The 115,343-nt window shown below is 55.8% G+C and carries 111 protein-coding genes, 1 tRNA gene and 1 pseudogene (2 of these 113 running past the window's edge); 52 read left to right on the top strand and 61 right to left on the bottom strand.

The features are described 5' to 3' along the window. Window positions 1-1,033, bottom strand: partial view of an NADH:flavin oxidoreductase gene (locus tag GFN93_RS07265; RefSeq protein WP_153500136.1) — the 5' portion only. Its footprint begins 77 nt before the window's first position; only the first 1,033 of its 1,110 coding nucleotides appear in the window; its start codon is at window positions 1,031-1,033; its stop codon lies beyond the left edge, outside the window. Window positions 1,034-1,176: 143 nt separating this feature from the next. Here GFN93_RS07265 and GFN93_RS07260 point away from each other — a divergent pair, with 143 nt between their 5' ends. Next, a complete protein-coding gene (locus tag GFN93_RS07260) occupies window positions 1,177-1,638 on the top strand; it encodes a winged helix-turn-helix transcriptional regulator (RefSeq protein ID WP_153500134.1) in 462 nt (153 codons plus the stop codon). Between the two features lie 433 nt (window positions 1,639-2,071). On the opposite strand, the gene GFN93_RS07255 is transcribed toward GFN93_RS07260, so the two are convergent. Continuing rightward, on the bottom strand, window positions 2,072-2,866 hold the full coding sequence (locus GFN93_RS07255; RefSeq protein ID WP_153500132.1) for a hypothetical protein: 795 nt from the start codon (window positions 2,864-2,866) through the stop codon (window positions 2,072-2,074). Window positions 2,867-3,480: 614 nt separating this feature from the next. Between GFN93_RS07255 and GFN93_RS07250 the strand changes: the two genes are divergently transcribed. Continuing rightward, the gene (locus tag GFN93_RS07250; protein WP_153500131.1) at window positions 3,481-4,482 is read left to right on the top strand and encodes an IS110 family RNA-guided transposase; all 1,002 of its coding nucleotides are present in this window, start codon (window positions 3,481-3,483) and stop codon (window positions 4,480-4,482) included. A gap of 110 nt (window positions 4,483-4,592) precedes the next feature. Here the strand turns inward: GFN93_RS07250 and GFN93_RS17220 are convergent, their stop codons facing one another. The 9 genes from GFN93_RS17220 to GFN93_RS07205 form a co-directional block, all read right to left on the bottom strand. Further along, on the bottom strand, window positions 4,593-4,745 hold the full coding sequence (locus tag GFN93_RS17220; protein ID WP_194285762.1) for a hypothetical protein: 153 nt from the start codon (window positions 4,743-4,745) through the stop codon (window positions 4,593-4,595). Window positions 4,746-4,979: 234 nt separating this feature from the next. Then, entirely contained in the window at window positions 4,980-5,465 is a 486-nt protein-coding gene (locus tag GFN93_RS07240; protein ID WP_153500127.1) for a hypothetical protein, read from the bottom strand. Window positions 5,466-5,632: 167 nt separating this feature from the next. Next, on the bottom strand, window positions 5,633-6,043 hold the full coding sequence (locus GFN93_RS07235) for a hypothetical protein (protein ID WP_153500125.1): 411 nt from the start codon (window positions 6,041-6,043) through the stop codon (window positions 5,633-5,635). A 104-nt stretch (window positions 6,044-6,147) separates the two neighbouring features. Then, on the bottom strand, window positions 6,148-6,627 hold the full coding sequence (locus GFN93_RS07230) for a hypothetical protein (RefSeq protein ID WP_153500124.1): 480 nt from the start codon (window positions 6,625-6,627) through the stop codon (window positions 6,148-6,150). A gap of 143 nt (window positions 6,628-6,770) precedes the next feature. Further along, entirely contained in the window at window positions 6,771-7,229 is a 459-nt protein-coding gene (locus GFN93_RS07225; RefSeq protein ID WP_153500122.1) for a hypothetical protein, read from the bottom strand. A 153-nt stretch (window positions 7,230-7,382) separates the two neighbouring features. Beyond that, a complete protein-coding gene (locus GFN93_RS07220; RefSeq protein WP_235901718.1) occupies window positions 7,383-8,042 on the bottom strand; it encodes an NlpC/P60 family protein in 660 nt (219 codons plus the stop codon). A gap of 196 nt (window positions 8,043-8,238) precedes the next feature. Further along, a complete protein-coding gene (gene rpe, locus GFN93_RS07215) occupies window positions 8,239-8,913 on the bottom strand; it encodes a ribulose-phosphate 3-epimerase (protein ID WP_153500121.1) in 675 nt (224 codons plus the stop codon). Window positions 8,914-9,076: 163 nt separating this feature from the next. Further along, a complete protein-coding gene (gene murU, locus GFN93_RS07210) occupies window positions 9,077-9,742 on the bottom strand; it encodes an N-acetylmuramate alpha-1-phosphate uridylyltransferase MurU (protein ID WP_328594373.1) in 666 nt (221 codons plus the stop codon). Beyond that, a complete protein-coding gene (locus GFN93_RS07205) occupies window positions 9,739-10,737 on the bottom strand; it encodes an aminoglycoside phosphotransferase family protein (protein WP_153500119.1) in 999 nt (332 codons plus the stop codon). The genes murU and GFN93_RS07205 overlap by 4 nt, the downstream gene beginning before the upstream one ends. A 90-nt stretch (window positions 10,738-10,827) precedes the next feature. Between GFN93_RS07205 and GFN93_RS07200 the strand changes: the two genes are divergently transcribed. The 9 genes from GFN93_RS07200 (at window position 10,828) to GFN93_RS07160 (ending at window position 22,705) form a co-directional block, all read left to right on the top strand. After that, window positions 10,828-13,107, top strand: a complete 2,280-nt coding sequence (locus tag GFN93_RS07200) for an LPS-assembly protein LptD (RefSeq protein WP_153500117.1) — start codon at window positions 10,828-10,830, stop codon at window positions 13,105-13,107. Then, a complete protein-coding gene (locus tag GFN93_RS07195; RefSeq protein ID WP_235901712.1) occupies window positions 13,100-14,428 on the top strand; it encodes a peptidylprolyl isomerase in 1,329 nt (442 codons plus the stop codon). Before GFN93_RS07200 ends, GFN93_RS07195 begins: the two co-directional genes overlap by 8 nt. Window positions 14,429-14,475: 47 nt before the next feature. Next, entirely contained in the window at window positions 14,476-15,471 is a 996-nt protein-coding gene (gene pdxA / locus GFN93_RS07190; RefSeq protein WP_153500115.1) for a 4-hydroxythreonine-4-phosphate dehydrogenase PdxA, read from the top strand. Window position 15,472: 1 nt separating this feature from the next. Then, window positions 15,473-16,264, top strand: coding sequence for a 16S rRNA (adenine(1518)-N(6)/adenine(1519)-N(6))-dimethyltransferase RsmA (rsmA, locus tag GFN93_RS07185; RefSeq protein ID WP_153500113.1), 792 nt, complete (start codon window positions 15,473-15,475; stop codon window positions 16,262-16,264). Between the two features lie 25 nt (window positions 16,265-16,289). Continuing rightward, the gene (gene apaG, locus GFN93_RS07180; RefSeq protein WP_194285761.1) at window positions 16,290-16,676 is read left to right on the top strand and encodes a Co2+/Mg2+ efflux protein ApaG; all 387 of its coding nucleotides are present in this window, start codon (window positions 16,290-16,292) and stop codon (window positions 16,674-16,676) included. A gap of 53 nt (window positions 16,677-16,729) precedes the next feature. Continuing rightward, window positions 16,730-17,536 carry a symmetrical bis(5'-nucleosyl)-tetraphosphatase gene (locus GFN93_RS07175; RefSeq protein ID WP_328594371.1) on the top strand — a complete coding sequence of 269 codons (807 nt, stop codon included), beginning with the start codon at window positions 16,730-16,732 and terminating at the stop codon, window positions 17,534-17,536. Between the two features lie 275 nt (window positions 17,537-17,811). Beyond that, window positions 17,812-19,734: a PrkA family serine protein kinase gene (locus tag GFN93_RS07170; RefSeq protein ID WP_153500107.1), complete on the top strand. Its 1,923-nt coding sequence runs from the start codon at window positions 17,812-17,814 to the stop codon at window positions 19,732-19,734. A 173-nt stretch (window positions 19,735-19,907) separates the two neighbouring features. Then, window positions 19,908-21,191 carry a YeaH/YhbH family protein gene (locus GFN93_RS07165; RefSeq protein WP_153500105.1) on the top strand — a complete coding sequence of 428 codons (1,284 nt, stop codon included), beginning with the start codon at window positions 19,908-19,910 and terminating at the stop codon, window positions 21,189-21,191. Beyond that, window positions 21,188-22,705 (top strand): SpoVR family protein, encoded by a 1,518-nt coding sequence (locus GFN93_RS07160; RefSeq protein ID WP_153500103.1) that lies wholly within the window; start codon window positions 21,188-21,190, stop codon window positions 22,703-22,705. Before GFN93_RS07165 ends, GFN93_RS07160 begins: the two co-directional genes overlap by 4 nt. A 37-nt stretch (window positions 22,706-22,742) precedes the next feature. Here GFN93_RS07160 and GFN93_RS07155 read toward each other — a convergent pair whose 3' ends face one another. Then, on the bottom strand, window positions 22,743-23,672 hold the full coding sequence (locus GFN93_RS07155) for a DMT family transporter (protein ID WP_153500101.1): 930 nt from the start codon (window positions 23,670-23,672) through the stop codon (window positions 22,743-22,745). A 319-nt stretch (window positions 23,673-23,991) separates the two neighbouring features. On the opposite strand from GFN93_RS07155, the gene GFN93_RS07150 reads away from it, so the two are divergent. Genes GFN93_RS07150 through GFN93_RS07135 form a run of 4 tightly spaced genes read left to right on the top strand, consistent with a single transcriptional unit; the run spans window position 23,992 to window position 27,334 of the window. Next, a complete protein-coding gene (locus GFN93_RS07150) occupies window positions 23,992-25,221 on the top strand; it encodes a multifunctional CCA addition/repair protein (RefSeq protein WP_153500099.1) in 1,230 nt (409 codons plus the stop codon). Beyond that, window positions 25,206-25,943, top strand: a complete 738-nt coding sequence (locus GFN93_RS07145; RefSeq protein WP_328594724.1) for a pteridine reductase — start codon at window positions 25,206-25,208, stop codon at window positions 25,941-25,943. The genes GFN93_RS07150 and GFN93_RS07145 overlap by 16 nt, the downstream gene beginning before the upstream one ends. Before the next feature lie 24 nt (window positions 25,944-25,967). Next, complete coding sequence (locus GFN93_RS07140) at window positions 25,968-26,408, top strand: DUF4124 domain-containing protein (RefSeq protein ID WP_153500096.1); 441 nt, start codon at window positions 25,968-25,970, stop codon at window positions 26,406-26,408. Beyond that, window positions 26,405-27,334: a DUF4124 domain-containing protein gene (locus GFN93_RS07135; RefSeq protein WP_153500094.1), complete on the top strand. Its 930-nt coding sequence runs from the start codon at window positions 26,405-26,407 to the stop codon at window positions 27,332-27,334. Before GFN93_RS07140 ends, GFN93_RS07135 begins: the two co-directional genes overlap by 4 nt. Window positions 27,335-27,622: 288 nt before the next feature. Here the strand turns inward: GFN93_RS07135 and folK are convergent, their stop codons facing one another. Both folK and folB read right to left on the bottom strand, forming a co-directional pair. Further along, the gene (folK, locus tag GFN93_RS07130) at window positions 27,623-28,126 is read right to left on the bottom strand and encodes a 2-amino-4-hydroxy-6-hydroxymethyldihydropteridine diphosphokinase (RefSeq protein ID WP_153500093.1); all 504 of its coding nucleotides are present in this window, start codon (window positions 28,124-28,126) and stop codon (window positions 27,623-27,625) included. Continuing rightward, window positions 28,119-28,481, bottom strand: a complete 363-nt coding sequence (gene folB / locus GFN93_RS07125; RefSeq protein WP_153500091.1) for a dihydroneopterin aldolase — start codon at window positions 28,479-28,481, stop codon at window positions 28,119-28,121. Before folB ends, folK begins: the two co-directional genes overlap by 8 nt. Before the next feature lie 159 nt (window positions 28,482-28,640). Between folB and plsY the strand changes: the two genes are divergently transcribed. Beyond that, window positions 28,641-29,258, top strand: coding sequence for a glycerol-3-phosphate 1-O-acyltransferase PlsY (gene plsY, locus GFN93_RS07120; RefSeq protein WP_328594369.1), 618 nt, complete (start codon window positions 28,641-28,643; stop codon window positions 29,256-29,258). A gap of 307 nt (window positions 29,259-29,565) precedes the next feature. On the opposite strand, the gene tsaD is transcribed toward plsY, so the two are convergent. Then, a complete protein-coding gene (gene tsaD / locus GFN93_RS07115; RefSeq protein WP_153500089.1) occupies window positions 29,566-30,591 on the bottom strand; it encodes a tRNA (adenosine(37)-N6)-threonylcarbamoyltransferase complex transferase subunit TsaD in 1,026 nt (341 codons plus the stop codon). A gap of 154 nt (window positions 30,592-30,745) precedes the next feature. Between tsaD and rpsU the strand changes: the two genes are divergently transcribed. The 5 genes from rpsU to GFN93_RS07090 all read left to right on the top strand — a co-directional run bounded on the left by rpsU (window position 30,746) and on the right by GFN93_RS07090 (window position 35,778). Next, complete coding sequence (gene rpsU / locus GFN93_RS07110; protein WP_007148705.1) at window positions 30,746-30,961, top strand: 30S ribosomal protein S21; 216 nt, start codon at window positions 30,746-30,748, stop codon at window positions 30,959-30,961. Window positions 30,962-30,984: 23 nt separating this feature from the next. After that, window positions 30,985-31,434 carry a GatB/YqeY domain-containing protein gene (locus tag GFN93_RS07105; RefSeq protein ID WP_153500086.1) on the top strand — a complete coding sequence of 150 codons (450 nt, stop codon included), beginning with the start codon at window positions 30,985-30,987 and terminating at the stop codon, window positions 31,432-31,434. Between the two features lie 121 nt (window positions 31,435-31,555). After that, on the top strand, window positions 31,556-33,478 hold the full coding sequence (gene dnaG, locus GFN93_RS07100) for a DNA primase (RefSeq protein WP_153500085.1): 1,923 nt from the start codon (window positions 31,556-31,558) through the stop codon (window positions 33,476-33,478). A 157-nt stretch (window positions 33,479-33,635) separates the two neighbouring features. Then, a complete protein-coding gene (gene rpoD, locus GFN93_RS07095; protein WP_153500083.1) occupies window positions 33,636-35,522 on the top strand; it encodes an RNA polymerase sigma factor RpoD in 1,887 nt (628 codons plus the stop codon). A 179-nt stretch (window positions 35,523-35,701) separates the two neighbouring features. After that, window positions 35,702-35,778, top strand: a tRNA-Ile gene (locus GFN93_RS07090). Window positions 35,779-35,943: 165 nt separating this feature from the next. Here GFN93_RS07090 and GFN93_RS07085 read toward each other — a convergent pair. The 9 genes from GFN93_RS07085 to GFN93_RS07045 all read right to left on the bottom strand — a co-directional run bounded on the left by GFN93_RS07085 (window position 35,944) and on the right by GFN93_RS07045 (window position 46,819). Then, entirely contained in the window at window positions 35,944-37,401 is a 1,458-nt protein-coding gene (locus GFN93_RS07085) for a hypothetical protein (protein WP_153500081.1), read from the bottom strand. Window positions 37,402-37,857: 456 nt separating this feature from the next. Next, the gene (locus tag GFN93_RS07080; RefSeq protein ID WP_153500079.1) at window positions 37,858-38,952 is read right to left on the bottom strand and encodes a 3-deoxy-7-phosphoheptulonate synthase; all 1,095 of its coding nucleotides are present in this window, start codon (window positions 38,950-38,952) and stop codon (window positions 37,858-37,860) included. A gap of 26 nt (window positions 38,953-38,978) precedes the next feature. Further along, window positions 38,979-40,724 (bottom strand): flavin-containing monooxygenase, encoded by a 1,746-nt coding sequence (locus tag GFN93_RS07075; RefSeq protein ID WP_208993727.1) that lies wholly within the window; start codon window positions 40,722-40,724, stop codon window positions 38,979-38,981. Between the two features lie 58 nt (window positions 40,725-40,782). Next, entirely contained in the window at window positions 40,783-41,361 is a 579-nt protein-coding gene (locus GFN93_RS07070) for an FMN-dependent NADH-azoreductase (RefSeq protein ID WP_194285760.1), read from the bottom strand. Between the two features lie 138 nt (window positions 41,362-41,499). After that, window positions 41,500-42,279, bottom strand: a complete 780-nt coding sequence (locus GFN93_RS07065; protein ID WP_153500076.1) for a cupin domain-containing protein — start codon at window positions 42,277-42,279, stop codon at window positions 41,500-41,502. A gap of 35 nt (window positions 42,280-42,314) precedes the next feature. Then, window positions 42,315-43,274 (bottom strand): sulfite exporter TauE/SafE family protein, encoded by a 960-nt coding sequence (locus GFN93_RS07060; protein WP_153500074.1) that lies wholly within the window; start codon window positions 43,272-43,274, stop codon window positions 42,315-42,317. Further along, entirely contained in the window at window positions 43,274-44,824 is a 1,551-nt protein-coding gene (locus GFN93_RS07055) for a flavin-containing monooxygenase (protein ID WP_235901710.1), read from the bottom strand. Before GFN93_RS07055 ends, GFN93_RS07060 begins: the two co-directional genes overlap by 1 nt. A gap of 62 nt (window positions 44,825-44,886) precedes the next feature. After that, window positions 44,887-45,525 carry a chorismate--pyruvate lyase family protein gene (locus tag GFN93_RS07050; RefSeq protein ID WP_194285759.1) on the bottom strand — a complete coding sequence of 213 codons (639 nt, stop codon included), beginning with the start codon at window positions 45,523-45,525 and terminating at the stop codon, window positions 44,887-44,889. A gap of 58 nt (window positions 45,526-45,583) precedes the next feature. Continuing rightward, complete coding sequence (locus GFN93_RS07045) at window positions 45,584-46,819, bottom strand: FAD-dependent monooxygenase (RefSeq protein WP_153500071.1); 1,236 nt, start codon at window positions 46,817-46,819, stop codon at window positions 45,584-45,586. A 354-nt stretch (window positions 46,820-47,173) separates the two neighbouring features. Here GFN93_RS07045 and GFN93_RS07040 point away from each other — a divergent pair, with 354 nt between their 5' ends. Together GFN93_RS07040 and tkt are read left to right on the top strand one after the other, a co-directional pair. Next, on the top strand, window positions 47,174-47,932 hold the full coding sequence (locus tag GFN93_RS07040) for a glucose 1-dehydrogenase (RefSeq protein WP_153500069.1): 759 nt from the start codon (window positions 47,174-47,176) through the stop codon (window positions 47,930-47,932). A 124-nt stretch (window positions 47,933-48,056) separates the two neighbouring features. Next, entirely contained in the window at window positions 48,057-50,054 is a 1,998-nt protein-coding gene (gene tkt, locus GFN93_RS07035; protein ID WP_153500067.1) for a transketolase, read from the top strand. Here tkt and GFN93_RS07030 read toward each other — a convergent pair. Both GFN93_RS07030 and GFN93_RS07025 read right to left on the bottom strand, forming a co-directional pair. Beyond that, window positions 50,051-50,632 (bottom strand): TetR/AcrR family transcriptional regulator, encoded by a 582-nt coding sequence (locus GFN93_RS07030; RefSeq protein ID WP_153500066.1) that lies wholly within the window; start codon window positions 50,630-50,632, stop codon window positions 50,051-50,053. The genes tkt and GFN93_RS07030 overlap by 4 nt on opposite strands. 279 nt (window positions 50,633-50,911) lie before the next feature. Further along, window positions 50,912-51,517 (bottom strand): TetR/AcrR family transcriptional regulator, encoded by a 606-nt coding sequence (locus GFN93_RS07025; protein ID WP_153500064.1) that lies wholly within the window; start codon window positions 51,515-51,517, stop codon window positions 50,912-50,914. Window positions 51,518-51,602: 85 nt separating this feature from the next. On the opposite strand from GFN93_RS07025, the gene GFN93_RS07020 reads away from it, so the two are divergent. The 4 genes and pseudogenes from GFN93_RS07020 to GFN93_RS07005 all read left to right on the top strand — a co-directional run bounded on the left by GFN93_RS07020 (window position 51,603) and on the right by GFN93_RS07005 (window position 56,109). Next, complete coding sequence (locus GFN93_RS07020) at window positions 51,603-52,904, top strand: oxygenase MpaB family protein (protein ID WP_328594358.1); 1,302 nt, start codon at window positions 51,603-51,605, stop codon at window positions 52,902-52,904. Between the two features lie 161 nt (window positions 52,905-53,065). Next, window positions 53,066-53,725 (top strand): annotated as a pseudogene (locus GFN93_RS17545) (patatin-like phospholipase family protein); the annotation flags it as partial. A 48-nt stretch (window positions 53,726-53,773) separates the two neighbouring features. Continuing rightward, entirely contained in the window at window positions 53,774-55,273 is a 1,500-nt protein-coding gene (locus GFN93_RS07010; protein WP_328594722.1) for a POTRA domain-containing protein, read from the top strand. 11 nt (window positions 55,274-55,284) lie between these two features. Beyond that, the gene (locus GFN93_RS07005) at window positions 55,285-56,109 is read left to right on the top strand and encodes a lipoprotein N-acyltransferase Lnb domain-containing protein (protein ID WP_194285756.1); all 825 of its coding nucleotides are present in this window, start codon (window positions 55,285-55,287) and stop codon (window positions 56,107-56,109) included. Between the two features lie 126 nt (window positions 56,110-56,235). Here GFN93_RS07005 and GFN93_RS07000 read toward each other — a convergent pair whose 3' ends face one another. The 3 genes from GFN93_RS07000 to GFN93_RS06990 all read right to left on the bottom strand — a co-directional run bounded on the left by GFN93_RS07000 (window position 56,236) and on the right by GFN93_RS06990 (window position 58,659). Beyond that, window positions 56,236-57,048: an SDR family NAD(P)-dependent oxidoreductase gene (locus GFN93_RS07000; RefSeq protein WP_153500057.1), complete on the bottom strand. Its 813-nt coding sequence runs from the start codon at window positions 57,046-57,048 to the stop codon at window positions 56,236-56,238. After that, window positions 57,045-58,073, bottom strand: coding sequence for an NAD-dependent epimerase/dehydratase family protein (locus tag GFN93_RS06995; RefSeq protein WP_153500055.1), 1,029 nt, complete (start codon window positions 58,071-58,073; stop codon window positions 57,045-57,047). Before GFN93_RS06995 ends, GFN93_RS07000 begins: the two co-directional genes overlap by 4 nt. A 64-nt stretch (window positions 58,074-58,137) precedes the next feature. Then, window positions 58,138-58,659 carry a 2,4'-dihydroxyacetophenone dioxygenase family protein gene (locus tag GFN93_RS06990; RefSeq protein WP_208993726.1) on the bottom strand — a complete coding sequence of 174 codons (522 nt, stop codon included), beginning with the start codon at window positions 58,657-58,659 and terminating at the stop codon, window positions 58,138-58,140. 149 nt (window positions 58,660-58,808) lie between these two features. Between GFN93_RS06990 and GFN93_RS06985 the strand changes: the two genes are divergently transcribed. Both GFN93_RS06985 and GFN93_RS06980 read left to right on the top strand, forming a co-directional pair. Further along, window positions 58,809-59,810, top strand: coding sequence for an AraC family transcriptional regulator (locus tag GFN93_RS06985; protein ID WP_153500054.1), 1,002 nt, complete (start codon window positions 58,809-58,811; stop codon window positions 59,808-59,810). 21 nt (window positions 59,811-59,831) lie between these two features. Further along, window positions 59,832-60,002: a hypothetical protein gene (locus GFN93_RS06980; protein WP_153500052.1), complete on the top strand. Its 171-nt coding sequence runs from the start codon at window positions 59,832-59,834 to the stop codon at window positions 60,000-60,002. Window positions 60,003-60,024: 22 nt separating this feature from the next. Here GFN93_RS06980 and GFN93_RS06975 read toward each other — a convergent pair whose 3' ends face one another. Next, window positions 60,025-60,954, bottom strand: a complete 930-nt coding sequence (locus GFN93_RS06975) for a DUF808 domain-containing protein (RefSeq protein ID WP_153500050.1) — start codon at window positions 60,952-60,954, stop codon at window positions 60,025-60,027. A 122-nt stretch (window positions 60,955-61,076) separates the two neighbouring features. On the opposite strand from GFN93_RS06975, the gene GFN93_RS06970 reads away from it, so the two are divergent. Next, the gene (locus GFN93_RS06970) at window positions 61,077-61,781 is read left to right on the top strand and encodes a 4'-phosphopantetheinyl transferase family protein (RefSeq protein WP_153500048.1); all 705 of its coding nucleotides are present in this window, start codon (window positions 61,077-61,079) and stop codon (window positions 61,779-61,781) included. A gap of 2 nt (window positions 61,782-61,783) precedes the next feature. On the opposite strand, the gene GFN93_RS06965 is transcribed toward GFN93_RS06970, so the two are convergent. Genes GFN93_RS06965 through GFN93_RS06905 form a run of 13 tightly spaced genes read right to left on the bottom strand, consistent with a single transcriptional unit; the run spans window position 61,784 to window position 72,881 of the window. Then, window positions 61,784-62,623, bottom strand: a complete 840-nt coding sequence (locus GFN93_RS06965) for a tetratricopeptide repeat protein (RefSeq protein ID WP_153500046.1) — start codon at window positions 62,621-62,623, stop codon at window positions 61,784-61,786. Window positions 62,624-62,631: 8 nt separating this feature from the next. Further along, window positions 62,632-63,588 carry a type II secretion system F family protein gene (locus GFN93_RS06960; protein ID WP_153500044.1) on the bottom strand — a complete coding sequence of 319 codons (957 nt, stop codon included), beginning with the start codon at window positions 63,586-63,588 and terminating at the stop codon, window positions 62,632-62,634. A 15-nt stretch (window positions 63,589-63,603) separates the two neighbouring features. Further along, entirely contained in the window at window positions 63,604-64,590 is a 987-nt protein-coding gene (locus tag GFN93_RS06955) for a type II secretion system F family protein (RefSeq protein ID WP_153500041.1), read from the bottom strand. A gap of 9 nt (window positions 64,591-64,599) precedes the next feature. Further along, window positions 64,600-65,901 carry a CpaF family protein gene (locus tag GFN93_RS06950; RefSeq protein WP_153500039.1) on the bottom strand — a complete coding sequence of 434 codons (1,302 nt, stop codon included), beginning with the start codon at window positions 65,899-65,901 and terminating at the stop codon, window positions 64,600-64,602. A 27-nt stretch (window positions 65,902-65,928) separates the two neighbouring features. Then, the gene (locus GFN93_RS06945; RefSeq protein ID WP_153500038.1) at window positions 65,929-67,116 is read right to left on the bottom strand and encodes an AAA family ATPase; all 1,188 of its coding nucleotides are present in this window, start codon (window positions 67,114-67,116) and stop codon (window positions 65,929-65,931) included. Between the two features lie 26 nt (window positions 67,117-67,142). Next, the gene (locus tag GFN93_RS06940; protein ID WP_153500036.1) at window positions 67,143-67,643 is read right to left on the bottom strand and encodes a TadE family protein; all 501 of its coding nucleotides are present in this window, start codon (window positions 67,641-67,643) and stop codon (window positions 67,143-67,145) included. Next, on the bottom strand, window positions 67,633-68,076 hold the full coding sequence (locus tag GFN93_RS06935) for a TadE/TadG family type IV pilus assembly protein (protein ID WP_208993725.1): 444 nt from the start codon (window positions 68,074-68,076) through the stop codon (window positions 67,633-67,635). Before GFN93_RS06935 ends, GFN93_RS06940 begins: the two co-directional genes overlap by 11 nt. A 25-nt stretch (window positions 68,077-68,101) precedes the next feature. Further along, complete coding sequence (locus GFN93_RS06930) at window positions 68,102-69,466, bottom strand: pilus assembly protein TadG-related protein (protein ID WP_235901974.1); 1,365 nt, start codon at window positions 69,464-69,466, stop codon at window positions 68,102-68,104. A gap of 18 nt (window positions 69,467-69,484) precedes the next feature. Then, window positions 69,485-69,733, bottom strand: a complete 249-nt coding sequence (locus GFN93_RS06925) for a hypothetical protein (protein WP_153500032.1) — start codon at window positions 69,731-69,733, stop codon at window positions 69,485-69,487. Continuing rightward, window positions 69,726-71,213 carry a type II and III secretion system protein family protein gene (locus GFN93_RS06920; RefSeq protein ID WP_194285755.1) on the bottom strand — a complete coding sequence of 496 codons (1,488 nt, stop codon included), beginning with the start codon at window positions 71,211-71,213 and terminating at the stop codon, window positions 69,726-69,728. The genes GFN93_RS06925 and GFN93_RS06920 overlap by 8 nt, the downstream gene beginning before the upstream one ends. A gap of 46 nt (window positions 71,214-71,259) precedes the next feature. Then, the gene (gene cpaB, locus GFN93_RS06915; protein WP_153500028.1) at window positions 71,260-72,108 is read right to left on the bottom strand and encodes a Flp pilus assembly protein CpaB; all 849 of its coding nucleotides are present in this window, start codon (window positions 72,106-72,108) and stop codon (window positions 71,260-71,262) included. 46 nt (window positions 72,109-72,154) lie between these two features. Then, on the bottom strand, window positions 72,155-72,667 hold the full coding sequence (locus GFN93_RS06910; protein WP_153500027.1) for an A24 family peptidase: 513 nt from the start codon (window positions 72,665-72,667) through the stop codon (window positions 72,155-72,157). A gap of 49 nt (window positions 72,668-72,716) precedes the next feature. Next, entirely contained in the window at window positions 72,717-72,881 is a 165-nt protein-coding gene (locus GFN93_RS06905) for a Flp family type IVb pilin (RefSeq protein WP_153500025.1), read from the bottom strand. Window positions 72,882-73,548: 667 nt separating this feature from the next. Between GFN93_RS06905 and GFN93_RS06900 the strand changes: the two genes are divergently transcribed. After that, complete coding sequence (locus GFN93_RS06900) at window positions 73,549-74,184, top strand: endonuclease (protein WP_153500023.1); 636 nt, start codon at window positions 73,549-73,551, stop codon at window positions 74,182-74,184. A gap of 289 nt (window positions 74,185-74,473) precedes the next feature. On the opposite strand, the gene GFN93_RS06895 is transcribed toward GFN93_RS06900, so the two are convergent. The 3 genes from GFN93_RS06895 to GFN93_RS06885 all read right to left on the bottom strand — a co-directional run bounded on the left by GFN93_RS06895 (window position 74,474) and on the right by GFN93_RS06885 (window position 78,880). After that, complete coding sequence (locus GFN93_RS06895; RefSeq protein WP_153500021.1) at window positions 74,474-76,249, bottom strand: acyl-CoA dehydrogenase C-terminal domain-containing protein; 1,776 nt, start codon at window positions 76,247-76,249, stop codon at window positions 74,474-74,476. 127 nt (window positions 76,250-76,376) lie between these two features. Next, a complete protein-coding gene (locus GFN93_RS06890) occupies window positions 76,377-76,766 on the bottom strand; it encodes a YbaN family protein (RefSeq protein WP_153500019.1) in 390 nt (129 codons plus the stop codon). Window positions 76,767-77,083: 317 nt separating this feature from the next. Beyond that, window positions 77,084-78,880, bottom strand: a complete 1,797-nt coding sequence (locus GFN93_RS06885; protein ID WP_153500017.1) for an acyl-CoA dehydrogenase C-terminal domain-containing protein — start codon at window positions 78,878-78,880, stop codon at window positions 77,084-77,086. A gap of 274 nt (window positions 78,881-79,154) precedes the next feature. Here GFN93_RS06885 and GFN93_RS06880 point away from each other — a divergent pair, with 274 nt between their 5' ends. Beyond that, window positions 79,155-79,343, top strand: coding sequence for a Trm112 family protein (locus GFN93_RS06880; protein ID WP_153501868.1), 189 nt, complete (start codon window positions 79,155-79,157; stop codon window positions 79,341-79,343). Window positions 79,344-79,369: 26 nt separating this feature from the next. After that, window positions 79,370-80,404 (top strand): phospholipase A, encoded by a 1,035-nt coding sequence (locus GFN93_RS06875; protein WP_153500016.1) that lies wholly within the window; start codon window positions 79,370-79,372, stop codon window positions 80,402-80,404. 81 nt (window positions 80,405-80,485) lie between these two features. Here the strand turns inward: GFN93_RS06875 and GFN93_RS06870 are convergent, their stop codons facing one another. The 6 genes from GFN93_RS06870 to GFN93_RS06845 form a co-directional block, all read right to left on the bottom strand. Continuing rightward, window positions 80,486-82,126, bottom strand: coding sequence for a vWA domain-containing protein (locus GFN93_RS06870; RefSeq protein WP_208993724.1), 1,641 nt, complete (start codon window positions 82,124-82,126; stop codon window positions 80,486-80,488). Between the two features lie 159 nt (window positions 82,127-82,285). Beyond that, window positions 82,286-83,239, bottom strand: coding sequence for a hypothetical protein (locus GFN93_RS06865; protein ID WP_153500014.1), 954 nt, complete (start codon window positions 83,237-83,239; stop codon window positions 82,286-82,288). Continuing rightward, a complete protein-coding gene (locus GFN93_RS06860; RefSeq protein WP_153500013.1) occupies window positions 83,223-84,086 on the bottom strand; it encodes a sigma-70 family RNA polymerase sigma factor in 864 nt (287 codons plus the stop codon). The genes GFN93_RS06865 and GFN93_RS06860 overlap by 17 nt, the downstream gene beginning before the upstream one ends. 91 nt (window positions 84,087-84,177) lie before the next feature. Then, on the bottom strand, window positions 84,178-84,822 hold the full coding sequence (locus GFN93_RS06855) for a hypothetical protein (protein WP_153500011.1): 645 nt from the start codon (window positions 84,820-84,822) through the stop codon (window positions 84,178-84,180). Continuing rightward, window positions 84,819-86,048, bottom strand: coding sequence for a tetratricopeptide repeat protein (locus GFN93_RS06850; RefSeq protein ID WP_194285754.1), 1,230 nt, complete (start codon window positions 86,046-86,048; stop codon window positions 84,819-84,821). Before GFN93_RS06850 ends, GFN93_RS06855 begins: the two co-directional genes overlap by 4 nt. A gap of 648 nt (window positions 86,049-86,696) precedes the next feature. Continuing rightward, window positions 86,697-87,194 carry a hypothetical protein gene (locus GFN93_RS06845; protein ID WP_153500007.1) on the bottom strand — a complete coding sequence of 166 codons (498 nt, stop codon included), beginning with the start codon at window positions 87,192-87,194 and terminating at the stop codon, window positions 86,697-86,699. A 507-nt stretch (window positions 87,195-87,701) separates the two neighbouring features. On the opposite strand from GFN93_RS06845, the gene GFN93_RS06840 reads away from it, so the two are divergent. Beyond that, a complete protein-coding gene (locus GFN93_RS06840; RefSeq protein WP_153500006.1) occupies window positions 87,702-88,163 on the top strand; it encodes an LEA type 2 family protein in 462 nt (153 codons plus the stop codon). A gap of 11 nt (window positions 88,164-88,174) precedes the next feature. Here GFN93_RS06840 and GFN93_RS06835 read toward each other — a convergent pair whose 3' ends face one another. Continuing rightward, complete coding sequence (locus GFN93_RS06835; RefSeq protein WP_153500004.1) at window positions 88,175-89,176, bottom strand: AraC family transcriptional regulator; 1,002 nt, start codon at window positions 89,174-89,176, stop codon at window positions 88,175-88,177. Between the two features lie 101 nt (window positions 89,177-89,277). Here GFN93_RS06835 and GFN93_RS06830 point away from each other — a divergent pair, with 101 nt between their 5' ends. The 3 genes from GFN93_RS06830 to GFN93_RS06820 are packed head-to-tail and all read left to right on the top strand — an operon-like array spanning window position 89,278 to window position 92,403. Beyond that, the gene (locus GFN93_RS06830; RefSeq protein WP_153500003.1) at window positions 89,278-90,735 is read left to right on the top strand and encodes a flavin-containing monooxygenase; all 1,458 of its coding nucleotides are present in this window, start codon (window positions 89,278-89,280) and stop codon (window positions 90,733-90,735) included. Further along, window positions 90,719-91,651 (top strand): alpha/beta hydrolase, encoded by a 933-nt coding sequence (locus GFN93_RS06825; protein ID WP_153500001.1) that lies wholly within the window; start codon window positions 90,719-90,721, stop codon window positions 91,649-91,651. The genes GFN93_RS06830 and GFN93_RS06825 overlap by 17 nt, the downstream gene beginning before the upstream one ends. Further along, window positions 91,648-92,403, top strand: coding sequence for an SDR family oxidoreductase (locus GFN93_RS06820; RefSeq protein WP_153499999.1), 756 nt, complete (start codon window positions 91,648-91,650; stop codon window positions 92,401-92,403). Before GFN93_RS06825 ends, GFN93_RS06820 begins: the two co-directional genes overlap by 4 nt. A 148-nt stretch (window positions 92,404-92,551) precedes the next feature. Here the strand turns inward: GFN93_RS06820 and GFN93_RS06815 are convergent, their stop codons facing one another. Further along, window positions 92,552-92,980 carry a 3D domain-containing protein gene (locus tag GFN93_RS06815; RefSeq protein ID WP_153499998.1) on the bottom strand — a complete coding sequence of 143 codons (429 nt, stop codon included), beginning with the start codon at window positions 92,978-92,980 and terminating at the stop codon, window positions 92,552-92,554. A 27-nt stretch (window positions 92,981-93,007) separates the two neighbouring features. Here GFN93_RS06815 and GFN93_RS06810 point away from each other — a divergent pair, with 27 nt between their 5' ends. The 3 genes from GFN93_RS06810 to GFN93_RS06800 all read left to right on the top strand — a co-directional run bounded on the left by GFN93_RS06810 (window position 93,008) and on the right by GFN93_RS06800 (window position 96,479). Then, on the top strand, window positions 93,008-93,970 hold the full coding sequence (locus GFN93_RS06810) for an alpha/beta fold hydrolase (protein WP_153499996.1): 963 nt from the start codon (window positions 93,008-93,010) through the stop codon (window positions 93,968-93,970). Between the two features lie 71 nt (window positions 93,971-94,041). After that, a complete protein-coding gene (locus GFN93_RS06805) occupies window positions 94,042-94,875 on the top strand; it encodes an SDR family oxidoreductase (RefSeq protein ID WP_153499994.1) in 834 nt (277 codons plus the stop codon). Between the two features lie 299 nt (window positions 94,876-95,174). Beyond that, the gene (locus GFN93_RS06800; RefSeq protein WP_153499992.1) at window positions 95,175-96,479 is read left to right on the top strand and encodes a sigma-54 dependent transcriptional regulator; all 1,305 of its coding nucleotides are present in this window, start codon (window positions 95,175-95,177) and stop codon (window positions 96,477-96,479) included. On the opposite strand, the gene GFN93_RS06795 is transcribed toward GFN93_RS06800, so the two are convergent. Together GFN93_RS06795 and GFN93_RS06790 are read right to left on the bottom strand one after the other, a co-directional pair. Next, window positions 96,471-97,064: an acyl carrier protein phosphodiesterase gene (locus tag GFN93_RS06795; protein WP_153499990.1), complete on the bottom strand. Its 594-nt coding sequence runs from the start codon at window positions 97,062-97,064 to the stop codon at window positions 96,471-96,473. The two genes, GFN93_RS06800 and GFN93_RS06795, sit on opposite strands and share 9 nt — an antisense overlap. 36 nt (window positions 97,065-97,100) lie before the next feature. Beyond that, entirely contained in the window at window positions 97,101-97,439 is a 339-nt protein-coding gene (locus GFN93_RS06790; protein WP_153499989.1) for a histidine triad nucleotide-binding protein, read from the bottom strand. A gap of 231 nt (window positions 97,440-97,670) precedes the next feature. Between GFN93_RS06790 and GFN93_RS06785 the strand changes: the two genes are divergently transcribed. Next, a complete protein-coding gene (locus GFN93_RS06785) occupies window positions 97,671-98,579 on the top strand; it encodes a 6-pyruvoyl trahydropterin synthase family protein (RefSeq protein WP_153499987.1) in 909 nt (302 codons plus the stop codon). Between the two features lie 111 nt (window positions 98,580-98,690). Here the strand turns inward: GFN93_RS06785 and GFN93_RS06780 are convergent, their stop codons facing one another. Beyond that, on the bottom strand, window positions 98,691-99,638 hold the full coding sequence (locus GFN93_RS06780) for a LysR family transcriptional regulator (RefSeq protein WP_153499985.1): 948 nt from the start codon (window positions 99,636-99,638) through the stop codon (window positions 98,691-98,693). Between the two features lie 309 nt (window positions 99,639-99,947). Between GFN93_RS06780 and GFN93_RS06775 the strand changes: the two genes are divergently transcribed. Together GFN93_RS06775 and GFN93_RS06770 are read left to right on the top strand one after the other, a co-directional pair. After that, the gene (locus GFN93_RS06775; protein ID WP_153499983.1) at window positions 99,948-100,220 is read left to right on the top strand and encodes an Arc family DNA-binding protein; all 273 of its coding nucleotides are present in this window, start codon (window positions 99,948-99,950) and stop codon (window positions 100,218-100,220) included. Between the two features lie 83 nt (window positions 100,221-100,303). Further along, on the top strand, window positions 100,304-101,533 hold the full coding sequence (locus GFN93_RS06770) for a GGDEF domain-containing protein (RefSeq protein ID WP_328594354.1): 1,230 nt from the start codon (window positions 100,304-100,306) through the stop codon (window positions 101,531-101,533). A gap of 497 nt (window positions 101,534-102,030) precedes the next feature. On the opposite strand, the gene hmpA is transcribed toward GFN93_RS06770, so the two are convergent. Further along, complete coding sequence (gene hmpA, locus GFN93_RS06765) at window positions 102,031-103,245, bottom strand: NO-inducible flavohemoprotein (RefSeq protein WP_153499980.1); 1,215 nt, start codon at window positions 103,243-103,245, stop codon at window positions 102,031-102,033. A gap of 90 nt (window positions 103,246-103,335) precedes the next feature. On the opposite strand from hmpA, the gene GFN93_RS06760 reads away from it, so the two are divergent. After that, on the top strand, window positions 103,336-103,761 hold the full coding sequence (locus GFN93_RS06760; protein WP_153499978.1) for an RrF2 family transcriptional regulator: 426 nt from the start codon (window positions 103,336-103,338) through the stop codon (window positions 103,759-103,761). Between the two features lie 137 nt (window positions 103,762-103,898). Here the strand turns inward: GFN93_RS06760 and GFN93_RS06755 are convergent, their stop codons facing one another. Together GFN93_RS06755 and GFN93_RS06750 are read right to left on the bottom strand one after the other, a co-directional pair. Next, complete coding sequence (locus tag GFN93_RS06755; RefSeq protein WP_235901708.1) at window positions 103,899-104,714, bottom strand: M23 family metallopeptidase; 816 nt, start codon at window positions 104,712-104,714, stop codon at window positions 103,899-103,901. Between the two features lie 584 nt (window positions 104,715-105,298). Continuing rightward, entirely contained in the window at window positions 105,299-106,864 is a 1,566-nt protein-coding gene (locus GFN93_RS06750) for an HD domain-containing phosphohydrolase (protein WP_153499974.1), read from the bottom strand. A 204-nt stretch (window positions 106,865-107,068) separates the two neighbouring features. On the opposite strand from GFN93_RS06750, the gene thrS reads away from it, so the two are divergent. From thrS to cysS, 3 genes are all read left to right on the top strand, one after another. Beyond that, window positions 107,069-108,985, top strand: coding sequence for a threonine--tRNA ligase (thrS, locus tag GFN93_RS06745; protein ID WP_153499972.1), 1,917 nt, complete (start codon window positions 107,069-107,071; stop codon window positions 108,983-108,985). An 89-nt stretch (window positions 108,986-109,074) separates the two neighbouring features. Then, on the top strand, window positions 109,075-109,503 hold the full coding sequence (gene hisI / locus GFN93_RS06740; protein WP_153499970.1) for a phosphoribosyl-AMP cyclohydrolase: 429 nt from the start codon (window positions 109,075-109,077) through the stop codon (window positions 109,501-109,503). Then, window positions 109,500-110,882 (top strand): cysteine--tRNA ligase, encoded by a 1,383-nt coding sequence (gene cysS, locus GFN93_RS06735; RefSeq protein ID WP_153499969.1) that lies wholly within the window; start codon window positions 109,500-109,502, stop codon window positions 110,880-110,882. Before hisI ends, cysS begins: the two co-directional genes overlap by 4 nt. Before the next feature lie 454 nt (window positions 110,883-111,336). Here cysS and GFN93_RS06730 read toward each other — a convergent pair whose 3' ends face one another. Beyond that, a complete protein-coding gene (locus GFN93_RS06730) occupies window positions 111,337-112,008 on the bottom strand; it encodes an START domain-containing protein (RefSeq protein ID WP_153499967.1) in 672 nt (223 codons plus the stop codon). Window positions 112,009-112,363: 355 nt separating this feature from the next. Between GFN93_RS06730 and yidD the strand changes: the two genes are divergently transcribed. The 5 genes from yidD to GFN93_RS06705 form a co-directional block, all read left to right on the top strand. Further along, entirely contained in the window at window positions 112,364-112,606 is a 243-nt protein-coding gene (yidD, locus tag GFN93_RS06725; RefSeq protein WP_328594351.1) for a membrane protein insertion efficiency factor YidD, read from the top strand. Further along, window positions 112,603-112,899: a hypothetical protein gene (locus GFN93_RS06720; protein ID WP_153499963.1), complete on the top strand. Its 297-nt coding sequence runs from the start codon at window positions 112,603-112,605 to the stop codon at window positions 112,897-112,899. Before yidD ends, GFN93_RS06720 begins: the two co-directional genes overlap by 4 nt. A 126-nt stretch (window positions 112,900-113,025) precedes the next feature. Then, the gene (locus GFN93_RS06715; protein WP_153499962.1) at window positions 113,026-114,336 is read left to right on the top strand and encodes a porin; all 1,311 of its coding nucleotides are present in this window, start codon (window positions 113,026-113,028) and stop codon (window positions 114,334-114,336) included. Window positions 114,337-114,346: 10 nt separating this feature from the next. Then, entirely contained in the window at window positions 114,347-115,312 is a 966-nt protein-coding gene (locus GFN93_RS06710) for a metal ABC transporter substrate-binding protein (protein WP_153499960.1), read from the top strand. Next, window positions 115,309-115,343: the 5' portion of a metal ABC transporter permease gene (locus GFN93_RS06705; RefSeq protein ID WP_153499958.1), read on the top strand. Its footprint extends 700 nt past the window's final position; the window shows 35 of its 735 coding nt (coding positions 1-35); its start codon is at window positions 115,309-115,311; its stop codon lies beyond the right edge, outside the window. Before GFN93_RS06710 ends, GFN93_RS06705 begins: the two co-directional genes overlap by 4 nt.

Genomic DNA, 115,343 nt, shown 5'->3' with positions numbered 1-115,343 from the left:
AGTTCGGGTCCTGCAGGAGCGCACGGCCCACGGCAATCATGTCGAACTCGTCGTTGTCCATGCGGCGCTCCAGCTCGTCCAGCCCGGCGGGGTTGGCGGTGCCGCCCATGCCCTGGGGGCTGTTCAGGAAGTCATCGTCCAGGCCCACGCTGCCCACGGAAATGGTCGGCTTGCCGGTGATCTTTTTGGTCCAGCCCGCCAGGTTCAGGTCAGAACCGTCAAACTCCGGCAGCCAGAAGCGACGGGTAGAGGCATGGAACACATCCACACCCGCGTCCACGAACGGCATCAGGAAACGCTCAAGCTCTTCCGGGGTCTGTGCCAGCCTGGCGTCATAATCCTGTTGCTTCCACTGGGAGAAGCGCAGCACGATAGCAAAATCCTCGCCCACCGCTTCGCGCACCGCCTTGACGATCTCTACACCGATACGGGCACGGTTCTCGATGGAGCCACCGTACTCATCGTCACGCTGGTTGGTGCCTTCCCAGAAAAACTGGTCCAGCAGGTAACCGTGGGCGCCGTGGATTTCCACGCCATCAAAACCCACCTCTTTCGCCGCCTTGGCGGAGTCCGCAAAGGCGCGGATCACGTCCTGGATATCATCCTTGGTCATGGCATGACCATTTTCCTTGCCCGGCTTGAACAGGCCAGACGGGGAATAACCGGGCACATCCTTATCGGGGCCGATGCCTGCTTTGCGCACCGCACCCACATGCCACAGTTGCGGAATGATCCGGCCACCGGCCTCGTGCACCGCATCCACCACCTTCTTCCAACCCGCCATGGCCTCATCGCCATAAATCGCCGGCACCCGCTCGTAACCATTGGCGGCCTTGTGGCCCACAAAGGTCCCTTCGGTGATGATCAACCCCACCTCGCCTTCGGCGCGGCGGCGGTAGTAACCCACCACCTCATCATTGGGCACATAGCCCGGAGAGAAGGTGCGGGTCATGGGGGCCATGGCCACCCGGTTCCGCAGCTTCAGTGATTTGTGCTCAAAAGGACGCAACAGGCTATCCAGTGAACCGCTCATAGGTGCTCTCCCGAATCGTGTAGGAAAAAAATCAACAGAATCAGCGCTTCTGTCAGCCGGAAAATGCCCGGCCACATAATTTGGTTTCACGATGAAACCTTATTTGGTTTCGTTTTGCAACCATTCTGACGTACACTACCCCCATGACACGTAAACGCTTTGACGAAATGGGATGCTGCGTTGCCTCCGCCCTCAATGAGGTCGGCGACTGGTGGTCCCTGCTGATCGTGAAACAGGCCATGCTGGGCACCCGCCGCTATGTGGACTTCCAGAACAGCCTGGGGATCGCCAAGAACATCCTCTGCGACCGCCTCACCCGCCTGGTAGAGAACGGCGTGATGGTGCGCGTGGACGTGGGCGAACATGGCAAGCGCTATGAATACCGCCTCACCGACAAGGGCCGCGACCTGTTCACCGTGGTCACCGCCCTGCGCCAGTGGGGCGAACGCTGGAATGGCAATGAGGACAGCATGAAGCTGGTGGACCGCCAGACAGGCGAACCGCTAGCCCCGGTCATTGTCCAGAACCAGCAAGGCCAGCCGCTGACCGTGCGGGATGTGCGGTTTGTGGATGAAGACGGCAAACCGTTTGAGGAGGCAGGCTAGCTCGCCCTCCTGTGCGCTCACCTGTAGGAGCTATGCTTGCATGGCGAATGTGAGGTGATGGTGGCACTCACCCGGATGACTCACGACTTACCTGCCCCGTCATCGCACCGATAAACGTGCTTGTCCTCGCCGGACAGGCCCAAAGGGGTGCTGCGCAACACCTCTCTGGACTGCCCCGCGCCCCGACTCCGTTCGACCCGCTCCGCAGGCACACACTCCGGTACTCATAATCTGAAGGACGCAAAAAAGACTCGCTCCGCTCAGACAGGTTTTTGCTCTTCGCCTTCAGATTATTCCGTTCCTCGACTCACTCTAACGGGGAAGCGCCGTGCGGAGAGGCCTGGAGACAACATCAATGGAATGGAAAGACCGCCCCATTACTCTGCGTGAACACGAGGCAGAACAAGATTAACCAGCAACCCGTCGACAGACTTTAATCAACCGGCCCGAGAGTGGGCTTCTCAACCTCTGTCGAGGCCAGTTTTGTGGCTTGATCCAGCGTATCGACCATCTGGCTTGTATAGCGATAAACGAGGTAGGGAACGGCATTTTCAGAAAAATTGATCATGGATTGGCGGACAAACCCCCACTTCAGGCTCACACTCTCAAGAGCGCGCACCATGGCCTCATCGCCGGCATGGCGTTCCTTTGCTGCGGCCAGCATGGACTCAAACTGAGGCACGGCCTCCTTGAAATCCAACCGCCCCTCATCCGTGCCGATCGCCGCCCCACCGGTGGGATCGGCAGCCAGGTTCAGGTATTCCGAAGACAGCCGCTGCAGAAACGCAGCCAGCCCATAAATGTCATCGAAATTGCCCCCAACGCCACCCTCAAAGGCCGCCTTCTGTTCCAGCATCACAATGGGGATCTCATTCACATCCAGAATGGTGTAGGCATCGGTATAGCCATGCTCAACAATGGTGTTGGAACTGGCCGCTTCCTCGAAATTGGTCCACTCCCCCCTGAGCTTGGTGATCAGCTGTTGCTCCTCACCGTTTTCCGCCCCTCTCTCAAGCCGGCTCAGCGCCTTACGGCCTCTCGCGATAGAATCCTCAAGGCTGGAATCATAGATCTGATCCCCCTTCATGACGGTGAGCATGTGAAAGTCCGAGCGCACCTGCCAAACCGCCAGCTCAAGCTCCCCAAGGTCTGCGGTATGAATAGAGGCCACCCCATTCGACGACAGACTCAAGAGCGCCCCGAATATCACCAATACACGCATTTCCATAGACCCCTCTCATTCTGTGGCACATCTGAGTTTTCATTATTCTTGCGATGAGCAGACAACCTGCGTGCCCAAAAGCCCGGAGCGACACGCGAATTTCTCAAAACGAGAAACACATCACTGCAACATTATTTACCCAAAACATCAAAAACTTACGTAATCGAACAATACACCAGGCATCGCTTCCTGATCAAACCGCTCAAAGAAATCAAGCCAAGGCGTTATTGACAGGGTGCGATTTATCTACGGACAGGCATTTGAGCTGGACGGAATGCCACAGCGGGCTTGGCATAGCTCAATCAATGGCTGGCAATCAGGAGGCCTCCAGGGGCGGGAGAGCGCGCTCTGCCGGGTTTTTCGGACGGCTTAAAGGTAAGAGGGGAGGAGGACCATCGGGTTTGACTCTGGGAAATGGGAGACCTCGTATCTTGAATCAGCCTCTTCAAATCAGGATGCTAGTTCTGATGAAGCGGCCAGGTCGGCTGAGGCTGATGAGACATAAGGCGTAATAGCCTGTGGGTCAGATAAGTCCGCCGACCTGTAGTTTCGTTCATACAATTCGAAGGGTAACTTAGGCTTGGTTATTAACCAAGAGCCTGAATACGAGGAAGGATAAGATGAACGAGCAGGCCGTGGGCGTTGATGTATCGAAGAAGAAGCTGGATATCTGTGTTGCCACCGGCAACAAGTTCAAGAGTAAAGTTTTTGCAAACTCCCCTGGCGGTCATGAGGCATTAAATACGTGGCTGCAGCAGCGAGACATCCCCGTTGATACGCCCGTTGTTCTGGAGGCGACTGGCCCTTACAGCGAAGCAGTAGCTATCTTCCTGGCTGATTTAGGTTGGTCAATCAGTGTGGTGAATCCCTCCCGAATTTCAGGCTATGCCCAAAGTGAGTTAAGCCGGAACAAAACAGACAAAGCGGATGCCCGGCTGATTGCTTGCTTTGCTCAACGAGCAAGACTTGAAAGCTGGTCTCCTCCAAGCCTTGCTGTGCGGGAATTAAGGGCCTTGGTAGACCGCCTTCAAGCATTGATTGATATGCGCCAGCAAGAGCTAAATCGCCTTGAAGACCTGAGCCAAACATCAACTTCATCCGTAGAAAAGATGGTGAAGGAGCATGTCGACTGGCTCAATGATCAAATCAAGAAGATTCAGTCTGACATTGATGACCATATTGATGGCAGCCCGGAGCTAAAGAACGATGCCGATCTGATGCAAAGCATCCCTGGTATAGGGCGTCGCGCCAGTTCCCAAATGTTGGCCTACATCGGTGACGTCAGACGCTTTAAAAACGCCAAAGCACTAGCCGCATTCATTGGTGTTACACCCAGGCAGAGGCAGTCGGGAAGCTCGATAAACAAGCGAAGCGCCATGTCCAGGACCGGTCATGTGGCGGCGAGGAAGTCCCTTTATATGCCAGGGCTGGTTGCCAAACATCACAACCCTGTCGTTGTGGCGATGGCTGTACGGCTGCAAACCAGAGGGTTATCCCCCAAGGCAATTGTCGGTGCCAGCATGCGGAAATTGGTGCACCTGATATATGGCGTCATTAAATCCGGGATACCATTTAATGCTGAAATTTCTATGAATAGGCTTGACCTTCAAGAGGGTATCTGACCCCATTGCTCCTTACCTTTTGACACTGAGGTGGGCGAGCGAGACCAGACTCTGCTCAACGAGAATTTCATAAAAATGGGAATTGGGAAACCTGCCGCACACGCAGTTAGTCACCCAGGGAGATAAGCATAGAATGATGCACCCAAGACCACGAAGATATAGGTCGCAAGCAAAAGCACTTTCATGAGTCTTATATCTGAATCACCCCAGCCTTTTTCAAGCTCAACACCCATGCCGAAATAAAACTTATCCATGACAAGCATTAAATAGACCTGCCCGCCCCCAAGCAGCATAACCCCAACAGACGCGAAATAGTAAAAATCATATTTCCCCCAAGACGAAACCACAGATATCAGTAAAAGGAGCACATAAGTAGACAGCAAGAAGGTCTTAATAACAGAATACCCCAATACAAACTAAGCACGCAAAGAATAGAGAACCCAGGCCTTCAAATTCCCTCCGGGCGTTCGCTTTGCGAAATGAGCGAACCGACCGTATTAATCATTTCGTTTAACCAACTTTATCACTTTCAGCACCAATCCAGACCAATAACCAAGAGACAAAGCCGGAAGAAAATTCACTAACGCAACAATCATAACGATTTCCATGTACTGAGGCGTCAACACCCTCTCTCCCAACTTAGGTATCGACATGGCAACGGAAACCAAAACTGATAGCAGAAGAGATATAGACAGCATTTTTAACCATTCAACCCAGAAATAGATCCTACCTTCTCTCTTTACAAATAAAAATGTAGCAAAAAAAGATGAAAGGAAGTTTATTATCATCCCGACAAAAAAAGACTGCTCAAAGCTTAGCCGATAATTAAAATAGAGAATTGCTGCTAGGAGGGTCAGGCTAAAAAAACAGTACATGGCCGCAAACAGTAGGAGGTATCTCCATAGCAATGGAGCGCCGACACCATTTGACGGGTAGCCACCAGAGAAAGAATTTGGTGGGAGGTATGGATCTCTATGGGTCATCGACTTGCTTACCCTCTATCAAAATTCAAATCCACCTTCACTCTTGGTAGACAATGCAAACGATGGGGGGGGCAGGAAAACCTGACCCCATTGTTCCAAGCTCCTGCCGAGAGCCAACTCTGGCAAATGAAAGATATGTCCCCATTACCTGCTCCATTTGTCCGCATTCATTCCATCGAAAAAACAACAACAATAAAAATACTGGGGATAACGACAAATAAGAACGAAGCAAGCGCTCCCAGAAAACCGACGGCCAGCTCATAGCTCCGTTCTCGCTCATCCTTTAAACCCAGGAAACCCATTACCAGAACGAAAGGTAGGCAGAAGGCGAGAGAAAACAGCACGCCGAAGACGATCATGCCCCAGGAAGGTGAATCAAAGATGCTGGCATAGGCATTACCGATATGCCTCGCACTGGAGGTCACTACCAACCCCAGAGCAAAACACACAGACATCACCAGGATATAGCTCTTCTTCCGATATGGCTGAAACGGCTGCAATGCGAGCACCAGAGGAGCCACAACATACGCGAGCACCAACGGCATCTTCAGGCTTCCTATGGCAATTTCAGTAAACAAGCTTATATCCTCGCCAAATCCTTGATGGACGGCCAATATCTTCCAGCCTCACGATCAGCTGGAACAATGAAGCCTGCTCACTCGCCCCACAGCCTCAAGCATTCTTACTTCCACCCCATTTCTATTTTTAATGGAGTTTCGTCTGACAAAGAAAACCCTTCTTTGAGGACTAAAAGACCCAGATCAACAGCAGATTCTTTCTCACTAACTGCAAAGTCATGAGTAAAGGTTCTCAGATAAAATGGAGAATCTGACTCCACGTTTTCGCTTATAACCTCACGATGCTGGATTCCATAACGTTCATGCACACGAACAAGAAGATTAACTTCTTCTTCAGTGAGTCCAATCAACGGCCTATCGTATGAAACAACATCATTTTCAACCCAATATTGAATATAGATTCCATTCTCAGAATCGCCCACGATAACAAATGGATTTACCTCTTGAGCGTTTGCCTCGCTAATTACATCGATAATTTCGTGCCGTTGAAAGTGCTTCGATTTTTCAACATCAACTTCCTGGCACCCAGCCATTAATACAGGAATAACTGCCAACTTGATTAGACAGCAGATACGAACCATCACACACCCTCATTGAAAGCCCAAAAAGAAAATTTGGATCACACCCCACCCACTATCGCCTACCATCGGACACACGCTCTGTGATATCACAGACCCAATCCCGCTGCTTCGCGGACCAAGGCTTTCCCTCAAAACCGCGCACACTCCTAAAATCGCCAGTTTTTCACAATCGAATAGATAACAACCCCACCGACCACCGTACCTATAGGAAACCAAAGCAAGCACAGAAAACTAACGAGAAGAGTAAAAGCAACAGCCAAAGGCTTCTCTTTCTTGATCCCCAAAACCACAACATAATGCAAGAGAGCCATCAATCCGCCAATCAGAGCACCCTTGATTGCATCATAGTCAGTCATGCCCGACCCAATACTCTCTGCCACACCGTCCGAAAAAAAAGACGCCAAAAGCATCAGGGTTACAAGAAGATAAATGCCAAATAGTAATTTATTAAAAACAATAGCGGCATGGAATTTATCTTTGCTTCCGCTCTTTAAATTTTCGCTTACAGCGACCCCGCTCTGGTTGGGTTCGCATTCTTTACAAAACTCCATTGGGGTACCACCCCAGCCCTCTACGGTTTCCGCACCGCAAGATTTACACTGCATTCCTCTAACCTTTCCCCAATAAGAAACATACGCGCCAGGGCTTACAGCCCTCGCTCTATTTTTAAGAAACAACATTAACTCAACTACTTACAAATTTATGTAAGCCAAATCCTACAAATTCAACTTGTGCGCGTGTAAAAACAGGAGCGCCAACTACCGCCCCACCAGCCGTCTCGCCTGCCAATACCGCTCCCGCCAATACGGATTCCCCAGCGACGATTGCATAACGCCATTACTCACCGACGCATGTAGAAATGAGTCATCACCCAGATAGATTCCCACATGCCGATTGCCGCGCGATAAGCGAAAGAACACCAGGTCGCCGACAGTCAGTTCGTTGCGGGCGACGGGCTCGCCTTCTTTTAGTAATTCAGCCGTGGTGCGCGGCACGTGCATGTTCAGTTGAGATAGGAAGGTGAGGTAGACGAAGCCGGAGCAGTCCACGCCTTTGGTGCTGAGGCCGCCATAGCGGTAGGGGACGCCTTGCCAGTCTTCTTTTTGAGCAAGGAGGCTGTTGAGGAGGAAGTTGTCGGAGGTGAGGAGTTCGGCGGTGGTGTTGTCGTCTTTTGGGGGTTGGGGTTCGTTTGCGGGTGACGCGTCTTGTACTGGCGGGATGTTTTTTGTGGCGCAGGCGCTTAACGCAATGCAGAAGAGCATCGTTGCGAGAGATGTTGAGTGGGAGACCGGTTTAAAGGGCATGGAGAGTGTGTGATTGCTGACTTGCCGAGTTTGGCAACAGTCACAAGGGAAGGTTCCGAGGAAACGCCTACCGGTGTACTGGGCAAGCAGGCCATTGCCCGGAACCTTCGCCATGCAAGCATGGGCTCCTACAGAAGATCAGGAGCGTCGTTCGCGGCGCGATCACCATAGTTTCGAGTTGCGAGAAGCGAGTTTCGAAGGGCAAAAACGTATTCCGCGCGGAAAGGTTTTCGCAACTCGAAACTCGTGGCTCGCTTCTGAGGTTGGGCTATCACGCCGCGAGCGGCGCTCCTACAGAGGGCTTCGCGGCTTACGCCTGGGCGAGTTCTTCGCGCATTTGCTGGATGACGCTGGCGTAGTCGTCTTTGCCGAAGATGGCGGAGCCGGCCACAAAGGTGTCGGCACCGGCGGCGGCCACTTCGCGGATGTTCTTTTCGGAGACGCCGCCGTCCACTTCCAGGCGGATATCGTAGCCGCTGGCGTCGATCATCTGGCGCACGGCGCGGGTCTTGTCGAGGGTGGAGGGGATAAACTTCTGGCCGCCGAAGCCGGGGTTCACGCTCATCAGCAGGATCATGTCCAGCTTGTCCATCACGTATTCCAGGCAATCCGGGCGGGTGGCCGGGTTGAGCACCAGGCCGGCTTTGCAGCCGTGGCTCTTGATCAGCTGCAGGGAGCGATCCACGTGCTGGCTGGCTTCCGGGTGGAAGGTGATGTAGCTGGCACCCGCTTCAGCGAACATGCCGATCAGGTCGTCCACCGGGCTCACCATCAGGTGCACATCGATGGGAGCGGTGATGCCGTGGTCGCGCAGGGCCTTGCAGACCATGGGGCCGATGGTGAGGTTGGGTACGTAATGGTTGTCCATCACGTCGAAGTGAATCACGTCAGCGCCCGCGGCCAATACGTTGTCGCACTCTTCCCCCAAACGAGCAAAGTTGGCGGCAAGGATGGAAGGGGCGATCAGGTAATCCTGCTTGGGCATGCGTATTCCTCAGTAAAGACAGTGGCGAGTGACGAGTATCGAGTCGCGAAAAGCAAGATCAAAAGCGCCGGTTTGGCCTTTCGACACTCGTTACTCGCAACTCGTCACTCTCGATTCATCGCGGTGGAACCACCGCTCCTACAAAACTGGTTTCGGCGCTGTATCAGGCGCTCTTCAGTAACCGGTCCAGTTCGTCCAGACGTTCCGGGGTGCCGATGTCCCACCACTGGCCGGGGTGGTGCTCGCCGCTGGCGGCGTCTTCCGCCATGGCGGCGCGCAGCAGCGGGGCCAGTTTGGCTTCGCCTTCCGGCAGCGCAGCAAACAGGGCCGGATCAAAGCGGCCGATGCCGGCGTAGGTGTGTCTGGGCTCGGTATTATCGCGCAAGCGGCCCCCGTCTGTCAGATGGAAATCGCCCTTGGGGTGATGCTCGGGGTTATCCACCAGTACCAGGTGGACGGGATCGGGGCGCTCCGCCAGCAACGGCCGGAAGTCGAAATCGGTCCAGATGTCGCCGTTGACCAGCAGGAAGGGCTCATCCCCCAGCAGCGGCAGGGCGCGCTTGATGCCGCCGGCGGTTTCCAGCGGGGTGCCTTCGTGGGACCAGGCAATGGGGATGCCGTAGCGGCTGCCATCCCCCAGGGCGTCGGCCAGCTTGTCGCCCAGCCAGCCCGTGTTGATCACCAGCGATTCGATGCCCGCATCGCGCAGTTTCTCGATGTGGTATTCGATCAGTGCCTTGCCCCCTGCCTGCAGCAGGGGCTTGGGGGTGTGATCGGTGAGGGGCCGCATGCGTGTGCCGTAGCCCGCCGCCAGGATCATGGCCTTCACTCGTTGCCCTCGATCTCGTCCAGCACCCACTGCAGGTCTGCCAGCTCCGGGCGGCGGGCAATCACGGTACGCAGGTAGGCGAAGAAGCGCGGCACATCACCCAGGTAAGTGGGCTTGCCATCGCGGTGGCAGATACGGGCAAAGATGCCGATCACCTTGATGTGGCGCTGGGCGCCCATCAGGTCGCAGTCCCGCAGGAAGTCATCAAAGGCCTCCGGCACCGACAGGCCCGCGGTGAGCGCTTTCTGGTGGTACTGGCGCAGCCAGCCCTGCACGCGCTCGTCCGGCCAGCTCAGGAAGGCATCCTTGAACAGGCTGATCACGTCATAGGTGATGGGCCCGGCCACCGCATCCTGAAAATCGATCACGCCCGGGTTGGGCTCGGAGACCATCAGGTTGCGAGGCATATAGTCGCGGTGCACAAACACCTTGGGCTGGGCCAGGGCAGCGTTAATCAGCAGATCGAAGACCTTGTCCAGGCGCTGACGCAGCTCACCGGTGATCACCATGTCACGGTGGCGGAACAGGTACCACTGGGGGAATAGCTCCAGCTCGCGCTGCAGCAGGGCCTCGTCGTATTCCGGCAGGCCTTCCGTGCGGGTGTGCAGCTGCATGGTGATGAGGGTATCGATGGCCGCGGCGTACCAGTCGTCGGCATTGGCCTCGGTGAGCGCCTTGAGCCAGGTCTGGGTGCCCATGTCCGAGAGCAGCAGGAAGCCGTGGGCCAGATCCTGCAGGAGAATGTCGGGCACATGCACGCCGGCGTCTTTCAGGCGCCCGGCCACATCAATAAAGGGACGGCAGTCTTCCTGCTCCGGGGGAGCATCCATGGCCACCAGGGTCTGCCCGGCATGCTCATAGCGGAAATAGCGGCGAAAGCTGGCGTCAGCGGAGGCTGGCACGCCTTCCAGCGTGGCGCCTAGGTGAGCACTCACCCACTTGTCCAGTGCCTGCTTACGCAGATCTACGTGAGAATTACTTTTATCAGGCTGCATTGCCTTCCTTGTTCCATTACACTGCCGCTTTTACAGCGCGGGTTACCCGCGACTGTGCAAAACGGCCTTTTTACCTGTTCTGAGCAGCTGATGCCACTGCCCACACAACGAATTCTATTACCCGCCCTGCTATTGCTGGCCGGGGCCAGTGCCGCGGACAACGACCTTAACTGGGTTGACCGCGAAGAAATGGCCACGTTCCCTCCCGTACAGCAACGCACTGTGCCGGACTGGTGTGGCGGCATGTACTACAACCCCAGCGTGGGCCTGCCGGTAGAAGGCAGCGACACCGTAGTGACTGCCGATCATTCTACCCTGACCCAGGATGGGCTGATTTCCCTTGATGGCGATGTGCTGATCGAACAGCCCGGCCGCCGGATCACCACCGACAGCGCCAGGCTGGACCAGTCTACCGGCAAATACGAGCTGGAAAGCGGAATGCGCCTGGAAAGCGACCAGGCCACCTTTATTGCCGATAACATGAGCGGCCAGACCCGCCGCCGGGAAGGCAGCCTGCAGGGTGTCCGCTATGCGCTGTTCGATATTTCCTCGCGGGGCAGCGCGGACTACATCTACATCAACGACAATACCACCACCATTACCAATGGCAGCTACACCACCTGCGCCCCGGGCTCCAATGGCTGGTCGCTGCATGGCAAGCGTATCTTCCTGGATCGCGAGAAAGGCTGGGGGGAAGCGGAGAATGTGGTCCTCAAGGTGAAGAGCACTCCGGTGTTCTGGCTGCCCTGGATCACCTTCCCCATCGATGACCGGCGCAAGACCGGGCTGCTGTTCCCCACCATTGCCATTGGTGATGACAACGGCCTGGATATTTCCCAACCCATCTACATCAATATCCACCCGCAGATGGATGCCACCCTGGCGCCGCGCTTTATCGATGGCCGTGGCAGCGGGGTCGATACCGAGTTCCGCTACCTGACACCGCTGGGTTCAGGTGATCTGAGCTACGGCGTCCTCTTCAACGATCGCAAGTTCGATGATGAAGACCGCCAGGTAGGCCGCTGGACCCACAATGGTAATGTGGGCCGCTGGAACCTGAGCACCGACTTCAATTACGTGTCCGATGACTTCTATTTCAAGGATCTGGACACCGGTCTGGAGATCAGCTCCCAGACCCACCTGCCACGACTGGCAGAAGCTCGCTACTACGGCCGCACCTGGGACATGCTCGGGCGCATGCAGTCCTGGCAGACCATCGACCCGACCCTGGCCGATCAGGACCTGCCCTACCGCCGCCTGCCGCAGCTGCAACTGTCCGGCGACCCGAGCCTGATTGGCCCCCTCAAGGGCCTGTGGCTGTCTGATTTCACCGCCTTCGAGCGCAGCAGCTCCGACGACAGCGGCAAGGCCACCGGCCTGCGCGGCCACGCCGCCCCGGCCCTGAGCCTGCGCCTGCAGAATTCCTGGAGTTACCTGGAGCCCCGTGGGCGGGTCTATCACACCCAGTACAAGCTGGATAACGTAGACGCCACTGACGAAGAAAACCCCGAGATCACCACCTGGGGCGCCAGCCTGGATTCCGGATTGATCTTCGAGCGCCCCACCAACTGGTTCGGCACCAGCTACACCCAGACCCTGGAGCCACGTCTGTTCTTCAATAAAGTCGGCTACGAAGACCAGAGCGAACTGCCCAACTTTGATACCCGGGAAGTGACCTTCTCCTACAACGCCCTGTTCCGCGAGAACCGCTTTATCGGCTATGACCGTATCGGCGATGAGGAAAAACTGGCGCTGGGTCTGACCAGCCGCTTCCTGCACGATGCCTCCGGCCGCGAGCAGTTGCGCCTGCGGGTGGCCCAGGGTTTCTATTTCGAAGACCGTGAAGTGCTCACCGACGACCCGCTGGAAGACCCCACCGACGACCAGACCCCACTGGTGGGCGATGCCCGATGGAACTTTGCCAGCGATTGGTACCTCTACACTGAAGCGCAATGGGATCTGGAAGAGAATGAGCGCGAACGCTCCAACTTCCAGATTGGCTATAACGACCGTGAGCGGCGGGTCTTTAATGTGGGCTACCACGACCGTCCCGCCGACGACATTCAGGAATCGGAAATCAGCGCCATTCTTCCCATTCACCGCCACTGGCGTGTGGTAGGACGCTGGATGTACGACCTGGAAAACAAACGCACACTGGAAACCATGGCCGGCGCGGAATACCGCAACTGCTGCTGGAAACTGCGTCTGCTCAGCCAGCGCGAGCTCACCGATGAAGATGGTGACGGCGACGTGGAAGGCGACAGCACGATCTGGTTCCAGATTCAGATGATTGGCCTGGGTGGCTTTGGCGGGCAGGTGGATTCCCTGCTGGAACGCAGCATCCCGGGTTACAGGAGAGAATATGAATAAGTTTACGCCAGACGCCGGACGCCGGATGCCTGACGCAAAACACGTGCTCGGCACCCTGTTTGCCACCTTGCTGATGCTGATGCCACTTACCAGCAACGCCAAGGTGGAGATGCTGGACCGGATTGTGGCGGTGGTGAACGATGGCGCCATCATGGCCAGTGAGCTGGATGAGCGCATCAATATCATTGCGCTGCAGTTCCAGGAGAGAGACCAGCCACTGCCGCCCCCGGCGGTGATGCGCGAACAGGTGCTGGACCGCATGATTCTCGAGCGGGTGCAGCTGCAGCTGGCTGACCGCGGCGGCATCAAGGTAGATGAAGCCTCCCTGAACCAGGCGCTGGCCGGTATTGCCCGCCAGAACAACATGACCCTGGAAGGCTTTGCGGCGGCGCTGCAACAGGACGGCTACGACTGGCCCCAGTTCCGCGAGCAGATCCGCGAGGACATGATCATCTCGCGCCTGCAGCAGCGCAGCGTGGCCTCCCGGATTCGCGTGACGGACCGGGAAGTGGACCGTTTCCTGGAATCGGAGATGGGCAAGCAGATGTTCCAGGAGGATTTTCACCTGGGCCATATTCTGGTGCGCGTCCCCGCAGGCGCCAGCCCGGAAGAAGTGCAAGCGGCCACCAGCAAGGTCAACAGTATTGAGGCGCGCCTCAACCAGGGCGAAGACTTCCATCAGCTGGCCATCTCCCAGTCCGATGGCCCCAAGGCGCTGGAAGGCGGCGATCTGGGCTGGCGACCAGCGGCCCAGTGGCCCACCCTGTTCTCGGAAGCCGCCCTTCAGCTGGAGAAAGGCGAAATCTCCGCCCCCATCCGCTCTGGCGCCGGTTTCCACATCCTCAAGATGATTGACCGTCGCGGTGGTGCCGAAAAGGTGGTTACCCAGTATCAGGTGAGCCACGTGTTGATCAAGGCCGATGCCCTGACCAGCAACGAGCAGGCCCGCGACCAGGCCACCCGACTGCAAGATCAGGTTGCCAGCGGTGCTGCCGATTTTGCCACTATCGCGGCGGAATACTCCGATGATCCCGGCAGCGCCCGTAACGGCGGCGAGCTGGGCTGGGTGAGCCGTGGCGAAATGGTGCCGGAGTTCGAAGAGATGATGCTCAACACCCCGCAGGGAGAGGTGTCACCGGTCTTTGAGACCCAGTTCGGCTGGCACTTCCTGCAGTTGCAAGGTACCCGCGATGCGGACATGAGCGAAGAGTTCCGCCGCATGCAGGCCATGCAGGCCCTGCAAAAGCGCCGCTTCGAAGAAGAGCTGGAAATCTGGGTGCAGGAACAACGCAGCGAATCCTACGTGGATATCCGCCTATGACGCGGGCTCACTCCACGCATCACCCAGCACGCAACGGGCGCTAGGCCATGCCCCGTCCTGTTGCCGTCACCTATGGGGATCCGGCCGGTATCGGCCCGGATCTGGCGCTGGCCCTGCCGGCCCTGTTTCCCGAACAACCGCTGGTACTCATTGGCGACCGGACGGTGCTGGAACAACGTGCAGAGCAGCTGGGCATGCTGCCCCGCCTGAGGGACTGGCAGCCGGGAGAGGCGGTCATTCGTGATCCCCTGACGCCGGAATCGGTGTGTGTATGGCACACACCGGCCGGGGCACCAGTCACCGCCGGCAAGCCGGATCCGGCCACCGCCCAGGGCACCGTGAACATGCTCAAGCGCGCCGCGCAGGGCTGCCTGGATGGCACCTTTTCGGCCATGGTGACCGCGCCGGTGGCCAAGAACATCATCTGCGAAGGCGCCGACCCGGATTTCACCGGGCATACGGAATTTCTGGCCGAACAGGCTGGCGTGGATCAGGTGGTCATGATGCTGGCCACCCAGGATCTGCGCGTGGCCCTGGCCACCACCCACCTGCCCCTGAGCGAAGTGCCGGAGGCCATCACGCCGGACTCCCTGATTCGCACCCTGACCATCCTGCGGGATGATCTGGTTGGCAAATACCGCATCGCGGAGCCCCGTATTCTGGTGCTGGGTCTCAACCCCCATGCGGGTGAGGGCGGGCATCTGGGCCGTGAAGAGCTGGACGTGATCATCCCGACCCTGAACCGACTGCGCGAGCAGGGCTTTCACCTGACCGGCCCGGTTCCCGCTGACACCGCCTTTCAGCCGCACCTGCTTGAAAAGCACGATGCGGTACTGGCCATGTACCATGACCAAGGCCTGCCGGTGCTCAAGTACGCCGGCTTCGGCGAAGCCATCAATATCACCCTGGGGTTGCCCTTTATTCGCACCTCGGTGGACCACGGTACCGCCTTCGAACTGGCCGGTACCGGCAAGGCCAAGGTGGGCAGCCTGGTGGCCGCCACCCGGCTGGCACTGAATCTGGCCGCCCCACAGGACGCATGACATGACAGAACACCGCACTCGCAAGCGCTTTGGGCAGCATTTCCTGCACGACCGCAATCTGGTCGACCGCATGATCCGGACCCTCGGGTTACAGCAAGGCGATACCCTGGTGGAAATCGGTCCTGGCCGTGGCGCACTGACCTACCCGCTACTGGAAGAGATTCCCCACCTGCATGTGGTGGAGCTGGATCGGGACCTGATTGCTCTGCTGCGTCAAGAAAACACTCCCGACCGGCTGACCATTCACGAGTCCGATGCCCTGAAGTTTGATTTCCGCACCCTCAAGCCGGCGGACAAACCCCTGCGGGTGATCGGCAACCTGCCCTACAACATCTCTACCCCACTGATCTTCCACCTGCTGGACCAGTCTGACGCCATCAGCGACATGACCTTCATGCTGCAGAAGGAAGTGGTGGATCGCCTCACGGCCAGCCCGGGTACCCGCGACTGGGGCCGTCTGTCGATCATGGTGCAGTACCACTGTCAGGCAGATTACCTGTTCTTTGTGCCTCCTGGTGCGTTCAGTCCCCCACCCAAGGTGGATTCTGCGGTGGTGCGGCTGATTCCCTACGCCACCCCGCCCCACCCGGCGAACGACGAGGATCATCTGCGCCGGCTGGTCGCCCAGGCCTTCACCCAACGACGCAAGGCGATCCGCAATAGTTTAAAATCCATGGTAACGCTGGAGCAGTTTGCCGAGGCCGGCATCGATGCCGGCCTGCGCCCGGACCAGCTCAGCGTGGCGGACTATGTCGCCCTGGCCAACCTCAGCCAGCCACAAGACGAGCAATAACACCTGAATGGGAGACACATCGCGCATGACCACCCCCGACCCACGCCATAACATCCGGGTCTCCGTGGACACTGAGTACCTTGCCGATCAAAGCGATGAGGCAGGACAGCGCTGGGTGTTTGCCTATCACATCACCATTCGCAACGAAGGCAGCGTCAGCGCCCGCCTGCTCACCCGCCACTGGGTGATTACCGATGGTGAAGAGCGGGTGCAGGAAGTGCACGGCGAAGGGGTGATCGGCGAACAACCGCACATCGCCCCCGGCCAGACCTTTGAATACACCAGTGGCGCCATTCTCGAAACCGAAGTCGGCAGCATGCGTGGCAGTTACCAGATGATCGGCGAAGATGGCATCCACTTTGATGCTGAAATCCCCGCTTTCACCCTCGCCGCACCCCATGCATTGCACTAACGCTGGCACGCATCACGCAACGCGCAACACGCTCGCAACCCCGGGGGCATGGCGTGTCTGACTATGCCATTGGGGATCTGCAGGGGTGCCTGGAAGCCTTTGATTGCCTGCTCGACAAGATCCGCTTCAATCCGGACAAGGATCGGCTGTTTCTGGCCGGCGACCTCATCAATAGGGGGCCGGACTCGCTGGGGACGCTACGCCGGGTATTTCAGGTGCGTGACAATGTCCAGAGTGTGCTCGGCAACCATGACCTGCACCTGCTCGCCGTGGCCCATGGCGCCACCAAAAGCAAGCGCAAGGACACCCTGGCCGGGATCCTGGATGCCCCGGACCGTGGCGAATTGCTTGGCTGGCTTCAGGGTTGCCCATTATTGATCGACCTGCCTGAACATGAGGCCATCCTCACCCACGCCGGCATTCCACCGCTGTGGACACTGGATGAAGCGCGCAGCCGCGCCAGAGAGGTAGAAAGTGTGCTCGGCGATGAACGCTGCAGCGAGTACTTTGCCCACATGTACGGCAACCAGCCCGCCGGCTGGAGCGAGCGCCTTGCCGGGCCTGACCGTTGGCGCGTTATCACCAATTACTTCACCCGCATGCGTTTTGTAAACAGCCAGGGCGAGTTGGACCTGACTTCCAAGGGTGAAGCCGACGCCCCGCCCGGTGGCTTCATGCCGTGGTTCCTCCATCCCCAACGCAAGGAAACCGGCACCCGCCTGTTGTTTGGCCACTGGGCAGCACTGGAAGGCCATACCGGGATCGACAAGGTGGAAGCGCTGGATACAGGCTGTGTATGGGGCGGCAGCCTCACTGCACTTCGGCTGGACGATCTGGCACGCATCCACTGCGAGTGCTAAAAAGCGTTATTTCTTTTCAATAACGCGTCGACACGAAGCCAATTCAACGTCTGGCGCACCATCCCTACACTTCATCCTTTTTATTGCGAAAATGTTTTCGCTTCCCTTTGACTTGTTCCGTTGTTTGGTTACATCCTAAAGCTGTACGGCGATGCCGACAGCCTTGATCAGCAACGCCCATCCCCCATTCACTTGCACGTTATTTTCACTAACAAGGAATCACCCTGAATGTAGTTTTGTTGTGACAATTTTAGGTTCCGCAGGAGGAAGCCGGCATGAGCATTATCCGCCACTACCAGGACCGTTTTGATTCGACCCAGCAGGAAGAAATGTCGCTGGAAGAATATCTGGACCTGTGCAAACGCGACCCCAGCGCCTACGCCACCGCACCCGAGCGCATGTTGATGGCCATTGGCGAACCGGAAATGGTCGACACATCGCAAGATCCGCGACTGTCACGCATCTTTTCCAACAAGGTAATCCGCCGCTACCCCGCCTTCGATGAGTTTTACGGTCTCGAAGAAGTCATCGAAAATATCGTCAGTTACTTCCGTCACGCCGCTCAGGGGCTGGAAGAAAAGAAACAGATTCTTTACCTGCTCGGACCGGTAGGTGGCGGCAAATCCTCCCTGGCGGAAAAACTCAAGGCCTTGATGCAACGGGTCCCCTTTTATGCCATCAAAGGCTCACCGGTAAACGACTCTCCCCTGTCGCTGTTTGATTCAGAAGAAGACGGCCCAATCCTGGAAGAAGAGTACGGCATTCCTCGCCGCTACATTCGCACTATCATGTCGCCCTGGGCGGTGAAACGCCTGAATGAGTTTGGCGGCGATATCAGCCAGTTCCGCGTGGTGAAACGCTACCCATCCATTCTTGACCAGATTGCTGTCGCCAAAACCGAACCCGGCGACGAAAACAACCAGGACATTTCCGCCCTGGTCGGCAAGGTGGACATTCGCAAGCTGGAAGATTTTGCCCAGGACGATCCGGACGCCTACGCCTTCTCCGGCGGCCTGTGCCGGGCCAACCAGGGCATTCTGGAATTCGTGGAAATGTTCAAGGCGCCCATCAAGGTGCTGCACCCTTTGCTGACGGCAACACAGGAAGGCAACTACAATGGTACCGAACACCTGGGTGCCATCCCCTACGACGGCATTGTGCTGGCCCACTCCAACGAAGCGGAGTGGCACACTTTCCGTAACAACAAGAACAACGAAGCCTTTATCGACCGGGTGTATATCGTCAAGGTGCCTTACTGCCTGCGCGTCACCGAAGAAGTCCAGATCTATGACAAGCTGCTCAGAAACTCCAGCCTGCGCGACGCCCAGTGTGCGCCGGACACGCTGCATATGCTGGCCCAGTTCTCTATCCTGACGCGTCTGAAGGAGCCGGAAAACTCCAGCATCTACTCCAAGATGCGCGTCTACGATGGCGAAAATCTCAAAGACGTGGACCCCCACGCCAAATCCATGCAGGAATACCGCGACATGGCCGGCGTGGACGAGGGCATGAATGGCCTCTCCACCCGATTCGCCTTCAAGATTCTCTCCAAGGTGTTCAACTATGATCACGCCGAAGTGGCAGCCAACCCGGTCCACCTGATTCATGTGCTGGAGCAGCGTATTGAACAGGAGCAATTCCCGCAGGAACGCTCCGACCAGTACCGCCGCTTTATCAAGGAGTACCTGGTGCCGCGTTACGTGGAATTCATCGGCAAGGAAATCCAGACCGCGTATCTCGAGTCCTATTCCGAATACGGCCAGAACATCTTCGACCGTTATGTCACCTATGCCGACTTCTGGATCCAGGACCAAGAGTTCCGCGATCCGGATACCGGCGAAATATTTGATCGCCAGGCCCTGAATGAAGACCTGGAAAAAATCGAGAAGCCCGCGGGCATTTCCAACCCGAAGGATTTCCGCAACGAGGTGGTCAACTTTGTACTGCGGGCGCGAGCCAACAACCACGGCAAGAACCCGACCTGGCTCAGCTACCAGAAGCTGCGAGATGTGATCGAGAAAAAGATGTTCTCCAACACCGAAGATCTTCTACCGGTCATTTCCTTCAATGCCAAGGGTAGCGACGACGACCAGCGCAAGCACAACAACTTTGTGCAGCGGATGGTGTCACGCGGCTATACCGAGAAACAGGTGCGCCTGCTGTCCGAATGGTATCTGCGGGTCAGGAAAGCACAATAGGAGACGCAACATGCTGCACGCTACACGCAACAACACGGCATCAGGGGTTTAGAGCTATGCATTGTTCTCTCCGCGCCCACACGTAATCGCGGGGAGAACGCCCAAACCTGCTTTATCCGATCCCGCGTTGTTGCATGTTGCGTGAAGCGTGTTGTCGCTTCCGGAGGACGCCCATGAGCTACATCATTGATCGCCGCCTGAATGACAAGCACAAGAGCACGGTCAACCGGCAGCGATTCCTGCGTCGCTATCGCAAACACATTCGCGACGCAGTCAACGACGCGGTCAATCGCCGTTCCATTAAAGACATGGAACAGGGCGAGAGGATCAGTATCCCCCAGAAAGATCTCTCCGAGCCGATTTTTCACCACGGCCAGGGGGGGCAACGCAGTATCGTTCATCCCGGCAACAAGGAGTTCAATCAAGGTGACCGCTTCAAGCGCCCCGAAGGCGGTGGCGGCAAGGGCTCAGGTGATGGCGACGCCAGTGATTCCGGTGAAGGCGAGGATGAATTTGCGTTTCAAATCGACAAGCAGGAGTTTCTCAACTTCCTGTTTGAGGATCTTGAGCTGCCCAATCTGGTAAAGCGTCACCTGGAAGGTGCCCAGGTATTCAAGACTCGACATGGCGGTATCGTCAGCCAGGGCATGCCCGCCAAGATCAATATCGTCCGTTCCATGCGTCAGGCCTCCATGCGTCGCCGCGCGCTCACCGCAGCTACCCGCAAACGGATTCGCGATCTCAAGAACGAACGCGATAGCTTGCTGAACGAAGACCAATCGCCGCAACGGCAGGCACGGCTACAGGAGCTGGAAGAGCAGATCCTGAAACTGGAACGTCGTATCGAACGTATTCCCTATCTGGACACCCTGGACCTGCGCTTCAATCACCATATCAAGGAACCGGTGCCCGTAAGCCGGGCGGTGATGTTCTGCATCATGGATGTCTCAGGCTCCATGAACCAGAACATGAAGGATCTGGCCAAACGCTTTTTCCTGCTGCTTTATCTGTTCCTGCAGCGTAACTATGACCAGATCGAAGTGGTCTTTATCCGTCACCACACCAGCGCCAAGGAAGTCACCGAAGAAGAGTTTTTCTACTCCCGGGAAACTGGCGGCACCATTGTCTCCAGCGCGCTGAAGCTCGCCCGCGACATCATCAACGAACGTTACCCGGTGGATCAGTGGAACATCTATGCCGCGCAGGCCTCGGACGGGGATAACTGGAACGATGACTCCCCCGCCTGTGCCAAACTGATTGAAGAAGAGCTGCTGCCCAAGCTGCAGTACTTCTCCTATGTGGAAGTGATGCCCCGCGCTCATCAAGCGCTCTGGAATCATTATGAGACGATCATGGAGCGCCACCCTGCGGCCTTCTCCATGGCGCAGATTGATGAGCCCGGGGAGATTTATCCCGTCTTCCGCAGGCTGTTCAAGAAGAGGATGGAGAACGCATGAGTTATCTCTCCGAAGGATCCGACTGGAACTTTGAGCTGCTGGCCGACTACGATGCGGCCATCGCCGATCTGGCCCATAACAAGTATGGCCTGGACACCTACCCCAATCAGATTGAGGTGATCTCGTCTGAACAGATGATGGATGCCTATTCTTCCGTGGGAATGCCGGTGGGCTATAACCACTGGTCTTTCGGCAAACAGTTTGTGGAAGTGGAAGGCCGTTATCGTCGCGGGCAAATGGGGCTGGCCTACGAGATCGTGATCAACTCCGATCCGTGCATTTCGTACCTGATGGAAGAAAACAGTATCACCATGCAGGCACTGGTTATTGCTCATGCCTGCTACGGTCACAATTCCTTCTTCAAGGGCAACTACCTTTTCCAGACGTGGACCGATGCCTCCTCGATCATTGATTACCTGGTGTTCGCCCGAAACTATATTGCCGAGTGCGAGCAGCGCCACGGGGTCACCGCCGTGGAAGAGACCCTCGACTCCTGTCACGCACTGATGAACTATGGCGTGGACCGCTACAAGCGCCCTTCGCCCATTTCCATCGTTGAGGAGCGCAAACGGCAACGGAGCCGTGAAGAGGCTCTTCAGAAACAGGTCTCCGAGCTGTGGCGCACCTTCCCTCAGCTGCAACCCGCGATCAAGACCCGCGAGCCCCCCTCCACCTTCCCGGCCGAACCCCAGGAGAACCTGCTCTACTTCCTGGAAAAAAACGCTCCGCTCCTGCAACCATGGCAGCGTGAGATCATTCGCATCGTGCGCAAGATGGCACAGTACTTCTATCCGCAACGGCAGACCAAGGTCATGAACGAGGGCTGGGCCTGCCTGTGGCACTACACCCTGCTGAACTCGCTCTATGATGAGGGCAAGGTCACCGACGGCTTCATGCTGGAATTCCTGCAAAGCCACAGCCAGGTGATTTACCAGCCACCGTTTGATGCCTCGTTTTACAGTGGCATGAACCCCTATGCCATCGGCTTCAACATGTTCCAGGACATTCGCCGCATCTGTGAACACCCCGACGATGAAGACCGTGAATGGTTTCCTGAAATCGCCGGGAGCGACTGGCTGGAGACGGTGAAATTTGCCATGCAGAGCTTCAAGGATGAGAGTTTCATCCAGCAGTTCCTGTCTCCGAAGATGATCCGTCACTTCAAGCTGTTCCAGATCAGCGATGACGACCGCAAGGACTACGTGGAAGTGGGCGCCATTCATAACGAACAGGGCTACCGCCGGGTGCGCGAATCTCTGGCAGAGCAGTACAACCTGAGCATTCAGGAACCCAATATCCAGGTCGTCAGCGCCAATATCCACGGTGATCGTGCCCTGACCCTGCGTCACCAGCGCAGCACCGGCCGGCCCCTGGATGACAACAGTGCCACCGAGGTGCTGCGTCACCTGCATCGCCTGTGGCAGTTCGATGTGCATCTGGAAAGCGTGGAGAACGGCAGCGTGATCAAACGCTATTCCATCCCCCCCGCCCCGGAAGCCAAGACTGAAACGTGAGGCGGCCCCTGCGGGGGAACCGCCAAATCGTTCCGGTTTACACCTGAGCCGTCTCGCCCATGGGCAGGCGTTTCAAAGCCTGCCGCACCTGATGGTCCCCCAGCATGAACAGGCCCAGTGCGAGCACGATCAACAGGGCGCCCGCCAGCACCATCACACCCAGACTTTCGCCGTTGAACAGGTTCCCCAGCATTAATGCCAGCACAGGCGTGATGAGCGTCACTAGCGCGACGGTCGCCGCAGGCAAGCGTGAGAGAATCTGGAAATAGCTGTAAAAGCCCAGCAGCGAACCGAACACGGCCAGATAAACGATGGCAGACAGTCCACGCACATCGCCATTCCACTCCGGTTGCTGCCCTGCCAGCACCATGGCGAGGCCATAGAAAGGCAACGACAACAACAATCCGCCCACCGTCTGCTGCATGGGTTTCAGTCCCGCGCCGACACGTTGTACCGCAATCCCACTGCCGGCAAACAAGGTCACCGCAGACAGCATCCACAGCACGCCAATGCCTCGATCGCCCAGATCACCGCCGGCGAACAGGGCCGCCAGGCTGTCATCGAACACCAGCATCAAGCCAAAGACGCCCATGGCACAGGCACTCCAATGCCAGGCATTCAAGCGCACACTGCCCGGCAAAAACTGCATCATCAGGCCCGACAGCAGCGGCGCCAGACCAAAGATCACCGAGATCAGGCCCGAAGGCAGATAGGTGGAGCCCATGTAGCTACACCCCATGGCACCAAAGATGCCAGGCAAAGCCGCCAGATAGCTAAGACGGGCACGGGAATGTAATGGCAAGGGCTGTCGTTTCAACCACAACCAGCCCAGACCCAGCAGCGCAGCAATCGCCATACGCACACCGGCTGCTGCCAGCGGCGCCATGGCCTCACCACTCCATTTAATCCCCAGCGGCGTGGTTGCCCACACCGCCACCACGATCAAATACGCTGCCAGGGTTGGCATTTCGTTCTCCTAGATTAAGAGGAGCGAGTTTCGAGACGCGAGTTTCGAAAGGCAGAAAACGCGATGTTTTAATGCTTTTCGCAACTCGAAACTCGTTACTCGCAACTAAAGACCGACCTGCAAACCCCATAAACGAAAAAAGGCCGCAGGTCGGGGACACTGCGGCCTTCTTGCTAAACTGAAACAATCAGTCAGACAGCCGCCGTCCCTGCGCACGCCATTTGCGTGCACAGCGATCGATGACCGGCATCAGAGAGTTCAGTTTCAGTACGATAGAAAGCATGAGAACATTCTGCTCAAGAATGCAAAGGCGCACAAGATGAAAATTTATCTGGTGGGCGGTGCGGTCCGGGACAATCTGCTCGGCTTGCCCGTCACCGAAAAAGACTGGGTCGTAGTGGGTGCCACACCCGAGGAAATGCAGGCAAACGGTTATCAGCCGGTGGGCCAGGATTTCCCGGTGTTCCTGCATCCGAAAAGCAAAGAGGAATATGCCCTCGCCCGCACCGAGCGCAAGTCCGGCCACGGTTATGGCGGCTTTACCTTCCATGCGGACAGCAGCGTCTCTCTGGAGGAGGATCTTGTCCGCCGGGATCTCACCATCAATGCCATGGCCCGCGAACAGGGCGGTCCGGTGGTCGATCCCTTCAATGGTCGCGCCGATCTCAAGGCGCGCCTGCTAAGGCATGTCTCCCCTGCTTTTGCTGAAGACCCCCTGCGGGTGTTGCGCGTCGCCCGGTTCGCGGCCCGCTATCACTGGCTGGGTTTTCGGGTAGCGGACGACACCCTGGCGCTAATGCGTCAGCTTAGCGAGAGCGGCGAGCTGGATTACCTGGTGCCTGAGCGCGTCTGGAAGGAAACCAGCCGGGCGCTGATGGAACGTGCCCCCCAGGTCTTCTTTCAAGTGCTACACCAGTGCGGCGCCCTGGAAAAACTGTTCCCGGAACTGGCGGCGCTTGATGGTGTTCCCCAGCCTGAACAGCATCACCCGGAAATCGATACCCTGGTGCATCAGTGGCTGTGCCTGGAGCAGGCCAGTCGCATGAAGCTGAATCTGGATGGCCGCTATGCAGTGTTGTGCCACGACCTGGGAAAAGGCAAAACACCGAAGGAAGAATGGCCAAGGCATATTGCCCATGAAATCCGCAGCAGCCGCATGAGCCAGACGGTATCAAAGCGACTCAAGGTGCCGCGGGAGACCGCCACGCTGGCTTCACTGGTAGGGGAATACCATACCCACTGTCATCGTGCCCTGGAGCTGAAACCCGCCACGGTCTGGAAACTGCTGAAAAGCCTTGATGTGCTGCGTCGTCCCGAGCGGCTGGCCACCTTTGTTGGCGCCTGCGAGGCAGATGCCCGCGGCCGTACCGGCTTTGAAGACCGTGACTACCCCCAGGCCCGTTACCTGCTGGGAGCAGCCGAAGCCGCCCGCAATGTGGATGTTAGCGCATTGCAGCAACAAGGCTTTAGCGGCCCGCAACTGGGCGAGGCCATCACCAAGGCGCGCATTGAGGCCCTCAAGGAGTACAAGGAATCATGCAACCTGTAGCCCTGGTCACCGGCAGCGCCCGTCGCATCGGAGCCACCATTGTTCGCACCCTCCATGCCGACGGCATGCGGGTGATCATTCACTATCGCGGCAGCCAGCAGGAAGCCCAAGCCCTCGCCACGGAGCTTAACCAGATCCGCCCGGACAGCGCCCACCTGTTACAGGCCGATCTGGATGAACCCGATGCGGTGCGCGCCCTTGCCGCCGACGCCATCAGTGCCTTCGGCAGGCTGGATTTGCTGGTCAATAATGCCTCCAGCTTTTACCCCACCCCGGTGGACACCGCCAGTGATGATGACTGGACACGGCTGGTACACAGCAACCTTCGCGCCCCCTTTATCCTGAGCCAGAGCCTGGCCCCGGCATTGCGCGCCCAACAGGGCAGTATCATCAATATTGTGGACGTTTACGCGGAAAAACCGCTCTCTCAGCATACGCTGTATTGCATGGCCAAAGCGGGTCTTGCAATGATGACCAAAAGTCTGGCCAGAGAGCTGGGGCCCGATATTCGGGTCAACGGGGTGTCCCCAGGCCCTATTCTGTGGCCAGAAAGTGGTCAAATGAACCAGGACGCCATTACTGACGCCACCGCCCTGAAGCGCTGCGGCGCACCGGAAGATATCGCCAGCGCAGTCGCCTGGCTGGCAAGGGATGCGGGCTTCGTCACCGGCCAGATTCTGGCTGTGGACGGCGGGCGCTCACTGTCTTTCCAGGGCGGTTAGGCTTCAACTTAACAAGGAACAAGAATGCAAAGGACACTGCTTTCCATCAGTCTTCTGCTGCCATTATTAGCGGCTGCAGAGGTATATCGCTGGAAGGATGTAAACGGCAACTGGCAATTTGGTGACAGAGCGCCTGACACTCAGCATGAATCTGTTGAAATTCAGGCCCCCCAGAAGCTCGGTCAGGACGAGAATGTTCATGACATCCACCAACGGACACTTCGTCTCAGGGAGAGCGAACAATTCAAGGAAAGGGAGAAGCAGGAAAAAGCTAAAGCTGAACGAGAGCGACGGCTCGCGGCCCTTGAAAAAAATTGTCGCGAAGCCCGAGACAGACTCAAGAAACTACAACGACCGTTTGTCTATTTCGATGACGAGGGCAACGAGTGGGATGTCCCGATGAGCGAAGTGAGAGCCGACATCGCCAAGACTCAAAAGTGGTTAGAAGAGAATTGCCAGCAATGAAATCGTTTATCTTCGTTGCCATTCTTACAGCGCTTGTATCTGTAGTTCATGCTGAGATTTACCAGTGGAGAGACGCTGACGGCAAGCTACATTTTGGCGACAAGCCCCCCACTGATCAGCAGGTAAGAGTTGTCCCCCCCAATACTGGTAAAAACCAGAAAAAATCGTTGGAAATTCAGATCCGGCACCAAGATTTTAAGCTAAAGGAAGGACTGCAGGACCACACGCTGTCTGCAATCCAGCAAATATATAACCGATACAGAAAAGACTTCGGACTGGATTTACATGGCACCGCAGAGGTCAATATTTACCTTTTTGAGGAACAACAGGACTTTGTCGGGTGGATGCAGGATCGGGGAGCTATAGGCAACCCCAACTATGCGGGCGTATTCCTTTCCTCAACAAATGAAGTCGCCGTCTGGCGATGGAGCGATGATGACGAGGAGGTGGCACAGACTATCCTGCACGAAGCCAGTCATGTTCTGCTGTTCCAACTGTCCCCCGCTTCGCCCGTCTGGTTGCATGAGGGCCTTGCCCAGTATTTCCAGACGCTGAAAGTACAACCCGATGGCCGATCCATTGTCACCACCCTCCCGGATGCGGAAGAGCGCATTCAACACTGGATCGATAACCAGCAGTTGATCACTATGCGCCAGTATCTGTCACTGGATGATAACTCTTGGAGGAGTCTGGCCCATCAACTCAATGCTATTCCCTACACCGTCGCTTGGGGCGCAACCGCTTTCCTGATGTCCAAACCTGTGGGCCGCAGCACTCTGAGACAACTGCTGCAAGACCTGGAAAAAACTGATCGACGCCCCACGCTGCAGCGCATCGGCCACCTCTATCCCGGCGGGCTATCACGACTGGAATATGACTTCTTCAGCTGGGCCCAGAAAGGCATGCAGCCGCAGTGGTTTGATTAAGCGCCCTTAAAGCAACAAGGGCCCACCAAAAACCTTGGCGGGCCCTCCATCAATCACCAAAAACGATTTCAGAGTCATACGCTCCAAGAAAGGAGCCTTTGACTGTAGACGCTCATTCTTGCAGACACTCCGAGGACAGCGAGTCGACCCACTTCGCAACCCATCCCTTGCCCCTGATTGCTCCGCGACCGAATCACACATGCATGAATCTCACGACAATCCTGCCCCTGTCGCTGCACCAAGGCCTTAGAGCGGTGAGCGATTCAGCTTGCTGAACGAGCATTACCCCTAGCGCGGAAAATCCACCACCCACAACTTCTGAGCATCGAAGTTCGACCGCTCAAGAATATACCGATAGGTCTCACCGGTCTCAGGATGGCGCTCATCGGGCGCGAGATCCACAAGTGGTTTGAGCACAAACGCATGCTTGAGAATTTCATCGCGAGGCAGCTGCACCCCATCAATCTCACCGGTGAGGTCCCCATAGGTGAGGATATCGATATCCAGCGTTCGACTGGCAAACTTCTTCTCGCCTCGCACCCGACCATGATCCTTTTCCATGGCCTTGAGGCGGAGCGTCAGCTCACCCACCGAGAGACGGGTCCTGATACCCACGACCAGGTTGTAGAAAGCGTCCCCATCAAAGCCTACCGCCTCACTCTCATAAACGGGGCTAATGGCCAGCTCGCCGAAGTCTGCTTCCAGAGCATCCAGCCCGGAACGAATGTTGTGATCCCGATCAATGTTCGAACCCAGGCTGAGATAAACCTGTGTGTCGACGGCGTTATCCATGAGGACGCTCACCCCGTTCGATGATCACACCCACATCACGGGAACCACGAAGGGCGCCGGGCTTGCTCAGGCGGAGCTTGAGCCATGGCACGCTGAATTCCTTCAGTACTAACTGAGCTACGCTCTCCGCCAGAGTCTCGACCAGCTGGAACTCACTCCCTTCGATAAAGGCGATCACCCGCTTGCCGATAGCCTTGTAATCAAGGGCATCATCAATGTGATCTGAAGCCGCACCTTTGCGGATATCTGCAGCCATTTCCAGGTCCAGGCTGACGGTTTGCCGGATCCGACGCTCCCAGTCGAAAATGCCGATCACGGTATCCACTTTCAAATCATTGATATAAACAATATCCATACTCGCTCTCTCTGCGTTGGCAACCTGAAAAATGTCGCTTCTGACATGATCCCATTGCCGGTAATCAGATGTTACGCTTGCAGCGCAGGCAACAACGTCGCCATGTGTACAATAAAGCCGCATTTCGCAGCCAAGCGATGTGAAGGGAGATTATAGCCGGTGGAAGCAGGGACATTACAGGATGTGTGGTATTGGTTGTTGCCTTTGTGCGTAGCCGGTTACCTGATGGGGTCCATTTCCAGTGCCATTCTGGTGTGCCGTCTGTTTGGTTACCCCGATCCTCGCACCGAAGGCTCCAATAATCCCGGCGCCACCAATGTGCTGCGGATTGGTGGCAAACCCGCCGCCGCCCTGACGCTGCTGGGTGATGTGATGAAAGGGGTTATCCCGGTCCTCGTCGCCAACTACCTGAATCTTGGGCCGCTGATTGCCGCCCTGGTGGGCACCAGCGCCTTCCTTGGCCATCTTTATCCTGTTTTCTTCCGCTTCGAAGGCGGCAAGGGCGTCGCCACTGCTTTCGGGCTGCTCTTTGCCCTGCACTGGCCCAGCGGCCTGGTCGCCGGCGGCACCTGGCTGTCCGTATTCGCCCTGAACAGAATCTCCTCCATCGCCTCACTCAGCGCCTTTGTGGTCGCCCCGGCCTGTATTTTCGCCTGGCTGAGCCCCGCCTTCTGGCCAATCCTGGTCATGTCGCTGGTGATGATCGCCCGCCACCGAAGCAATCTGCAGAAGATCCTGCGCGGGGAAGAACTGGGGTTCAAGAAGAAAGATCAGTGACGAGTTTCGAGAAGCGAGTTTCGAAAATCAAAACCGGAAGACTGACTGAACGCCTGACGCCTTTTTGCGTCGATAAACACTTGCTATACCCCGCCGCAGGAGCTTGCCTGCAAGCGATCCGAGCCTCGGCGAGGTAAGGATTCCAGAGGCGAGTCTCGAAGATCAAATCCAAACTTCATTCCATGCAGCCGGTTTCGCCTTTCGAAACTCGCTTCTCGAAACTCGAAACTGATTGCTCACCCTCGCTCGGATCGCTTGCAGGCAGGCTCCTACAGCAACGGGGCTCCGTCGTGGTCGCGGTGCCTGCCTACAGCGCCGCCAGCTCCGTCAGCGGCCATCTTGGACGCACCTTGATGGGAAGCTCGGCAGACTCCCCCGCCTGCATACGCAGAGCACCGGCAAAGGCAATCATGGCGCCGTTATCGGTGCAGTACTGAGGTGCCGGGTAGAACAGCTCCACACCCCGTTTCTTCATCTGCTCACCCAGGCGGGCACGCAGGGAACGGTTGGCACTCACCCCTCCCGCCATTACCAACTGCTTGTAACCGGTCTGCTCCATGGCGCGACGGCATTTGATGATCAGGGTGTCCACCGAGGCCTCCTCAAACGCCAGCGCGATGTCGGCTCGGTCCTGCTCTGACAGGGCCTCCTTGCCACCCAGATCGTGAATCGTATTGAGGGTAAAGGTCTTCAGGCCGGAAAAGCTCATATCCAGCCCGGGGCGATCCGTCATCGGCCGGGGGAAGCGGAAGCGACCGGGCGTGCCTTGCTCGGCCAGCGCCGCAATGCGTGGGCCGCCAGGATAGCCCAGCCCCATCATCTTGGCCGCCTTGTCGAACGCTTCACCGGCAGCATCATCCACTGACTCGCCCAGAATCGAGTAATCCCCCAGGCTGCGCGCATCCAGCAGCAGGGTATGGCCGCCACTGACCAGCAAGGCCACAAAGGGGAACTGCGGGGCCCGCTCTTCCAGCAGGGGGGCCAGCAAATGGCCCTCCATGTGATGGACTTCCACCGCAGGAATACCCCAGCCAAAGGCGAGGGAGCGTGCCACGCCCGCCCCTACCAACAGAGCGCCAGCCAGGCCGGGGCCTGCTGTATAAGCGACACCGTCCAGTTGCTCCGGGCGGGTTTCGGCCTCTTCCAGCACCTGCCTGACCAGCGGCAACACCCGCTGTACGTGATCGCGGCTAGCCAGTTCCGGTACTACCCCACCGTATTTGGCGTGCATTTCCACCTGACTGTACAGGGCCTGCCCCAATAGCCCGGCCTCGGTGTCATAAATGGCTACACCGGTCTCGTCACAGCTTGATTCAATACCCAGAACGCGCATGATGCCTACCTTTGAAATCCGGGCGCCATAATACCCCCCGACAAGCTGATTTGCATTTCCTGCCCACTTAGGTAAAATCGCGCCCTCGCTGCAAATGGGACACCTGAGCCCGCAGCGAATCCATAAACTCTAATTTCTAGGAAGGTGATTCTTCATGCCTCAGGTGAAGGTGAAAGAAGGCGAACCGTTTGATGTGGCCCTGCGCCGTTTCAAGCGTGGCTGTGAAAAAGCGGGCATTCTGTCTGAAGTGCGTCGTCGCGAACAGTACGAGAAGCCCACTCAAGAGCGTAAGCGCAAGCGTGCCGCAGCCGTCAAGCGTCACCTTAAAAAACTGCAGCGTGAGCAGCTCGCACGCAAGCGTCTTTACTAAGCATTGCTGAGTAGAGACGTCTGATGAGTGCGCTCAAAGAGCAGCTCACTGCAGCCATGAAAGACGCCATGCGTGCAAAAGATAAGGCACGTCTTGGCGTTTTTCGTATGGCGCTGGCAGCGATCAAGCAGATTGAAGTAGACGAACGCATCGACCCCGATGACGAGCGTGTACTGGCCCTGCTCGACAAGCTGATCAAGCAGCGCAAGGACTCTGCGACCCAATACCGCGACGCCAATCGTGCCGACCTGGCCGACGTGGAGGAAGCGGAAATCGTAGTGCTCCAGGAATTCCTCCCCGAGCCGCTCACCGATGCGGAAATCGACACCCTGATTGACGAAGCCATAGCCAGCACCGGTGCCGCCGGCATGCAGGACATGGGCAAGGTCATGGGAATTCTCAAGCCTCAGCTCCAAGGTCGTGCCGACATGGGCGCTGCCAGCGGAAAAGTTCGCGCCAAGCTGAACAGCTAATCCTCCTGCTGAAGCCCCTGCTATCCCAGGTTTTCGCTGTTAACTATTAACTGTTAACTATTAGCTGCCTTTCAGCCCGTCTTTCTGTTTAGATAACCGCCCTTCTGGCAAAATCAGTCCCATGGCGCGCATACCGGATAACTTCATTCAAGACCTGTTGGCCCGCACCGATCTGGTGGAGCTGATTGACGCCCGTGTGCCCCTGAAAAAGACCGGTCGCAACTACAGCGCCTGCTGCCCCTTCCATCAGGAAAAGACCCCTTCGTTCACGGTTGCTCCGGACAAGCAGTTCTACTACTGCTTCGGCTGTGGCGCCAAAGGCAACGCCGTGGGCTTCCTGATGGAATACGAGCACATGAACTTTCCGGAGGCGGTCAAGCAACTTGCCAGCCGCGCCGGCATGGAAGTGCCGGAAAGCCGCCCGGAAACGCCCGCCGATCGCCAGCGCAAGGATCGCCTGCAGTCCCTGTACGATCTTCTTGGTCGCGCCGAGCACTTCTATGCCCAGCAATTACGCCAGGCTCCGGAGAAGCAGAAAGCCGTTAATTACCTGAAGAACCGGGGCCTGAGTGGTGAAATTGCCAAGCGCTTTTCGCTGGGCTTTGCCCCTCCCGGTTACGACAACCTGATCAACGGCCTGTCACTGACCGAAGCCACCCTGGAGCAGGCCCTCACCGCCGGTCTGTTGGTGCGCCGGGAGGACAACGGCCGGGTGTATGACAAATTCCGCGACCGCATCATCTTCCCAATCCGCGACAGCCGTGGCCGCACCATTGGTTTCGGTGGCCGGGTACTGGGAGACGGCAAACCGAAATACCTGAACAGCCCGGAAACCCCCGTGTTTCACAAGGGCGAAGAGCTTTATGGCCTGTGGGAGTGGCGTCAGAGCCGTGATCGCAGCGACCGCCTCTATGTGGTGGAAGGCTACATGGATGTGATTGCGCTGCATCAGTATGGTGTCCCCAACGTGGTCGCCACCCTCGGCACCGCCACCACCGAGGATCATGCCCGCAAGCTTTTCCGCCAGGTGGACGAAGTGATTCTGTGTTTCGACGGCGACAAGGCCGGTGTTCGTGCCGCCTGGCGGGCACTGGAGTCCTTGCTCCCGGCACTGGACGATGGCAAACAGGTTCGCTTCCTGTTCCTCCCCGACGGCGAAGATCCGGACACCCTGGTCAGGGCGCAGGGCCCCGAGGCGCTGCGCGCCATGACCGACAAAGCGGACGCCCTGTCCACTTATCTCTTCCGTCATCTGTCAGAAGGGCTCGACCTGAATACGGTGGATGGACGCGCGCGACTGGCGCGGCTGGCCCTGCCCTATCTGGATAAACCGGCCGGCCCGGTCTACCGTGCGCTGCTAACCGAAGAGCTGGCGCAGCTGACCCGACTGGACAAGGAATCGCTGATTCAGCTCAAACCCGCGCCCAAAGCGCCGGCAGAGCCTGCGCAGCAAAGCAGACCCGTCCCACATTCAGACACCGGCTACGGCAATGACAATGAGCCGCCACCACCCGGCTGGGATGATGCACCACCGCAGGGTGAGGATGACTTTTATCCCGCCGACGACTTCCCCATTACGCTGGACAGCCCTGCCCCGCAGCGTCGGGACTCCGGCCGCCGCAAGGGGCCACTAACCATGGCCGAACGGTTGGTGCTGGTGCTGCTGGATTATCCGGGGCTGGTCGAATCTCACCCGCTCCCCGATGGCGTGGAGCGACTGCCCGTGCCGCATATCGACCTGCTGATCCAGGTAGCTGGCCTGTGTCAAAAGCATCAGCACCCAGCCTCTCTGCTTGGTGCGTTAATGGCCCTGGAACAGGGGGAAATCCTCTCACGTCTGCTCAGAGCCAGCCTCAAGCCCCCCATGCAGGAAACCATGGCCGCCAGGCTCTGGCAGGACGCGCTTTCCCAACTGGAAGTTGCCCGTCTGGAAGCGGCATTACTGGAAGTGGAGCAGGCCGGCATTCCCGATGCCGCCCACTGGCAGGAACTGCACAAGCTGCTGGCAGAGGCACGCCAGCACGCCCGCAAACCGTTCCACTAGCCTGCAAACCTAACCCCTTGTTTTTTAAGATACCGGCCAACCAGCAACCGTCCACCCCCGACTACCGCAACGCCTTGCAATTACTGGCCGTCACCCCCATCTCCGAGTATAATACGCCGTTTCCCCACGGCATCATCACGACGACGGGCTTTATTGCATGACGACTCAAAAGCAGCAGCAGCAATCCCAGCTGAAGCAGTTGATCGCACTCGGCAAGGAACAGGGCTACCTGACCTATGCCGAGGTTAACGACCACCTGCCGGAGTCCATTACCGACACCGACCAGGTTGAAGACATCATTCAGATGATCAACGACATGGGCATTACCGTGGTCGAGAAGGCCGCCGATGCCGATCAGCTGATGATCGATGAAAGTGCCGACAGCACCGACGAAGTGGCTGCCGAAGAAGCTGCGGCCGTACTCGCGTCCGTAGAAAGCGAGCCGGGCCGCACCACTGACCCCGTGCGCATGTACATGCGCGAAATGGGCACAGTGGAACTGCTGACCCGTGAAGGCGAAATCGAGATCGCCAAGCGTATTGAAGAAGGTACTCGTGAAGTCATGCACGCGCTGGCCTTCTGGCCCGGCGCTGTCGACATGCTGATCGACGAATACGCCCGCGTGGAAAACGAAGAGCGCAAACTCACCGATATCATCGCCGGCTACCTGGATCCCAATGACGATGGGGCTGCGGCCACCAACGCCAACAAGGAACCCACCTTCGCAGAAAAAGCCAAGAAGGCAGAGAAGGACGATGACGAAGAAGACGCTGACGACAAAGACAACGATTCTGATGATGACTCCGACGAAGATGAAGGCGGCCTGGATCCGGTACTGGCTGCAGAGCGTTTCAATGAGCTGAAAACGCTGCATGAAAAAGCTGAGCGCGCACTGAAGCGCAACGGCCGTGACCATGCCAGCACCGCCAAGGCACTGGAAGCCCTTGCCGAGCACTTTACCCTGTTCAAGCTGGTTCCGCGTATCTATGACGAAATGCTGGTTGGCGCCCGTAACAATCTGGATTTGGTGCGCAAGTTCGAGCGCCAGATCATGTCCTTCGCCATCCGTCGTGGCGGCATGGACCGCAAGGATTTCATCAAGCTGTTCCCCGGCAATGAAACCGACATGGGTTGGATCGATACCCAGCTGAAGACCAAGAAAGGCAAGGCTATTGCCGACAAGCTGGAAGTTGTAAAGGAAGACATCCAGCGCGCCCAGCGCAAGATTTCTACCATCGAAGACATCATTGGCCTCCCGGTGGCGGACATCAAGGAAATCAACCGTCGCATTTCCATCGGTGAAGCCAAGGCCCGTCGCGCCAAGAAAGAAATGGTGGAAGCGAACCTGCGTCTGGTTATCTCCATTGCCAAGAAATACACCAACCGTGGTCTGCAGTTCCTTGATCTCATCCAGGAAGGCAACATCGGCCTGATGAAGGCCGTAGACAAGTTCGAATACCGTCGTGGTTACAAGTTCTCCACCTACGCCACCTGGTGGATTCGTCAGGCTATTACCCGCTCCATTGCGGATCAGGCGCGCACCATTCGTATTCCTGTACACATGATCGAGACCATCAACAAGATCAACCGGGTACAGCGCCAGATGCTCCAGGAAATGGGTCGCGAGCCGACGCCGGAAGAGCTGGGCGTGCGCCTGGAAATGCCGGAAGACAAGGTGCGCAAGGTTCTGAAGATCGCCAAAGAGCCGATCTCCATGGAAACCCCCATCGGTGACGATGAAGATTCCAGCCTCGGCGACTTTATCGAAGACGGCAACATGGAATCCCCGGTGGACTCCGCCACCTCGCTGGGCCTGGAAGAGGCCACCCGCGAAGTACTGGCCAACCTCACCGCCCGTGAAGCCAAGGTACTGCGCATGCGTTTCGGTATCGACATGAACACTGACCACACCCTTGAGGAAGTGGGTAAGCAGTTCGACGTGACCCGTGAGCGTATCCGTCAGATCGAAGCCAAGGCGCTGCGCAAGCTGCGTCATCCGTCTCGCAGCGAACACCTGCGCAGCTTCCTGGACGGCGATCTGTAAATATTACGCCGGATGCTTGATGCCGGATGCAAGACGCAACCCGGGCTGCTGCGCAGCCCGGGTTGATAATAAAAAAGGATCGACCTTTCCCTGCTAGAAATTCACGTTATAATCCTTGCCCGCGCATTAGCGTCGGCATTGCCTCAGACGTCGAGCATCTGACGTCAGGCGATCTCTCAGGGCCTATAGCTCAGTTGGTTAGAGCAGTCGACTCATAATCGATTGGTCCCAGGTTCAAGTCCTGGTGGGCCCACCAATTTCTCTCATATTTTTCTTCTGTGGAATGGAGCATAAGTTGCCTGCCATTGGCGACTTACAGTACTCCACCTGCCAAAGTGGCTGCACGCCTTATTTTGACAGGCAACAGCCTACCGATAGAAACAAAAAAGCGGCCTCATCTGGGCCGCTTACGTATCCCAGATCATCTTATCGGCTGGAAGCGCATCAGGTCATCAATACTGGGCGGCATCCGGTACTCGGGGATAAGAGGGACAGGTGAAAACAGCTTGGGCCATTTTTCTTCGCTTGGAGCAAACGCCATGACAATACGCGTTTGCAGTACATAGCCATCGTTCTCGTCAGCTTCGCGACTCTGCACGGTGATCTTGGCTGGCGCACCCTGTCGGTAGGAAAGTAGCGTTCTCCGCCAGGGGACGTCAGACTCAACATGAAATTGGTCAACCTGTTTTAACTTCCCATCGCTGTAGTAACGGTAACTCAGTGCTATCGAGCCGAGGTATTCCACTTCGGAGAGCCGGCCGCTGCCGTCATAATGGTAAGACTCAACTGTTTCCGGTCGGTCGTCTACCGTGCCCCAAATCCCGTCTTCACCGTAGGAACTTCGCACCATGGCCGTCACTTGTTCCGACGCATTGAAGAAATAGGAGTCGTAATACCTACCCGATTCAGGACCGGCATCGGCAGTGCCGGGGTGAATGATCACACGGTCGGCCAGGCGCGTGGCGGTATTGGTATATAAGTCTGCGGACGTTGAGCCGTTGTAGCGCTGGGTGTCCTGTTCGACGCTATTGCCCAGATACCGATAGGAGCGTGTTTGGTGGGCGGAGGAGCATCCCCTCAAAAGCTTGAGAGAGACGGCAATGGGATCAGCCTCCATGCAGTATTCATCAAGCACGGCTGTCCAGGAGCTATCCGCAGCGAGGTCAATACTCAGGGGGCGCTGCTCGGCATCATAGATAACGGCATTGGTCTGGGTGTGATCAACGATGGCGGGCAGATCCGGCTCATCCACCGTCTCGAGATCGATATTAGTGGTGGTAAATTCTGATAATGCCAAAATCTCCGCAACCGTCGTGTCCAGACCATCGAATTCGTAGTTGATCACCTCCGTTGCGGTCCCACCAAAGTGCTCAAGTTCGGCATTGATGGAGTAACTGTAACTGAAGTCAAAGGCAGGCATGAACAGGCCAGTTACGTAACCGGACTCTTGCTGCAGCCGTCGGCCGCTACGCACCGGGCACTTCATCGGGCCGTAATTCGAAAGACCTAAAACTGCCAGACCTGTAGCTCCCGTAGGCGACTCCGCCATGCCATGAAAAAACAGATCCGGATAGCGCAGCAGCGGGGTCGGTGCGGAGATGTACTGACACTGAAGATAGGGATGCGAGGTATCGTCCACGGTACCCCAGGCCATGTCTGGCCCGACAGAGTTCAACTGCACGTCAATGGTGAGTTCGTCAGGATAGTGGAACTGCATACGCGCCACCTGAGCGCCGTCAGCGTCATAAAACCAGGCATGGGTTGGCGCGCTGCTTGTCGCTTTCGTGACGGCGCCACCACTGGATGAGGAACCACCTCCACAGCCTGTCGCCATCAGGGCGGTCAGGCATACCAGGATGCTGCAAAGTCTTGTTGTCATAATGCTGTCCGGAAGTAATCGGGCTGAAAGCAGCGCCCTGGATGACCCCAAAAAAGCAATGTCACTTTAATGGCAGAATCACGTTTGCAATACGAAGGCGCGCATCACTATTCATTTATTATGCAGTCGCATAATAATCCAGTTATTCGAAACTATCATGCTCACTCCCAACGGGGGCCGGCACTGACAGAAAAAAAGGGCTAAAAAATGCAGCTGCACACTCAAAGAGAATGACTGAAATTACGGATCGATTGTAAAGGCGCAGCCTGCAAGCTGCACAGGCGCGCGACATTGCGGTCATGTGGCTGCACGACTATAGGACCGGCCAGAGCAAGGAAAGGCGATGCAAGAGGACAGCGTGGCTGCCCTCCGGCCCATCACGCTTAACAGCACCCTAAATAGCGGACGGACATTGCCCTGCCGAATCAGCAAGGCAAGGCACTCGATGGGTATCAATCAGGCAATAGCAGAGGTCATTTTGACGCGCTTTGGCAGGGCTCGCTGCAGATCATTGGCCAGATCCACCAGGCAGCTTTCCGTACTCTCCCAGTCAAGACAGGAATCAGTGATAGAGACCCCATAGCGAAGAGACTTGGGATTGTCCGCATCCAGGGACTGGCTCCCATAATAGAGATGACTCTCCATCATGAAACCGATGATTGAACGGTTACCTTGTTGAATTTGCGCCGCAATGTCACTCAACACAATCGGCTGCCTGGAGGGATCCTTTCCGGAATTGGCGTGACTACAGTCGATCATGATAACGGGATCGATGCCTGAACTACTGAGCACGTGCTCGCACACCTCAATATGATCAGCATCGTAATTCGAGCTACCACCACCACCACGAAGCACAACATGACAATGAGAATTGCCGGTGGTTTTGATCACCGCAACCTGACCCTGAGCATTTATGCCAAGAAATCGATGTGGGTGGGAAGACGACTCAATAGCATTGATTGCGACCATGAGACCTCCATCGGTGGCATTCTTGAAGCCTGCTGGCGAAGACAGACCACTGGCCATCTCACGATGGGTCTGAGACTCGGTCGTTCGCGCGCCAATGGCATACCAACTGATAAGATCAGAAAAGTACTGGGGCGCCACAGGATCAAGCGCTTCCGTGGCCACGGGCAAACCCATATCCGTAATATCTGCAAGCAACTTACGCGCGATTTGGAGCCCTTCTTCAATCCTGAAGCTGTTATCAAGGTATGGATCGTTGATCAGCCCTTTCCACCCGATACTGGTCCTTGGCTTTTCAAAATAGACTCGCATCACGATATACAGAGTATCAGACACTTTATCCGCAAGAAGCTTGAGCTTCCTGGCATATTCAAGTGCCGAATCGACATCATGAATAGAACACGGCCCCACAACCGCAATCATCCGATGATCGCGCTTTTCAAGGATATTCTTGATTGTCTCACGCCCCTCACGAACCACCTTCTCCGAATTAGGCGAAACTGGCACTGAACTCTTGATCTGGTCCGGAGTTGCCAAGATGAATTGAGAGTCGATATTGACGTTATCTACGTGCTTCGAGCTCATGTCATTACCCTCCTTCAGTCATTTATTCAGCCACGTACGCCATATTGAAAATCTAGATTCTTGGGATGAAATGATGAAGGCATAAAGGAAAGCGCGATCATCGTGAGCATGAACCCATAGTCGTGAAGGGGAACCTCCTCGGTCATGATGTCCTCGAGGGCCTCATCATGGTTACTATGAGGCCCGGTCAACCGGTAGCAGGACTGATTGAAGGAGTAGAACCAGAGCTTCACCATCAATCGGGGGTTAAGGATCATTTTATAGAATGGATAATGGCAGCCAATTTCCTTGGCAATGGCATCGAGGAACATGATCTGTGATGGCATTGACTCAGTGTGGTTAGGGCTTAGCGACATCCATCTCTCTTCCCAGTCTTTTTCTTTATCAATGCGTTTATTGACATCGCTTGGTAGTTTGACATTGCCACTGCAAAGCTGAGCAAAATAACGTGCCTGCATTTCCGCACAAATCGGAATCCCGCCACTTATTGGGCGGACAAAGCCGATTAATGCAAGGGTCCCTTCATAACCCGGGTGAAATGAATGTTTATAGAGGTTTCTGACATTGTTGTCTTTAATCTCTACATTACTCAACAGAGAAAAATCTTTCTTGAATCCAGTGCAAAGCAATATTTGATCAAACTCTTCAGCCGTAGAATCCTTGAAGTAAACCGTCTTTCCTTCGACATGATCGATACCACAGTCTTTCACTATCAACTTTTTCTTGAGGATATTAGGAACAAAACTGACATTCTTGGAGAAAATTATCTTCTGGGACCAGTTTCCATTGTTATGGTGGGACTTCTTGTTCCATTCATTGATGAAGTCAACGACCTCTGGCGTGTTCTCGGTATCAAAATCGATCTTTGATGGGTCTTTATCTTGACCCATATTGTTCTTCATCGATTGTTCAGGAATATCCTTCTTCCCAAATCTCTTTGAAAGAAAGTTAAGTGGAATGGAAGCAAGCCCATAGGTATTGGCAATACCAAGAAACACATTCTTCATCAGCCAGCTATCCTGACTGAATGACTTCATTGAAAATTCAATGTCTGAAGCCCGGTTCCACATTTCATAGTGGTGGGATCGAGTGGTCAAGGTATCGGTAGAATACTTACCGTAAATCAGCCTGGGGATAAGGAAGGTGTGCGAACGAATTGACACAACACACCGTTGAGCCACATTAGATACCTCGCGAAGCATATCAGCACCGGATTCCGCAAGACCAATGGCGAGGACCTTCTTTCCGACAAAATCGTCATTGTTACGGTAAGAACGAGAGTGGATAACTTCTCCATCAAAACCGGAAATTTCCTTGATATCTGTATTCGGCTTTTTAAAAGGCCCGCTACAAACAGCAACAGCATCAAATTTATACGATTTCGGCCTGCCACCTTCCTCCGATACAATGACACTCCAGCTGCCATCTTCCTCGTGGTGAACATCTTTGACCATGCTGTTGAATCGAATATGGGACCTTAGGTCAAAAAGTTCTGCGTATTCTTCAAGATACTGAAGATACCCTTTGTGATCGGTAAACTTACGGCCATCTTTGTACATATAGTCAGAAAAAGACATGAGCTTCATGGAGATAGTCAGCATCATGTTGTCGTAAGCTTTCATTTGTTGCTTGTCGTCACCACCTCGGTACCATATCCCCCCAAGACTGTCGTTAGCATCAAAGCAAGTGACCTCATGATTCTCATCAAGCAATTGCTTAATCGTTGTCAGGCCAGATGGGCCAGCACCAATCACACAAACTTTCATTGTCATCCCTTCTCTTTATCAGTTCCTTTTTCCTGGGCATTCAATCCCAGTCTTTTTATAGCATTCAGGCAAGAAGCTGCCTTATCTGCGAGGTTGCTTCGCTGACAATCTCCACTCTCGACCGCTTCGAACCACCTGCGTCGATATGATGGACCTCCTTGACACCAAGAAAACGACAGATCCATTCAACGTATTTGCTTGCATAATCATGGGGCCCACCAACAACAGTTCCACCTGACGATACAACCAGATAAGCAGTTGCGATGTTGTCGCAAAGGCCAACGGGATTACCTGATTCGTATCTGAACGTCACACCCGGCTGGACCACATAATCAATCCATTGCTTAAGTGTTGCCGGCACAGAAAAGTTATAGATTGGCATACCAACAACAAGAACAGAGGCCGTACGGAGTTCATGTATCAACTGCCTGGAAATGTCAGCATGCTTGGCCAGACTTTCTCTATCTATCGGCCTCTTCCCATGTAGAGACATCAGGTCGTCACCAGACAAAGCGGGGAAGACGCCCTCACCCAGGTCTCGGTAAATTTTGGGGCCCGATAGCAAATCAGAAAGATGACGGGTCAAATCTCTACTCACTGAACTTTCTTTTCGGGCACTACAATCAAGCACCAACGTCGTCACCAGAACCTCCTTATAACCACCGACCTGAACACTTACACCTTTCAATAAGGCACAAGCTATCCCTCGGGCATACAATTCGAGCCCGACGCTCATAAAAGGATAAAATCTGCGCCCGGAGTTAGGACCGAGCGCGACAGGTCAGGGCAAGGTGAAGAAGTTCACCACGTCATCATGTTGCACAAAATCAGCTTCCCACTTGTTATAGGGGAAGAAGACAACGATCTCGACAGGCTCCTCACGCAAGTTCATAAAGGCATGCGGTACCATAGGAGGAATATTAATTACATAAGGTGCCTGAACCTCAAACACCTCGTTTCCTAGCTGATAACGAACCTTGCCACCATCCACCAACACGTGAGTCTCTTCTGACTCATGCGTATGAAGCGGAGCCCCGCCACCCTGCTGTGTGTAGGTGATACCAACCGTGGTAGACTGAAAGCCATGACGCTTCCCCTCCATAATACGTACCCACTCCCCTGGAGCCGGATTGATATTCACAAACTCATCCTTGGTGGTAACGTAGTCTTCAACCGTATTCATTGCAGGCGGGTAGTAATAAGGTGGCAACAGATGCCGTTCTAGCGGTATCGTCTGATACTCACTGGCAGCATGAAGACGATCAATCTCGCGGTCAGGAACAATCTCCTGAATTAACTCTCCGCTCTCAGTTACATAATCATTATCGAGCGCGTCCACAGGCGTGTAGGTCACCTCCAGATCAAGATCCTCACTATCGTCTCCATTATCATGACCATGCCCGTGGCTATGACCACGTTGCTGTGACCAGTACCAGTTTTGCTTTGCCTGCCCGGAGTTATCAATTCTCATGCTTGAAAAGTCATGAGACTGAGCTGAAAGAGGCATCGCTATCGCTGAAACCAAAAAGGTGGGGAGAGCGATATTCCTGAGAATTTCCATTGTAACTCCTTGACTAAAGTCCTTTTTCACGAGATTTATTTGAAAAAATAAAAAATAAGATGTGGAAGAGAGCTAAGAATGATCCAGCATGATGCCGCGACCTTCAGCTTATGCGCACCAAGCCATGTTGCTATATAGCGAGCCACAAACCCGCCGATCAAAGCCCCGGGAGCGGCAAAAACAAGCACATGAAGGCTAACGACACGTTCCGCCATGAAATGGGGTATAGCGGAAAGAACGCTAACAGCGCTTACACACACCGCAACCGCGACCGCAACATTGAGTCTTACACCAATCGCAATAAGATAAATCAGTAGCAGTTCGCCCACTCCCACAGAGATCCACGAGGTGACGACCCCGCCAATGGAGCCAACCATGGCGAGACCGAGCATCTCTTGCGCACCAAGGGCATTACTCCGACCGATGGACTCAGAACGGTTACGTAACGCACGCTGCAATATGTAAGCACCTACAAACAGGGAGAAGACGGAGAAGACCAGTTCAATGTCGAGATATGGGTCTGGTAGCAATTTCAAGGTAAGCTGAATACCCACGCATGAAGAAAGAATCGCTACCGATAACATCAGGTAGAAATTTCGCCATTGCTCCGGAAGCACCCTTCTTTCCCTTTCATGGTAAGCAATCCACGCCAACGAGCCTGAGCTCATACCAAAGCACTGAATTGCAATACTTGTGGAAAGTGATTCGATAGGCGAAAACCCAAGCCCAATAAAAATTGGCAGGAAGACAATCCCTCCACCTGCACCTGTTGAATTAGCAATGGTTGCGGCAACAACGCCCATCAAAAAATAGAGCAGGGATTTTGTTAAGCTGAGATAGCCTCCAGCTCCAGGGTCATTAATGACTTGCTCACCAAGAACAAGAAGGATAATGATGCTCAGGACGTAGAAGACCAGCCTCATCACAGCTATATTGCCGGGGCTTTCCCCTCCAACAAAAGCCTTAAGCCTCAACATGCTGACACGGCTGCTCATTAGAGAAGCTTCCGCTGAGCATATAGATTCACCGAATCAAGAGCATGAGCCACCCTCATTCTCAAGCCCATCTTGACCACGTTATTAAACTTACTTACCGGGAGCTGACGCAGTATACGGTGTGCGATCTTCTTTTTACTTCCAGGCCCCACCAAACGGTACTGGGTCGCCTGAGCAGGGCCATACATCATGGTCAACCAAAGCAATGGATAGCGCACAAAATACTCTTTCAACGGAGGTTTGCATCCGATTACTTCTGCCATGCCATCCATGTATCTGAAATAATCAACCAGGCTTCTTATTCTTTGAGCATTTTTGCCAAATTGCTCAATATTCTTATCATGGTCTTCGTTAATCGATTTATGCATCATCTCATGATTAGGTAATTCCGCCTGTTTACTACAAAGAAGGGCGAAGTAACGAGACTGCATTTCCATGATAGGGAACTGACTGCCAAACCCAGGCCTTGCCACACCAATCCAACACAAAGAGTCACCCAGTTCAGGATGAATCATATGCTTGTACAAGGTTCTGGGGTCACATTGACGGTACTGTTCAGGCATGAATGGTGTGATATTGACGTACCCGGTCGAGAACACCACCGCATCAACATTTTCAAGACTGATTCTGTCTGCTGACTCCAGTCTCCGATCTTCATCAGCTACATTTACAATTTCACCAACAACTTTACAGTTGTGATATGCAATCGCCTCAGCCAGAGCCGTAGTCTTTGTTCCATAGGTGCTCCATATCCCCTTGGGGTCTGGAATTTTGCTGTTAAGCATGGCTACTGCATCGTAGAGGGGGTCATTCTTTTCTTTCTCTATTTCAATGGATCGCCTTGTAAAATATGTCCCATACTGACGCGGCAAATCCCAGATACCTCTGTGCGTTGAGATATCCGTTGCGTACTCTCCCCTTTTTCTTGGCACAACCCATCCCGCACTTTCTCTCAAGCTAATCCAGCACTGATCAGCCACACGAGAGATATCGAGAGCAATATCAGAAGCGGATTCTCCTCCTCCAACAACAAGAACACGCTTACCAACAAACGACTCAGCATTCTTGTAGTGTTTTGAGTGTGAAAACTGGATTTCTTTAAGTTTTTCTGACCAATCCGGGTAACTTTCAATACTATTATTTCCCGTCGCCAGAATTATTCTTCTTGAAAAGATATGATCATCACCCAGATCGATACGCCACAAATCTCCGTCGCGATCAACATTTGTCACTTCAGTGTTAAAACGGATAAACCCATTCACACCAAAATGAGATGCATACTTTTGCCAATATTCCACGGCTTCTTCTTTTGACCAGAAGTGATTATCTTCACCTGGCTTATTGAGAAAATCTGAAAACATGCTGAATGTTGCCGATGATGTTAGTAGCAGGCTGTCGTAACCTTTCGCAAATACGCCACCAATTGAATCAGACTTCTCCAGACAAACAATATTGTCTACGCCATTTTCAATCAGCTCCTTTGTTGCCACCACACCACCTGGACCTGCACCCACAACTACACAGTCATACAATTTATTTGATGCTTTCATATTTTTCCCCAACACAATCTCATTCCGTTGAATCAACCAAATCAATTAGATTAATAATTACGCTATTCAACAAACAAATCTGAAGAGAATTTTTCCGTAATAACCATCGACTTCTCCCCGCACGAATAAACACAGTAGGTTCTGCTCAGAACATCAGTATCCAGCGGAATGGAGAGGTGAGATGCGATCTGTGCTGTGGGCTTTTCCTTAATGGCAACAAAGTCCGTCTTGTATGTTTCAAGCCGATGTTTAGACCACAGTTTTCCAATCGGCGTTTTAGTGTTAATCAGTTCGTTGCGAAAGTCGGATGGCAGACAGTCCACAAGGATCGTAGACTCAGCATAGATATAGTTCTTCCGGGTTATCTTCCCCTTAAGAATAATTTTCCTGATCAGGACTTGCGACACCCCAGGCTGAATAGAGCTCACATGTTCATCAGGAACACCGCAAAGGTCGCCCTCCAGCTTCTGATAAACCTTCTCAATGACAATGGGCTCCTGTGATAGATACTCAAGCAACTCCGTAACAGTACCATCGGTCATCAATAGAATTTTTTGAATGTGATTTAGCTTGAGTTCCGACAGGCTTTTACCTATCGACAATTTCTTTGGATAGTATTCGGAATCTTCGCCATCCCGAACGTAGCAGCCTTCAGCAACAAAACCACTACCGGACAAGCTTTCCGTTTCTTCGGCATCCATTGTCAGCTCCTGCATCCCTTCCTGATCCCCCGCCTCTGTCTCACGCTTACGTCAAACATCAAGCAGATACAGGCTTTTTAAAATTTCCCAGGGTATTGCGGTCAAACCCGGCCACTTTCTTGTAGTCTTGTAAAATAGACTCAAGTTCATCCTTGGATATCACCTGGCTAATATCATCGAAACCGTTTGGAGCGCGCTCCTCCACTACATCTATGCATCGCTCAGGGCCAGCTTTTCTGTTCTTCAGAACGATTTCGGAGGTTGCGGTTCTTCTTTCCTCTTCATAGCGTGTAAGCGCTGCACCTAAATCCTTTTCTTCCTTGAGCGAACAAACAAATGATTCACAGTCAAGAATTGCCTGAGAGGCGCCATTAGACCCTGATGGGTACATTGGGTGAGCGGCATCTCCAAGCAACGTCACGTTGTTGTAATGCCAAGCAGGAAGAGGGTCTCTATCGACTTGCGGATACTTGTATATGGCTTCTGACTTGGCAATCAACTCTGATATTTTCAGGAATTCAAAGTTATTGAAGTGCTCAGGTATTTCTCTTTTGTCTACTTTATGAACCCAGTCTTGCCTCGGCATTTCCTGAGCTGAAGAGGTTTTGTGTTTAGCTACCCAATTCACCAGATACTGACCATCCGGCTCTTTTTTTATTGGGTACATTACCATCCGATGCTCCGACTTCCCGGCAATAATCATGGACTCAAATACGCTTGAGGCGGGCATCCACGAAACACCACGCCACATGGTAATCCCATCCCATTTTGGCGCCCCTTCATTTGGGTACATGGTTTTTCGCACTTCGGAATGAATGCCGTCACAACCAACCAGAAGGTCAAATTCTTCATTTCTTTCAGAGAAAGAGGCAATAACCGGCGTTCCTGGCTGAGATTCAAACCCCGTCAGACGGCAATCTGTATGTATTTTCTCTTTGCCAAGCTCTTCGATAACGGCGGAATAAAGGATTTGTATCAGAGCGGATCTATGGATCGAAATCTGAGGCCAGGAGTAGCCCGCATTTACCCCACGCTGATCAGAAAGAATTAACTGCCCTTTTTGCGTGTAGTAGCTAAGGCTCTCGGTCTCAACACTCGCCTCCACCAGCGATTCCAGCAAACCGAGGCCATCCATGATTCTCATTGCATGTGGCAGGATGTTGATCCCGACACCGAGCTCACTGATCTCTTTCGAAGACTCAAAGATATGAATATCCCTGTAACCTTCTTTTACCAGTGACAGAGCGAGAGTTAGCCCCCCAACACCTCCGCCTATGAGGCCAATCTTCATCATCCCCACTCCCTAGGACATCAGCAACAAGAAAACAGAACGATCATTCCAGTATTGGGCAACAATCTACATAAGCAATATTTCGTTTGCAACAAATTAACTTGAAGTTTTTTTGAATAGTGTCCCGGCTCACAAAATTTCTTTCTTGCCCACAAATGGCGCGCCAATGCTCAATTTCAGGGCGTCGCCACTTTTAGCACCCACGTCCTTATTGCCTCACTTTAAGCCACATTAAGAATTTAGATAACTTCGCCCCAGTTATCCGTTTGATCATATGAATGGGGTCATGCTAGCTTTTCGGAACGATCATTCCTGAATGGTCTGACTCCTATTCAAACGTTAATTAAAGGATGAATAATGAAAAACCTGGAAGGTAAGACAGCACTCGTGACTGGCGGAAACAGTGGCATTGGGTTTGCTACCGCCAAAGCATTGGCAGAGCACGGAGCCCGGGTCATGATCACAGGGCGATCCACTGACAAGGTTTACTCCGCTGCAGAATCCCTCTCAGTTATTGGGTCGGTTGCTGATGTTTCGGATCTTTCCGCCATCGAAAAACTGGTTTCCCAGGTCAAGGAGGAGCTTGGCTCACTGGATATTCTCTTTGTTAATGCCGGCATTTTCGCGCCTGCTCCCGTTGGTCAGATCTCTGAAGAGATGTTTGATCATCAGATGGGCATTAACTTTAAAGGAGCGGTTTTCACCATTGAAAAACTGCTTCCTGTACTCAATGAGGGTGCATCCATTATCAACTTGTCATCAATTAATGCCTATACAGGTATGCCGATGACCGCTATTTATGCCGCCTCTAAAGCAGCACTCAATTCCTATACTCGTACCGCAGCCACAGAGCTTGCTCCGAGAAAAATACGCGTTAATGCTGTCAACCCTGGCCCCACCGAAACAGCCATTTTCGGCAAAACCGGCATGTCCCAGGATGAAATCTCAGGCTTTGCTCAGGCGCTACAGGCTCGCATCCCCCTTAAACGCTTTGGCCAACCCGAAGAAATCGCCAATTTGGTCACATTCCTGGCTTCTGACGATGCAGCATTCATCACAGGAGCCGAAATCAATATTGATGGCGGCTGCAATATTAATCCTCTTCTCAGCAGCTAACTCCTGCTGAGGTAATTACCTCGTTGTGGCAACTTTATCCTGCTATGTCGTCCCCCTTGCGGCATAGCAGTTTCTTTATCTTTCCGGTTGGACACGATATCCATCGGTTTCAGGAGCAGCCTTCATGCCATCCCGTCAAGATTTAGCCAACGCTATCCGTGCACTCAGTATGGATGCTGTACAGCAAGCCAAATCGGGGCATCCTGGGGCACCGATGGGCATGGCTGACATTGCGGAAGTACTATGGAACGATTACTTCTCCCACAGTCCTGAACATCCTGACTGGTTCAACCGTGACCGCTTTATTTTGTCCAATGGACATGCCTCCATACTGCTTTACTCACTTCTGCATCTTACCGGCTATGACTTGTCCATTGATGACTTGAAGCAGTTTCGCCAACTTGACTCCTTCACACCCGGTCATCCTGAGCAGGGTCACACCCCAGGCGTGGACACGACAACCGGTCCACTTGGTCAGGGACTTGCAAATGCTGTAGGAATGGCAATCGCAGAAAGAACCCTGGCCGCCCAGTTCAATCGCCCTGGATACCCTGTTATTGATCATTTTACCTATGTTTTTCTTGGTGATGGTTGCCTTATGGAAGGGATATCCCACGAAGTCTGCTCTCTTGCTGGCACCCTTAAGCTCAATAAACTCATTGCCTTTTACGACGATAATGGCATCTCGATTGATGGCGAGGTCAAGGGCTGGTTCACTGACGACACCCCGAAACGTTTTGAGTCATACGGATGGCATGTTATTGCCGAGGTCGATGGCCATAACCCTGATGCCATCATTAATGCCATCAATGCGGCTCAAGAGTCCCCTTTTCCTTCGCTAATTTGCTGTCAGACGATCATAGGCAAAGGCTCGCCTAACAAAGAAGGCAAGGAATCTTGTCACGGAGCCCCGCTAGGTTCTGACGAGGTCCATCTCGCCAAGTTAAGTATTGGCTGGAATGAAGATGCTTTCGATATTCCTGAAGATATCTATGCGAAATGGGATGGTAAAGCTGCCGGCAAGCAACGCTTTCAAGCGTGGGCAACGCTAATGAAAGCTTATACTGATGCTTATCCGCAACTCGCCTATGAACTGCAGCGGCTCTCTCTTGGCGAACTACCTGAGCATTTCCCAAGTCAGATTGACGGGTTCATCTATGAGCTTCAGCAGAGTGCTGATCCTGTTTCAACTCGCCAGGCCTCATTGAACACATTGGATAGAATTGGCCCTCTACTGCCAGAGTTGGTAGGAGGTTCCGCGGATCTCGCAGTCTCGAACCTTACTCTATGGAAGGGTGCACAAGCGGTTACAGCCGATATGCCGGAAGGCAATTATCTGCACTATGGCGTTCGGGAGTTTGGCATGTCGGCCATCATGAACGGCATTGCACTCCATGGCGGCTTCACTCCCTATGGCGCTACCTTTCTCGTTTTCATGGAGTACGGACGTAATGCGGTCCGCATGGCATCATTGATGCAACAACAATCGATTTTCGTTTATACACATGATTCTGTTGCTCTCGGAGAGGATGGCCCTACTCATCAACCGATTGAGCAACTTACCTCATTGAGAAACACCCCCGGGCTCGAAACATGGCGCCCCTGTGATGCGGTAGAAACGGCTGTCAGCTGGAAAGCGGCCCTGGTTCGCACGGATGGCCCCTCCGCTCTTGTTCTGTCACGCCAGTCACTTCCACCACAGAATCGTTATCCCTCTCAAATCAAGGAAATTGAAAAGGGTGCCTATATTCTCAGTGATAGTGAAACGCATCCGGATCTTATTATTCTTGCCACTGGCTCGGAGGTATCCGTTGCCATGGAAGTCAAAGCTTTACTCACTGGACACAATGTGAGGGTGGTCTCGATGCCCAGCACGTCGGCCTTCGATCGACAGGACGCCGATTACAAGGAGAAAGTATTACCTCGCGCAGTCACTGACAGGGTTGCAATAGAGGCCCTTCATCCTGATTTCTGGCACAAGTATGTCGGCCTTGAAGGTCTTGTTATTGGTATTGATCAATTCGGGAAGTCTGGTCCCGGTGAGAAAGTAATGGAGCACTTTGGATTTAATGCAGGGAAGATACGGGAAAGAATACAACGTCACTTTTCTGATAGGTATTAATCGAGCACACCAAGCACCAGATCAATCTGTGCCATCAATTTTTTGGGGCTTTTTTCCAACTTGGCAATAACGTTAAGTCCAGAAAAAAGAGTATAAATCAAGCCGGACAAAGTCTTGATATCTTTGTCCGGTGAGATTTCCCCACTCTCAATGCCTTTCTTCAGGAAACCCTGAAAAACCTTTTCAAAGAGCATCCGGTTTCGCGAAAGGGCTTTGAGGAGCACTTCATCACCAGGAACGAGCTCGGTGGTTGAGTTCACTACAAAACAGCCTTTTCGTTCTTCATCTTCAAGGGTACAGGCCACTGAAGAGTAAAGCAGATTTCGAATACCCGCCTTCACGCTTTCCTCATTACTCAGTAGCGACTTCACCCCTTCCCGATTAATACGACAATAGTTATCCAGTGACTGATCAAAAAGATCCTTCTTTCCTTCAAACGACTCATAAAGGCTTGAACGATTCAAACCAACGTGCGTTACAATATCTTGCATACTGGTAGCATGATAACCCTGCTTCCAGAACAAATTCATGGCACGCTCAACAACGTCCTCTTTATTAAAACCTTTCGTTCTTGCCATATTTTTTCATTTAATTAACGGAAAAAATCCTCACTGGGAGGTTATGAACCGGAGTCACAAAACGCAAGAACAAAGCGATAAAACAATGAAAAAACCATTTCAGCGGTATAACACTCCTGCACACCGGTAGGTAAAAAAGTGAAGCTCGGCGCCCGGCCCAGCACCTTCACAATATGCTTACCCCATAATGAAGAGCCCTATAATTAAGTGAACAAATGCGCATATATAAGACCTCTTATTCTCGGCAGTCGCTTTCTTCGATTGCCTCAAATGCAATGGCTACTTCGTGTCCGGACTAAGTGTTTTCACGATCATGTCTGTCAGCACATCCACAATCTCATTGTCTTTGATCATGGAAGCGGGAATGGCCAGATACCGCGCAAGGGTTGCCATGGATGCGTTGATTACAACAAAAAGCCGTACATGCAGATCATCAATCGGGTATTCCTGGTAATTAGCCCTGAACCAGGCCATGCCAATATCCAGTAACTGCTGCTCCAGCAATGACATGGCGTACTGGGGGGAGAGCTGATTCCAGTGTTTGGCCAATTCCCCGATCACCGGGTCGGCCCGCAGGGCATGCAAGGTGAAGACCAGCCCCGTCCTTGCCAGAACCGGCAAAGGCATTCGTGCTATATCCAGCTGGCTCTGCTGCTCGCTGAAGCCCTGCATCAGCTTCCTGGCCTGCCATTCCAGCACTGCAGCCACCACCTCTTCCTTGTTAGTGAAGTAGTGATATAGCGACGCGATATTAACCCCCGCCTTGTCTGCGATGTGATTGGTCGTGGTGAACTCCAGGCCTCGCTCAACCAATGTGGAAGCGGCCGCTTCCAGGATCCTGTCCACCATTTCCCGGGACCGCTTCTGCTTGGGTTGTCGGCGCATGTCTCCCTCAAAACGCAAGTTGAATTCAAGTAATTGCTTGAATTAGCTTAACCGAAACAGCCGCAAGAATGCGAGGAGAACTCCTGTGTCCAAGGCCCAAACCAGCAAATCCGCACAGCATCCACGCTCACAAGGAAGTCAGCCCACCGCCAACAGGAATGTGCCTCACCGTGTGAGGCCCTTTGAGGTCACCCAAAAGCTGCCTCGTCTGCAGCGCCTTGCGTTTGGTAAGGCACTGGCGCCATCCCGCGAGCGCTACGACCAGCTGGTGGACGCTCTCTGGCAAGGCGATCCGCCCATGGATTGCTTGCTCGACTGGATGATGGCGGAGGACTCACGCAACCGGAAGGCTATGTATGAGCTGGCTCTCAAGGAAGGTATCAATAAGGTAGAGAACGCTCCCACTGAGCTGAAAACATTCTTTGCCATGGTTGATCAGGAACCCGTTTGGCTGGACAGGGAACTGCTTGAGCAAGGAGTCAGCGTGGTGCAGAGTCTGGGCGAGTTCGGCCTGTACATTATGCGCGATCAGGCGCTGATGGTCGGTTACCTGCTGAGTGGCTTCAACCACGCCCTGGTAGCCACTGGCGCGCTGAACAAAGGCGCCTCCCAACGCACCGGGGAAACGCTGAAATGGTGGATGGACTGCACTGAGCACGGCGGCATGGAGCGCTTTGGTGAAGGGTTTATCAATACCCTCCATGTGCGCTGGGTACATGGCATGGTTCGTCGCCACCTGCAATCGCGCAAGGAGTGGGACAGCAATGAATGGGGCATCCCCGCCAACCAGACTGACATGATTGCCACCTATCTCGCCTTCGGTTCAGTGCTACTGCTGGGAGTGAGGCTGGGCGGCGTCATCATTACTCCCCGGGAATCCCGGGCGGTGATGCACCTGTGGAAATATGCCGGCTGGTTGATGGGTGTGGAGGAACAATGGCTGGTGGATTCAGAACTGGAAGGATTTCGGTTATTGCGCCACACCCAAGCCACCCAATCACGGCCGGACTGGACCAGCAAAGAGCTCGGTCAAGCCCTCTCCAAAGAACCCTTTGAAAGGGTTTATCCCTGGAAGAACAAATTTCCGCGATTGCACAAGCTCTACCTGAAGTACGAATATCACTCTCACCTGAGCCTGACTCGCCTCTTCCTCTCCCGCGAACAAATGAATGCGTTGGGTCTGCCCGACTGGGTACTGCCCTGGTACCCGGCCATGACCACACCCATGCGTGTCGCACGTGAGCTCTATACCCGGCTGGGCCCGGTCGACAGAAAGAAACTGGAGCGAAAAGGCCGTAAACAACAGCGGTACCGCATGCAGGCAGTTTTTGGAGAGCGAGCACACGGCATCATCAAACCTGACAAGAATCACCCCGCTCACCTTTGAGCGGCCATGCGCCAGGGTTGCAGTCATTCTCCGACAGAGTTGCCGCTGACGGTATTCTCTTTCATTAGGGCATATGTGGTGACCTACGCGAGCATCGCGTAATTAAACCAGCCCCGTTATGATGAAGGCACTCGGCTTGGCCACCAAAGAGAATCCGACACGTGAACAGGAAAGGGACAAACCTGCTATCGGGGTTTTTTGCATTTTTTTTCTGCTGTTCTCTTCCCGGCATTGTTTCCGCAGGGGAGCGCACTGGGCTAGTGCTCTCCGGCGGTGGCGCCCGAGGCCTTGCTCATATAGGCGTCTTAAAAGCCCTGCATGAGCACGGCATACATCCCAGTGCCGTGGCCGGCACCAGCATGGGGTCCATTGTGGGCGGACTGTATGCCACCGGCTATTCCATCGAGCAGATTGAACAGATCGCCGTGGAGATGGACTGGAAAGAAGCCTTCTAGGACAACTCCCCTCGCTCGCACTCCCTGTTTGTCTATCGACAGATGGATGCGGGAGCCCCTGTGGACTATCGTCTTCGCATCAATCGCAAAGGCATTGCCCTGCCCCGTGCAGCTCTGCAAGGCCAACATCTCACCCTGATTCTCGATGAGATGTTTTCCCCTGCCAGGGACATCACCGACTTTGATCAGCTCAAGATCCCTTACCGGGCGGTGGCTGCGGATCTGGTGACCGGTGAGCAGGTCGTGCTGAAAAGTGGGCGGCTGAGTTCAGCGGTGAGAGCCAGCATGTCGATTCCGGGCCTGCTGGAACCCATGCTGCTTGATGACAAGCTGCTCGTGGATGGCGGCATCGCCAATAACATTCCCATTGATGCGCTCAGTGACCAGTCACTGGACCGGCTGGTTGTTGTCGACGTGGGGAGCCCGCGTTGGGACAAGGAAGAAATCAACTCCATCGCCCTGGTGCTTGCACAGCTGAGCGCCCTGCTGGTTCGTAATAACAGTGATCAGAGCCTGGCTACCCTTGAGGAAGATGACATTGTCATCAAGCCCGATCTGGAGGGCATTTCCAGCAGCGATTTCAGCAAGGCGAAACAGGCTATTGACGCGGGTTATGCGGCCGCCATTCAGGTGCTGGGGCCTCCCCCTCGTGCGCTAACGCAAGCCGAGCAGGCACTCCCCGAAAGGCTGTCCTCACGGGAGACCCATCCGGTCATTGATGACATCATTATTACCAACGGTGGTGTTGTCAGCGACAAGGTCATTCGCGCCATGATCAGACAGCAGCCCGGCGCACCCCTGGATCGCGAGAAAATTCGCGAGGATATTTCGCATATTTACGCACTGGATTACCACGACAGCATCCGCTATCACCTTAAAAACAGTGAGGGGCGCAACCAACTCTTCATTGAGGCGGAAGAACGGGACACCAGTAATACCTTTGCCCAGATCGGCCTTCAGTTTTCTGATGATATGCGCGGCAACGGTACTTTTGGCCTGTTTGGCTCATTACGGATCGCCGGGCTGAACCGTTACGGCGGTACCGCGGCCCTGCTGGCCAACCTTGGTTCTCGCCCCATGCTGGAAGGCCGCTTCTTCCAGCCTATCGATCACAAGCTCATTTTCTTTGTAGAGCCCGTGGCTGGCTATCGTTCTGACTCCATTGACCTTTATATCAACAACGACATTGATGAACCCGCTTTCGCCACCTTCCGACGCACAGAAGTGTATGGCGGACTGGATGCCGGGGCTGCGCTGTTTAGGCAAAAGGGGGAGCTGCGCGTTGGAATGCAGGCAACCGGCGGCGACATCGAGACTCAGGTCGGCATCCCCTTTGATATTGAGAGCTACCAGGATCGATACGCGTTCTCCCGGCTAAGCTGGGACACCTACGATAATCTCGCCTTTCCAACGAAGGGGATAAGAGCCGCTCTGGAATATCAGCATCATGACCCGGACTTCGGCGCCGATGCAGACTACCAGCGACAACTGATTGAGCTGGGGTTTGCCACTACTTTGGCTGGTTTCTCACTGGTAGCTGAGGCCGACGCGGCCATTTCTGAGGAGGAACCCGGCACGGAAGCAATCGAGCCACTGGGCGGTTTTCTTCGTTTGTCTGGCCTTCCGCCTGACAGCATCTGGGGCAATCACAGCGCCCTCGGCCGGCTGGTGGTAACGCGCCCATTGCGACGCAACCTGCTACTGCCCTCCTCTGTACAGATCTATGCCGGCGCGTCCTATGAAACGGGCAATGTATGGTTGAACCGTGACGACGTCGATACCCGCTCACTGCTTTCTGGCGGCAGTCTGTTTCTTGGCACTCATACCCCGCTCGGCCCGGGTTACCTTTCTCTGGGTTACACCGAAGGCGACCACTACTCCTTCAATATCTATTTCGGCCATGTTTTTCGATGAGAAACGACACCATGACAACCTGGAAGCGCATTCGCAAAATCGCCGTTTGGGGAGTCTTTCTATCAATCTTGTGCTACGCCCTCTGGTTCACCACGCGGGTTGCCCAACAGGATGACAACTGGAAGACGGGCTACCAGCGCTTACCGGAGATTCACTTAAGTGGAGACACCCTTATCATCGAAGGGATGCGTGATTTCCGCTATGACGAAAATGGCAATGTGGCAGTAGCCCGTTATATAGACCGCCACTATGTGCTTTCACAGCTCCAACGGGTCTGGTTTGGCCTCTCACACTTTGGTGACTATGGTCTTGCACACGCGTTCGCCAGCTTCGAGTTCAGTGATGGTCAGTTTCTGGCGGTGTCCATAGAAGCGCGCTTGCGCGAAGATCAAAATGAGTACAGCCCCCTGGCCGGGGCACTTCGTGAGTACACCAAGTTTGTCGTTCTGGCCAGCGAAGAGGATGTGATTGGCCTCCGTTCGTTTGTCCGGCAGGAACCCCTCTATCTCTACTCTCTGAATGGTTCTGCGCTACAGGGGCAGGCTCTCCTGCTGAATTTTCTGCGCCGCGCGGACAACCTTCGCCACACTCCGGATTTCTACAACACCCTCACCGACAACTGCCTGACCGGCCTGCTGGCTGAATCCGGTCGCTACAACGATCTGCATCACTCGCTGGATTACCGCATTCTTCTACCGGGCTATGCTGACGAAGTGTTGTTTGAACACCAGCTGATTGGACAGGGAGAACCACTGGAAGAAATCCGCGCGGGCGCAAGAATCAATACATCCGTTTCTCCAGACACACACAATTACTCCATTTTGATTCGCCAATAGCACCTGGTGAGAATGCGTTGTGCTCCATCTTTAACTGAGTTTCTCTTTGCATCTGGTCTTTCCGGCAAAAAAAAGCCCCGCATCGGGGGAGATGCGGGGCGCAAAAAGTGCAAAATGCACCAGGAATTAGCCAGGGCTTCGAATCGGATACTGCTTCATCAGCTTTTTAACCATCATCTGGATGTAGCCATTAAACAGGCCCGGCATATGACGGGCCACAAATCCTGTCGCCTTGCCCAGGAAGCTGGGAATAATCATCCACTTGCCAGCATCCAGTGCTGCCACGATCTGGTCACAGGCATCATCCGGATCCATACAACCTGCGGTCTTTTTCAGTTCACGGGCAATCGGGTTGCCATCAAGACGCTCCTTGTCCACCAACGGCGTATGTACTTCCGGCGGACAAATACAGCTCAAACGAACCCCAAGCGGCTCGTATTCATAGCGCAGAGTCGTGGCAAGACCTACCACACCGAATTTTGATGCCCCGTAGGCACAGTAACCATAGTTACTGGTAAAGCCCGCCAGAGAAGCAACCAGGGCAAGACGGGAACCTCGCGCCATGTGAGGCATCACCGCCGAGGCAAAATGCAGACTGCCATTCAGGTTGATATCAATCACCTTGCGGAACTCTGCAGGCTTCATATCTGCCAGGGTCTTGTTGATCGCCACGCCGGCAGAGTTGATCGCCAGATTCGGGTTACCGAATTTCTGCACTGCCAATGTTACCGCCTTGGCAACGGCCACATCATCGGTAATGTCCATTTCGAAAAAAGACCAGTGGCTACCACCTTCATTGGCAGCCTGAGTCAGCAAATTCTGGCTTTCGTTGCTGACCAGCAGATCCAGAACGCTCACTGAAATGCCACGCTTCAGGTAACGACGCGCCATGCCCAGTCCAAGGCCGCTGCCGCCACCGGTAATCATTACGTGATTCATGCCTTTCCCTCCAGTTCGCCACAGGCTCTGAGCCACAGCTCAGACTGACGCATACCTTCTGCAAAGTTCACTTTTGGCTGATAACCCAGCAAACGCTGCGCTTTTTCGATGGAATACGCGCCTTTGCGAGAGAACATCAGCATGGTGTCCGGGGTTACTTCGTCGTGACGCTTGAGCATCTGGTTTACCTTCCAGACCCCCGTGGTCAGCGCCAATGCAGCTTTCAGGGGCAAACTGTGCGGAGCGCCCTTACGGCCCGCCCAATGCCAGTGATGACTGAAGAACTCTTTGCAGGAGACGGCTTCGCCCCCCCACAAGATGAAGATCTGGCCGCGACCCTCTTCCAGGCCTGCCGCGAGCATGATGCCGTCCAGCAAGTCTTCAATATAAACAGGGGTAAAAACGCCCTGTCCGTTGTCAGGCAGCACCAACTGGCCGGACCTTGCCATTTTCAGGGGCTCAATCAACCACGCTCGCGAGCCCGGGCCATACACGTCGCCCGGACGAATAATCGTTACATCAATTTCACCCGCCGCATGGGCAGCGAGTGTCACGTGCTCACTGGCCCCTTTGGCAACGCCATAAAGGTATTCATTGCCGATCACCACAGGGCAGGTTTCATCGGCGCCATCCGGGTAGTCGTACCCCATGGCGGCAATGGATGAGAAATGCACAAAGCGTTTCGCACCTGCCGCCACCGCCACATCAATGGCCTGACGAGTGCCTTCGACAGTGACCTTGCGATATGCGGGCCACTGGGCTGCCAGACTGACAATGGCCGCGGTGTGAATGAACAGTTCGCAGCCCTTGGCATGCTCCGCCCAACCCGACGGGTTAGTAATATCTCCCGCAACAATATTGGCACTTTCATCTGCATTGAGGTCCATGCCGCGCACATCACAGCCAAGCGCCTGATAGCGCGCCATGATGGCTCGACCAATAAAACCGCCTGCGCCAGTTACAAAAACGGACGTTGGCACGGCCGGTTGTTGTCCATTACTTCCCGTTGGCATTGTTGTTGTCATGCTGTATTCCCGCTGCAAAAAATGGAGCTGCTCGCTGGAGCAGCCCCATCAAGGTCAGTAACAATTAGTCTTTAATCTTGTTCGCAAAGTCGGGCATGGACGGCTTGATATAGGTGGCCGGCTCCATGCCGTTTTCCTGGATGTACTGTTCAATCAACAGAGTGATGGAGTTGGCATCCAGAATGCTGTGGTAATTGCCATCCGCATCAAAATTAACGTTGGCGCCCTCCACCAGCATCAGGGTGTCAGTCACTTCAGTGTTGTCGGCCGGCACATTAAAGGTGTGGATGCTGCCGCCCGGCTCAAAAAGGTAGCAACCTGCGGTCTGGGGCTGATCAGGGTACTCCACGTAGTTCCACTTGCCTGACAGGGTCCACAGGTGAACAGAACCGGTGTGGTAGTGCATCGGTAGCTGAACGCCGGGGTGGAACATGACGCGCAGAACCCAGATCCCACGGTTGACGTCAACGTACTGGGGCTGGACGTCCAGACCGGGAACCATGATGTCCTTGTAGATGGGCATCTCGTTGTTGTTCAGCGTCAGCAGAGAATCGTGATCTTTTGCAAGCATCGGCAACATGGACATGGTTGCTCTCCCTATAAATATGATTGTTGGAATTAACCTGGAGACAGACATACTGCGCTGAAAAAAACAGCTAAACTTGATAAAGTGCGCCAATGATTTAGCATTTTGCGCCAGGTATACACTTAATATTCCCCGGAGGGCTGACAAGCATGCAGGACTTTGCAAGGGCTTCTGCGCTGTACGGCTTTGACTCCCTGGCGGAAGAGTATGGTCTGCCCCACAAGGCACTGCTCAAAGAGGTGGGCCTACCCGAGAACACCCTGGACCACCTGCAAGGTCTGGTGTCCTATCGACGCTTTCTGGCGTTGCTGGAGCTCAGTGCCAAGCAGGCCGGTGATCCACTATTTGGCCTGAAGCTGGGACTCCGGCAAGGTATTACGGTACTCGGGCCGATTGTCTACTTGCTGAATAACGCCAGCACCGTGGGCGAAGCGCTGAGTGAATTGCGCCAATACTTCCATCTGCACATGGGTGCCGCCCACGTGGAAGTCAGCGCTTACGGCGACAAGATCCAGCTGGCCTACCGGGTATTGGACCCCAAGCAACCCGGCATCAACCACGGCGCCGAGCTGGCACTGGGCGTAGGCCGGAAGATGCTAAAAACCTTGATGGGACATAACTGGACCCCCCACCCCATGCTGCTGGAGCATGCTCCCCAGGCACCGTTGCAGGCTTACCGGGACGTGCTGGGTATTGTCCCCCGGTTCAACAGTGATACCACGGCCCTGCTGCTCGATCCCGAAGAACTTGAGCTACCGCTCAGCGAGGCGGACCCGGCCCTCCATCAACTGATTCGTGCGCACCTTGATACCCTCCAGCGTCTCTCCGACCTGGAATTACCTGGTTACGTCAGCAACCTGATGCGTGATCTGCTGCCCCAGGGCAGGGTCAAGGTCGATCAGGTCGCTGAGTGCATGGCCATGAGCCGACGTACCTTGCAACGGCGACTGGGGGAGTCCGGAACGAGCTTTCAGAAAGTGCTGGACGATACTCGCCAGAACATGGCGCTTCGCTATCTTCGTGATTCACAGCTGCAGGTGACGCAGCTGTCTGACTTACTCGGCTATGCCGACCTCAGTGCCTTTTCGCGCGCGTTTACCCGCTGGTTTGGCATGCCGCCTTCACGGTGGACGCCGGATAACATCGGCTGATATCCCCCCAAGGAGAGTTGCATGGATGGACACAAGACCGCACTGAAAGACTGGAAGCAGATTATCGAGACGCTTCGCCAGCAGGGCAAAGAGGAAGAGGCCTCTGCGGTAGAGGCCGCGCTTGAGGAAGGAAAGAAAGTACGCGCTATTCAGCTGATCAGGGCCTGTGGCCTGTCGCTGGAAGAGGGCTGACCGGCGCCAGCCCTCAAACCGATCAGCTTGCCGCTGCAGCCTTCCCGCGTAGCCGGGAGGCCAGGCTGACGGCCGCCAACACCACCGCTCCCGCAATCACTCCTCCCACCAGGTTCACCAGTAAGGGCACGGCAAACGCGACGGCGGAGGCCATTTCCTGCAGGTGATGCACCCAGTCATGGGAGCCCGGAATACCGTGCACCAGAATCCCCCCGCCCACCAGGAACATGGCCAGGGTACCCACCACTGACAGCGACTTCATGAGCCAGGGCGCCACGGCGAGGATACCCTTGCCCACAGCCACACGCATGCCGGCAGCAGGTCGATCCGGTCGGGTGGCTGCCAGATACAGGCCTGCATCATCCAGTTTCACAATCGCCGCAACCAGACCATAGACACCAATGGTCATCAGAACGGCGATGGCGCAGATAGCGGCTACTTGTACAGAGAAACTGGCGGATTGAACCGCACCAAGGGAAATCACAATGATTTCAGCTGACAGGATGAAGTCCGTACGAATCGCGCCCTTGATCTTGTCCTTCTCAAACGCCACCAGATCGACGGACGTATCCGCTATCACCTTCAGCTTTTCTTCATGGGCCTGTTCATCACTTCCGTGAAAGAGTTTGTGAGCAAGTTTTTCGCAGCCCTCATAGCAAAGAAAAGCACCACCGATCATGAGCAGTGGGGTAATCAACCAGGGCAAGAAGGCACTGATCAGCAATGCCGCAGGCACCAGAATGAGCTTGTTGACGGCGGAGCCTTTCGCCACCGCCCATACTACAGGCAATTCCCTGTCTGCCTTGACGCCAGACACCTGTTCAGCGTTCAGGGCCAGATCATCGCCCAGTACCCCTGCCGTTTTCTTGGCAGCCACCTTGGTCATGACAGACACGTCATCCAGCAAGGTCGCAATATCATCAATCAATGCCAGCAAGCTGGTTCCAGCCATCCTTGTTTTCCTTCTGCTTGATCATCAGCCCCGCAGTGTACCTGTACCGCCATCCGTCCGCAGCAGGCTCACTCCACCTTTGCTATAGTCTGCCATGTCATCCACCCGAAGATTGATTATTCATGTCCGCCACCGCACAGCCCCGCCCAGCCAGCCTCAGCAGACTGCATCGAGAGGAGCTTTCCTCAGGGTTGATTCGTATCAGCTGTCAGTTTCAGCCGGAGCTGTTGAATGATGAGCAGTTTGCTCAGGCAGGCATTCCGTTACCTCCATCTCTGAGGACCGCTATCAGCAAGCGAAAAGCGGAGTATCTGGCCGGTCGCTGGTGTGCCCGTGAAGCTCTCCAGCTACTCGGGTTGGAGGGGATCCCTCAGCTCACACAGGACCGCTCGCCATCATGGCCAGTGGGCGCAGTCGGCAGCATCACCCATAGTCACGGGGTGGCAGAAGTGATGGTTGGCGACGCCAATAAGTGGCTGGCAGTGGGGGTGGATACCGAACAATGGGTGAGCACCGAGCGTGCCGCCAGGCTGGAGCGGGAATTGCTCACGGAGGAGGAGTTGAAGGCACTTTCAGGCATGACCCCGTTGCAGCGAGCAAACCGCCTGACGCTGATCTTCTCGGCCAAGGAAAGTCTGTTCAAGGCACTATATCCACTGACCGGCAAGCGATTCTATTTTCACGACGCGGTACGCCGGCACCCCAACAGCCTCACACTGCTGCGAACCCTGTCAGCAGACTGGCCAAAGGGCACCCAGATCCCCTTCCGCTGGCGGGAACGGCAGCACAGCGTACTGAGCTGGATTGCGCTGCCGAAACCGCGCTGAAGCTACTCGCCGACCAGTTCAAGATTTCGGGCAATACCGGGGTTATAACGGGGGGACATGTCACTGGCTTCCCGGAACAGCTTTTTGGCACGCTCGAGATCACCGTTGAGGTAGGCAATATAGCCCGCGTTATTTCGAGCCTCGGCGGCGTCCAGACTACGCTCCCACGTGCTGATGGCGCGACGGTAATTACCCTGACGAGCTTGGGCGATGGCCAGATTGTTGCGCAAACGGTCTTCTTCCGGATAGCGAACCAGCGCCCTCTGAAGCAATTTTTCAGCCGCAGAGTAATCGCCAGCCATAATGCGTGAGTAGGCAGCATTATTGATCACCAGCGGATTGTCACCGCCGCTCTCCAGCGCCATACCGTACCAGCGGGCAGCAGCGTCGTAATCCGTATCCATATCTGAGGCAATCCCCAGCCCGTTGAGCGTGCGCCAACGAGACGCTTCACTGGTGTTGGTAGCAAGCAGCTGCTCCCTTGCTGCCTCCACTTCCCCAAGCCCCAGCAGCGCCAGGCCCTTGCCTTCCTGGGCCTCGATCAGCGCAGGATCCTCCTCCAGCAGTACGGTGTAGGCATTAAGCGCTTCCCGATTCTGACCGCTGTCGAGGGTCAGTTTGGCAATGGCCAACTTGCCCCTTATTCCCCACCTATCTTCTCTTTCAACCAGGGGAAGGAATGAGGAGAGTGCACCACCATAATCCCCACGCTGCCTAGCCGCCTCCCCTTCCGCATAGCTGGCCTCCGGCGTCTGGACATCAAGTTCCGCATCTTCTACTTCAGACGTTGATGCACAACCAAGCAAAACCGCCATCATCATTACTGAAAGCATGTATCTCATTTGCACACCTACATCCCATCAACAAAGCCCGTGTAAATTTGAATCGCTGCAGGCCCAAGAATAACCAGAAAAAGTGCCGGAAAAATAAAAAGCAGAATCGGGATCGCCATTTTGACCGGCAGCTTTGCCGCCTTCTCCCGGGCAGTCTGAATGCGAAGGTCTCGCATGTCATCAGCGTGAGCACGAAGGGCATCAGCAATACTGGTACCAAAATGTTCAGCCTGAATCAGTATCGACACCAGGGATTGCATCTCATCCAGATCCGTACGTTCCGCCAGTGCTTTCATTGCTTCGTTTCTCGCCTTGCCCGCACGAATCTCAAGGGTAGCCAATAATAACTCATCACTCATGGCCTCTGAGGTGTGGCGAAACTCTTCCCCAACTCGCTTGATAGCAGCATCAAGACTCAGGCCTGCCTCAATACAAACCACCAGCAGATCCAACACGTCAGGAAAAACTTCAGAAAGGTGCTGACGGCGGACCTCTTCCTTGTGACGAATATAGATATCCGGAGCGAAGAACCCAATCACCCCTGCTGCGACCAACGATACAACAATCCAGTAACGCTCACTGACCAAAGTCGGATCGATCGCAAAGGGAACCACCGCAATAACCGGCAATAATATGGCGAGCAACAGCTTGCTCAGGTAGAAAACACTGACGGCCTGTTCACCACGAAATCCCGATCGCACCAGACTCGCCCGTGTCCTGGACTGTTTCCATTTGTCATCCGGCACCACCAGATCGGCAACAGGCTTCAACCATTTGACAGTGAAAGGACCGTCATTTTCGGGCTGTTCTTTCTTCTTCTGTGCAGCAGGCGCCAGACTCTGAATTTCACGAAGGCGGCGGTCGACTGTGCCATGGCCACTGAACATCCAGTTCGCCGCAGACACGATAAGTATGACCATCAGTATGAACAGGCACACCATGATCAGTATCAGCAGACTGTTTCCTTCTAGCATGGTATCGCTCCCTGTCTATACCCGGAAATTAACCATTCTCTGGATGATCACATAACCGGTTAGCATCAGCGCCAATTGGGCACCGATGACAATAAAGCCCATGGTGGACTGTACTAGGATATTGAGATAACCCGGGTTCATCACCACCAACGCACCCGCCACGATGAACGGAAGTCCGATCAGAACGTTGGCTGACAACTTCATCTCTGCAGCCAGCACACGAATCTCCCTCATGGTTCTCGCACGTGCTCGCATCACGCCTGACAACCGGTTCATCACCTCTGCCAGATTGCCCCCAGTGGTCTTCTGAATTAGCACAGCAGTAATAAAATAGCGCATCTCCTCACTTCGCGTTCTTTGTGACAAATGCTCGAGGGCATCTTCCAGATCCATACCAAAGTTGAGTTCATCGAAGGTGGTAGCAAACTCGATAGCAATCGGGTCATTCATTTCCAGGCTTGCCTGACGCATCGCCGCAGAGAATGGGTTTCCCGCCCGCAGGGCCCTGGCCAGATAATCCAGCGCATCAGGAAGCTGGGCGGAAATGGCGCTGGATCGCTCCCGGGTTTTTCCCTGAACATACATGTACGGGAGATAGAAGCCTGCCACCAGTGCGATTGGCAAGGAAACAAACCAGATCGCCCCCAGCACCAACCACAGTAGAATAAAAAAGGTAACCACCAGAGCCAGCTGAATAAGAATATAGCGAGAGACGGTAAGGTCGACGCCAGACTGAATCAGCATTCTGTCCAGCGCATGTGAGCGTGGAAAAGCGGAAAGGAGACGATTGATTACCGGGACTTCACTGAACATTCTCCGGCGCAACAAATTCATTGCCTCTTCATTGCTCATGCCAGAGGCAGAGAGACTTCGCAAACGCCGGCTGACCGCCTTGGTACGCTCCACATTCATAGAACGGTAGAGAAGATAGAACCCCTCGATACCGCCGACTACAGCCAGGAAGGCAATAATCGATATGACAATAGTGCTTTCATTAAGCATGACCGCCCCCTACTCGTAAACACGATCAGGATCGAAAACGCTTTCATCGAGAGGAATACCTCTCTCACGAATACGCTGCATCATCATCGGCCGGATACCGCTGGCACGGAACTCGCCTTTCACCCGCCCGTTCTCATCGATACCATGACGCTTGAAGTAGAAGATTTCCTGCATGTTCACCACATTCTGCTCCATGCCAGTAATTTCCTGAACACTGATCACTGCCCGACGCCCATCTGACATACGTTCAGTCTGGATAATCAGATCCAGTGCTGCGGCGATCTGTTGCCGAATCACATTGGGCGAAATGGAGACACCGGCCATGCCGATCATATGCTCAAGACGTGAGATCGCATCGCGGGCAGAATTGGCGTGAATGGTGGAAAGTGAGCCATCATGGCCGGTATTCATGGCCTGCAACATGTCCAGAGCTTCTTCCCCCCTCACCTCACCCACCACAATCCGATCGGGGCGCATACGCAGGGCATTACGTACCAGATCCCGGGCCATCACAGCACCCTTGCCTTCGATATTGGGGGGGCGGGTTTCCAGGCGCCCCACATGGGGCTGCTGCAGCTGCAGTTCTGCCGAGTCTTCAATGGTCAGAATACGCTCGTTATGGGGAATAAACCCGGATACCACATTAAGCAGTGTTGTCTTACCGGAACCAGTACCACCGGAAATCAGAATATTGGTTCTGGCCAGTACCGCAGCCTTGATGAAATCAGCAACCGGCTGGGTGATGGAGCGAAAGTTGATCAGATCCGCTACGGTCAAAGGATCAACCGCGAACTTACGAATGGAAAGCAGCGGCCCATCTACCGCCAGAGGGGGAATAATGGCATTCACCCGTGAACCATCAGCCAGACGGGCATCCACCATGGGGCTGGACTCATCGACACGACGCCCTACCGCTCCGGCAATTTTCTGGATGATTCGCATCAGATGGTCATTGCTCTGGAAACGAACACTGGTTCTTTCCAGTACCCCGTGACGCTCCACGTAACAGTCGTTGTAGGTGTTGACCAGGATATCCGACACCGACGGATCCTTGAGAAGGGGCTCCAGTGGGCCCAACCCAAGCACCTCATTCTCGACATTATCGATCAATGCCGTCTTTTCGTGCTCGTTGAGTACGAAGCCGCTCTCGCTGAGCAGATCCCTTACCGCATTACGAATCTGTTCGTGGACTTGCTGCCCTTCCATACGCTCCAAAACCCGCAAGTCCAGGCGCTCCATGAGCATGGCATGCAGCTTTTTCTGCACCGCGCTGAAGTCTACTTCCTGTCCATTCCTGTCGCTGACAAACATGGTGAACTCCTTTTCTGTTGTCGCGAATTACTGTCGCCCCATCAACCGATCCAGAAACCCTCCGGACTCCCTTTCTTCCCCGGTCAGCTCAAACAGAACCGCCTGGGAAAGGCTATTCAGATCCTTTGCAAGCCGGCTAGATCTGGCATAACGCGACAAAGGCACGCCCCTCTCCTGTGAACCAATCGCGGTATCATAATCATTAGCTATCCGGACAATGCGTTCGATACGCAGTGTTTCCTGAATCTGCTTGTCGGTCACCGCCGCATGTTTTGAACGATAGCGGTTATCCACGATGGTAACCTTGTCATCACTGATACCTGCACTGTGGAAATAGGTGGTCAACAATCGGGCATCACGAATCACTGCCAGGCTGCGCTGAATCACCATGTAGATGCTATCACTGCTGCGCAGCACTTCTTCCGTCCACTCATTGATGACTCTGGGAAGGTCCAGCACGATCACATCAAAGCTTTCCCGTGCGGCTTCCAGAAACTTTTTCACATCCATGGCGCTGACGCGGTCCAGACGGGTAATTTTCAAAGGCGCCGGCAACGCTGACACCCCGGAATCATGCTGGCTCATCATGGATTTCAGCATAGTGCCATCCAGTCGCGCGGACTGGGAAAACGCCTCCATCACGTTAGATTGCCACTTAACATCAAGATAGAGGGAGACACTGCCGAACTGGATATCCATATCCACCAGGGCCACCTTGAGGTTTTCATCCATCTCCGCCAGATCGCAGGCAAGATTCACCGCCAGCGTTGTCGCTCCACTGCCCGACTTGCTGTTGATGATGGAAATAACCTTGCCATTGTGTTGATCACTTTCGCCGGCAACGCTGTCAGCAATACGATCCAGCTCGCGAACTACATCCCGCTCTGCGGGAGGCAGCGAAAACACATCACGCACGCCAGCTCGCATGAAGGTTCTGAAGGTATCCACATCAGGCGAGGGATGGCAGGCAAAGAATTCAGTTTTGGGAAATTCTCGCGACAGCAATTGCAGCTGATGAACATCAATACCCACGTCATCGCCGGCTTCAAAAATAACCACCTGACATCCTGACTCGCGAATTTTCTCGGAGAGCACTTCGTTGGCCCCCACAGGGATGGCAACAAACCCTGCCTTTGCTCCGCTAATCAGCCGTGCAAATTCGGCTTTGGTTGTCTCGTTCCTGTAAACCAGTGTGGCAATCACACCCTGTGTCATAAAACTACCCTCTCATCCCCACAACACTAAGGGGTATACATGTCTTCACTTATCCTGGTACTGGTAAACGGCGGCAAGGTAATCGTCGGTTCAAAACCAATCAACCCCGGTAAGATCAGTTTGTAATCCTGCCCCGTTATGGATACCGATATCTCCCGAATGGGATCAGGATTGCTGGCAAACCCGGTTGATGAACAACCGTATCGAACCTGCACATTAGAGGCGGCCAGGTTCTTGTAAATCGGCGTCATTTTCCCCATTAATCCGGCACAACTCGCCGAACCACAATTCGCCGTCAACTCAGTCACCGTAGTGCAATCCAGCGTCGAAATATCCGTTACCGGATTATTCACAATGGCATAGCGAGCCCCGGCACGGGTCGCCTCCACTGCACGGGTGAAATGAAATACCACTAGTGCCAGTTCAATGATTGCGAATATCAACAGAATGAACAGCGGAAGCGTGAGGGCCATTTCGACCATCACCGCCCCGCCTTGCTGTCTGCGCTTCATCACGTCATTCACCATGGAATCTCTCCTCGACGATGGCACTGAGATTCAAGGGGTCCAGATCCAGAAATGGCACCAGGGTATCGCCGAAAATGGCGCGGAACGGCACACTCACCGACGCGGTAATGACGCAGGCATTCCCCATGCCGGTAACGGTTCGCTGGGCGACGGAAAAGCTGGCATCAGCAGCATCCAAATCTGGCAATAAAGGCTGCCCCGTACCGGATTGCCGACCATATGCAATCAGGTTTGCAGCATTTAATACCGAAGCGCTCCAGGTCGCCCCCTCGGCACAATCCGAAGTTACTGCCTGTGGCGACCGGCTCATATACCTGGCACCCGAAGCCGCCGCCTTGCTTAAGGTATTCTGCTGATAGATTGCGCGGCCCAACTCCGTGATGCCAAACACCAGAACGACAATCATTGGCAGCATGATGGCAAACTCCACCATGGCAGCTCCGGCCTGGTAAGACCGCTTATTCGTAAAGCTGAATCTGGATATGATAGTCATCATCATTCTCCTGCTCCCAGCCAAGGAATTCGCCATAGAAGGTCAAATTCGGGGGCCCTTCAGCAGGCTTCACCAGAAACATCCTGGCAAATCCATCCGCCGGAAATATCACGCCCTCTTTCTTGCCACCGGTCAGCCCCAATGCCTCACAGCTCAGCACCGCCATGTTCATTACCCGACGATCCGCACCGCCAGCCGGGTCATCAGGCGCACCATCAGTTGGCAGCCCATTGGCAATCTCATACTCATACACTTCATAACGGGTAGGCGGATTCGCATTATTCCATGCGTTCGGAATGGGTGCCGGCCCGTGTTGAACACTCCAGTAACCCTCCACATCCCACAAGCCATCACCGATCCTGCTATCCACAGAATTCGTTCCATTATCCAATGGATAGGCCACAACATTTGGCGCCGGGGGATAATCTGCATCATAGCTCTGGAACGGATTGGGGCCGTCATAGATACCAAAGCGGGTGTTCCACCCCCCCTGTGTCTTGTTGGTCATGGAACCGGTTTTGGTTGTAAAGGTTGCCGGGTTACAGCCCACATTGCCTTCATTGGCAATAAACTCGGCAACATCTGTAGCACCCGGCCCAGCATTTGGCGGCTCTAGAAAACCAAAATTGCCAGGGCTCCACTGTTCATTATTCCCACCCTGGTTACGCATTTCGATATGCGCCCCCACCTCCATTTCATCCCTGAAATGGGAACCTTCTGATTCCCAGGGATCGCACATGGCCATAGGTGGATAGTTGCAGGTAAAGAAATTCCGTCCCGCCAATGCAGAAGCCACCGCGGAAGCGGTATCCGCGACATTGATTCCGAGTGCTCGCAAGGCAGGAAGGAAAATCAAATCGGCAGTAAAGCGGTCGCCATCCCCTACCAGGGCAGGATCAAGCGTCAGACGCACATAGTGCGTATCGGCATCACCCGTAGCAGCATACTTTCCCGGTTCCACTTCGGAGCCACTGCAGAAATCGGTAAAACCAGTTACGTTCGGGTCCACATCGGACTCGCTACCAATCACACAGAAAAACTCAAACGCGCTATCAGGAAGCCCAACATCCCCCAGCAACTCTGACGCCCGAGCGAAACGAGCGTCATGCTCAAGCAGGCCACGCGCTGCGGCTTTTGCCCTGGATTGAGCATTGTCGTCTACGTCCAACTCTGCGGCTGCTGCCAATGCGGCAGCATCAACGGCATTCTGCATCTCGGTTCGCATTACCAACAAACGACCGACATCGATGGCCAGGGCCGCAATTGCGATCAGGATGATGATCAACACCGTCATCATGACCAGATAAGCACCTTCCTGACGCCGCTTCATCACGAGACCCTCCTGGCGTTAACCGCCAACATCCTCAACCACACGCCCTTCTTCCACCTCACCATCATCCTTGAGGTAGCGCTCAACGCCGGCATTGATCTTGGCGCCGTGAGTAGTAATCACACCATAGTCCTTGTTCTCCGCGCCCGGATTGACCACCTGAACAGCCATGTTGTTCTCATTGCTGTAGCCGTGATCTCCTCTCAGGGACTCTCTGGCGCAACCGGTAAGGGCTAATACAAGGAAAATTCCAATTAACTTATTCATAGCTGGCTACCTCCCTGAGCTGGTGACCATAATGACCTTGCAGGCCTCCCTGTGCTGAAGCATCGGCACGGCTGTTCTGCTGCTCAGCTTCCTCCTCTTCATCATCATTACGGTTTTCTGAAGGCTGATGCTGCAGGAAACCAAGCAGATACTGATCAAGGTCCGTGGGAGGCACGAAAACATCAGTAGGCATGGCATAATCATCCATGCGCTTTGGCGTCACCAGACGTGGAGTTACGATCACAACAAGCTCGCTTTCGCTCCTCTTGTACTCGGAGGAACGGAACAGGGCACCCAACACCGGGATACTCCCCAACAAAGGCACCTTGTTGATCACGTTGTTGGCATTGTTCTGGATCAGACCGGCCACTGCGAACGCCTGACCATCCGCCATTTCAACAGTTGTTCCTGTTCTTCGGGTCACAAAACCGGGAATGTTGAATCCAGAGGCCTGAAAACCATTTGCCTCGTCCACCGCGGATACCTCAGCATTCAGCTTGATATTGATGCTGCTATCTGAAAGGACGGTCGGGATGAACTTTAGCCCTACCCCGAACTCTTTGTAGTCAACTGAAATGGTGGCCGTTCCATCATTGTTGGTGTCCTGGGCAACCGGGATTGCGACCTCACCACCAGCCAGAAAACTGGCCTCCTGCCCGGACAATGCTGTCAGGTTCGGCTTGGCAAGCACTTTGGCAAGACCTTGCCTCTCCAGCGCCTGGAGCTGCCCGGTAATGCCATTAATACCAAAAGCGGTGGCACTAGGGTCGCTGAAAATGGCATCAAGGAATGGCGTATTATTTGAGGTGATGCCGGACAACGCTGTCAGCACCTTGGCCCCATCCTCATCCAGAACAGAAAGATTAACTCCCAGCTCCTTGAGAGATGTACGGCTAATCTCGGCGATGCGCACTTCAAGCATCACCTGTGTGCCGCCGCCCACCTCCAGCATGTTGACGACTTTCTCCGCGGGAGCAAAACTCTTCGCCACAGACAAGGCCTGTTCCATGGCCATGACGCTGGACACTTTGCCGGAAAGAATGATCTGGTCATTCGACCCTCTCAACTCCACTCCCTGCTCTTCCGGCATCAGCTCGTAGATACGACGCTTCATCTGATCCACGTCATAACCCACAATGACATCCATCAGCGCTACCAGATTCCGGTTCTGATCCCGAAATGCCAGATTGGTGTGTCCAGGCTTAAGGCCCAGAATCAAAACGTGACGGGATGAAAGCAGCTTGATGTCCGCAATCGCAGGATTACCAATCACCACCTGATCCAGAGGCGATGGCGAGTAAATCATCTGGGACTTACCCAGCGACAATGTCAGCTCCTCTTTCTGCAGCCCTTCACTGAACTGCAGCTCATATCGTTCAGCTGCCGAGGCTACGCTCGTGACCAAAGAGGCCAGCAGAATCAGGAGCAGCCTGATTCCACGAAATGGCCCCAATTGCCACTGTCGAATTGTCACAGTCATCTTCCCTTCCTCCATGAAGCATTATCTCTCGCTGACGTCAGTCGCCTTATTCCTGCACCTGGCCTTCCTTCACTGTCTGGCTTTTCACTTCCAGACCTCGAATCACTTCAACCTGTGGCTTGGGCGGAGCACGACGAACCCGACGCACCACCTTGACCTTGGTCGGCGCAGTGTCTTCCGTCATTAGATCCTTGTAGGTCACCACCTCGGATTCCAGGATCGATGCATCGAATTCATTCCGCAGCATCAAATTCAGGTCCCCTGTCTTGGCCGCCAATACGATGCGCTGACCATCATAGGGCGTCACCATGATGGTGGCCGAGTTGACGACTTTGGGTTCGGTTTCGGTGTCACTGGACTGCTGGTCAATGCCTAGAACCTTGGCATTCTGTAAAATCACCCGGGTAACAGGCTTCTCATCTGAGCGGCCAAAAGTCGTGGTATGCAACACATCCACATAATCCCCCGGCATAACAAAGCCACCAACACCCTTAACCTCATTCACCGCCAGGGTAATGGCTCGTTTGTCTTCAGGGATTTTCGCGGGCAGTCCGCCGCGAGCACCATAAGGGGATAGCTTGTACTTCAGAATGGGCTCGCCCTTTTTGGCCTGGGTCAAAATCAAAGGAGGCTTGTCCTGGAGCAGAGCCGTCTTTGAACTGAAAGTTCCCTCTGGAAGACTGGCTTCCGGCCAGGCCACCACCTCAAGAAGAACACCGTCAAGGCGAGTACCACTGTTCAGATCAGCCGCAGCCACCACCACAGGAACGGTTCTTACTGTTCTTTCTCCAGTCCGGCTGGTGACTTCTCTTTGCAGGAACTGATTCACCAGATACACCGTCACACCGCCAAGGATGATGGCTACTAACAGAATCAGTATTGGTCGAAGTTGCATCAGGAATCTCCTTTCCCCGTTCGCTCCATGCTTTTTTCTTCAGGATCTAGATCATGGGCGATACACCCATCATGGTGAATATAGCTCCTGTACCGATGGCTATGGCATAGGGCAGATTCACCGCAGCTGCTTGCCCACTGTCAGTGCGTTCAAGCTGACGCTCCCTGGCAGCAAGCATGTAATTCAGTCGTTCCCATGACTCTCTGGCTCGACCCTTTAACACCAGGTAAAACAAACCCAGAACCGCACCCAGAAGCGCCACGTTAAGAAGGTAAATCCCTATTTCCGGCAACCCAACCAGAACCCCGAGAGCCCCGATCAGCTTGACGTCTCCAGCCCCCAGCCACCCCACTAACCAGAATAGAAAGGCGATAGAGAAGGCAATCAATCCCGCGGCAAGACCGTAAAACATTCCTTCCAGCCCCGCCTCCCAAAACACTGCTGCAGGCCCCAGAAACAGAGCCGACAAGATAAGCGTATTGGGAATGCGCCTTTCCAACAGGTCAAAAATCACGGCTGGAAGGGCAATACCCACGGCGACAAGCAACAAGGTCGTCATTGGTTAAAACAAGCCCTTGCAAACCCAGGTTTGCAAGGGCTCGAAAGCCTTATGACATTGCGTCGTCAACGCTTTGAAAGGCGTCATCCACCTTCCCGCCAACAGAACCAATAACCACAATGGCGACAACGGAAATCAGCGCGACCAGGATGGCGTACTCCACCATGGTTGCACCGTCTTCTTCTTTCAGGAAACGGGTAATCAAGCTCTTCATGATCTGTCCTCCAGACAACGTTTTCTCCATGATGACCGCACTGTAAAAATGTCGGTCTTTGCAAACCGTATCACATAAACAATGCGAACATAGCAATGATTACTTGATGTGAATCAAGAAAGTACGTCTTTGATGTGTCGGTAATTATTTTTCTGTAACACGCCAATAATATATTCAGCTATGGCGATTTTTTGATAATTCTTTTTTATTATAAAAATCACACAGTTACGGCTACCCAATATGGGGTATGGCCTGACTGTTTTTTGGCAACACATTGAATATATTTGTTTTTTTCTCTTCGTTACCAAGACAGACATACCCATGGTTTTTTGTGTCTATCGATATTGAAAACCGATAAGAATTTAGTTCAAAAAAAGTTTTTATTTAAAATAATTCTAAAGGAGCCTTCTTTCTCCCCGCTAGAGACTATACCTTGGGATAAGCAACAAACGCCTGTGCCGTGAGCCCCAAATCCCGAAGCAGATTCACGCCACACCCCGAACCCATTGATATTGTTGAGGTGTTGCATGCGGCAAATGCTGCCATTGTCCTACAACCATTCATCAACCAATTGGCACCGCCTATCCCACAGGGATACATTATAGATACCTGTCGTGTGGGCCTTGGGGGCAACATGACGAATATAAAATGTGACAGGCATCACAATATGAATAAGGTTGCATTAGTGCTGTTGGGGGCATTTCTGCTTGTCGGTATCAGCTATGCCAACGACCAAGATGAAGAGTTCATTCAGCAACTCTATCCTGACGGAGGAAAGACGCTCTATTGTCAGGAACCCTTTGCTTCCGGCAGCCGGATCTCAATTGAAGAGATCTATGATGATCGTAGACTGGCCAAGCATTTTGGTTGCCGCAGCGGTCGACTCTGCTCTTCCAACAAAGAATTCACTACCATCCAGCAGGACCTCCATGGCCGTTTCCCTGTAACGACCAAAGTTGAACTGGAACGGCGACGCACCTTGTTTGGCGAACTGCCTGATAACATCGCTGCAGACCCGCAGTGCGGTTACCAACAATCCTTCCAGGTGTTCGAACCACCGGCACACGCCAAAGGCGAAGTTGCCCGCGCCATGCTCTATCTCCACGACCGCTACCAGCTGCCGTTTATTGGCACGCTTGAAATGTATCAGCGTTGGAACCGCGAAGACCCGGTAGATGAGGAAGAGAAGCGGCGTAACGATGAAATCGAAAAACTGCAGGGCAATCGCAATCCCTTCATTGATAGTCCCGACCGGGCGGACACCATGAAAGCTCCGTCTCCGTTGAACATGCAATTCCCTTGAGGAGACGCTTCACGCAGCACGCTGCATGCAACACGCAAAGGCGGCGTGATAAAGCCAGGATCAAGAGCACTTTCAGCGCAGAGATCACTGAGACCACTGAGGAAACCCATTGTTTTAACTCAGTGATCTCTTGTCCTCCGTGGTAAAAGCACCTTTGCTGTTCGAATTGGAAGCCTGTTCCGTGAAGCGTGATGCCAGCTGCCGCCGCGTAGCGGCATAAAAAAACCGCACCCAGGGGTGCGGTTTTTTATAGCGTGCCGCGTGTTGCGTGCGGCATGTAGCGGCTCTATCAGAACAGGTCTGCGTCCAGCTCCATCATGGTCGCCGCACCGCTCTTCAGCTGTGCAAACAGGGCATCCGCCTTGGGCAGGACACGCTGGAAGTAGTACTGACCGGTGATGCGCTTGGCCTTGGCAAAGTCATCATCGCGCCCATCGGTCGCCGCCAGCATCTGCGCCCACAACCAGGCGTAGAGCACGTAACCGAAGATATCCAGGTATTCCACAGCGCCCGCACTGATAGCATCAGGATTATCACCCGCTTGCGCCAGCAGTTCCCCGGTGGCTTCCTTCAACAGAGCCAGAGCCGCTTTCACCGGTTCCACCGCGCCAGCCAGCTGCGGATTGGACGCGTTGGCTTCCAGCCAAGCGTTGGCCTCAGCCAGGAACGCATCCACTGATTTACCGCCATTACGAGCTACTTTACGGCCGGCCAGATCCAGTGCCTGAATCCCGTTGGTACCTTCATAGATCTGGGAGATACGGCAGTCACGAACAAACTGCTCCATACCCCACTCACGGATATAGCCGTGCCCACCGAAGACCTGCTGACCAGTGATGGTGGTTTCCAGACCACGGTCGGTAAAGAACGCTTTGGCGATCGGGGTCAACAGCGCCACACGATCATCCGCTTTCTTCTTCACATCGGCATCGTCACTGAACTTGGCGGCATCCAGCTGCAAACCCACGTAGGCAGCCAGTGCACGGCCACCTTCGTTGATGGCACGCATATTCATCAGCATACGGCGAACATCACCATGCACGATGATCGGGTCAGCGGGGCCGTTAGGGTTCTTGGCACCGGTTGAGCTGCGGCCCTGCAGACGCTCGCGGGCGTATTCCACGGCGCTCTGATAGCTCACTTCGCCCAGACCAAGCCCCTGCAAACCAATGGACAGACGCTCGTAGTTCATCATGGTGAACATGCAGGCCAGCCCCTGGTTCGGCTCACCGATGATCCAGCCCTTGGCGCCGTCGAAGTTCATCACACAGGTAGCAGAACCCTTGATACCCATCTTGTGTTCGATGGAACCACAGGTGGCACCGTTGGGCTCACCGGCATTGTTGTCCGCATCGGGAAGGAACTTGGGCACCAGGAACAGGGAGATCCCCTTTGAGCCTTCCGGGGCACCCGGCAACTTGGCCAATACCAGGTGAATATGGTTACTGGTCAGGTCGTGCTCACCACCGGTGATGAAGATCTTGGTCCCGGTAATGCTGTAGGAACCATCATCGTTGGGCTCCGCCTTGGTACGACCGATACCCAGATCGGTACCAGAATGTGGCTCGGTCAGGCACATGGTGCCAGCCCACTCACCACTGTAGAGCTTGGGCAGATACTGGGCCTTGAGTTCTTCAGAGGCGTGCGCATCAATGGCCAGGCAAGCACCGCTGGTCAGCGCCGGGTACAGTGCAAAGGAGGAGTTCGCACTGTGCATCATTTCTTCAAACAGTACTGCCAGGGATTTCGGCATGCCCTGACCGCCGAATTCCGGGTTACCGGAGAAAGCTGTCCAGCCGTTTTCGGCGAAGGTATTGAACGCTTCCTTGAAACCATCCGGCGTGGTCACATTGCCGTCGTTCCAGCTACAGCCCTGCTCGTCACCATTACGGTTGAGGGGGAACAGCAGGCCTTCTGTCATCTTGCCTGCTTCTTCCAGAATGGCATCAGACAGGTCGCGGGTTACCTCGGCGGTAGCAGGCATCTTTGCCCACTGCTCGTCCGCTTTGAACACATCGTTGAGAACAAAACGCATGTCCTCGAGGGGCGCTTTATAGGTCGCCATTTGCACATCTCCCGAAAGTTGGCAGGGCGCAAATTTTAGGCAGCAAGTGCCTGTGATTACAGGCTTATTTGTGACTCACCGTTCATGCAGACAGAGATGCCACCGAGTCATACTGCTGACTGAAAAGTCACGCCTTGTGATGCTCAGGAACCGCCTTGGGGGGTTCCGGACGATTCCAGAGCCACAACAATGTCACACACAACATCAACGGAACGGCAATTTTCACCGCGGTATGGGCTCCGGAAAACGAGATGATCATGATACTGATCAGCATCATGGTAGAAGCCGCGCACTTGGCACGACGGGATATGGCACGGTTCTGCCGCCATTGCAGCAAAGGTTCACCATAACGGGGATGTTCCAGCAACCACTGCTCAAGCGCAGGCCAACCGTGGCTTCCAGCCCACGCTGCCACCAGCAGAAACGGCACCGTCGGCAAGCCAGGTACAACCACGCCGACCATCCCGATCACCACGAACAGGATAGCCAGAAAACGCCAGCAAAGTGTCCTTACCATGTCTTCATCCCTTGCGGAGCCCCGACAAACGCTCCACACGCTAAACACGAGGGTTCAGTATGCGTCGCAGAGCGAACACTGGCAAAGGCATTACGGGCAGGGAAAGTGCACCTTTCGTCGTAAAGAGGGGGAGCGCAGCGTCACGCCGTACCAAGGGGAAGGCCTGAGCCGCAGGAATAGCCTTGCTGCCTTGTACCGAGAGGGTTCAGCCAACAAGTTGGCCCTCCCACAGCGGCTTCGGGGCAGCGCAGGCATCAGGCGCCCAATAAAAAACCCGCCATAAAGGCGGGTTTTTTATTGGGCAGTTAGCTGCCAGATCAGAATGCGAAGTGCTCGGCATCCAGATCCATCATGCAGTCCAGACCACCTTCAATGGCACCCTTGTGACCGGCAACGCGCGGCAGGATACGCTTGAAGTAGAAGTTGGCAGTGCTGATCTTGGCCTTGTAGAAGTCCTCGTCACCAGCGCCCGCTTCCAGCTTGGCATGGGCTACTGCGGCCATACGGGCCCACAGGTAAGCCAGAGTCACATAACCGGAGTACATCAGGTAATCCACGGAAGCAGCACCCACGTAATCCGGGTTCTGCATGGCCTGCATACCGATGGCCTGGGTCATCTCGCCCCATTCCTTGTTGTAGGCCGCCAGCGGCTCAAGGAATTGCTTCAGGTCCGCATTGTCTGCGTGGGTTTCGCAGAACTTGTGGATGATCTTGGTGAAGTTACGCAGGGACTGGCCCTGAGTCATCATCACCTTACGACCCAGCAGGTCGAGAGCCTGAATACCGGTGGTGCCTTCGTACAGGGTAGAGATACGGGCATCACGTACGTTCTGCTCCATGCCCCACTCACGGATAAAGCCGTGACCGCCGTAGATCTGCACACCGTGGTTGGCCGCTTCCAGACCGGCTTCGGTGATGAACGCCTTGGCAATCGGAGTCAGCAGCGCCATCAGCTCGTCGGCTTCCTTGCGCTCGGCTTCGTCTTTGGCCAGTTTCACCTTGTCTCCCAGCTGGGAACACAGGTAAACCAGTGCACGACCACCTTCCGCAAACGCCTTGGACGTCAGCAGCATACGACGCACGTCCGGATGAACGATGATCGGATCGGCAGGACCTTCCGGGTTCTTCGGACCGGTCAGGCTACGCATCGCCAGACGATCCTTGGCGTAGGCCAGGCCGCCCTGGAAACCCAGTTCAGCGTGAGCCACGCCCTGGATAGCAGTACCCAGGCGAGCGAAGTTCATGAAGGTGAACATGCAGTTCAGGCCTTTGTTCTCCGGACCAATCAAGTACCCTTTGGCACCGTCAAAATTCATCACACAGGTCGCGGAGGCCTTGATGCCCATCTTGTGCTCGATGGAGCCACAGGCTACGGCATTACGCTCGCCCACACCGCCGTTGCCGTCGGTCATGAACTTGGGAACGATGAACAGGGAGATACCCTTGGTGCCAGCAGGCGCACCCGGCAGACGCGCGAGAACGATGTGGATGATGTTCTCGGCCATGTCATGTTCACCGGCAGAGATGAAGATCTTGGTACCGGTGATGCTGTAGGAGCCATCAGCGTTGGGCTCAGCCTTGGTCTTGAGGATACCCAGGTCAGAACCACAGTGCGGTTCGGTCAGACACATGGTGCCAGTCCACTCACCACTGATCAGCTTCGGCAGGTAGGCCTGCTTCTGCTCGTCGGTACCGTGCTCTTCCACAGTGGCAATCGCCCCGTGGGACAGGCCCGGGTACATGCTCCAGGACCAGTTAGCCGTACCGGTCATTTCAGAAATAGCGATACCCGCAGAGCCAGGCAGCCCCTGGCCACCGAATTCCACATCTCCGCCCATGGCCGGCCAACCGCCTTCCACATATTTGGCGTAGGCTTCCTTGAAGCCCTTCGGGGTGGTGACAACACCATTTTCAAATCCACAGCCTTCCTCGTCACCAGAGCGGTTCAGGGGAGCCAGCTCGTTTTCGGAAAACTTGGCGCCTTCTTCCAGGAAAGCATTCAGCAGTTCGCTGTTAACGTCTTCCAGACCCAGACTGGCGTAGTGGGAATCCACGTCCAGGACTTCATTCAGTACGAAGCGCATGTCGCGCAGGGGAGCCTTGTAATCCGGCATCTCAAATCTCCCTAATCAAAGAGTAAAAATGCGGCGGGCCACAGGCGCGCCGGTCATTGGGACAGTAATCTTAGGTCAGCGCTCCAGCGAGCCTCCAGTGCTATTTGTGACCCACAAGTCAAACAAGCGTTTGAAACTGCCGTTTGGGACGCAAATCCTTTTATTTTCATATGGTTAGTAAATTTTCGAAAAAATAAACAGGCTGTTTAGCACATCACCGCTTAATCTCGAATCGCTGCTATACTCCTGCCCATCTGATGAAGGAATCATGAATATGCTCGATCCCAACCTGCTCGATATCCTGGTCTGCCCGGTCAGCAAAGCGCCGCTGATCTACGATGAAAAACGGGCCGAATTGAAGTGCAAGGCCAGCGGCCTGGCCTACCCGGTACGCGATGGCATCCCGGTCATGCTGGAAGAGCAAGCCCGGGCTCTGACCGACGACGAAATCGGCAACCTCTAGAAAGCCATCACTCTGAAGGATTGTTCATGCACAAGCTGCTGGTGCTTGCCCTGCTGCTCTGTAGCCCTGCCTATGCCGAAGCGGCGGCCAAGCCGGAAGTTCCTGCTGCAGGGACACCAAGCGATCAAATGACCGTCAAGCAGCGTCGGGATGAATGCCTGCTGCGCAGCGTGCAAACCGCCGACAAGGCCGTGACAGTAGAAGAAATGCGTGGCTGGTGCGATGTCAGCGAGAATGGCCAGACTATCAGTGCCCATGAAGATGCCCTGCGCGCCCGTCTCGCACTGGAAAGCAAGACCAGCGGCAACCCCTTCGTGATTACGCCACATCGCCGTAATTACCTGATGCCCTACAGCTACTGGTCGAATCGTAAATGGAACGATCCCGACAAAGATGACAATGAGCTGCAGCCCACTGAAGTGTTGTTCCAGTTGTCCCTCAAGGCCCCGATCAAGGAAAAGCTGGTCGATGATGTGACCCTGTGGATGGCGTTTACCGGCACCTTTTACTGGCAGGCCTACAACAAGGATGAGTCCGCCCCCTTCCGTGAGGCCAACTATGAGCCAGAAGTGTTCATCACCAAGCCAGTGAACTGGCAATTTGGCCCTGTGGATTCTGAACTGGTTGCATTGGGCATCAGCCATGAGTCCAATGGTCGCGACATCCCCGTGTCACGAAGCTGGAACCGGATTTTCTTCAACTATGTTGCGCGCACCGGCAGTTATTACTGGTCACTGAAGCCCTGGTACCGCATTCCGGAAAGCGAAAAGGATGATCCGCTGGATACCCAGGGCGATGACAATCCCGACATCGAAAAATTCATGGGCAATTTCGAGCTGGAAATCGCTCGTCCCTTCGGCAACCACGTGCTGGAAGTGATGGTGCGTAACAATTTGCGCAGCGACAACAAGGGCGCCGGGCGGCTGAATTACTCCTTCCCCCTCACTAAACGTTTCAAAGGGCTGGTGCAGCTTTTCACTGGCTACGGGGATTCCTTGATCAACTACAACGATTATGAAAACCGCTTTAGTTTCGGCATTTTGTTGACTGACACGCTGTAGCCGCAAAACGAATGCGCGACAGAAGCCGAATATGCCATTCGCCTCTGCCGCGCCTCCCACCATTATTGGGCGTGTTGATTTTTAAATTTTTTCACTCACCTCAGCCTGACGAAGCAACTGTATAAACTCGGAACGATAGCCATACTCATCGTCTCCCTTGTTTTTCTGCGCCAGTTCGATGGCATCATCCAGAGTCCACTCTCCGGTGTACTGGCTGCCCTTGAGCAACTGGGCAGCGCCGGCCACTGCGATAGCGAATCCGGTTTCACGGCGTTGCCAGTCGGCAGCCTTTTCCTGTTTCACGGGCACCGGGGTTTCAATCAACAGCGAACGACTTTCCCCCGGGCGCTTGTAACGCAATTTCAGGAAGGCGTACTCACCGGCAAACGGCGCTGCCGTTTTGCTGTCCGGCTTTTCATAACGACCCGGCTCAATCATCGGCGCAGCCCCCACCGGGGTAATCTCATAGATAGCCGTCACCGTATGGCCTGCACCTATTTCACCAGCATCCACCTTGTCATTATTGAAATCCTCACGCTCCAGGGCACGGGTTTCATATCCAAGAAGGCGATATTCCTGCACCGTGGCCGGATTGAATTCCATCTGGATCTTCACGTCCTGGGCAATCGGAATCAGGGAAGACGTGGCCTCTGTCACCAGCACCTTGCGCGCTTCGTTCAGGGTATCAATGTACGCGGCGACACCATTGCCATTCTGGGCCAGCGTCTGCATCAGGCTATCGTTATAATTGCCCTGACCAAAGCCCAGCACCGACAGGTAAATGCCTTTATCACGTTCACGGGTGATGAGCCCTTCCAGCGCCTCCTGATCGGTCACCCCCACATTGAAATCGCCATCGGTGGCAAGGATCACCCGATTCACTGCGTCCTTGTCGAAATGCTCAGCAGCCAGATCATAAGCCAGTTGAATACCTTCCCCGCCGGCAGTGGAGCCACCGGCACGGAGCTGATTCAGCGCCGCCTCGATCTTGTGCTTTTCACGGATCTCCGTTGGCTCCAGCACCACACCCGCTGCGCCGGCATAGACCACAATCGCCACCGAATCCTCCGGGTGCATCTGATCCACCATCATGCGCAGGGAGCGGGTTACAAGGGGCAGCTTGTCGTCGGACATCATGCTGCCGGACACATCCAGCAGGAACACCAGGTTGGCCCGGGGCCGCGAAGCCTGCTGCGGCTCATAACCCTTGATGCCGATATGCACCAGCTTGTTCCCAGCACGCCACGGAGAGTCGCTCACCGACACATGGGTCAGGAATGGCGTCTTTGGTGAGTCCGGTGCGGGGTAGTCGTAATCGAAATAGTTGACCCACTCTTCCAGTCGAATGGCGTCCGGCTGGGGCAGGCGACCGTGATTGATCTGACGTCGGGAGAAGCTGTAGGACGCCGTATCCACGTCAATGGAGAAGGTGGACACGGGCGTTTCAGCCGTGCGCATGATGCCGTTGTCTTCAATCTCGGTGAAACGATCCCGCTCCTCCTGAGGCACCACCCATGGCATTGGTGCCTGAGGGGCAGCCATGACCTGGACTTCGCTCATATGGACGCTGTCCGCCATCATGCGTTTGGCCTGCACCTGTGCCGGCTTGCCCGCCACATCATGCTGACGCTCGATCGTGGCTTCCCGATCCTGCTGATATGAACACGCCGCCAATGCGATGCCAAGGGCCAGAACCAGCGGTGTACGATTGAAAGTTTTCACGGTTACCTCCTGGGTATTTTTTTATCCTTCATGGAGGTAGACGGACAGGCGGGAAAAGCGCCTCACATTTTTTCAAAAACATTTTTTATGTGGTTGGGGATGCATCGACGGGGGTGTTGTTGCGACTTTCACAATAGATGAGAACGGCCGGTCCGCCCTCTATTGCCCTGCGTTCCGGCCAGCCTCGTCCAGTATCGTACCCAATCCACACCAGCCCGCCGGGCTGTCTGGTTCCAGGGCCACAAACGTATTGGGGTATTGAGCTTTCACCACATCAAAGGCCTGCTGCAAGGCCGCCACGTTGGCAGCCGCACAGCCGCTCGCCTCCACAGCCAGTGCCGCCTGAGCCAGAAGCGCCATGTCACTGTCGGGATCTGCGGCCAGCCCTTCGCGATAAACGTTGAGGTACTCCTGCCATGCAGGAGCTTCCTCCGGTGCCAGGGTCGCAGGCGCCATGGCAGAGGACGGCGCCACCGCAAGAGGACCAGGCTGCGGCGTTGCCGCCACCCTCGACCGTTCTTCCATGAGCGGGGCGCTGTCCATTTCAATACTCTCGATTTCGGCACTGTCTTGCGCAAAGGAATCCGCCATGCTTCGCCGCGCTTCTTCACTGGCTAACTGGCGTTTCTGCGCCACCCCATTAAACGCTTTCGCCTCTGCGACGGATTGCTCCCTGCCTGCCAGCGCATCCGATTCAACGCGGGCCGCTTCCAGCGATCGGTCTGCCACAGGCTCATGCATTACCGCCGTCTCGGCCGGTGCCATCGGCAACTGCCCCTGACGGAACAAGAGTACTCCCACCAGTGCGACGCTGGCGGTCATGCCGATAGTGGCCCAGTGCCAACGGAACAGGCCATGCCAGACGGCCCCGTGCTTCACCATCGGTACCGCCGCCGACAAAGCCAACCACTGCTGACGCAAGCTGTTGCTGGTGGCCAGCGCAGCCCTGAGCGCGGCTTCCTGCTCCGTACTGAGGGCGCCCTCTTGCCAGGCAGCCAGAATCTCGTCTTCACTACCAAAACCGCTAAACACTGGCAGGGACAGCAGATCACTGGTCCCGGATTCCGACACACGCAGAGACTGCATCAACGTTTTTTCATTGTCCGTATTCAAATGACGCCTCCCCGTTGCCAGTCATGCCCATGTCGGTCAACGCATTCAGCAAACGCCCACGCAGCCCCTGCAAACGCCGCTGCACGGTAGCCGCACTGCTACCTGTCAGTTCGGCAATGCGACGACTGGCCAGACCATCCTCGTAATGGAGTGCCAGCAGCAGACGATCATCTGCCGACAGGGACAGCGATGCGGTCAGTCTTACCAGTGCCTCTTCTTCATTGGACGGACAAGCCCCGCCGCTTGCCTCACCCACGCCATCACCCAGCAAGGACGCCATCAACGACAGCGCCTGCTCACGCTGGGCCTGCTCAAAGCTGGCATCCAGCGATGCCCCCTTGTCATCGGGGAGCGTGTCCAGCCCCAGCTCCGTGACACAACATTCGGAAAAGCCGGGTTCTCCACAACGGGGAATGCGCTGTTTGATTTCTCGAATGGCATCGCCAATCAGCCCGTCACGGAACTCATCCGCCAGACGGGTCTTGATCGTTTCCGGCCACTGGCGCTCAAGGCACAGCATGCGCCAGAGCTTCACCCATCCCTGGCCCATGGCCTGCAACCACTGGGGCGGGCGGGGTCGGCCAAACTTGCGGCGGGCATAGTCTTCCATGGCACGACCGGCCACGGCATAGGCAAAGGTGGAGGGAGTACTTTTACCGGTAAAGGTCTGCAAGGCTGCCCATTCATTGTCACTGAGCGCCTCCAACATGGCGGTGCAGGCCTCTTCGGCCAGCACGGGCTGCACAAAGCGACGGGCCGCCATGCGTTCCAGCCCTGCCATGAAGGCAGGATCAAAAATCAGCGCAGGCCAGTCCACCGACTGCCCAACTGCAGGTCCATTTGCCATGAAAAAGTCTGTATGAATGAAACGCTTTCACTTGTAGCGCAAATGCACAGGGAAGGAAAGGCGATCGTACTTGCAGGCAAGCAATAGCCGTCTATTTGTCTTCGTCTCTGGGCGGCAAGGGCTCGATCCCCCACTCTCTGAGAAAGTCTTCATCCACATCAAAGGCCCCGTCCTTCAACTCTCCAGCTTCTCCCGCTCCAACCGGCAGGGGGAGAGGGAGGTTATCCTCGCTTTCGGGCTGCGGAACACAGACTTCCTTTTCTGCAATCACTCGCCCCTTCTCCAGGATCAGCTGAAGCACATGCTCAAAGTCTTCCAGATCAGGATTGTCACGTCCCTCCCAGTAATCCGGATCATCCTGATGCCGCGGCAGCCGACACAGTGTCAGTGTGCCTGTGTAATCCAGCGGCATATTCAGTTCATGATAATGCCAGCTGCCAGTCACGAAAGAGGTATCACGCACCGGCAAAACACCGTTGAGAGGCGGGTAACGGATCGGCTGGGTAATTTCCTGCCCGTTCTCATCAAATCGCAGATATTGGATCGGCTCAGCCAAGGCCAGATAGGACAACAACAGCTGACCATCCTGGATAGCATAATTCGCCGTATAGCCACGCCAGCAATGACTGCTGTCCTCGCCGGGCTCAAGGCCATACTCCCAGGGCGAGAAAGGACTCTCCAGCAGATCAAAACCTTCATCCTGGTAGAACAGGCCATCCTGTAGCTGGGTTGTCATGGTTCCTCTCCTGTTTTGACCGCCGGGGCAGAGACTCCGGATGAGCGGGTTGCTCGCAGTGAGCGATTGACCAGGTCAGCAAGGCCTTCATGGGCTGCGGCTGAATACTGCCTGAGCTTATCCCGAAGTTGCATCACCTGCCGGGACGCACCCGCCTGCAAATCGAGCTGCTGACGTTGCACAAGCCTTTCACCTTGTTTCTGAAGCTCAAGCACCCTGGCATTGAGCTCGACCAGATCCTGACCAACCTCCCCCAGCTGCTCAATCTGGTTAGCGGCAAGAAAAACCCGATCCTGCAGCACACGATTTTCATCCAGCAAGACACCAATCTCTTCCAACTGCTGCCGGCGATCCTGTTGCCGGGAAACCAGATTCTCCTGCATTTCCCAAAGCAGTAACCCGCGATAAAACGCCAGCTGCTCCCCCATATCAGGACGAGCAAACCGTCCCCATTGGTCAATCGTAACCTGAGCTTGTTGCTGCACCTGCCATAATTCCTTTTCCGATTCTGAGGCAAACGCCAGCAGGTCCTGACGGCTGACCGCTTCCTCAAAACGCGACTCAAGCAGATCGAAGCGCTGTGGCAGGCCCTGGTTCGATAACTGCTCCAGCACGCCACGCGCCTCAGGAAGTAACACTGCTTTCTGTTGGGCCCGGTCTTTCGCCATGGCCGTCAGGGCCGGCATTTTATATGCCCAAAGATCCAATCTGTTTTGCAGGCGCCGCAACTCATGGTATTGAATCCAACGCCGTTGAAATTCAGCGCTGGCAAACCAGCGGTAAAAGACAGAAAAACGGTTGATATCTTGCGTGGAAAAAACCGGCAGAGGCTCCATGGAGTTAGACCAAGCAGCCTCCCCCTTCACATCGGCGAACCATTCACCACTGGCTATTTGAGCCTGCGTTTCCTTAAGAAACGCTTCCTCGGACGCAAATCGCCGCAGTGCTTTTTCAAAGTAGGTTTTTGCTGCTTTCTGATTACCCTGCTGCTCATACACTTGCGCCAGAACCAGCAGCGCTTGCTGGACCGCATCGCTGTGGATAGCGCGCGTTTCCAGCCGTGTTAAAACGGCCAAAGCCCGATCCGTCTGGCGCTCATTCAACAGGATGCGTGAATAGAGGAGCATGGCCTCATCGGCAAACGGTCCCTCCAGACGCGCACTGGAAAGCAAGGTCAGCGCCTGCTTTTGCTGATCAACGTTCAACCAATGCGAGGCCAGTGCCAACCGAGCCTGATCCTTGAGGCCTTCCAGTCCAGGCTGATCCGCTGGCAGGCCAACGATTCGCTCAAGCTCAGCCTCACCTTGGGCAAGGCGACCGCTTTTCAGCAGGCTGACAGCCCGGTTGTAGCGAAGGAAAGGGGGAAGAATTTGTTCCCGGGCAAAAACGTCAAGACACTCTGCGGCCTCCTTATATCGGCCAAGACGCATCAAGGTCAGCGCACGCAAGCTGACATAGCGCTCCCCCCAGGCTGCAGCGGGAGACCTCATCTGTTTCTCCAGGATTCGCCACGCAGACTCATAGTCGCGCTGACGATAATACTGGAGAACCAACTGCAACCACGCCTGTCGGATAACCGCCTCATTTACCCGCGCACCAAGCGTGCTCTCAAGCGCACGTTCAGCCGCTTCAGTCATCCCGTAGGCGGCATACATCTCGCCCATCAGGGCCTGGAGATCCGCTGGATGTTGCTTCACTTCGCCACGCTCAACGGCCATCAATGCCCGAGTCAACGCAGCAAAATAGTCGTCCTGCCGGGCCAGGAATGCCACCTCCCCATAGGCCGTCCCATGCCACTGACTATCGCGCTCCGGGTTTCCCTGTACAGGCGAGACCAACAACCACGCCAGGCACACCAGCAGCAATCGCATGGCTCAGCGCCAATCCTGGAAATAAAAACGGGGAGGCTGCCGATCACCGTCATCGACTATCTGCAGCTTGACGAAGTGGCGTTCAGGACCTTTCTCGAATTGGCCAACCACCTGCTCGCGAATCTCGCCACCGCTCTTGTCCTGCCCTGTGACTTCGGCCTCCAGCACATGACGGCCATCGGTTACGCTGATTAACGTCAGGCGCTGAACAGCGCCCTTTTTGAGTGCATTCACTTCTTTCGGGCTGTATAGATGACTGGCAATTTCCACACCATCGAGCTTCAACACAATGCTGTCAGGCTCAAAAAACGGCCCCTTATCCAGCGAAAGATAAATACCTACCTGGCTATTGGCAGGGAGTAACAGGCCCTCTTCCAGCTGCCGCAGGCGCTTGTTCACTTCCAGCACATCCCGTTTAAAGTCCGCCAGATCCTTGTCCAGCTCGGCACTGTGTAGCGGCGCAAATACCAGTAACAGAAGCACTATGGCTACGCGGCGCATGACTCATCTCTCACAACAATTTTTGCCGAATCTATCACACCTGTAACAGGCTGACCGTTGTCATCTTTCATCCTGATTCTCTGGCCGTTCGTCAGGGGATACAGAATTCCCACAAATGTGGGTTGCCACAACCGCAGCATTGATACCATTATCAAAAGGTCGATAGTTGCTATCGACTCCGTGCCGGCGGCCCGGTCATACGCCGCGCCATGCGCGCCTTGCAAAGGGCGCGGTGGCGCGACAGGAGTCCGGGCCGTCCGGCATGCACTTAGTCTACGCCTCAGGTCATACGCCTGACCTCATCAATACTGAAAAATCCTTTCAACCCAGTTCAACCGCCTGTTGGCTTCTGAACGCCTTATTCTCCTGACACGGACCTGAACCGACTGCGGGTTTCGCGGTTTGACCTTTCGTCTGTCACTCAGCATCAAACTTCTGACGTGCATCCATTGAACCTTTCCCGTTAGTCTGAACTCCAAAGTCAGTACTCCACGAAACGGAAACTCAATGAAAACGCTTATTTCTGCCTGTCTGTTCGTTACCGCGCTTTTCCTCTCCGGCTGTCAGACGCTGGGTTCGCTGGAATCCCCGGAGGTGTCTTTGGCCGGCATCAATCTCAATAAGGTTTCACTGTTTGAACAGGAATGGGGGCTTACCCTGCGCGCTCGCAATCCTAATGATCGCGATCTGACGCTAAAGAGCATGGACTACGAGATCTACGTGAATGGGGAAAAGTTTGGCCGGGGACTGACAGCTGAAACGGTCACCCTTCCCGCCATGGGTGACGCCACGGTGAGAACCACCATCACTACCAGCCTGCTGGAAAGCCTGCAGAAGCTACAGGAAATTCAGCAAAATCCCGGTGAGCCCTTCACCTACCGACTGGTTGGCAAAGCCAAGGTGGCGGGAGTGCCCATTCCCTTGTCTTTTGACCGCGAAGGGCAGATGAAACTGCCTGCCATGCCCTGACCGCATTCATCTTATTTCAACTGACGACGAAACCGCGCCGGGCTTTGCCCGGTCCAGCGGCGGAAGGCATGGATAAAGTTGGACAGTTCCGAGTACCCGAGCCGTTCGCTGATTTCCTCAAGCGTCAGGATGCCCAGCGTAAGCCATTGCTCCGCCAGCATCCGCCTCACCTCATCCAGTAATTCCTGATAACCGGTTCCTTCCTTGGCCAGGTGACGGCGCAGGGTGCGGGCACTCATGTGCATCTCACGGGCCAGCGCTTCCATGTCAGGAAAGCGCCCCGGCTGCTGCAGCAAACGGCGCCGCAAACGGGCAGCCACACCAGCACGGGAATGACGCTGCACCAATAACTGGTGACATTGCTCCTCGCAAAGTCGCGCCGTCACCGGATTGGCCTGTGGCAACAACATATCCAGCAGCCCCAGCGAGAACGCCGCTTCGCTGCGTGATGCCGAGAACACCGGTGCACGTCCAAATACGGCTTCAAAAGCAGCAGGATCATGGGGAGCTAACCGCAGGTTCAGGGTGGTCAGCGGCACTCGCAAGGAAAACAATTCCTCCTGTATCACCATGATCGCACTGCTATCCCTCGCCAGCAGATAGGGGCGAACGGAGTCCTCCAGCGCCGTATCATCCAGCACCAGTACCGCTTCATCGCCGATTTCCTCCAGACGAATGTCCAGGAACGCAAACGTCAGTCCGAGATAGCGGAGACCAAGGCGAATCGCATCCCCAAAGGTTGGACTACTCAGCAGGGCAAAACCCCAAACGCCATAGCTGCTGAGATGGTAGCGCTGCCCCATGGCAAGGCCATGCACCACCGGATCAGCCAATCGCGCGCACAGGTTGCGAATCACCACCAACTCCTGTTCCGCCTCGATGGTGGCATCCGCTTGCTGCAACATCCCCGCATCCAGTCCAGAGCCGGCCAGGCTCTGGGAAACGGAGATTCCCTGCTCGGCAGCGTACGCCACCTGCAGGCGAACACTGGTAATGGCTCTGAGCGCGGTCATCACTGTCCTTTTTCCACAATTTTCTGTCCCAGAATGCCATAAACATGGCGTTTAGGTCTCGCTACAGTGGTATGCATAACGACAACAGAGATGGATACGCCATGAAAACCACACATCAGGTCATCATTATTGGTGCAGGCTTTGGCGGATTGGGTATGGCCATCCGTTTGAAGGAGCAGGGCCAGGACAATCTGCTCATCATCGAAAAGGCCGACGACGTGGGCGGTTGCTGGCGCGACAATACGTATCCCGGCGCCGCCTGCGACGTGCCTTCTCACCTTTATTCCTTCTCTTTCGAGCGCCATTATCCCTGGTCTCGACGCTTTGCTCCGCAGCAGGAAATTCTTGCCTATCAGCAGCACTGCGCACGCAAGTACGATCTCTACCGGCACATCCGTTTCAACACCGAGGTGGCCGAAGCTCGCTACCAGGATGACAGCAATATCTGGGAGGTCACTCTCACCAATGGCGAGACTCTCTCCTGCCAGGCCCTGATCACCGCCACCGGCCAGCTCAACCAGCCAGCCTATCCGCCACTGTCAGGTATCGGTGACTTCAAGGGACCACAATTTCACAGCGCACGCTGGAATCACGATGTGGACCTCACCGGCAAGACTGTTGCTGTAGTCGGCACCGGCGCCAGTGCCATTCAGTTTGTTCCAGAGGTCGCCAAACAGGCGGGCAAGGTCATGCTGTTCCAGCGCTCGGCGGCGCACGTTATCGCCAAGCCAGACCGTGCCTATACCCGCTTTGAGCACTGGCTGCTGAAACGGCTGCCCATGACCCAGACGCTGGACCGACTGCGGATTTATGCCAGCAATGAGTCCCGCGTATTGGGGTTTACCTCCTTTCAGCAAGCCATGAAGTTTTACGAGTGGCTGTTCCAGCGCCACCTGAATAAACAAATTGCCGATCCGGCCCTGCGCGAAAAACTCACCCCGGATTACCCCATGGGGTGCAAGCGCATCCTCATGTCCAATGATTACTACCCCGCGCTATCACAATCCAATGTGGACGTGATCAATGAAGGCATTCGTTCGGTAGATGAAAGCGGACTGACCGACAGCGCAGGGGTTCATCACGACGCCGATGCCATCATTTATGGCACTGGCTTTCAGGCCACAGACTTCCTGACGCCGATGAAAATCACCGGCCGTCATGGCCAGGACCTGAATCAGGCCTGGAACGAGGGCGCCGAGGCCTATCTGGGGATCTCCGTGCATGGGTTCCCAAATCTGTTCATGCTCTACGGCCCCAACACAAACCTGGGCCACAACTCCATCATCTACATGCTGGAAAGCCAGATTCACTATATCCGCCAGTGTCTGGCCGCCATGGAAGATGACAGCGTCCGAGCACTCGAAGTGCGCGCCAACATCCAGTCGCACTTCAATGAAGAAGTGCAGCGCAAGATTCGCGATACCGTGTGGGACAAGGGCTGCCACAGCTGGTACAAGACAGAGTCCGGCAAGAACACCAATAATTGGCCGGGGTTTACCTTTGATTATCGCCGCCTGACCCGTCAGGTTAACTGGAGCGACTATGAGCTTGTTCGTTGATCGGGTCAGCCGGTCCCAATCCTTTTTCCAGCAGTTACTGGCTCGCCTGCTGCGCACATCATTGGCCCTGTTGTTCAAGCCCTCAACACGCTGGCTAAGCCTTGCCAAACAGCGCCGCTGGATGGACATCATGGCCCTGACCACGCTGCGCGCGCGGGACGTTGCCGACCATGATGCTCCTGTTGCAGGCGTGCCATGCCGCCACTACCAGCCCCTGCATGCCCAATCCACCGTGCTCTACCTGCACGGTGGCGGTTATGTGGCCGGCAGCCCTGACAGCCACAAGGCGATCACCTCGCATATGGCCCGCTTTGCCAATGCCCGCGTGGTCGTGCCCGACTACCGCCTTGCACCGGAACACCCCTGCCCCGCAGCCATCGAGGATGCGGTCGCAGTCTACCGGCAATTGCTGGAGGAAGGGGTTCACCCCGACACACTGACCGTCATGGGCGACTCTGCCGGCGGTGGCCTGGCCATGGCCATGCTGCAAGCCATCAAGCAGCAGGAAATTGCGCTCCCCGCCAGTGTGATTCTGTTTTCCCCTTGGGTGGACCTGACCCTCACCCAGCTGTTCGACACCGACCGGGACATCATGCTTAGCCGCGAATGGCTCCAGGGCTCTGCGCAAGACTATGGGCAAAGTGATCTGGCACGGCCGCAGTGCTCGCCCCTCTATGGAGACCTTAGCGGTCTGCCTCCGGTGCTGATTCAGGCTGGCAGTGATGAAATCCTTCTGAATGACAGCCTGCGCCTGTGCGAAGCCCTCAACCAGGCAGGCACGTCAGCACGCCTTCAGGTTCATCCTCAACGCTGGCATGATTTTCAACTGCACGCTGGTGTGCTGGCAGACGCCGACCACGCACTGATGACCTGCGCCCGCTTTATCCTGCAACATCGCAAGGAGCCCCAATCATGAGATATATCTTCATTACTGGCGGCGCCAGTGGCATTGGACTGGCCACAGCACGGCTGTTTCACAAAAACGGCTGGCAGGTAGGTATCACTGACGTGAATGAAACCGCCCTGCGCGCCACCGCCGCTGAACTGGAGGGTTGCTGGTACCGTCCGCTGGATGTGACAGACGACCTTGCTTGCCAGCATGCCGCCAGGGACTTTGCCTCCGCTGGTGGACTGGATGTGCTATTCAACTGTGCCGGCATTTTGCAGATGGGCCAGTTTGAAAACATTAGCGCCGCTCGTCACAAAGCCATCATCGATATCAATGTGACTGGATTGATGAACATGAGCCTGGCGGCTTACCCGTTCCTGCTGGAAAGCCGCAACGCCGTGGTCATCAATATGAGTTCCGCCTCAGCCATGTACGGCACGCCTCACTTTGCTTCCTATTCCGCCAGCAAGTTCGCTGTGCGGGCACTGACAGAAGCCCTCGATGTGGAATGGGGCCGCCAGGGCATTCGCGTGGTGGATGTCATGCCGCCTTTCGTCAACACCCCCATGGTGAACGACGCTGATTTCCGTGCGCCGATAATCGATCGCATGGGCGTTAATTTGAATGCCGAGGATATTGCCGCCACCGTTTGGCACGCAGCCAATCACAACACGGCAGTGCACAACCCGGTGGGGGGAGCCTTCAAGGCCCTGCTGGTCGGCAACAAGCTGCTCCCCGGCGGCACCACTCGCCGGCTGATGCGGTTCCTGAGCCGGTAAACAACGGCCACATATTGAACGCGATATGTTGTCTGGCGAGTACTTGTTGCCGCCGATGAAACGCATGAGGCCGCGCCCCTGTTCTGGGCGCGGCCTCATGGTATTTCCGCCTCGCCGGTCACACACGCTGGCACCAGCAGCATAGGGTTTATGCTTCCGGCGCCGCAAAGGTAATGGTTACCTTGCGCTTGCCCCACTCCCTTGCCGCTTGCACGTCCTCCCCCATATAAATATCGATCTTGTGCTTCCAGCGCCGGTTCATCTTGTCTTTAACCAGCCAGACGCCCGGCAGACCTTCAATCTGTACTTCGGCATTGTGACCAAGGCCAAGTGGAATCAGATCCCGGGATACCGCGATGGCCTGCATGCCTGGCTCCAGCCGATCCCCCCATGCTGCCAGTGCATGGTCATCGCCCTGACCCTGGCCATGAACGGAGTTATAAGCCGTCGCAGTGACGACCATTTTCACCGGGGGAGGCCCCGCCTCACCTACGGATACAACCCAGGTGACGGCCACCAGAACCAGCAGGACCCCAAGGGCATTCACCTTGCGTTGCAGCGGTATTGCTAAAGTCATTCAATGCTCCGATACGTGAAAGTCATTATGTTCTCTCTCTTGCTGAATGCTTGCGCCAGCGCCCCATTCAATGCGGCGGAACAGCCGCTTGCGCCCACGCTGCGTCAGTGGTCGCCAGAAAACAGTCCCAAGGCTGTCGTGCTTGCCCTGCACAGTTTTGGTGATTACGCGGCAGCCTTCGATCATGTCGGTCCGTACTTCAGCAAAGCAGGCATTTACCTCGAGGCTTACGACCAGGCCGGCTTTGGCGAGCGTCAGTTCGATGGCCGGTGGGCCGGCGAACCACAACTTGTCCAGGAAGCCGCAAAGCGCATCCAGCACTTGTCATCAGTTTATCACCAGCCTGTGTTTGTGATGGGTGAAAGCCTCGGCGGAGCGGTGGCTATCCTTGCTGCGCTGGAGCAACCAGACGATGTCGCCGGGATCATTCTCTCTGCTCCTGCCGTGCGTGAAGGCATTCGTTTGCGCTACGGCTGGAATGTGGCCATCGCCGGTGCCGCCGCGCTGGCGCCTGGCTATCGGGTCAGTGTTGAGAGGGATCCAGCCGATCCCCGGCTTACGCCCGACAATGCCAAGCGGCTTGCCTACGACGAGCGGGTAATGAGAAAAGTCAGGATGGACAGCTACTGGGGGCTGATCCAGCTTGCCGACAGCGCCAGTGACCAGGCGCCTGCGCTCGTCCCGGCCGGTGTTCCGGTGATGCTGCTCTACGGTGAAAACGACCGGAGTGTGCCAGAGGCCGGCATCCTCGCCCTGCGAAATCATCTGCAGGATCAGCTGACCTACAAGACGATCCCCGAGGGCCCCCATCTGCTGCTGCAAGGCAAGCAGTGGCAAGCCACCAGCGAGATCATTCTCCGCTGGGTGGAGCAGCAATCCGTTGCTCACCGGAAGGCGGCCCCCCGTCAAGATGCCATCTCAAGCCATAATGCCTTCCCTGCCACATCAACGATTGGCCCGCCCAGCCCGTTACAGCCAAGCGTAGACTGATACTCTGTGCCAACCTTATCCAGCAGCCTGAATGGGGCTGCTCGTACCACTCTTTCCTGGAGGACATGACCATGAGCAAACGGGTTCTGATCACTGGCGGCAATTCCGGTATCGGGCTTTGCACCGCAGAGCAACTGGCCGGCCGCGGTGCCGAGGTGATTCTCGCCTGTCGCGACCAGGACAGGGGGCGGGCAGCCGTTGCCCGCATCAAGAATACGCATCCCTCCGCCAAGGTACGGCTGTTTGACCTGGACCTGTCAGACCTTGAAAGCGTGCGTAATAGTGCTGCGGTGATTTATCGCGAGCTGGATCATATTGATGTGCTGATCAACAACGCTGGCGTAGTGCCCACCAAGCAGGGGTTTACCAACGATGGCTACGAAATGCAGTTCGGCGTCAATTATCTGGCCCCGGTACTGTTCACGCACCTGATGCTGCCGCTGCTACAGAAAGGCGAACAACCACGCATCCTGCATGTTGCTTCAGTGGCTCACTGGCTCGGGCGCATCAACAAGAAAACCTGGCGTGGCCGCAAACCCTATCTGGTCATGGATGCCTACGGACAATCCAAGCTTGGCAACATTTTGTTCAGCAACGTGCTTGCTGACCGCCTGGCCGAACTCGGCATCACCAGCAATGCCCTGCACCCGGGTGGCGTGGACACACCCATCTTCCGCTATGTACCCAAGCCGATCATGGCGCTGATTCGTCCCACGCTGACCACCCCGGAAAAAGCGGCCCGCCTGCCGGTCAGCCTGGCGCTGGATCCTCAGTACGCCGATGTGAGCGGCGAGTACTTTGCCAACTTCAAACCCGCCATGCGCTCCCCGCTGGCCCGAAACTCGAAGCTGGCGGAAACCCTGTACTACGACACCATGGCGGAGCTGGACCTGCCAGCGCTTTGATCGCCAGCCTGCCGGAACGAACAACCCTGCTTCAGGGTTGTTCGCACTCACCTGCCCCCTCCTCTAAGACTTTTTTCCCATTTGCTCCGTTAATCACCGTAACGCAACGGCTACGCAACGTTGCAATGTGCATTGGCCGGAGGGGAGAAACAGCGCTAGAGTTAGAACGAGGGTGCCTCAGCGTTGTGTCTTGCATACCCCGCCTTCAGACAGGATGCCTGAAGGAAAAACCCGACAGGCAAGGCAATACGAGGCCACACCAAGAGGGTACTTCTTAAACCATCACGGAAGGGATTGCCGTGAGTCTGGACCATCCAACACTCAGGGTCCTGATTGTGGATAATCAGGATTCGAAGCTTGCCTTGCCCCAGCGCCTTGCCGCGCAGGGCTGGCAGCTTGTTGTCCAGAAACTGGATGCCCTTGATCCCTCGCAGTGGCCCGATGTGGGCATTATCCATATCCCTGCACCCAATCAGTTTGATGCGCTCAATGCCGTGAGCCATCAACTTCAGGAAGGTAGTTACATTGCCTTGTGCAGCAAACAGGCGCTCGCCTGTGAGAAGATCCAGACGTTGATCCGCAACACCTTTCACGATTACTGCGAAGACACGGTGCCCACCCAACGCTTTGCCCAGTCGCTGGAACGATTGCTTTCCGAAAGCCGCCCCCGAATTGAGCAACTCACTACCCCACCACTGATTCTCGGTAGCTCCACAGCCATGACGGAACTGCGCCACAAACTGTCCATCTATGGCCGCACCGAGTTACCGGTGTTATTACAGGGGGAAAGCGGCACCGGGAAAGAGTGTGCCGCGCAGTGGGTTCATCAACATTCGTCTCGCCGAGATCAACCGTTCATTGCGCTGAACTGCGCTGCCATCCCCGACAACCAGTTTTCCATTGAGCTTTTCGGTTTTGAAAAAGGGGCCTTTGCCGGCGCCAGCAGAAGGCATCAGGGCAAGATTCATGTTGCAGAAGGCGGCACCCTTTTTCTTGATGAGATTGGTGACCTGTCACAAACCAGCCAGGCCACCCTGCTGCGTTTTCTGGAGTCCAATCTCTACACCCCATTGGGCGGCAGCCACGAACAGCTTTCCGACGTGCGTATCATCTGTGCCAGCAATCACAATCTGGATGAAGAAGTGGCGGCCGGGAATTTCCGACTGGATCTGTTTCACCGCCTGAATGTACTCGGCCTGAATCTGCCGTCACTACGAACACACCGGGAAGACATCCCGGTATTAGCCGAACATTTTCTCAACCAGCATGAGCCACAGGTTGTGTTGGACCGTTCCGCACTGGATGCATTAATGGCCCACGACTTCCCCGGCAATGTAAGAGAACTGCGCAATTGCCTGTTGCGTGCCGCCGTGAATAATCGGCATGGCATCATTCGCGATGAGGATCTGGGCCTGAGCCCCTGCGATCAATCCGAGCCCGCCACCCAGACCCTGACCCAATATCGTAACCGCCAGGAAAGCCACTATATCCGTCAGTGCCTCAAGGACTGTCAGAATAATGTGCAGGAAGCCGCAGATCGCTTGAAGATCAGCCGCTCAAGCCTCTACCGGTTGATTGAAAAGCATCACATCCCCTTACCCTGATTGCGCTTCCAGCGCGGCTTGGGCCACGGCGTGCTGCAGCTGGGGATAGAACACCAGAAAACCTTCCTCCAGCTCTTCATAGAAAGGAACGATTTCCTCGACGATACCAGTGAAGCGATTGGCAAAACGGATCCGGCCGGCAATCATGTCCAGCGCCTGGCCGACCTGCCTCAACTCCACGTAGCGGTTGAGTAGATCAAACTCTGCCATACGCTGCATACGTTGCCGCATAACGGGCGGCATTAGCGCATCGCCGGCCTGCAGATGGCGGTAATGCAGCGCAATGGTGTCTCCTCGCGGCGAGGCATAGAACGATGACCAGTGATGCCACAGGAAATGGTCAAACAACACATCCAGGGCAACGCCTGCAAAGCGGCGGCGGGCCGGCGAAAACTTCGCGCGCTGAGCCCGCACCCAGTCATGGGAGTCAGTGAAACGGTCCACCAGGCGATGATTATCGAGCCCCAGCCGAACGGGCTCAGACAGGCCAGCCACTTCCACCCCACGCATGAAATCGCCCAGCACATTACCCACCTTGGAGGGTGCGAAAGGCTGTGCCAGCGTGAGGTGGGCCAGATAATTCATGGGGAGCGCTCTGCCGCCGGGCAGAACGCCGGGCCATCAGCCCGGAGGCCAACTGAACGGACGACCACCCAGCACGTGAACGTGCAGGTGGAAGACCGTCTGACTGGCCCCCGCGCCGTTGTTCACGTTCAGCCGAAAATCGTCCAGGCCTTCCTGTTTGGCCACCTGACTGGCCACCAGCAGAAGGTGTCCGAGCAGAGCCTGATCTTCAGCCACGGCATCAGACAGCTTGGGGATGGGTTTCTTGGGTATGACCAGAAAATGGGTCGGTGCCTGCGGGTTGATATCACGGAAGGCCAGACACTGGTCGTCCTCAAAAATGATATCTGCGGGGATTTCACGGTCGATAATCTTGGAGAACAGGGTGACAGACATGAGGATATTGGCTCCTGGGCTAGGCACCGTCATGGGTAGCGCGAATGGGTGCAGGAAACCCGTGAGGGCCTCTCAGGATGTGCACTTTCCTGGCTATAGTTTGTGGCCCGGTTCACAGCTCACGCGAAATTGCACCAATTTCACCCGTATACGGTGACGTTCGCCTTACGGCGGGTCAGAATGGTGGCATTATAGTGCTCTCTGAACCCACTTTTGATCAACCGGAACAGCATGGCCACACTCTTTGTTGAAAATTTGACCGTCGCCGACTTTTCCTACCTGCACCCCAAGCGCGGCATGGTGGGCGAATCCTGGCTGGTGGATCTCGAACTGAGCGGGGATCTGGATAACCAGGGCATGGTGTTTGATTTTGGCCACATCAAGAAGCGCATCAAGGAAGCCATCGACGACAGGGTCGATCACCGCTTGCTGGTGCCTGTGGATTGTGACCAGGCCAGCGTAGTTGAACGCGACAATGACACCAGCCTGGAATGGGTCTACCGGGGCGGCACCATTCGCATGGTCGTTCCCAGCGAGAGCCTGCTGTTGATGCCCGGCACGGAGGTTTCCAAGGCCAGTCTCACGCTGCACCTGATGGAACTGGTGCAAAGCGTTGTGCCAGATAATGTGCACGAGGTGCGCATTATTCTTCGCGAGGAAGATACCGGCACCGCACCCTACTACCATTACTCCCACGGATTGAAGAAGCACGATGGCAACTGTCAGCGCATCGCTCACGGCCACCGCTCCAACATCCATATCTTCGAGAACGGCCGACGCAGCCGCTACTGGGAAAAGCTTTGGGCGGACCGCTGGGAAGACATCTACCTCGGCACCCGGGAAGACCTGGAAGGCACTTACTTTATCGACGAGATTCCCCACCATCGCTTCCGCTACGATGCACCCCAGGGACACTTCGAACTGGTGATTCCCGAAGATCATTGCTATCTGATCGACACCGATTCCACAGTGGAGCAACTGGCCGCACATATTGCCGAGCAGCTGGCTCTCGAAGCCCCCGGCAAGCACTTCCGTGTGCGAGCCTTTGAAGGGGTTGGCAAAGGCGCCATCGCCGAAGCTGGCGAAGACATGCCCGGGAAAACGCATTCCGGCTGGCTGAGTGGCGCGGCGGCAATCTAGTAACGAGTACCGCGTTTCGAGTTGCGAAAACCTCAACCAGACCACCCACCTGGTTGGTTGGTTGGTTGGTTGGGGTTGTCGGAACTCGCTACTCGAAACGCGTCACGGCCTTTATTCCTCGTCCAGAATCCGTTCTGCCTCTTCCTGAATCAGCCGGCGGAGCCAGCGGTGGGCCACGTTGTGATGCAGCAGCGATGACCAGGCCATCTTCAGCTCGAACTCGGGAATATCAAACGGCGGTTTCTTGATCAGAAGACGGGGATTCTGAGCCTGCATGCGCGCCACCCGGGAGGGCAGCGTGGCGACCAGATCGTTGTTCATGGCCAACAGTGCCGGCATTTGGTAATGGCGGGTAAAGATACTGATCTTGCGGCTTTTGCCCAGCTGTTCCAGCGCATGGTCAATCCAGCCCAGACCGCCCAACTTCTCGGGATTCATGCCAAAACCCACACCGAAACCGGTCTTCGATACCCAGATGTGCTGTGCAGACAGGTAACTGTCCAGATCAAAATCCTTGGCGATCGGGTTATCCCGGTTAAGCAGACAGGAAAAGGAATCCTTCCACAGGCTGACCTGGTGGAACGAGCCGGGAATTTCATTAAAGCGGTTCACCGCCATATCCACCCGGCCCTGCTCCATGTCCTGGTAACTCACATCCGAGGGCGTCAGGAAATCCAGCACCACATTGGGCGCTTCCGCACGCAGCCGGCGAACGATATGCGGCACCAGGGTACCTTCCGCATAGTCACTGGTCATGATCCGGAACACCCGGCGACTTTCTTCCGGACGAAAGCCGTCCTCGGGGGTAAAAAGCTGTTCCGTCTGTGCGAGGATCTGCCGCACCAGCGGGCGTAATTCCTGAGCACGCTCCGTGGCGGTCATACCATCACTGGTACGAATCAACAGCGGGTCCCCAAACAGCTCCCGCAACCGCTTCAATGAATTACTCATGGCGGGTTGGGTAATCCCCAGCTGCTCCGCGGCACGAGTGACATTCTGCTCGCGCAACAGTACATCCAGATACTTGAGCAGATTGAGATCCGCAGACGCAATATTCATCAATGGAATGGCCGCAAGGTTGTCATCGATACGCGAATTCTAGCACCGCGCCAAGTCCACTCCTAATGTGCCTCGCATCACATTCCCGGCACTGAAAAACCAAACAACAAAATTGGTTTGCGCAAACAGTGTTAACAAGGTCGCTAATTGACATTAATGGCAACCTGCCAGTATCGCCTGAAGGCATAAAAATGCGTAAGGTGACACTTGTTCATCCCTGTTCACTAACCTTTCTGCCGTGTTGTCGAATCCGTGCGAGCCGCAATCGCCATCCGGATTCAGTTTGCAGGAAGTGCATCAGAGGTAATTATGACCAGTAACGTCACCACGCGAGCCGAGAAGTTCGTGGTGCGTTTTCCTTGCGGAATGCGTGCAGAAGTCTCAGAAGCGGCCCGGTTTAGTCACCGCAGCATGAATGCAGAAATCATTGCCCGGCTGCAACATAGTCTGGGCAATTGGCCCGAGGCCCTGCCACAGGGAGCAGCGGCAGTACCGGATGGCAACGAAGAAGCCTACTTGCTGGAACGCTTCCGTCGCCTCTCACCCGCCAAACAGCAGGCCCTGTTGGCTCTGCTGGACTAGTCTCCCTACAATAAGAGGTTCAGGGCCGGTTGATACTTAAAGGAAGACCGGCCTTTTCAAGGAACCAGGGAGCCATAACCGGCGTGACTGCTAACCAGACCCATAGCCCACTTCCGTCAGGCAATGACATTAGCCTGCCCTGGCATCTTCGCCTGCCCTCACCACTGGAGCAGGATTTCCGCTTTTATTCCCGAAACAGTGCCGCAGGCGTCGCTTCCGGCGCCCTGCTTCTGATTGCCATACTGTTGGTTTGCGCCATGCTGCTGGAGTCTCTGATCGGGACAGAGATTCTGATGCAGACCTGGCGCCCGCGCCTGTTTTCATTGATGGTCACTGGTGGCTGTCTGGCGCTCTGCCATCAGCCCCGCTGGCGCGACTGGCTACCGCCGGCATTGCTGCTGCTAGCTTTCACCCTGTCGTTCTCGGGTATTTATCTCGGGGTTGTGATCGATCACCCACTATCCTACGTATTCTTTCTGCAGACACCGCTCTCCGTGGTGATGATCAGCACGCTGTTCAGACTCCCTCTGCACAGCACCATGATCAGCACCGTGGTGATGACCGGAGCCATGATTACCGGGCTGTTCTTTGCCAGGGAATATTCACCCTATGAACACCTGACGCTCACCTTGCTCAGTCTGGCCTTCATCAGCATGAGCCTGTTTGGCCAGTACGTTTATGAAAAACTGCTGCGCAAGCACTTCCTGTCAGAGCATGTGCTTTACCAACACCGGGATGAACTGCACTCCGCCAACCAGATACTGGAAAGCCAGGCCACCGTGGATGGCATGACCGGCTGCATCAACCGGCGCGGCATGGAGGCCCGCCTGAATCACCTCTATCACCTGCTCAAGCAGCAAAGCCCGGATGCTCCCGAACGCATCAACCTGCTGCTGTTCGATATTGATTTTTTCAAGCAATACAACGACACCTATGGCCACCCGGCAGGCGACGAGTGCCTGAAAAAAGTGTCCGGCGTGCCACTATCCATGGTGCAGGCGGAGAAAGACTTTGCTGCCCGCTATGGCGGTGAGGAGTTCGTGATCGTACTCACTGACTCCAGCTTCAACGATGCACTGGTATTTGCCGAGCGCATGCGCAACCGGGTGGAGCAGCTCGGCCTCCCGCATAGCGGCTCCCGGGTCAATCAAGTGGTCACCATCAGTATTGGCGTAGCCTGTTCCGACGGCGGCGCCGAGAACGGCGCGGCCCTGCTCAAGCAGGCGGATGAAGCGCTCTATCAAGCCAAGGGCGCAGGCCGTAACCGGGTCGCCATGATGAACACCCAGGGCATGGTGGAGATGCTGACGTAGAGCGACGCAGCACGCCTGACGCCTGACGCCTGACACCTGACACCTGACACAAAAAGGCCCGCCCGGAAAACCGGGCGGGCCTTTTTGCATCGGTAAACACTCGCCATTGCTGCTGTGGGAGCCATGCTTGCATGGCGAACCGAGCGATAGCGAGGCTCTGCAGGAGAACCAGCTTGTTGGCCGAATTGGGCCTGGGCCATTCTGCAGAGGCAGTACCAACCTGAAAGCCCTTCGGCCAACGGGTTGGCTGTATTCGCTGCGCTCCCCCCTTCGGGGCCGCCCTGCTTGCGTTACTCGTTCCTACAGAAACAGAGCGGTTTACGTCCGCTCTGGAATCCTTACCTCGCTGAGACGAGGATCGCCATGCAAGCATAGCTCCTACAGCGGCATCAGATCCTGCGAGTCGCCGAACTCAACGAGTTGGAAGGCGTTTCCATTAACCAAAAACCCGGGAACTTTTATGGGTTTTTCTTTCCAATCGAGCGCAGCTCGTAGCCTCAGGCCGCCATATCCTCCTTCGGCCCGAAGAACTCGAAGTGGATATCCTCAGCGCCCACACCGCGGGACAGCAGCATCTGGTTGACCGCACGCATCATCGGGGCCGGTCCGCAGAAGTAGTATTGGGCTCGGCGATCACCCACCAGCGTATCCAGCAGCTCACCATCCACAAAGCCTTCGCTGTCGAAGCCTTCGTCTTCGGCCGAAGCCTCACTCAGGCGCACATGGCAGTGGAGATTGTCATGCATCCCGTTCAGGCTGTTGAGCTCTTCCACGAACGGCCGCTCCGCGCTGTTGCGGGCGCACTGGATAAAGATCACCTCGCGGCCAGCCTGTTGTTCGAGAGCGCTATGCAGCATGGCCATCAACGGCGTAATCCCTACTCCTCCGGCAATGAACACCAGCGGCACATCATCCGATGGCGCCGGCTGCAACGTGAACTCGCCGCAAGGCGGAGCCAACTCAACGATATCGCCTTCGCCAGTCTGATCATGAAGGAATGCTGACACGACCCCCTGCGGCACCGCTTCGCCATTACCCGTCTCTTTCTTCACACTGATGCGAAACATCTCCGGATCATGATTACCGGACAGGCTGTAATTACGCATCACCGGCTCGCCACCATCAGGCGCGACCCGCACGGTAATGTACTGACCCGGTTGATTCGCTGGCAGCGGCTGCCCATCTTCCGGACGCAAGTAGAAAGACTCAATGTTGTCACTGGCAGGCTCACGCCGTGCCACCACAAATCGACGAAAGCCGTTCCAGCCAAACGTCTGCTGTTGCGCCGTATAGATCTCCGCCTCGCGGGCAATCAGGATATCCGCCAGCATCCCGTAGGCCGCTTCCCAGGCATCAATCACAGCATCAGTTGCGCCCTCACCCAACACTTCCTGAATTGCCGCCAGCAGGTTGGCACCAACGATGGGGTAATGCTCGGCGAGAATCTGCAAGGACACGTGCTTCTGGGCGATCAGCTCCACCGCATCCGCCAGCACTGCCGGGTTTTCGATGTTCTGTGCGTAGGCACAGATTGCTCCGGCCAGCGCCCGCTGCTGGGTACCGGCATGCTGATGCGCCGGGTTAAAGAAGGACAGCACCTCGGGATTTTCGCGGAACATGCGCTGGTAGAAATGGCGGGTAAGAGTCTCGCCATGTTCCAGCAGAACAGGAACCGTTTGCTTGATCACGGCCAGTTGGCTTTCGCTCAGCATTACGCTTTCTCCTTAATAGGTATTTTACATGCCTCTTTTAAATGGGCATATTAGATACCTGTTTAAGCGCTGACAAGTACTAAAACTGACATGCAGTTGACCACTCATACCGATTACGCCCTGCGCACCCTGATCTGCCTTTCCCTGCAGCCAGACAGCGCCCCCATGACCGTGCATGAAATTGCGCGCCGCTATGATATTTCGGCCAATCATGTGGCCAAGGTGGCACAGACCCTTACCCAACTGGGCTACATCAACAGCCTGCGCGGCCGTGGCGGCGGCCTGGTGATGGCCCAGGCGGCCGATACCATCAATCTGGGAACCCTGGTGCGGGAGACAGAAAACCTGAAGTTACTGGAATGCTTTGCTGAGGGTTCGCAATGCGCCATCGAGCCCGCTTGCAAGCTCAAGAACATGTTCATGCAGGCCCAACAGGCGTTTCTGAAAGTGCTGGATGGCTACACCCTGGCAGATGTGATCAAGAATGGGGGGGAGCTGAAGGTGTTGTGGCGGTAGCGCTCCCCTATGTGTAAGACCGACGTCTAAGAGCGAAGCAAATCAGTCACGAGTTACGAGAAACGAGTTTCGAAAACCTGGAATACATTAAACCGGGACGCCTTTTCTTTTCGTAACTCGTAACTCGTAACTCGCGGCTACTCTTCCATCGGCGGCACAATCGTCACCGGGTCCAAACGCTCTGCATACCAGTTCAAACGCCAGTCCAGATGTGGGCCTGTGGCACGGCCCGTGGCACCCACCTTGGCCACCGGCTCACCCTGCTTCACGGTCTGGCCGGGTTTTACCAGTACTTCACTGAGATGAATCATGGTGGACGACACGCCATAACCGTGATCCATGATCAGGGTGCCACCGGAGTAATAATTGTCGTCCTGCACCAACGTCACCACCGCATCCGCCGGCGCTACCACCACGGTGCCGGTGGGCCGTGCCACATCCACACCGTAGTGCGGCGTACCGGGCTTACCGTTGTAAACCCGCTGGCTGCCATAGACCCCACTGATGCGACCGGTCAACGGCCACTGGAAGTCGCTGAGAAACGCCTGCAAATCCGAATCGCTGGCCCTTGCCTTCTTGATGGCCGCCACCTCTGCCCGGATGCGTTTGAGCACCGCCTCCGGCGGGGGATCAACCGTCCGCTGGGGCACCCCTTCCACCCGCTGGATGTTGTATTCACGCTTGTCGAGAATGACAGGCACTTGCTGGCGCTCTTCGCCCTTTTTCAGCTCCAGGGTCTGCGCCAGCGCCGCGTCGCGGCCAAAACCAATCGCAAAGTATCCCTCTTCAGTAGTACGCACCGGCTTGCCCGCCAGCGCCACACTGACGCCCGGCGCCACCTGGCCACGCAGCAACGAACCCTGGGTTCGCTCACCATTAAGGGAAAGCAACCAGTCACTGGCCAGTGACGAACCCGCTAGCAACACGCCAAACACCACTGCGACAAACTTCAATCCAGATACTCCTGCCAGCCTCTGGGGCGGAAATTGGTGAGGGCACCAGCGCAGCGCGGAACAACCGCAGGCTGGCCCCGGAGGGATGAGCGCAGCGAATCATCTCCGCCAACACCCAAGGTTTGTGTTTCGACAACAAGCCCTGACAATAAATCCCTGCAGGCCAGACCGACAAGCGTGGGAGGGCAGAATTGAGGGCCGCAACCGGATAACGGCTCCGTAAATAGCGGCTCCGTAAAACCTGGCGAGGCGGTGCCTGCACACAGGGACATTCTGCCCGGGCCATGCAAAACCGAAAGCCCTTCGGCCAACAAGTTGGCTCTCCTACAGGGAAGGCAGTTTACATACGCTCTGGAATCCTCACCTCGCTGAGACGAGGATCGCCATGCAAGCATAGCTCCTACAGCGGCATCAGATCCTGCGAGTCGCCGAACTCGACGATTTGGAAGGCGTTTCCATTAACCAAAAACCCGGGAACTTTTATGGGTTTTTCTTTCCAATCAAGCGTAGCTTGTAGCTTGTAGCTTGTAGCTTGTAGCTTGTAGCTTGTAGCTTGTAGCTTGTAGCTTGTAGCTTGTAGCTCGTCACTCAAACGCCGAGGCGTCCTCCACATCCAGCTGAACCGGATCAAGATGCCGCTCACCGTATTCCCGCCACACCCGTGAGCGGATGAACAGCCGGTACAGATCCGGGTCGAGGTGATCGTTATCGCGCATACGCTGCATGATAACCAGCGCCTCACTCAGCTTCAGTGGCGTCTTGTAGGGACGCTCCTTGGCGGTGAGCGCCTCGAAGATATCCGCAATCGCCATGATCCGCGCCGGGATCGACATCTGGTCACGGGTCAGTCCCAGCGGAAACCCGCTGCCATCCATCTTCTCATGATGCCCGCCAGCGTACTCGGGCACCTGGCGAAGTTTGGGCGGGAAAGGCAAGGAGCCGAGCATATCCAGCGTCACATCCATGTGGCCGTTGATCACTTGCCGCTCTTCCGGCGTCAGGGTACCGCGGGGAATGCACAGGTTATAAACCTCGTCGTCGGTCAGCAGCGGCTTGCTCTGCCCCCAGGCATCCGTCCAGCGGCAGGCCGCAATATCCCGCACCCGCTGCTGGTCTTCTGCGGCCATGGCCTCACCGCCCCGGTTGATCCGCTCCAGAAAGGTCAGATCGCCGGTCAACGCATCTATCTCCTGCTCCATGCGCTCGCGCAGAGAAGGCTCCAGCTGGGGCGTTATAAGACAATCCCGCTCATAACGAAAACAGATTTCCGCGCGCAGCGCGGCAAAACGGCTGGCCACTTCGTCAATACGATCATGCAAGGTATGCAGCTTGGTGGACTTGTCGAGCACCGAATCCGGTGTCGCCAGCTTGCCGCAATCGTGCAGCCAGGCGGCCACATGCAACTCGTACCAGCCATCCTCATCCAGGCTGAAGTCGGCAAACTGTTCCTGATCATCGCAGGCCGCCTGGGCCAACAATTCGGTAATGACAGGTACCCGCTGACAATGGGCACTGGTATGCGGGCTCTTGGCATCAATGGCCTGGGCCAGCACCTTGATAAAGGCATCCAGCAGGGCCTTGAGATCCTGCACCTGAGTGAGGTTGCTGAGCGCCGTGCCCCCATAGGTCAGCAATGACTGAAAGATCAAGTGGCCGTTTTCCAGTCGTTGCAGATTGCTGGGGAGTTTGCGTTGATAGGCCAGCTGCAAGACGCCTGTCACACGCCCTTCATGGTTATAGAGCGGCCATAGCTGGGAGGCGAGACACTCAGGGGCCAGTTCCGCCAGCAGCGCCTGATCGTCATCCGGCAGATTCTGATCCGCCAGCACCACCGTCATCGGCTCGCCATCGGCAAAGCAGGTTTCCACCAGCCCCCCACCCTCCAGGGAACGAAACAGGGCGGGATTTTCCCGCACCGCACTCCCCGCAGTGGCCGCGCACAGACAAAACAGCCCTTCTCCCTCGGGGCTATCCCGATACAGCCAGACCCAGCCGGAATCCGCGTTGCACAGGAATCGGGCTTCGCGCAGCAGTGCATCCATCAGCCGCGGCACATCGCGCTGCTCGCTGAGATGCTGGGCAACCCGCAGCAACCGTGGCAACACTTCCTTGCCTTCACGGATGTCGGTGTCGGGTATGAGTGTGGTCATGAGCGTCCGGCTCCAATTGTGATGTCCATCTCAGACAAGGATAGGCCGGGAGGATTCCCCGGGAAACCTTTCCTGCATATATGCCGCCGTACGTCCGATAATCCGTTGCTGACCCGGCTCAAAGCCGCTCATACCTTGAATGAAAGCCCAACAGCCCCTACCATCCTCCGGTTCTGAGCCAACCATCTGGATCTCTTGTCACCCATGAGCGTGAGCTACCGACTGCCCGACGGGGCAACCATGGAGTTTGATCAGCCGGCATCCGCACTGGATATCGCCGAGCGCATCAGCAAAAAACTCTCCAAACAGGCCCTGGCCGCCAAGGTCAACGGCAACCTGATCGACGTCTATCTGCCCATCGACGATGGCGCCACCGTGGAAATCATTACCCGAGACACGGACGACGCCCTCGAGCTGATCCGGCACGACGCCGCCCACATCATGGCCGAAGCCGTACAAGAACTGTTCCCCGACACCCAGGTGACGATTGGTCCGACCATCGAGAACGGTTTCTACTACGACTTTCACCGGGAAGAATCCTTCACCCCGGAAGACCTGACTGCAATCGAAAAGCGCATGCAGGAGATCGTTCGTCGCAACGAAGACATCCGTCGTGAAGTCTGGGACCGCGACGAGGCCGTGGACTTTTTCCTCAAGGCCGGCGAAGAGTTCAAGGCCGAGATCATTCGTGATCTGCCCGCCGACCAGGAAGTCAGCCTCTACCGCCAGGGCGATTTCATCGACCTGTGCCGCGGCCCGCACCTGCCCAGCACCAGCAAGCTGGGTGATGGCTTCAAGCTGATGAAAGTGGCTGGCGCCTACTGGCGTGGCGATGCCTCCAAGGCACAGCTGCAGCGTATCTACGGCACCGCCTGGCGTGACAAGAAAGAACTCAACGCCTACCTCAAGCAGCTGGAGGAAGCCGCCAAGCGTGACCACCGCAAACTCGCCAAGGAAATGGGCCTGTTCCATATCCAGCAAGAAGCCGTGGGCAGCATGTTCTGGCACCCGAAAGGCTGGCGCATGCGCAAGAACCTGGAAAACTATATCCGCGGCAAGATGGAAAAAGGCGGCTATCAGGAAGTCTCCACCCCGCAGATGATGGACCGTATCCTCTGGGAACAGTCCGGCCACTGGGACAAGTACGGCGAGGACATGTTCACCGTCTGTACCCACGACCATAAAGAAATGGCCGTGAAGCCCATGAACTGTCCGGGTCACGTGCAGATCTTCAAGCAGGGCATCACCAGTTACCGTGATCTGCCCATTCGTCTGGGCGAGTTCACCACCCTGTTCCGTAACGAGGCCCACGGCGCCCTGCACGGCCTGATGCGTGCCCGCTCCTTCAGCCAGGACGATGCGCACATCTTCTGTACCGAAGAGCAGATCAATGAGGAAACCGCCGGTTTCATCAAGATGCTGCGTGAGGTATATCAGGATTTCGGTTTCGACACCTTCCGCATCAAGTTTTCTGACCGTCCGGACAACCGTGCCGGCTCCGATGAAACCTGGGACAAGGCCGAAGGTGCATTGCGCGCAGCGGTGGAATCCCTCGGCCTGGAATGTGAACTGAACCCCGGTGAAGGCGCCTTCTACGGCCCGAAACTGGAGTTCGTACTACGTGACGCCATCGGCCGTGACTGGCAGTGCGGCACCCTGCAGGTGGACTTCGTCCTGCCTGAGCGCCTGGATGCGGAATACGTGGCCGAAGACGGCTCCCGCCAGCGTCCGGTCATGCTGCACCGCGCCGTACTGGGTTCCCTGGAGCGCTTCCTGGGTATCCTGATTGAATCCACTGCCGGGCACCTGCCCCTGTGGCTGGCACCGGTACCCGTGGCCATCTGCACCATTACCAATGCGGCAGATGACTACGCCCGCGAAGTGCAGCAGAAACTGGTCGCCGCAGGCGTACCCGCCGAGCTGGACATCCGCAACGAAAAGATCGGTTTCAAGGTCCGCGAGCACTCCAAAACCAAGACCCCGCGTATCTGGGTCGTGGGCGAGAAGGAAGCGGAAGAGAAGCAGGTTGCCGTGCGCACCCTCGGCTCCCAGGCCACCGAAACCGTGGATCTGGACGAGGCCGTTGCCGCGATGGCGGCAGCCACTCGCCTGCCGATTTAAAAAGACGCAACACGCTGCACGCATCACGCAACACGCCAAACACTCCGCGTGTTGCATGTTGCGTGTTGCGTGAAGCGGCGGGAGCAACCATGTTCAAAGACAACGAACACCAGCCCGAAGGCTTTCAGGTTTCCCTCAAGGAAGCGCTGGATAACCTCAAGTACAACAGCGACGGCCTGGTGCCCGCCATTGCCCAGCAGCATGACACCGGCGAAGTGTTGATGATGGCGTGGATGAACCGCGAGGCCATCGAAGAAACCCTGCAAACCGGGCGAGTGTGCTACTTCTCCCGCTCCCGCAATACACTGTGGCGCAAGGGTGAGTCCTCAGGCCAGGTGCAACTGCTGAAAGCGCTGCGTTTCGACTGCGACGCCGATACCGTACTGGTGAGCGTGGACCAGACCGGCCCAGCCTGCCACACCGGCCGCCGCGACTGTTTCTACTGGAAAGCCGACGCGAACAACGTGACCATCGACAAGACCCCGATCAAAGATCCCAAAGAGCTGTACGGCAAATGACACTCAAACTGCACAACACCCTCACCGGGAAAAAGGACGACTTCATTCCGCTGGATCCCAACCGCATCACCCTCTATGTGTGCGGCCCCACGGTCTACAACTTCGTTCACATCGGTAATGCCCGCCCGGTAGTGGTATTTGATGTGCTCTATCGCCTGTTGCAGCGGCTGTATCCACAGGTCGCCTACGCCCGCAACATCACCGACATTGATGACAAGATCATCAACGCCGCGGCAGAGAACGGCGAAGACATCAGTGCACTCACAGAGCGTTTCAGCGCGGCCTTCCTGGAAGACATGGCCGCCCTGAATGCCAAGACCCCGAACATCATCCCCAAGGCCACCGATCACATCCCCGAGATGATCCAGATGATCGAAACCCTGGTGGAAAAGGGCCATGCCTACGAGGCCGATGGTCAGGTGCTGTTCGCCGTGGAATCCATGCCCGACTACGGCAAGCTCTCCGGCCGCAAGCTGGAAGACATGCTGGCCGGTGCCCGCGTGGAAGTGGCGGACTACAAGCGCCACCCTGGCGACTTTATTCTCTGGAAGCCTTCCACCGATGAACAGCCAGGCTGGGATTCTCCCTGGGGCCGGGGCCGGCCTGGCTGGCACATCGAATGTTCCGCCATGATCCACAAGCACCTGGGTGATGTGATCGACATCCACGGTGGCGGCCAGGACCTGATCTTCCCGCACCACGAGAACGAGATTGCCCAGGGCTGCTGCGCCCACGGCACCGATTACGTGCGCTACTGGATGCACAACGGTTACATCAACATCGATGGCGAGAAGATGTCCAAATCTCTGGGCAACTTCCGTCTGGTGCGTGACCTGCTGACCCAGTACCACGGCGAGATCCTGCGCTTCGCACTGGTGGCCAGCCACTACCGCTCGCCGCTGAACTTCTCCGCCGACGTGCTGGAGAATGCAGAGAAAGGCCTGGATACCCTCTACTACGCCCTGCTTGGCCGTGGCGAAACCGTGGAACCGGAAATTGGCTATCAGCTGCCGGACAATCACCCGGTCATCGAAGCCCTCAAGGACGACCTGAACACCTCCGAAGCCGTCAGCGCCCTGCATGCCATTGCCGGTGAGCTGAACAAGGCCGACCTGGCCGACAAGCCGAAACTCAAGGCGGAGCTGTTGGCCGCCGCCGATCTGCTTGGCCTGCTCACCGTGGAACCCACCGCCTGGTTCCAGAACAAGAACGTGAGTGAAGACGGCTTGAGCAATGAGGAAATCGATGCCCTCGTCGCCGAGCGCACCCAGGCGAAGAAAGACAAGAACTTTGCCCGTGCCGACGAAATCCGCGAGCAGCTCACCGACGCGGGTATCCAGCTGGAAGACACCCGCGAAGGCACCCGCTGGAGCCGGTAAACCCGCTACGAGTTTTGAGCTGCGAGAACGCAAAAGGCCGCGCCCGGATGATGGGTGCGGCCTTTTGCGTTTTACGGGAAATGAGGAACGACTTGCGAGTTGCGAGTTGCGAGTTGCGAGTTGCGAAAATCAAACCCGGTATCGTTGCCGATTTCATTTGCGGCGCAAAAATCGAGGCGTTACACACTGTAGGAGCCATGCTCGCATGGCGATCCCGAGCCCCGGCGAGGGCTTTTGGTGGTTGCGCCAACCTCTCAGGACGCCTTCAGAGGCCGTCATCATTCGCGCTGACGCGCGAATCGCCATGCGAGCATGGGCTCCTACAGAAACCGTCGCCTTGCCACAACATGGTCGCGGCCTCATGCCCCCCGATTCAATCCAAACCTGAAATCGCGTTGCGGCTTGAGGCTTATGGCTTTTCCTCGCAGTTCGCAGCTCGAAGCTAGCGGCTGCTTCACAGCTCCAGCTGATCCATCCCCGGCAGCTTGGGCAGATCGTCCCGGGTGGCATTGGCGAAACGGGGCTTCTGCAGCTGTTCCTTGATGCCTTCCAGGGTCACGTAGGGGGCTTTGGTGGCCACCAGGTTAGCCAGCCACACCGGCACGCTGCCCCCCGGGTCCACAAAGGTTTCAAACTTCACCCGCACCCAGCCATCGGGCAACGGCGTGATGGTGAACTGATTATCCAGAGACGGAATGCGCACAAAGCCGTCGCGTTTATCCGCAAACCCGACCGCGTTGACGCTGTGCAGGGTAATCACCCGACTCTCTGCATCCTGACTCAGGGTATTGGCCAACACCACATCCCGATCCGACACCGGCCAGATACCGCTGAAAGACATCAGAATGCGCTCCTTGTGCTCGCTGGTCAGGCGCTCCGCGCTCTGGTTCTGGAAAATCCACTCCGGAAAAGTGTCCACGGCGGTGATCACCGCCAGCACCGACGTCATGGACGCCTGCAGCTCCACCACGCCCTTGAAGGCTTTCACCGGGCTGCCGTCCACTTGCTTGGCGTAGGTGCTCACCTCACCACGGGCCGCCCCCTCACGGGTCGTCTCCCAGCTGTCATCCACCTGTGCCCAAATCGGGCTGGCCGCCATCAACAGGGCCAACATCAGCGCTTTCATTTGTTCTCTCCAATGCAGTGCATCAACAGGGCGCAGTATGCACCCACTCGCCCCCGACTCAAGGCCAGCCGGGCATATTGACCCAACCGGAACAAAACATCAGTAACGAGTACCGAGTCGCGAGTAACGAAAACCAACCATTTCCACAACTTTCGTCTCCGTGACATACATGCTGTCCTCCAGACGATTTTCGATCTGGCCAGCAGAATCGCGTCTTTTGCCTTTCGAAACTCGCTCCTCGTAACTCGCCCCTGCCCTGCCCACTGCAAGCCCCCATCCATCAGCCCACGGTAGCCAGCCGCCCCAAAGAACCCTTATCATCCAGATTCGTTTACCTTCAAGCAGGGCTTGCACCGTGAAACCGCTCCTGCTCGGCATCATCTGGCTGTACCAGAAAGTGCTGAGCCCCTGGACAGGCAACCAGTGCCGCTTCTATCCGAGCTGCTCGCATTATGCGAAGCAGGCGATAGAGGTGCATGGCGCCCTGCGCGGTAGCACCCTGGCAGCCAAGCGGATCTGCAAATGTCATCCGGGTCATCCTGGCGGGTTCGACTATGTGCCAGGCACAGAGCCCCACGATCAGGAGAGCACCGCATGATGCGCTCGCGTCTCCCGTTCACCCTGGCCCTGGCACTGCTGTGCGCCCAGCTGATTTTTGCCTGGCACTCCGCCAGCCATATTGATCCGCAAGGCGATCCACACCAGCAGGCCCTGCTGGTCGCCGACTGCGACCTCTGTGCCCATGGTCATGGCTTTGTAGCGCTACCGGTGGCGAGCCTTCCTGTGGCGCCCACTGCCGCGCCAGTCATCGGTGACGACCAGCCACAAGCCAGCTTTACCGCTACTTCCATCCTCCCGGCGCGAGCCCGCGCACCCCCGCATTACGCCTGAATTTCCCCCTATCAGATTCAACAACAACGGTCACGGTGAGCGCCTGAGCCCCTGCTTTCTATTCAGGGAATGTGCGCCCGTTTCCCGTGCCCGAGACTAATTCATACCGATTATTCAGGACGTCACATGAACAAGTTTTATCTCGCCGGAGCCCTGCTGGCTGCCTCTTCCTCCGTGCTCGCCGCTGAGGACAACAACCGTAACAGCAACAACCCGCTGGCCGCGTTCAACCCGGCCTTTTCCGTGATCTTCAACGGCATGTACTACCACGACAATGTGGACGGCGAAGGGGTCGACCTGCTCGAAGACGCCGACAGTGCCTTCCATAGCCATGGCGGCCACGAGGAGCATGAGCACGACGAGCTCAAGCGCGGCTTCAATCTGAACGAAACCGAGCTGACCATGAGCGGCTCGGTGGACAGCTACTTTGACGCCTGGTTGTCTGCGGCCATCAGCAGCGGCGGCGACTTCGAGCTGGAAGAAGCCTGGGTACGCAGTCAGTCCCTGCCCGCCGGCCTGCAAGTGAAGGCGGGCCGCTTCCTCAGCGGCATCGGATATCACAATGAAAAACACCCCCACAGCTGGAACTTCGCCGACCAGAACCTGGCCTACCTGAGCCTGCTCGGTGACCATGGTGTCAGCGGTGACGGCCTCCAGCTCACCTGGCTGGCCCCCACCGACAGCTATCTGCAGCTGGGCCTGGAAATGCTTCAGGGCGACAATCTGGAGCGCGCGGGCAGCGTGATTGATGCAGAAGAAATCGCGGAAGAGATCAGTGCCGAGCTGGCCACCGACGTGGCCGCCGAGGATCTGAATCTGGCCGATCAGAACGGTCCGCAGCTGGGCGTATTTACCCTCCGCTACGCACCGGACCTGGGCGCCCGCCGGGCACTGCAGCTGGGTCTGTCCGCTGCCCGCCACCAGGACAGCCAGGCGTTCCATGAAGAAGGCGGCGGCGAACTCTTTGTGACGGAAGGCGATACCGATGTCTATGGCGCCCAGGCAGTCTACAAGCACTTCCCCACTGGCCAGTACGGCAAGGGTGGCTGGAGCCTGACCGGCGAATACTTCCATGCCGATTCTGACCAGAAAGCGGTCTACCACAGCGATCCCGCAGAGCTGGGCCTGCCGGTCACCAGCGAACAGGGCGCAGCCTATGTGGAAGCCACCTACGGCTTTGCACCGCGCTGGCAGATTGGCCTGCGCACCGCCGCCAGCGGCATCGGCGGCGAATTCAGTGAAGGCGACGAAACCGAAGAAGCGCGCCTGTCCCGTCAGCACAGTGCCGCCGTCACCTGGTACGCCACCGAGTTCTCCAAGCTGCGCCTGCAGTTCAACCGTAATGACGTCCATGGTGACGACGGCAACGAGGAGTACAATCAGGTGTTCCTGCAATACAACCTGAGCCTGGGTGCCCACGGCGCGCATTCGTTCTGAGGAGCCCATCATGACACTGCAGACTTCATCCCGACTGATTCCCCGTAAAGGGGCTCGTCGTGTATGGGTCCACCGTGTGCTGATCGCCGCGCTGTGCGCGGCGTCATTCGGCGCCCGGGCGGATCTGCGCATCCTCGCCTGCGAACCGGAGTGGGGCCAACTGGCCACGGAAATCGGTGGCGATCTGGTCACCGTCAAAACGGCCAGCGCCCCCGGTCAGGATGCCCACCACATTCAGGCCCGTCCCAGTCTGCTGGCCCAGGTCCGCCGGGCGGATCTGGTGCTGTGCAACGGGGCGGGGCTGGAAGCCGGTTGGCTACCGGTGCTGCTCAACCGCGGCGGCAACCCGGCGGTGCGGCAGGCACCTGGGCTCTTCCTGGCAGCCGAACAGGTCGACCGCCTGGAGGTCCCCACCACCCTGGACCGGGCCGACGGCGACGTGCATGCCATGGGCAACCCCCACGTGCACCTGGACCCGCGCCGCATGGTCAGCCTCAGCCAGCAACTGGCCGAGCGCTTTGCCACACTCGACCCGGACAACGCGACGCAGTACCAGCAACAACAACAGGCCTGGCAAACCGCCTTTGAAACCGGCATCCCGCGCTGGGAACAGCAAGCGGCCAGCCTCAAGGGCAGCAACGTGATCACCTATCACCGCTCCTGGGTCTACCTGCTGGACTGGCTGGGCATGCAGCGCGTGGCCGAACTGGAGCCCAAGCCCGGCCTGCCCCCCACACCCGGCCACCTGGCCGAGCTGGTCAAGAGCGTGGAACAGCAGCAGGCCAGCTTGATCCTCTACCGGCCCATCAACGGCGATGAGGCCGCCAACTGGTTGGCCGCACGCACGTCCGCCTGCGCGGTACTGCTGCCCCTGTCACCGGGCGAGGAAGGCACCGAGACCCTGGCCAGCCTTTACGACACCCTGATCGAGCGGCTGGTGGCCGCACAGCAACGCTGCCAGGGGAGCAAGGCATGATGGAAATCCTGCTGCCGGCGTTTATCGCCGG

Source organism: Alcanivorax sediminis (assembly GCF_009601165.1).
Taxonomy (GTDB): domain Bacteria; phylum Pseudomonadota; class Gammaproteobacteria; order Pseudomonadales; family Alcanivoracaceae; genus Alcanivorax; species Alcanivorax sediminis.
Note: the sequence above shows the minus strand (reverse complement) of the source record. Positions and strands in the feature narration are given on the sequence as shown.

Coding starts and splice junctions, on each gene's coding strand:
- GFN93_RS07260 (WP_153500134.1), top strand. CDS start 1,177: ATGACACGTAAACGCTTTGACGAAATGGGATGCTGCGTTGCCTCCGCC.
- GFN93_RS07255 (WP_153500132.1), bottom strand. CDS start 2,866: ATGGAAATGCGTGTATTGGTGATATTCGGGGCGCTCTTGAGTCTGTCG.
- GFN93_RS07250 (WP_153500131.1), top strand. CDS start 3,481: ATGAACGAGCAGGCCGTGGGCGTTGATGTATCGAAGAAGAAGCTGGAT.
- GFN93_RS17220 (WP_194285762.1), bottom strand. CDS start 4,745: ATGCTTGTCATGGATAAGTTTTATTTCGGCATGGGTGTTGAGCTTGAA.
- GFN93_RS07240 (WP_153500127.1), bottom strand. CDS start 5,465: ATGACCCATAGAGATCCATACCTCCCACCAAATTCTTTCTCTGGTGGC.
- GFN93_RS07225 (WP_153500122.1), bottom strand. CDS start 7,229: ATGCAGTGTAAATCTTGCGGTGCGGAAACCGTAGAGGGCTGGGGTGGT.
- GFN93_RS07220 (WP_235901718.1), bottom strand. CDS start 8,042: ATGGCGAAGGTTCCGGGCAATGGCCTGCTTGCCCAGTACACCGGTAGG.
- rpe (WP_153500121.1), bottom strand. CDS start 8,913: ATGCCCAAGCAGGATTACCTGATCGCCCCTTCCATCCTTGCCGCCAAC.
- GFN93_RS07205 (WP_153500119.1), bottom strand. CDS start 10,737: ATGCAGCCTGATAAAAGTAATTCTCACGTAGATCTGCGTAAGCAGGCA.
- GFN93_RS07200 (WP_153500117.1), top strand. CDS start 10,828: ATGCCACTGCCCACACAACGAATTCTATTACCCGCCCTGCTATTGCTG.
- GFN93_RS07195 (WP_235901712.1), top strand. CDS start 13,100: ATGAATAAGTTTACGCCAGACGCCGGACGCCGGATGCCTGACGCAAAA.
- pdxA (WP_153500115.1), top strand. CDS start 14,476: ATGCCCCGTCCTGTTGCCGTCACCTATGGGGATCCGGCCGGTATCGGC.
- rsmA (WP_153500113.1), top strand. CDS start 15,473: ATGACAGAACACCGCACTCGCAAGCGCTTTGGGCAGCATTTCCTGCAC.
- apaG (WP_194285761.1), top strand. CDS start 16,290: ATGACCACCCCCGACCCACGCCATAACATCCGGGTCTCCGTGGACACT.
- GFN93_RS07170 (WP_153500107.1), top strand. CDS start 17,812: ATGAGCATTATCCGCCACTACCAGGACCGTTTTGATTCGACCCAGCAG.
- GFN93_RS07165 (WP_153500105.1), top strand. CDS start 19,908: ATGAGCTACATCATTGATCGCCGCCTGAATGACAAGCACAAGAGCACG.
- GFN93_RS07160 (WP_153500103.1), top strand. CDS start 21,188: ATGAGTTATCTCTCCGAAGGATCCGACTGGAACTTTGAGCTGCTGGCC.
- GFN93_RS07155 (WP_153500101.1), bottom strand. CDS start 23,672: ATGCCAACCCTGGCAGCGTATTTGATCGTGGTGGCGGTGTGGGCAACC.
- GFN93_RS07150 (WP_153500099.1), top strand. CDS start 23,992: ATGAAAATTTATCTGGTGGGCGGTGCGGTCCGGGACAATCTGCTCGGC.
- GFN93_RS07140 (WP_153500096.1), top strand. CDS start 25,968: ATGCAAAGGACACTGCTTTCCATCAGTCTTCTGCTGCCATTATTAGCG.
- GFN93_RS07135 (WP_153500094.1), top strand. CDS start 26,405: ATGAAATCGTTTATCTTCGTTGCCATTCTTACAGCGCTTGTATCTGTA.
- folK (WP_153500093.1), bottom strand. CDS start 28,126: ATGGATAACGCCGTCGACACACAGGTTTATCTCAGCCTGGGTTCGAAC.
- folB (WP_153500091.1), bottom strand. CDS start 28,481: ATGGATATTGTTTATATCAATGATTTGAAAGTGGATACCGTGATCGGC.
- tsaD (WP_153500089.1), bottom strand. CDS start 30,591: ATGCGCGTTCTGGGTATTGAATCAAGCTGTGACGAGACCGGTGTAGCC.
- rpsU (WP_007148705.1), top strand. CDS start 30,746: ATGCCTCAGGTGAAGGTGAAAGAAGGCGAACCGTTTGATGTGGCCCTG.
- GFN93_RS07105 (WP_153500086.1), top strand. CDS start 30,985: ATGAGTGCGCTCAAAGAGCAGCTCACTGCAGCCATGAAAGACGCCATG.
- dnaG (WP_153500085.1), top strand. CDS start 31,556: ATGGCGCGCATACCGGATAACTTCATTCAAGACCTGTTGGCCCGCACC.
- rpoD (WP_153500083.1), top strand. CDS start 33,636: ATGACGACTCAAAAGCAGCAGCAGCAATCCCAGCTGAAGCAGTTGATC.
- GFN93_RS07085 (WP_153500081.1), bottom strand. CDS start 37,401: ATGACAACAAGACTTTGCAGCATCCTGGTATGCCTGACCGCCCTGATG.
- GFN93_RS07080 (WP_153500079.1), bottom strand. CDS start 38,952: ATGAGCTCGAAGCACGTAGATAACGTCAATATCGACTCTCAATTCATC.
- GFN93_RS07075 (WP_208993727.1), bottom strand. CDS start 40,724: ATGACAATGAAAGTTTGTGTGATTGGTGCTGGCCCATCTGGCCTGACA.
- GFN93_RS07065 (WP_153500076.1), bottom strand. CDS start 42,279: ATGGAAATTCTCAGGAATATCGCTCTCCCCACCTTTTTGGTTTCAGCG.
- GFN93_RS07060 (WP_153500074.1), bottom strand. CDS start 43,274: ATGAGCAGCCGTGTCAGCATGTTGAGGCTTAAGGCTTTTGTTGGAGGG.
- GFN93_RS07055 (WP_235901710.1), bottom strand. CDS start 44,824: ATGAAAGCATCAAATAAATTGTATGACTGTGTAGTTGTGGGTGCAGGT.
- GFN93_RS07050 (WP_194285759.1), bottom strand. CDS start 45,525: ATGGATGCCGAAGAAACGGAAAGCTTGTCCGGTAGTGGTTTTGTTGCT.
- GFN93_RS07045 (WP_153500071.1), bottom strand. CDS start 46,819: ATGATGAAGATTGGCCTCATAGGCGGAGGTGTTGGGGGGCTAACTCTC.
- GFN93_RS07040 (WP_153500069.1), top strand. CDS start 47,174: ATGAAAAACCTGGAAGGTAAGACAGCACTCGTGACTGGCGGAAACAGT.
- tkt (WP_153500067.1), top strand. CDS start 48,057: ATGCCATCCCGTCAAGATTTAGCCAACGCTATCCGTGCACTCAGTATG.
- GFN93_RS07030 (WP_153500066.1), bottom strand. CDS start 50,632: ATGGCAAGAACGAAAGGTTTTAATAAAGAGGACGTTGTTGAGCGTGCC.
- GFN93_RS07025 (WP_153500064.1), bottom strand. CDS start 51,517: ATGCGCCGACAACCCAAGCAGAAGCGGTCCCGGGAAATGGTGGACAGG.
- GFN93_RS07005 (WP_194285756.1), top strand. CDS start 55,285: ATGACAACCTGGAAGCGCATTCGCAAAATCGCCGTTTGGGGAGTCTTT.
- GFN93_RS07000 (WP_153500057.1), bottom strand. CDS start 57,048: ATGAATCACGTAATGATTACCGGTGGCGGCAGCGGCCTTGGACTGGGC.
- GFN93_RS06995 (WP_153500055.1), bottom strand. CDS start 58,073: ATGACAACAACAATGCCAACGGGAAGTAATGGACAACAACCGGCCGTG.
- GFN93_RS06990 (WP_208993726.1), bottom strand. CDS start 58,659: ATGTCCATGTTGCCGATGCTTGCAAAAGATCACGATTCTCTGCTGACG.
- GFN93_RS06985 (WP_153500054.1), top strand. CDS start 58,809: ATGCAGGACTTTGCAAGGGCTTCTGCGCTGTACGGCTTTGACTCCCTG.
- GFN93_RS06980 (WP_153500052.1), top strand. CDS start 59,832: ATGGATGGACACAAGACCGCACTGAAAGACTGGAAGCAGATTATCGAG.
- GFN93_RS06975 (WP_153500050.1), bottom strand. CDS start 60,954: ATGGCTGGAACCAGCTTGCTGGCATTGATTGATGATATTGCGACCTTG.
- GFN93_RS06970 (WP_153500048.1), top strand. CDS start 61,077: ATGTCCGCCACCGCACAGCCCCGCCCAGCCAGCCTCAGCAGACTGCAT.
- GFN93_RS06965 (WP_153500046.1), bottom strand. CDS start 62,623: ATGAGATACATGCTTTCAGTAATGATGATGGCGGTTTTGCTTGGTTGT.
- GFN93_RS06960 (WP_153500044.1), bottom strand. CDS start 63,588: ATGCTAGAAGGAAACAGTCTGCTGATACTGATCATGGTGTGCCTGTTC.
- GFN93_RS06955 (WP_153500041.1), bottom strand. CDS start 64,590: ATGCTTAATGAAAGCACTATTGTCATATCGATTATTGCCTTCCTGGCT.
- GFN93_RS06950 (WP_153500039.1), bottom strand. CDS start 65,901: ATGTTTGTCAGCGACAGGAATGGACAGGAAGTAGACTTCAGCGCGGTG.
- GFN93_RS06945 (WP_153500038.1), bottom strand. CDS start 67,116: ATGACACAGGGTGTGATTGCCACACTGGTTTACAGGAACGAGACAACC.
- GFN93_RS06940 (WP_153500036.1), bottom strand. CDS start 67,643: ATGGTGAATGACGTGATGAAGCGCAGACAGCAAGGCGGGGCGGTGATG.
- GFN93_RS06935 (WP_208993725.1), bottom strand. CDS start 68,076: ATGGTGGAGTTTGCCATCATGCTGCCAATGATTGTCGTTCTGGTGTTT.
- GFN93_RS06930 (WP_235901974.1), bottom strand. CDS start 69,466: ATGAAGCGGCGTCAGGAAGGTGCTTATCTGGTCATGATGACGGTGTTG.
- GFN93_RS06925 (WP_153500032.1), bottom strand. CDS start 69,733: ATGAATAAGTTAATTGGAATTTTCCTTGTATTAGCCCTTACCGGTTGC.
- GFN93_RS06920 (WP_194285755.1), bottom strand. CDS start 71,213: ATGACTGTGACAATTCGACAGTGGCAATTGGGGCCATTTCGTGGAATC.
- cpaB (WP_153500028.1), bottom strand. CDS start 72,108: ATGCAACTTCGACCAATACTGATTCTGTTAGTAGCCATCATCCTTGGC.
- GFN93_RS06910 (WP_153500027.1), bottom strand. CDS start 72,667: ATGACGACCTTGTTGCTTGTCGCCGTGGGTATTGCCCTTCCAGCCGTG.
- GFN93_RS06905 (WP_153500025.1), bottom strand. CDS start 72,881: ATGAAGAGCTTGATTACCCGTTTCCTGAAAGAAGAAGACGGTGCAACC.
- GFN93_RS06900 (WP_153500023.1), top strand. CDS start 73,549: ATGAATAAGGTTGCATTAGTGCTGTTGGGGGCATTTCTGCTTGTCGGT.
- GFN93_RS06895 (WP_153500021.1), bottom strand. CDS start 76,249: ATGGCGACCTATAAAGCGCCCCTCGAGGACATGCGTTTTGTTCTCAAC.
- GFN93_RS06890 (WP_153500019.1), bottom strand. CDS start 76,766: ATGGTAAGGACACTTTGCTGGCGTTTTCTGGCTATCCTGTTCGTGGTG.
- GFN93_RS06885 (WP_153500017.1), bottom strand. CDS start 78,880: ATGCCGGATTACAAGGCTCCCCTGCGCGACATGCGCTTCGTACTGAAT.
- GFN93_RS06880 (WP_153501868.1), top strand. CDS start 79,155: ATGCTCGATCCCAACCTGCTCGATATCCTGGTCTGCCCGGTCAGCAAA.
- GFN93_RS06875 (WP_153500016.1), top strand. CDS start 79,370: ATGCACAAGCTGCTGGTGCTTGCCCTGCTGCTCTGTAGCCCTGCCTAT.
- GFN93_RS06860 (WP_153500013.1), bottom strand. CDS start 84,086: ATGGCAAATGGACCTGCAGTTGGGCAGTCGGTGGACTGGCCTGCGCTG.
- GFN93_RS06855 (WP_153500011.1), bottom strand. CDS start 84,822: ATGACAACCCAGCTACAGGATGGCCTGTTCTACCAGGATGAAGGTTTT.
- GFN93_RS06845 (WP_153500007.1), bottom strand. CDS start 87,194: ATGCGCCGCGTAGCCATAGTGCTTCTGTTACTGGTATTTGCGCCGCTA.
- GFN93_RS06840 (WP_153500006.1), top strand. CDS start 87,702: ATGAAAACGCTTATTTCTGCCTGTCTGTTCGTTACCGCGCTTTTCCTC.
- GFN93_RS06835 (WP_153500004.1), bottom strand. CDS start 89,176: ATGACCGCGCTCAGAGCCATTACCAGTGTTCGCCTGCAGGTGGCGTAC.
- GFN93_RS06830 (WP_153500003.1), top strand. CDS start 89,278: ATGAAAACCACACATCAGGTCATCATTATTGGTGCAGGCTTTGGCGGA.
- GFN93_RS06825 (WP_153500001.1), top strand. CDS start 90,719: ATGAGCTTGTTCGTTGATCGGGTCAGCCGGTCCCAATCCTTTTTCCAG.
- GFN93_RS06820 (WP_153499999.1), top strand. CDS start 91,648: ATGAGATATATCTTCATTACTGGCGGCGCCAGTGGCATTGGACTGGCC.
- GFN93_RS06815 (WP_153499998.1), bottom strand. CDS start 92,980: ATGACTTTAGCAATACCGCTGCAACGCAAGGTGAATGCCCTTGGGGTC.
- GFN93_RS06810 (WP_153499996.1), top strand. CDS start 93,008: ATGTTCTCTCTCTTGCTGAATGCTTGCGCCAGCGCCCCATTCAATGCG.
- GFN93_RS06805 (WP_153499994.1), top strand. CDS start 94,042: ATGAGCAAACGGGTTCTGATCACTGGCGGCAATTCCGGTATCGGGCTT.
- GFN93_RS06795 (WP_153499990.1), bottom strand. CDS start 97,064: ATGAATTATCTGGCCCACCTCACGCTGGCACAGCCTTTCGCACCCTCC.
- GFN93_RS06790 (WP_153499989.1), bottom strand. CDS start 97,439: ATGTCTGTCACCCTGTTCTCCAAGATTATCGACCGTGAAATCCCCGCA.
- GFN93_RS06785 (WP_153499987.1), top strand. CDS start 97,671: ATGGCCACACTCTTTGTTGAAAATTTGACCGTCGCCGACTTTTCCTAC.
- GFN93_RS06780 (WP_153499985.1), bottom strand. CDS start 99,638: ATGAATATTGCGTCTGCGGATCTCAATCTGCTCAAGTATCTGGATGTA.
- GFN93_RS06775 (WP_153499983.1), top strand. CDS start 99,948: ATGACCAGTAACGTCACCACGCGAGCCGAGAAGTTCGTGGTGCGTTTT.
- hmpA (WP_153499980.1), bottom strand. CDS start 103,245: ATGCTGAGCGAAAGCCAACTGGCCGTGATCAAGCAAACGGTTCCTGTT.
- GFN93_RS06760 (WP_153499978.1), top strand. CDS start 103,336: ATGCAGTTGACCACTCATACCGATTACGCCCTGCGCACCCTGATCTGC.
- GFN93_RS06750 (WP_153499974.1), bottom strand. CDS start 106,864: ATGACCACACTCATACCCGACACCGACATCCGTGAAGGCAAGGAAGTG.
- thrS (WP_153499972.1), top strand. CDS start 107,069: ATGAGCGTGAGCTACCGACTGCCCGACGGGGCAACCATGGAGTTTGAT.
- hisI (WP_153499970.1), top strand. CDS start 109,075: ATGTTCAAAGACAACGAACACCAGCCCGAAGGCTTTCAGGTTTCCCTC.
- cysS (WP_153499969.1), top strand. CDS start 109,500: ATGACACTCAAACTGCACAACACCCTCACCGGGAAAAAGGACGACTTC.
- GFN93_RS06730 (WP_153499967.1), bottom strand. CDS start 112,008: ATGAAAGCGCTGATGTTGGCCCTGTTGATGGCGGCCAGCCCGATTTGG.
- GFN93_RS06720 (WP_153499963.1), top strand. CDS start 112,603: ATGATGCGCTCGCGTCTCCCGTTCACCCTGGCCCTGGCACTGCTGTGC.
- GFN93_RS06715 (WP_153499962.1), top strand. CDS start 113,026: ATGAACAAGTTTTATCTCGCCGGAGCCCTGCTGGCTGCCTCTTCCTCC.
- GFN93_RS06710 (WP_153499960.1), top strand. CDS start 114,347: ATGACACTGCAGACTTCATCCCGACTGATTCCCCGTAAAGGGGCTCGT.